General features: G+C 70.0%; 64 protein-coding genes and 2 tRNA genes. 38 read left to right on the plus strand and 28 right to left on the minus strand.

The genetic code is table 11. The features are described 5' to 3' along the window. Positions 1-422: 422 nt before the first annotated feature. Positions 423-1,331 carry a LysR family transcriptional regulator gene (locus KV106_RS35155; protein ID WP_261216365.1) on the minus strand — a complete coding sequence of 303 codons (909 nt, stop codon included), beginning with the start codon at positions 1,329-1,331 and terminating at the stop codon, positions 423-425. Between the two features lie 91 nt (positions 1,332-1,422). On the opposite strand from KV106_RS35155, the gene KV106_RS35160 reads away from it, so the two are divergent. Beyond that, entirely contained in the window at positions 1,423-2,433 is a 1,011-nt protein-coding gene (locus tag KV106_RS35160; RefSeq protein WP_261216366.1) for a zinc-binding alcohol dehydrogenase family protein, read from the plus strand. Between the two features lie 7 nt (positions 2,434-2,440). Here the strand turns inward: KV106_RS35160 and KV106_RS35165 are convergent, their stop codons facing one another. After that, on the minus strand, positions 2,441-4,183 hold the full coding sequence (locus tag KV106_RS35165; RefSeq protein ID WP_261216367.1) for a chloride channel protein: 1,743 nt from the start codon (positions 4,181-4,183) through the stop codon (positions 2,441-2,443). Between the two features lie 100 nt (positions 4,184-4,283). Between KV106_RS35165 and KV106_RS35170 the strand changes: the two genes are divergently transcribed. After that, a complete protein-coding gene (locus KV106_RS35170; RefSeq protein ID WP_261216368.1) occupies positions 4,284-4,856 on the plus strand; it encodes a GNAT family N-acetyltransferase in 573 nt (190 codons plus the stop codon). A gap of 2 nt (positions 4,857-4,858) precedes the next feature. Here the strand turns inward: KV106_RS35170 and KV106_RS35175 are convergent, their stop codons facing one another. Genes KV106_RS35175 through KV106_RS35185 form a run of 3 tightly spaced genes read right to left on the minus strand, consistent with a single transcriptional unit; the run spans position 4,859 to position 8,358 of the window. Then, positions 4,859-5,572, minus strand: a complete 714-nt coding sequence (locus tag KV106_RS35175; protein WP_261216369.1) for a sulfite exporter TauE/SafE family protein — start codon at positions 5,570-5,572, stop codon at positions 4,859-4,861. After that, positions 5,569-6,969 carry an amidohydrolase family protein gene (locus tag KV106_RS35180; RefSeq protein ID WP_261216370.1) on the minus strand — a complete coding sequence of 467 codons (1,401 nt, stop codon included), beginning with the start codon at positions 6,967-6,969 and terminating at the stop codon, positions 5,569-5,571. Before KV106_RS35180 ends, KV106_RS35175 begins: the two co-directional genes overlap by 4 nt. Positions 6,970-7,005: 36 nt before the next feature. Beyond that, positions 7,006-8,358 (minus strand): uracil-xanthine permease family protein, encoded by a 1,353-nt coding sequence (locus KV106_RS35185; RefSeq protein ID WP_261216371.1) that lies wholly within the window; start codon positions 8,356-8,358, stop codon positions 7,006-7,008. Between the two features lie 147 nt (positions 8,359-8,505). On the opposite strand from KV106_RS35185, the gene KV106_RS35190 reads away from it, so the two are divergent. Then, positions 8,506-9,534, plus strand: coding sequence for a substrate-binding domain-containing protein (locus KV106_RS35190; RefSeq protein WP_261216372.1), 1,029 nt, complete (start codon positions 8,506-8,508; stop codon positions 9,532-9,534). Positions 9,535-9,540: 6 nt separating this feature from the next. Here the strand turns inward: KV106_RS35190 and KV106_RS35195 are convergent, their stop codons facing one another. Beyond that, positions 9,541-10,911 carry a PQQ-dependent sugar dehydrogenase gene (locus tag KV106_RS35195; RefSeq protein WP_261216373.1) on the minus strand — a complete coding sequence of 457 codons (1,371 nt, stop codon included), beginning with the start codon at positions 10,909-10,911 and terminating at the stop codon, positions 9,541-9,543. 143 nt (positions 10,912-11,054) lie between these two features. Between KV106_RS35195 and KV106_RS35200 the strand changes: the two genes are divergently transcribed. From KV106_RS35200 to KV106_RS35225, 6 genes are all read left to right on the plus strand, one after another. Next, entirely contained in the window at positions 11,055-11,807 is a 753-nt protein-coding gene (locus KV106_RS35200; RefSeq protein ID WP_261216374.1) for an alanyl-tRNA editing protein, read from the plus strand. 45 nt (positions 11,808-11,852) lie between these two features. Next, on the plus strand, positions 11,853-14,093 hold the full coding sequence (locus tag KV106_RS35205) for a protein-disulfide reductase DsbD family protein (protein ID WP_409976592.1): 2,241 nt from the start codon (positions 11,853-11,855) through the stop codon (positions 14,091-14,093). A gap of 95 nt (positions 14,094-14,188) precedes the next feature. Next, positions 14,189-14,893, plus strand: coding sequence for a redoxin domain-containing protein (locus KV106_RS35210; protein ID WP_261216376.1), 705 nt, complete (start codon positions 14,189-14,191; stop codon positions 14,891-14,893). Positions 14,894-15,057: 164 nt separating this feature from the next. Next, complete coding sequence (gene tcuC, locus KV106_RS35215) at positions 15,058-16,368, plus strand: MFS transporter (RefSeq protein ID WP_057593199.1); 1,311 nt, start codon at positions 15,058-15,060, stop codon at positions 16,366-16,368. Between the two features lie 35 nt (positions 16,369-16,403). Continuing rightward, positions 16,404-17,519 (plus strand): uroporphyrinogen decarboxylase, encoded by a 1,116-nt coding sequence (gene hemE / locus KV106_RS35220; protein ID WP_261216377.1) that lies wholly within the window; start codon positions 16,404-16,406, stop codon positions 17,517-17,519. Between the two features lie 485 nt (positions 17,520-18,004). Next, positions 18,005-20,110, plus strand: coding sequence for a primosomal protein N' (locus KV106_RS35225; RefSeq protein WP_261216441.1), 2,106 nt, complete (start codon positions 18,005-18,007; stop codon positions 20,108-20,110). Between the two features lie 23 nt (positions 20,111-20,133). On the opposite strand, the gene KV106_RS35230 is transcribed toward KV106_RS35225, so the two are convergent. Then, positions 20,134-20,352 carry a hypothetical protein gene (locus KV106_RS35230; protein WP_261216378.1) on the minus strand — a complete coding sequence of 73 codons (219 nt, stop codon included), beginning with the start codon at positions 20,350-20,352 and terminating at the stop codon, positions 20,134-20,136. A gap of 319 nt (positions 20,353-20,671) precedes the next feature. On the opposite strand from KV106_RS35230, the gene KV106_RS35235 reads away from it, so the two are divergent. Then, positions 20,672-21,289: a hypothetical protein gene (locus KV106_RS35235; protein ID WP_261216379.1), complete on the plus strand. Its 618-nt coding sequence runs from the start codon at positions 20,672-20,674 to the stop codon at positions 21,287-21,289. Between the two features lie 6 nt (positions 21,290-21,295). Here KV106_RS35235 and KV106_RS35240 read toward each other — a convergent pair whose 3' ends face one another. Continuing rightward, positions 21,296-22,318 carry an AEC family transporter gene (locus tag KV106_RS35240; RefSeq protein ID WP_261216380.1) on the minus strand — a complete coding sequence of 341 codons (1,023 nt, stop codon included), beginning with the start codon at positions 22,316-22,318 and terminating at the stop codon, positions 21,296-21,298. A gap of 184 nt (positions 22,319-22,502) precedes the next feature. On the opposite strand from KV106_RS35240, the gene KV106_RS35245 reads away from it, so the two are divergent. Genes KV106_RS35245 through nadE form a run of 4 tightly spaced genes read left to right on the plus strand, consistent with a single transcriptional unit; the run spans position 22,503 to position 27,073 of the window. Then, a complete protein-coding gene (locus tag KV106_RS35245; RefSeq protein ID WP_057593203.1) occupies positions 22,503-24,584 on the plus strand; it encodes an ATP-dependent helicase in 2,082 nt (693 codons plus the stop codon). Beyond that, the gene (locus KV106_RS35250; RefSeq protein WP_261216381.1) at positions 24,581-25,033 is read left to right on the plus strand and encodes a hypothetical protein; all 453 of its coding nucleotides are present in this window, start codon (positions 24,581-24,583) and stop codon (positions 25,031-25,033) included. The genes KV106_RS35245 and KV106_RS35250 overlap by 4 nt, the downstream gene beginning before the upstream one ends. Positions 25,034-25,041: 8 nt before the next feature. Continuing rightward, on the plus strand, positions 25,042-26,199 hold the full coding sequence (locus KV106_RS35255; RefSeq protein WP_261216442.1) for a phospholipase A: 1,158 nt from the start codon (positions 25,042-25,044) through the stop codon (positions 26,197-26,199). Between the two features lie 28 nt (positions 26,200-26,227). Next, positions 26,228-27,073 carry an ammonia-dependent NAD(+) synthetase gene (nadE, locus tag KV106_RS35260; protein WP_261216382.1) on the plus strand — a complete coding sequence of 282 codons (846 nt, stop codon included), beginning with the start codon at positions 26,228-26,230 and terminating at the stop codon, positions 27,071-27,073. A gap of 1 nt (position 27,074) precedes the next feature. Here the strand turns inward: nadE and KV106_RS35265 are convergent, their stop codons facing one another. Further along, positions 27,075-27,995, minus strand: coding sequence for an AraC family transcriptional regulator (locus tag KV106_RS35265; RefSeq protein WP_261216383.1), 921 nt, complete (start codon positions 27,993-27,995; stop codon positions 27,075-27,077). Positions 27,996-28,114: 119 nt separating this feature from the next. On the opposite strand from KV106_RS35265, the gene KV106_RS35270 reads away from it, so the two are divergent. Together KV106_RS35270 and KV106_RS35275 are read left to right on the plus strand one after the other, a co-directional pair. Beyond that, on the plus strand, positions 28,115-28,906 hold the full coding sequence (locus KV106_RS35270; protein WP_057593206.1) for a fumarylacetoacetate hydrolase family protein: 792 nt from the start codon (positions 28,115-28,117) through the stop codon (positions 28,904-28,906). A gap of 4 nt (positions 28,907-28,910) precedes the next feature. Then, positions 28,911-29,456 carry a YbhB/YbcL family Raf kinase inhibitor-like protein gene (locus KV106_RS35275; RefSeq protein ID WP_261216384.1) on the plus strand — a complete coding sequence of 182 codons (546 nt, stop codon included), beginning with the start codon at positions 28,911-28,913 and terminating at the stop codon, positions 29,454-29,456. Positions 29,457-29,471: 15 nt separating this feature from the next. On the opposite strand, the gene gntR is transcribed toward KV106_RS35275, so the two are convergent. Further along, positions 29,472-30,509 (minus strand): HTH-type transcriptional regulator GntR, encoded by a 1,038-nt coding sequence (gntR, locus tag KV106_RS35280; protein ID WP_057593208.1) that lies wholly within the window; start codon positions 30,507-30,509, stop codon positions 29,472-29,474. A gap of 186 nt (positions 30,510-30,695) precedes the next feature. Here gntR and KV106_RS35285 point away from each other — a divergent pair, with 186 nt between their 5' ends. From KV106_RS35285 to KV106_RS35320, 8 genes are all read left to right on the plus strand, one after another. After that, positions 30,696-32,048: a GntP family permease gene (locus KV106_RS35285; protein WP_057593209.1), complete on the plus strand. Its 1,353-nt coding sequence runs from the start codon at positions 30,696-30,698 to the stop codon at positions 32,046-32,048. Positions 32,049-32,061: 13 nt separating this feature from the next. Next, complete coding sequence (gntK, locus tag KV106_RS35290; RefSeq protein ID WP_261216388.1) at positions 32,062-33,621, plus strand: gluconokinase; 1,560 nt, start codon at positions 32,062-32,064, stop codon at positions 33,619-33,621. Between the two features lie 35 nt (positions 33,622-33,656). Continuing rightward, positions 33,657-34,670 carry an AraC family transcriptional regulator gene (locus KV106_RS35295; RefSeq protein WP_261216390.1) on the plus strand — a complete coding sequence of 338 codons (1,014 nt, stop codon included), beginning with the start codon at positions 33,657-33,659 and terminating at the stop codon, positions 34,668-34,670. A 59-nt stretch (positions 34,671-34,729) separates the two neighbouring features. Beyond that, positions 34,730-34,933: a hypothetical protein gene (locus KV106_RS35300; RefSeq protein ID WP_057593211.1), complete on the plus strand. Its 204-nt coding sequence runs from the start codon at positions 34,730-34,732 to the stop codon at positions 34,931-34,933. Between the two features lie 185 nt (positions 34,934-35,118). Next, positions 35,119-35,619, plus strand: a complete 501-nt coding sequence (locus KV106_RS35305; RefSeq protein ID WP_261216392.1) for a pyridoxamine 5'-phosphate oxidase family protein — start codon at positions 35,119-35,121, stop codon at positions 35,617-35,619. A gap of 14 nt (positions 35,620-35,633) precedes the next feature. Beyond that, positions 35,634-37,877 (plus strand): hypothetical protein, encoded by a 2,244-nt coding sequence (locus tag KV106_RS35310; RefSeq protein WP_261216393.1) that lies wholly within the window; start codon positions 35,634-35,636, stop codon positions 37,875-37,877. A gap of 32 nt (positions 37,878-37,909) precedes the next feature. Further along, entirely contained in the window at positions 37,910-38,518 is a 609-nt protein-coding gene (locus tag KV106_RS35315; protein ID WP_261216395.1) for an AraC family transcriptional regulator, read from the plus strand. Positions 38,519-38,571: 53 nt separating this feature from the next. Next, entirely contained in the window at positions 38,572-39,333 is a 762-nt protein-coding gene (locus KV106_RS35320) for a sulfite exporter TauE/SafE family protein (protein ID WP_261216397.1), read from the plus strand. Between the two features lie 8 nt (positions 39,334-39,341). Here KV106_RS35320 and KV106_RS35325 read toward each other — a convergent pair whose 3' ends face one another. After that, entirely contained in the window at positions 39,342-39,974 is a 633-nt protein-coding gene (locus KV106_RS35325) for a response regulator (protein ID WP_057593235.1), read from the minus strand. A 431-nt stretch (positions 39,975-40,405) separates the two neighbouring features. Here KV106_RS35325 and KV106_RS35330 point away from each other — a divergent pair, with 431 nt between their 5' ends. The 10 genes from KV106_RS35330 (at position 40,406) to KV106_RS35375 (ending at position 60,372) form a co-directional block, all read left to right on the plus strand. Further along, positions 40,406-40,882: a response regulator gene (locus KV106_RS35330; protein ID WP_172705410.1), complete on the plus strand. Its 477-nt coding sequence runs from the start codon at positions 40,406-40,408 to the stop codon at positions 40,880-40,882. A gap of 216 nt (positions 40,883-41,098) precedes the next feature. Continuing rightward, positions 41,099-43,057: a 1,4-alpha-glucan branching protein GlgB gene (gene glgB, locus KV106_RS35335; protein ID WP_409976593.1), complete on the plus strand. Its 1,959-nt coding sequence runs from the start codon at positions 41,099-41,101 to the stop codon at positions 43,055-43,057. Continuing rightward, on the plus strand, positions 43,054-45,240 hold the full coding sequence (locus tag KV106_RS35340; RefSeq protein ID WP_261216404.1) for an alpha-1,4-glucan--maltose-1-phosphate maltosyltransferase: 2,187 nt from the start codon (positions 43,054-43,056) through the stop codon (positions 45,238-45,240). Before glgB ends, KV106_RS35340 begins: the two co-directional genes overlap by 4 nt. Positions 45,241-45,251: 11 nt before the next feature. Next, positions 45,252-48,599, plus strand: a complete 3,348-nt coding sequence (gene treS / locus KV106_RS35345; RefSeq protein ID WP_057593218.1) for a maltose alpha-D-glucosyltransferase — start codon at positions 45,252-45,254, stop codon at positions 48,597-48,599. Positions 48,600-48,629: 30 nt separating this feature from the next. Continuing rightward, on the plus strand, positions 48,630-49,487 hold the full coding sequence (locus KV106_RS35350; protein WP_314733663.1) for a mechanosensitive ion channel family protein: 858 nt from the start codon (positions 48,630-48,632) through the stop codon (positions 49,485-49,487). A gap of 70 nt (positions 49,488-49,557) precedes the next feature. After that, positions 49,558-51,702 (plus strand): glycogen debranching protein GlgX, encoded by a 2,145-nt coding sequence (glgX, locus tag KV106_RS35355; RefSeq protein WP_057593219.1) that lies wholly within the window; start codon positions 49,558-49,560, stop codon positions 51,700-51,702. Next, positions 51,699-53,573: a malto-oligosyltrehalose trehalohydrolase gene (gene treZ, locus KV106_RS35360; protein WP_261216407.1), complete on the plus strand. Its 1,875-nt coding sequence runs from the start codon at positions 51,699-51,701 to the stop codon at positions 53,571-53,573. Before glgX ends, treZ begins: the two co-directional genes overlap by 4 nt. Beyond that, positions 53,563-58,710: a malto-oligosyltrehalose synthase gene (locus tag KV106_RS35365; RefSeq protein ID WP_261216408.1), complete on the plus strand. Its 5,148-nt coding sequence runs from the start codon at positions 53,563-53,565 to the stop codon at positions 58,708-58,710. The genes treZ and KV106_RS35365 overlap by 11 nt, the downstream gene beginning before the upstream one ends. A 104-nt stretch (positions 58,711-58,814) precedes the next feature. Further along, positions 58,815-59,267: a response regulator gene (locus tag KV106_RS35370; protein ID WP_261216414.1), complete on the plus strand. Its 453-nt coding sequence runs from the start codon at positions 58,815-58,817 to the stop codon at positions 59,265-59,267. A gap of 124 nt (positions 59,268-59,391) precedes the next feature. Further along, complete coding sequence (locus tag KV106_RS35375) at positions 59,392-60,372, plus strand: PA2169 family four-helix-bundle protein (protein ID WP_057593222.1); 981 nt, start codon at positions 59,392-59,394, stop codon at positions 60,370-60,372. Positions 60,373-60,436: 64 nt separating this feature from the next. Here KV106_RS35375 and KV106_RS35380 read toward each other — a convergent pair whose 3' ends face one another. Then, on the minus strand, positions 60,437-60,877 hold the full coding sequence (locus KV106_RS35380; protein WP_057593223.1) for a hypothetical protein: 441 nt from the start codon (positions 60,875-60,877) through the stop codon (positions 60,437-60,439). Positions 60,878-61,114: 237 nt separating this feature from the next. Here KV106_RS35380 and KV106_RS35385 point away from each other — a divergent pair, with 237 nt between their 5' ends. The 3 genes from KV106_RS35385 to KV106_RS35395 all read left to right on the plus strand — a co-directional run bounded on the left by KV106_RS35385 (position 61,115) and on the right by KV106_RS35395 (position 63,222). Next, on the plus strand, positions 61,115-61,591 hold the full coding sequence (locus tag KV106_RS35385) for a MarR family winged helix-turn-helix transcriptional regulator (protein WP_261216417.1): 477 nt from the start codon (positions 61,115-61,117) through the stop codon (positions 61,589-61,591). Positions 61,592-61,723: 132 nt separating this feature from the next. Continuing rightward, on the plus strand, positions 61,724-62,704 hold the full coding sequence (locus KV106_RS35390) for an alpha/beta fold hydrolase (RefSeq protein ID WP_261216419.1): 981 nt from the start codon (positions 61,724-61,726) through the stop codon (positions 62,702-62,704). An 89-nt stretch (positions 62,705-62,793) separates the two neighbouring features. After that, positions 62,794-63,222 (plus strand): DUF1810 domain-containing protein, encoded by a 429-nt coding sequence (locus KV106_RS35395; RefSeq protein WP_261216420.1) that lies wholly within the window; start codon positions 62,794-62,796, stop codon positions 63,220-63,222. A gap of 1 nt (position 63,223) precedes the next feature. On the opposite strand, the gene chrA is transcribed toward KV106_RS35395, so the two are convergent. After that, positions 63,224-64,468, minus strand: coding sequence for a chromate efflux transporter (chrA, locus tag KV106_RS35400; RefSeq protein ID WP_261216422.1), 1,245 nt, complete (start codon positions 64,466-64,468; stop codon positions 63,224-63,226). Between the two features lie 266 nt (positions 64,469-64,734). On the opposite strand from chrA, the gene KV106_RS35405 reads away from it, so the two are divergent. Then, positions 64,735-65,025 (plus strand): hypothetical protein, encoded by a 291-nt coding sequence (locus KV106_RS35405; RefSeq protein WP_261216424.1) that lies wholly within the window; start codon positions 64,735-64,737, stop codon positions 65,023-65,025. A gap of 66 nt (positions 65,026-65,091) precedes the next feature. On the opposite strand, the gene KV106_RS35410 is transcribed toward KV106_RS35405, so the two are convergent. From KV106_RS35410 to KV106_RS35480, 15 genes are all read right to left on the minus strand, one after another. Further along, positions 65,092-65,167 (minus strand) — tRNA-Phe (locus tag KV106_RS35410). 84 nt (positions 65,168-65,251) lie between these two features. Continuing rightward, complete coding sequence (locus tag KV106_RS35415) at positions 65,252-65,953, minus strand: response regulator (RefSeq protein ID WP_057596622.1); 702 nt, start codon at positions 65,951-65,953, stop codon at positions 65,252-65,254. 72 nt (positions 65,954-66,025) lie between these two features. Next, positions 66,026-68,341 carry a sensor histidine kinase gene (locus KV106_RS35420; RefSeq protein ID WP_261216426.1) on the minus strand — a complete coding sequence of 772 codons (2,316 nt, stop codon included), beginning with the start codon at positions 68,339-68,341 and terminating at the stop codon, positions 66,026-66,028. Beyond that, positions 68,338-68,976 carry a DUF4390 domain-containing protein gene (locus KV106_RS35425; RefSeq protein WP_057596624.1) on the minus strand — a complete coding sequence of 213 codons (639 nt, stop codon included), beginning with the start codon at positions 68,974-68,976 and terminating at the stop codon, positions 68,338-68,340. The genes KV106_RS35420 and KV106_RS35425 overlap by 4 nt, the downstream gene beginning before the upstream one ends. Then, on the minus strand, positions 68,957-70,327 hold the full coding sequence (rsmB, locus tag KV106_RS35430; RefSeq protein WP_409976594.1) for a 16S rRNA (cytosine(967)-C(5))-methyltransferase RsmB: 1,371 nt from the start codon (positions 70,325-70,327) through the stop codon (positions 68,957-68,959). The genes KV106_RS35425 and rsmB overlap by 20 nt, the downstream gene beginning before the upstream one ends. Positions 70,328-70,398: 71 nt before the next feature. Further along, positions 70,399-71,019, minus strand: coding sequence for a LemA family protein (locus tag KV106_RS35435; RefSeq protein WP_261216429.1), 621 nt, complete (start codon positions 71,017-71,019; stop codon positions 70,399-70,401). 136 nt (positions 71,020-71,155) lie between these two features. Continuing rightward, positions 71,156-75,385: a DNA-directed RNA polymerase subunit beta' gene (gene rpoC / locus KV106_RS35440; RefSeq protein WP_057596626.1), complete on the minus strand. Its 4,230-nt coding sequence runs from the start codon at positions 75,383-75,385 to the stop codon at positions 71,156-71,158. Positions 75,386-75,404: 19 nt separating this feature from the next. Continuing rightward, positions 75,405-79,529, minus strand: coding sequence for a DNA-directed RNA polymerase subunit beta (rpoB, locus tag KV106_RS35445; RefSeq protein WP_261216432.1), 4,125 nt, complete (start codon positions 79,527-79,529; stop codon positions 75,405-75,407). A gap of 301 nt (positions 79,530-79,830) precedes the next feature. Beyond that, positions 79,831-80,208 (minus strand): 50S ribosomal protein L7/L12, encoded by a 378-nt coding sequence (gene rplL / locus KV106_RS35450; RefSeq protein ID WP_057596628.1) that lies wholly within the window; start codon positions 80,206-80,208, stop codon positions 79,831-79,833. A gap of 50 nt (positions 80,209-80,258) precedes the next feature. Next, positions 80,259-80,792 carry a 50S ribosomal protein L10 gene (gene rplJ / locus KV106_RS35455; protein WP_057596629.1) on the minus strand — a complete coding sequence of 178 codons (534 nt, stop codon included), beginning with the start codon at positions 80,790-80,792 and terminating at the stop codon, positions 80,259-80,261. Positions 80,793-81,090: 298 nt separating this feature from the next. Next, positions 81,091-81,789 carry a 50S ribosomal protein L1 gene (gene rplA, locus KV106_RS35460; RefSeq protein WP_057596630.1) on the minus strand — a complete coding sequence of 233 codons (699 nt, stop codon included), beginning with the start codon at positions 81,787-81,789 and terminating at the stop codon, positions 81,091-81,093. After that, positions 81,790-82,221, minus strand: a complete 432-nt coding sequence (gene rplK, locus KV106_RS35465; protein WP_019658337.1) for a 50S ribosomal protein L11 — start codon at positions 82,219-82,221, stop codon at positions 81,790-81,792. A gap of 137 nt (positions 82,222-82,358) precedes the next feature. Further along, positions 82,359-82,961, minus strand: coding sequence for a transcription termination/antitermination protein NusG (gene nusG / locus KV106_RS35470; protein ID WP_064262260.1), 603 nt, complete (start codon positions 82,959-82,961; stop codon positions 82,359-82,361). A 6-nt stretch (positions 82,962-82,967) separates the two neighbouring features. Then, the gene (gene secE / locus KV106_RS35475) at positions 82,968-83,351 is read right to left on the minus strand and encodes a preprotein translocase subunit SecE (protein WP_057596631.1); all 384 of its coding nucleotides are present in this window, start codon (positions 83,349-83,351) and stop codon (positions 82,968-82,970) included. 135 nt (positions 83,352-83,486) lie between these two features. Continuing rightward, a tRNA-Trp gene (locus KV106_RS35480) sits at positions 83,487-83,562 on the minus strand. Positions 83,563-83,630: the final 68 nt, after the last annotated feature.

Below are 83,630 nucleotides of genomic sequence, written 5' to 3' on the forward strand. Positions count from 1 at the left end.
TGCGGCCCTTATCCCGCTTTCTCCTGCGCTCCTCGGCACAGCCAGAGGGGACTAGGGTCAACGCGCCGTGGCGCGTCCTTGTGTGGGGTGCAGGAGTGCTTCCGCTCCGGGTCTTCTTTCAAGGCCGAGCGAAGCAAAGGCCTGTCGGGTATCTGCGGCCGAGCGCAGCGATGGCCCGAACCACCCCTCTGGCTGCGCCGAGGAGCGCAGCGTTTCGCGGATCAGGGCTCGCAGCTGTTTGAGCGAAGCGAGTTCTGCGAGACCCCGCGAAACGCGAGCACCGCAGGTTGCCCCGGAGCGAAGCGCAGGGGTCGCAGACAGTGGGTCGCCTTTTCTTTGGTTACTTTCTTTTGGCGAAGCAAAAGAAAGTGACTCGCCCGCCGGGGCGAGACCCGGCCAACAGCCTAAGCAAGGCAAACACATCAACCCCCAACCCCCAACCCCTCGAACTTCAAAGCCAGGAAATCAACCAAAGCTCGAACCCGAGCCGCAACAAACCTCCCACTGGGCAACAACGCATGCAACGGATAAGGCTCCGTCTCCCAATCCGTCATCAGATGCACCAGCCGCCCCGCCTCGATATCCCCACGCACATCGAGCGCCGACTTCAACGTCACCCCATACCCCGCCACCGCCCATTCGCGCGCCAGCGAAGCATCGTCCACGCTGCGGTTCCCATCCACCCTCACCTCCGTCCACTGCCCGTTCTGCGCAAATCGCCAGACCCGATGCAGCCGTCCCCCGCGGTTGAAGATCAGGCAGTTGTGATGCACCAGGTCCTGCGGCACCTTCGGCGCCGGGTGCCGCCGCAGGTAATCGGGCGAGGCCGTCAACAGCGGATTGGTCATCGCGAACGGCCGCGCCACCAGCCGCGAATCGGCCAGCGCGCCGTAGCGCAGCGCCACATCGACCTCGTCGCGCATCACGTCCAGCGGCCGGTCGCCCACCGACAGCGACAGCTGCACGCCCGTGTGCAGCGCGAGGAACTCGTCGAACCAGGGCAAGAGGGTGCTGCGCGTGAGGTCCGAGGGCGCGGCCACGCGCAAGGTGCCGACCAGCTCGCCGCGGTCGGCCGTGACCAGCGATTCGCCCTCGGCCAGCAGCTCGAAGGCGCGCACCGCGTAGTCGAGCAGGGTCTGGCCCTGCGGCGTGAGGCGCATCGCGCGCGTGGAGCGCTCGAACAAACGCGCGCCGAGCTGCGTCTCGAGCCGCTTGAGCGTGGCGCTGGCGGCCGCGGGCGTGATGCCCAGCGCATGGGCCGCGGCCGTCAGCGTGCCGGCGCGCGCGGTCTGCACCAGCACCCGCAGGTCCGAGGTATTTTCAATCTTCATTTGAAAGTGTTGCTCGCCTAGCCAGTCTTATCAAATCAGGATTGTCGCCCTACATTCGATCCATCTCCAGATTCGCCACAAAGGAACCGCCATGAAAGCCGTCGGCTACTACCAGCCCCTTCCCATCGACAACCCCGAGGCGCTGCAGGACATCGAGCTGCCCGCGCCCCAGCCCGGCGCGCGCGACCTGCTGGTGCGCGTGAAGGCGGTGTCGGTCAATCCGGTCGACACCAAGGTGCGCAGGAACGCCGCGCCCGAGGCCGGCCAGGCCAAGGTGCTGGGCTGGGACGCGGTCGGCACGGTCGAGGCCATCGGCGCGGGCGTGAAAGGCTTCAAGGTCGGCGACCGCGTCTACTACGCGGGATCGATCGTGCGCCCCGGCGCCAATTCGGAACTGCACGCGGTCGACGAGCGCATCGCCGCGATCGCGCCGGGCACGCTCGACGATGCCCAGGCCGCCGCGCTGCCGCTGACCACCATCACCGCCTACGAGCTGCTGTTCGACCGCCTGCGCGTGCCCAAGGGCGGCGGCGCGGGACAGACCCTGCTGATCACCGGCGGCGCCGGCGGCGTGGGCTCGATCCTGATCCAGCTCGCGCGCCAGCTCACGCAGCTGCGCGTGGTCGCCACCGCCTCGCGCGCCGAGACCCGCGCCTGGTGCCTGGAACTGGGCGCGCACCTCGTCATCGACCATTCGAAACCGCTCGCGGCCGAGCTCAAGGCCGCCGGCATCGCCGAGGTCGACATGGTCGCGAGCCTCACGCAGACCGAGCAGCACTACGCGCAGATCATCGAGAGCCTCAAGCCCCAGGGCCAGCTCGCGGTGATCGACGACATGAAGGTGCTCGACGCGATGCCGCTGAAGACCAAGAGCCTGTCGCTGCACTGGGAAATGATGTTCGCGCGCTCGCGCTTCGAGACGACCGACATCGCCGAACAGGGCGCGCTGCTGGCCGAGGTGGCCGCGCTGGTCGACGCCGGCCGCGTGCGCACCACCGCGAACGCGAGCTTCGGCACCATCAACGCCGCCAACCTGCGCCGCGCCCATGCGCTGATCGAAAGCGGCAAGGCGCAGGGCAAGGTGGTGCTCGCCGGGTTCTGAACGAAGCTCAGCGCCTCCAGCGCAGGCTGCGCACCCGCTCGCGCTGTTCTTCCTCGTGGAAGTGCGCGAGCGAGGGCTTGATGAGGTCGCTGCGCGCCACGATGCCGACCAGCAGGCGCGAATCGGCATCGCGCACCACCGGCAGCCGCTCGAGCCCGTGGCGCGCGAGCCGCGTGGCGACCGCGCGGCAGTTCTCACCGGGCAGCGCGACCACCGGCGGCGTGCCGGCCACGGCATCGCCGACGGTGCCGTTGCTCCAGGCGGCGAGCACGGCGCGGTCGGCCACGCCGATCAGCTCGCGCCCGCGCAGCACCGGGAACGCGCGGTGCGCCTGGTCTTCGCCGAAGTACATGGCCAGCGCCTCGGCCACCGGCAGGGCGGCGTCGATGGTGCGCACCTCGCGCGTCATCACCTCTTCCACGAACTGGCGCTCGAGCGGATCGATGCCGTACTCGCGGTAGATGTGATGGCCGCGGCGTGCGATCTTCTCGGTGAGGATCGAACGCCGCATGGTGAGCACGGTGAAGCCGTAGGCGGTGGCCGAGGTGGCGAGCAGCGGCAGCAGCGCATTGCTGTCGTGCGTGAGCCCGAAGGCGAACACGGTGGCCATCAGCGGCGCGCGCATGGTGCCGCCGAGCGTGGCGGCCATGCAGACCAGCGGCCACAGCATCGGGTCTCCACCCGGCAGCACGTGCGAGAGCACCGCGCCGAGCGCCGCGCCCATCATCAGGAGCGGCGCCAGCACGCCGCCCGAGGTGCCCGAGCCGAGCGCGATCACCCAGATGATCGCCTTGACCGCGATCAGCGCCAGCACCGCCTGCCAGGCCAGTTGGTTGTGCAGCAGGTCGCCGATCACGTCGTAGCCCACGCCGAACGCGCGCGGCTCGAAATAACCGCCGATGCCCACCGCGAGGCCGCCGAGCGCCGGCCACCACATCCAGTGCAGCGGCAGCTTGCCGAACAGGTCCTCGACCTTGTAGAGCGACAGCGAGAGGCTGGCCGAGAGCGCGCCGCACAGCAGTCCGGCCACCACGCACGACAGCAGCGCGAGCGGGCCAGGCACCGCGGTCTGCAGCGGGAACAGCGGCCCGGCCTCCATCAGCAGCGGCCGCGTGAAGCCCGCGACCGCGCAGGCGATCGCCACCGGCAGCAGGCTGCGCGGGCGCAGCTCGAACAGCAGCAACTCGACCGCCAGCAGCACCGCGGCCACCGGCGTGCCGAACACCGCCGTCATGCCCGCGGTGGCGCCGGCCACCAGCAGCGCCTTGCGCTCGGCCGCCGACAGGTGGAAGTGCTGCGCGATCAGGGAGCCGATGGCGCCGCCGGTCATGATGATCGGCCCCTCGGCGCCGAAGGGCCCGCCGCTGCCGATCGCGATGCCCGAGGACAGCGGCTTGAGCACCGCCACCTTCGGCGACATCTTGCTGCGGCCGAACAGGATCGCCTCGATGGCCTCGGGAATGCCGTGGCCGCGGATCTTCTCGGAGCCGTAGCGCGCGATCAGCCCGATCACCAACCCGCCAAGCACCGGCACCGCGATCACCCAGGCGCCCATCGTGTGGCCGGCCGGCGAGCGGTCGGCCAGCGAGAAGCTCTGGAAGAAGAACAGGTTGGTGAAGAAGCGGATCAGGTCGAGCAGCACGCGCGCGGCCACGGTGCTCGCGGCGCCGATGACGGCCGCCAGGGTGGCGATGCGCAGCAGGCGCGCATCGAGCGCGAAGTCGCCGCGGCGATGGGTGGAAGTGGACATGGAGGGGCCGGAAGCCGGTGGCGCGAAAGCGCGCAAATATATCACCTCATGACATAAATGGGCGATCGGCGCCGCCGTCTGTCTGCGCCAGAATCGCCCGATGGACCGCACGCTCATCGAACCCGAAACGCCCCGCCTTCGCCTGCGCCAGTGGCGCGAGAGCGACCTCGCGCCCTTCGCCGCGCTGGTCGCCGATCCGCAGGTGATGGAGTTCTTTCCCGCCACGCTGTCGCGCGAGGAGAGCGACGCGCTGGTCGCGCGCTTCATCGAGCGCATCGCGCAGAACGGCTGGGGCTTCTGGGCCGCCGAGCACAAGGAGTCCGGCGAGCTGATCGGCTTCACCGGCCTCAATGCGCCGGCCTATGCCCTGCCCTTCTCGCCCTGCGTGGAGATCGGCTGGCGGCTCGCGCGCCAATGGTGGGGCCAGGGCCTCGCGAGCGAGGCGGCGCGCGCCTCGTTGGCCACGGGCTTCGAGCGGCTCGGGCTGGACGAGATCGTGTCCTTCACCGCGCTGCCCAACCGGCGCTCGAGCGCGGTGATGCAGCGCCTGGGCATGCGCGAGGACCCGGCCGGCGCGTTCGACCATCCGCTGCTGGCCGAGGGCCATCCGCTGCGCCGCCATTGCCTCTACCGGCTCGACCGTGCGGCCTGGCAGGCGCAACAAGGCGCCTGAAATCAGAAGGCCTTCACCAGCAGCACCAGCCCCGAGACGATCGCGAACACCTGCACGAAGATGCGCAGCAGCCGCCCGTTCACGCGGCGATGCACGAGGCGGCTGAGCACCGCGCCCACGACCAGCGCCGGCAGCAGCAGCGCCGCGGCCTGCAGCTGCGGCAGGCCGACGCGGCTGGTGGCCAGCAGCACGGCCAGCGAGACCAGCTCGCCGAGCAGGAAGCACAGCGCGATGGTCGAGCGCATGGTGGGCGCCGGCTGGTGCTGGTAGACCAGCGCCAGCGGCGGGCCGCCGATGCCGGTGGCGGTTTCGGTGATGCCGGTGACCAGCCCGGCGCCGACGAAAGCGCCGCGCCCCGGCGAGAAGGCCGGCATCAGCAGGGTGACCAGCGCGGCCGCGACGGTCGAGGCGCCGACGAACAGCGAGAGCTGGCCCGCGCTGAGCGCCGCCAGCACCCACAGGCCGCCCGCGGTGCCCGCGACGCGCCCGCCGGTGATCCAGCGCGCGCCGGTGCCGTCGATCGCGCCGCGCTCGCGCCAGGCCACGTAGAGGTTCAGCGGCAGCATCAGCACCAGCACGCACACCGGCAGCAGCTCGGGGCGCACGAGGCCGATCACCGGCGCGGCGATGAGCGCGAAGCCGACGCCGGTCGCGCCCTGCACGAAGGCGGCGACCAACACGGCCAGCGACATCAGCACGAGGTGCTGCGCGCTCATCGGGCGACCTGCCGCCGGTGCTCGGCGGCCGTGGGATGCAGCCGCACGATCGGCGCGCGCGCAATCGCGGCCTGGGCGGTGCGCGCGAGCTGCCGTTGCAGCGCGCGCGCGTCCCAGTCGGTGGGCCAGCCCTTCCACAGCCGCAGCCGGCCATCGACGAACACCGCCTCGATCTGGTCGCGATTGCCCAGGCGCACCAGGTCCCAGGTCAGGTCGACCGAGGTGCACATCTCGGGCGTGTCGACGTCCACGAGCAGGAAGTCGGCGGCCTTGCCCACGGCGATCTCGCCGGTGCGCGCGCCCAGGCCCGCGGCGCGCGCGCCCTCGTGCGTCGCATGGTCGAACCAGGTCCAGCCGCCGCCGCTGGAGGCATCGCCCACGGCCAGGCCGAAGGCGATCTTCTGCGCCGCCTCGGCCGCATCCATCAAGCGGAAGCCGTCGCTGCGCGTGGCATCGGTGCCCAGGCCGAAGCGGATGCCGAGCGCGGCCATGAGATGGGCCGGCGCCACCGCGTTGCCCTTCCACTGGCTCGCGACCGGGTTGTAGCTGACGGCGGTGTCGGTGTCGCGCAGCAGCACGAGCTCCGGCGGCGTCACCAGCGTGCCGTGCGCGATCAGCACCTGCGGGCCGAGCGCGCCCAGCTGCGCGAGCAGTTCCAGCGGGCGCCGGCCGCGCGCGACCACCGAGCGCTCGACCGAGGCCAGGTGCTCGTTGACGTGGGTCTGGAACACGGTGCCGGCCTCGGCGCACAGCGCGGAGACGCTCGTCAGCATCTCGTCGGAGGCCGCCTCGGGCACCGAGATCGCGAGCGAGGGATGCACCAGCGCATCGCCCTGCCAGCGCGCGAGGAAACGCTCGGCCTGCGCCTTCAGCACGCGGCGCTCGGCATCGCCGCTCTCGTTGCCGCCGTCGTTGCAGATCAGCCCGAGCACGCAGCGCAGGCCGGTCTCGTGCAGCGCGCGCGCCATGGCGCCGATGTCGCCCGGCGCGCGGGTGCCGGCGTCGCACACTGTGGTGAAGCCGCCGCGCAGCGACTCGAGCGCCGCGAGCTTGGTCGCGAGGTAGACGAACTCGTCGTCGAGGCTGGATTCGAGCGGCACCCACACGCGCCGGAAGATCTCGGACGGCTCGCCGTAGGCCAGCGACTTGCCGAAGGACTGCGTGAGGTGGTGGTGCGCGTCGATCATGCCGGGCATCAGCAGCCGGCCGGGCAGGCGTTGCGGCACCAGTCGAGGATGGCGCGCGGCCAGCAGCTCGGCGGGGCCGATGTCGGCGAAGCGGCCGTCGGCGATGTGCACGGCGTGGCCGGAGGCAGGGCCGTCGCGCAGCATCAGGTGGTCGGGCACGAGCAGCAGCTCGGGGGCCGCGAAGGGCGCGGCCTCGTGGTCAGGGGACATGTCTGGATCCGGGAGAGAAGAGGAAAGAGAAGAAGCTCACTGCGGCGAGACCGGCGGCGGCACCGCCGACGGCAGGGGCGCCGCGCGTCCGGCCGGTGGCCGGTTGAACAGCAGGTTGAGCACCACCGCGGTGATCGAGCCCATCGCGAGGCCGTTGCCCAGCACCAGCTGCAGGGTGTCGGGAAAGCGGCTGTAGAGCCCCGGCACCAGGATCGGCAGCAGGCCCATGGTCAGCGCGCCCGCCAGCACGAACATGTTGCCGCGCTCGTGCAGGTCGGTGCGGCGCAGCATGTCGATGCCCATGGTGCCGATGATCGCGAACACCACCATCGCGGTGCCGCCCACCACGGCGGCCGGGATCGCGCTGGCCAGCCGGCCCAGCGGCGCCGACAGCGCGATCAGCACCAGGATCGCGCCGGCCATCGCTGTCACGTAGCGCGAGCGCACGTTGGTGGCGCGCACGATGCCGATGTTCTCGCCGCTGGTGATGATCATCGAGGTGCCGAACAGGCCGCCGAGCAGCGACACCAGCGCGTCGCCGCGCACGGTGCGCGGCACCGCGTCGCGCGGGTCGATGGGCCGGCCCACCACCTCGGCCACGGCCACCGTCTGGCCGGTGGCCTCGACCATCGAGATCACGCTGAAGATCAGCAGCGGCACCGCGGCCACGAGGTCGAAATGCGGCAGGCCGAAGGGCAGCAGGGTCGGGCTGCTCCACACCGGGCCGGCGGCCACGGGCGAGAAGTCCATCAGCCCGAAGGCGGCCGCCAGCAACGTGCCGGCCAAGAGGCCCAGCAGCACCGCGAGCTGGCCCAGCATGCCCTTGAACAGGCGCGCGAACAGCACCGTGAAGCCGATGGTGGCGAGCGCCAGGCCGATGTTCACCGGGTCGCCGAAGGTGGGCGTGCCGGCCTTGCCGGCGATGATGCCGCCGTAGACCTTGACCAGGTTGATCGACACCAGCAGCAGCAGCGTGCCGATGACGATCTTCGGGAAGAAGCGCAGGCAGCGCGCGAACACCGGCAGGATCAGGAAATAGAACAGCGCCGTGAGGATCACCGCGCCCGAGGCGGTCTGCAGGTCGCGCTGCTGGGCGATGGTCACGAACATCACGATCGGCGCGCCGCCCGGCACCATCACGAAGGGCAGCCGCGCGCCGAACTTCCACGGCCCGAAGGACTGCAGCAGGGTGCCCAGCCCGCACAGCAGGAAGGTGGCGCTGATCAGGTTGACGGTGAGCGCGGCCGACAGGCCCAGCGCCTTGGCCACCAGGAACACCGAGGTGATCGGCACCGCGGCCATCACCAGCACATGCTGCAGGCCGAACAGCAGCAATTGGGAAAAGGGCAGCACGGCATCGACGGGCGCTGGCTCGTTCGCACGGGACATGATCGTTTTTCCTTGGATCGGTCCGCACCCAAATCGATTTGGGCGCACTGGCAAAAAAATCCGCCGCAGCGGGTGAAGTACATTCCGGGCAGGCGCCCAAAACGATTTGGGAATTGAAGCACCGCTTTCGTGGAAGGTCAATACGGGATGAACACCGAGCGAGCGCCACGGGCGAACATCAAGGACGTGGCGCGCGAGGCCGGCGTGTCGCCGACCACCGTGTCGCACGCCCTCAACGCGCGCGGGCAGGTCGATGCCGAGACCCGCGCGCGCGTCGAGCGCGCGGCCGCCAGGCTGGGCTACCGGCCGAACCGCAATGCGCAGCGGCTGCGCACCGGGCAGGCGCACATGATCGCCCTGCTGTCCTCGATGCCGCTCGCGGTGGCGGGCGGGCCCTCGCGGCTGGGCTTCCTGATGGAGGTGGCGGCGGTGGCCGCGGCGGCGGCGCTCGACCGCGGGCTCGCGCTGGTGCTGGCGCCCGCGATGGAGAACGGCCTGGTGCCGATGGAGCTGCTCGACGTCGATGGCGCGCTGGTCATCGAGCCCTCGGCCGGCGACCCCAACCTCGCGAACCTGCTGCGCCGCGGCCTGCCGGTGGTGGCCATCGGCAAGCCGGCCGAGGGGCCGGTGATGCCGCCCTACGTCGACATCCATTCGGGCCGCACCACGCGGCTGCTGCTCGAGCACCTGCACGGCCAGGGCGCGCGCCAGGTCGCGATGATCCTGGGCGCGGCGCAGCGCAACTCCTACCTCGAGGCGCGCACGGCCTATGAAGAAGCGATGGCCGCGCGCGGCCAGCCGCCGCTGCTGTCGCTGGTCGAGGAGGTGCGCGGCGAGGCCGGCGGCCACGAGGCGGCGCAAGCGCTGCTCGCGGCACATCCCGGCATCGACGCCTTCTGCGTGCCGGTCGATGCCTTCGCCACCGGCGCGCTGGCCGCGATCGTGCAGAGCGGGCGCCGCGTGCCCGACGACGTGATGGTCGCGACCCGCTACGACGGCCTGCGCGCACGCACCAGCGTGCCGCCGCTCACCGCGGTCGACCTGCACCTGGAGGAGGTGGCGCAGCAGGCGATCGCGCTGCTGTTCGACCACCTGCGCGGCGACGTCTCGCGGCATCGGGTCGAGGGCCCGGCCGCGCAGCTGGTGGCGCGGCCCTCGTCGGTGCGCGGCGGCTGAGCGTCCTTAGTTCTGCTTCGCGCGCGATACCCTCCACACGACGTTGCCCACGTCGTCGGCCACCAGCAGCGCGCCGCTCTTGTCGAGCGCCACGCCCACCGGCCGGCCCTGGGCCTTCTCCTGGGCATCGAGGAAGCCCGTGAGCACGTCGACCGGCGGGCCGCTGGGCTTGCCGCCGATGAAGGGCACGAACACCACCTTGTAGCCCGACTTGGGCTTGCGGTTCCACGAGCCGTGCTCGCCGATGAAGACACCGCTGGCGAACTGCTCGGGCATGCCGCCCGGGCGCGAGAACGCCAGGCCCAGCGGCGCGACGTGCGAGCCCAGCGCATAGTCGGGCGCGATCGACTTGGCCACCATCTCGGGGTTCTGCGGCTGCACGCGCACGTCGACCACGCCGCCGTAGTAGCTCCAGGGCCAGCCGTAGAAGGCGCCGTCCTTCACCGAGGTCAGGTAGTCGGGCACGAGGTCGCTGCCGATCTCGTCGCGCTCGTTGACCACGGTCCACAGCGCCTGCGTGTCGGGATCCCAGCCCAGGCCGTTGGGATTGCGCAGGCCGCTCGCGAACAGGCGCTTCTCGCCGCTCTTGGTGTCGACCTCCCAGATGGCCGCGCGGCCCTCCTCGGCGGCCAGGCCGTTCTCGCCGATGTTGCTGTTCGAGCCCACGGTCACGTAGAGCTTGCTGCCGTCGGCGTTGGCGATCACGTTCTTGGTCCAGTGGTGGTTGATGCCCGCGGGCAGCGGCGTCACCACGGTGGGCTTGGCATCGATGGAGGTCTGGCCCTCGGTGTAGGGCACCTTCACGAGCGCATCGGCGTTGGCGATGAAGAGCTCGTTGCCCACCAGCGCCATGCCGTAGGGCGAGGTGAGGTTGGAGAGGAACACCTGCTTGACCTCGGCCGCGCCGTCGCCGTCGGCGTCGCGCAGCAGGGTGATGCGGTTGGCGCTGGGCACGCCGGCGCCGGCACGCGCCATCAGCTTGTTCATCACGAAGTTGCGCGCCTTGGCCATCAGGCCGCTGCCGCCGTCGGTCGCGCCCTCGGGCTTGGGCGGCTTGTTGCTCTCGGCCACCAGCACGTCGCCGTTGGGCAGGGTGTAGACCCAGCGCGGATGGTCGAGCCCGCGCGCCAGCGCCGCCACCTTGAGGCCGTCGGCCGGCGTGGGCGCGGCGGTGTCGTTCCAGCCGACCACGGGCGCGACGTTGACGGTGGGGATCAGGGTCTTGTTGGGCTCCACCAGCTGCGGCCGCGGGCCGGTGGTCAGTTCGGGCGTGAGCTTGGCCGCCTCGCCGCAGCCCGCCAGCACCAGCGGGACCAGGACCGCCACCAGCAGGGCCGCGGCCGTCTTGGGGGTGGGTGCTTGCTGCCGTGTCTTCATGCGCCGTCCTTCATGCGTTGCGGCGCGGCCGGACGCCGCGCGTCGGGCGATCTTCGAGCGGGCGGCGGCCCCGGGGCTGTCGGTCGTGGGCGCTTTCCGGCGTGGGCGCACCCCGTTCGCGCATCGCCGCTACCATCGCCGGGATGACCCACGACCTGTTCCGCGCCGACGCCTATCTGCGCTCCTGCGAAGCGCGCGTCGAGCGCATCGACGAGGCCGGCATCGTGCTGGACCGTACCGTGTTCTACCCGCTGGGCGGCGGACAGGCCGGAGACAGCGGCGTGCTGGCGCCGGCCGGCGGCGGCGGGATCGCGATCGCCGACACGCGCAAGGGCAAGGACGCCGAGGGCCGCGCCACCGACGAGATCGTGCACGTGCCCGCGCCGGGCCAGGAGGCCCTGCTGGCCGCGCTGAAGCCCGGCGACAGCGTCACCGCGACCATCGACTGGGAGCGCCGCCACCGGCTGATGCGCTTCCACACCGCCACCCACCTGCTCTGCTACCTGGTGCCGCAGCCGGTCAACGGCTGCTCGATCACGCCCGACTACGCGCGGCTCGACTTCCACATGACCGACCCGCTCGACAAGGAAGCGCTGACCCAGGGCCTCGCGGCGCTGGTGGGCGCGGCCCATCCGCTGACCGTCGGCGCCATCACCGATGCCGAGCTCGACGCCAACCCGGCGCTGGTCAAGAGCATGAGCGTGCAGCCGCCGCGCGGCACGGGCACGGTGCGCACCATCCGCATCGGCGGCGAGGGCGAGGCCCAGATCGACTTCCAGCCCTGCGGCGGCACGCACGTGGCCAACACCGCCGAGATCGGCGCCGTGGTGGTCACCAAGATCGAGAAGAAGAGCGCCAACAGCCGGCGCGTGGTGCTGGGCTGGGCCGCGGCCTGAGGCCGGCCCGGAACTTCGCCTCCCCTGAACGCTCCGACTGACGGCATGACCTTCCCGCGCCTTCGATTCGCTACGCTCCTGATAGCAGCATCCGCAGCCTGGATGCCGGCTCTGGCCCAATTGACTCCAGCGAAGACGAGCGCGGTCGTGACCACGCCGCATGTGCGCGCCGAACTGGTGGCGCACGCGCCCGATGGCGTGACGCCCGGCGCGCCGGTCTGGGTCGGCCTGCAGATCGCGCACCAGCCCGAGTGGCACACCTACTGGAAGAACGCCGGCGACTCCGGCCTGCCCACCGAGCTGAGCTGGACGCTGCCGCCCGGCGTGGCCGCCGGCGACATCGCCTGGCCGGTGCCGAAGAAGATCCCGGTCGGCAACCTCGCCAACTACGGCTACGAGAACACGGTGCTGCTGCCGGTGCCGCTCGAGGTGGCGAGCACCTTCAAGCCGCCGCTGGCCCTCACGGGCGCGGGCGGGCCGGCCGAACTCCAGGTGCGGCTCAAGGCCTCGTGGCTGGTCTGCCGCAAGGAATGCATTCCCGAGGAAGGCGAGTTCTCGCTGGCGCTGCCTGTGCAAGGCTCGACCGCGCTGCACAAGGCCGAGTTCGACGCCGCCCAGGCCGCCCAGCCGGCACAGCTCGCCGCGCCGGGCGCGATCGAGGTGCAGGGCAACAACCTGCAGGTGCGCCTCGAGGGCCTGCCGGCGGCCGCCCAGGGAAAGACGCTGGCCTTCTTCCCCGAGACCCCCGAGGTGATCCGCACCGCGGCCGTCTCCGGCAAGGACTGGACCCAATCCTGGCAGGGCGGCACCTGGACCGCCACGCTGCCGCTGGCCGACCAGCGCAGCGCGAGCCCCACGGCGATGCCGGTGGTGGTGGCGCTGGCCGAGGCCGACCGCCAGCCCGGCCAGCCGATCGCCTGGCGCGCCGAACCGCCCGTGAGCGGCAGCTGGCCCGCGGCGGCCGCCGCGCCCGCGGCCCAGGTCTCGCCCGCGCTGCAGGCGGCGCTGGCGGCCAACGCGGCCGATGCCGTCAAGACCGCCGCGGCCTCGAACGAGATCGCGCCCCAGCCCATGGGCACGCTGCTGGCCGCGCTGCTCGGCGCCTTCCTCGGCGGCCTGCTGCTCAACCTCATGCCCTGCGTGTTCCCGATCCTCGCGATCAAGGTGCTGGGCTTCGCGCGCCAGGCCGGCAACCGCAGCGCGCACCGGCAGGCCGGGCTGGCTTACACGGCCGGCGTGATGCTGTCCTTCCTCGCGCTCGGCGGCGCCATGCTCGCGCTGCGCGCGGCCGGCGCCGGCCTGGGCTGGGGCTTCCAGCTCCAGTCGCCCGCGGTGGTGGCAGTGCTGGCCGCGCTGTTCACGCTGATCGGCCTGAACCTGGTGGGCGTGTTCGAGTTCATGCGCACCGTGCCTTCGTCGGTGTGCAGCGCGCAGGCCAAGCACCCGATCGCCAACGACTTCCTCTCGGGCGTGCTCGCGGTCGTCATCGCCTCGCCCTGCACCGCGCCGTTCATGGGCGCCTCGCTGGGCTTCGCGATCGGCCTGCCGGCCGGCCAGGCGCTGCTGCTGTTCGCCGCGCTGGGCTTCGGCCTCGCGCTGCCCTACCTGGTGGCGGGCTTCGTGCCGGCCATCGCCTGGCTGCTGCCCAAGCCCGGCCCTTGGATGAGCACGCTGCGCAAGCTGCTGGCCTTCCCGATGTTCGCCACCGTCGCCTGGCTGGTCTGGGTGCTGGGCCAGCAGACCGGCATCGACGGCGCCGGCACCCTGCTGGCGCTGCTGGTGTGCCTGTCGGCGATCGTCTGGGCGCTCACGCTGCGCGGCCGCTCGCGGCTGGTGATCGCCACCGTGCTGATCGGCTTCACCGCGGTGCTCACCAGCGCCATCGGCCGCAACGTGCTGACCACCGTCGAACCCGCGAAGCTCGCGAGCGCCACGGGCTCGAAGGAAGCGCGCTGGCAGCCCTGGTCGGCCGAGCGCGTGGCCGAGCTGGCCGGCGACGGCCGCCCGGTGTTCATCGATTTCACCGCCGCCTGGTGCGTGACCTGCCAGTACAACAAGAAGACCACGCTGTCCGACACCGAGCTGCTGGCCGCCTTCGACGCCAAGAAGGTCGCGATGCTGCGCGCCGACTGGACCCGCCGCGACCCCGCGATCACCGCCGCGCTGACCGCGCTCGGCCGCAGCGGCGTGCCGGTCTACGTGCTGCAGGCCCCGGGCAAGCCGCCCGTGGTGCTGACCGAGATCCTGGGCAAGGACGAGGTCCGCGCGGCCCTCGCCGCGCTTTGACCACGGCTGTGACATGGGTTGTCACAGGCACATGAAAAAACCGCTCTAAGCTGTCGCCGTCATTCGGAAATATCTCCATGGAGTTCGATCAGCCCATGTCCCTCCCCCCGTCTACCGAGCTGCGCCCCGACTCGCGCTCGGTGCGCGCCGCGCGCCGAGCCCGCGCCGCCCTCAGCCGTGCCTCGCGCCGCGCCGTCATGGCCGCCGCCGTCGCGCTGGGCGCCACCTTCCTCGTGAGCAACAACGCCTTCGCCGCGCCCGCCGTGGGCCAGCAGGCGCCCGACTTCGTCGCCGTCGACACCAGCGGCGCCAAGCACAAGCTGTCCGACTTCGCGGGCAAGTTCGTGGTGCTCGAATGGACCAACCCCGGCTGCCCCTTCGTGCGCAAGCACTACGGCAGCGGCAACATGCCCGCCACCCAGAAGGCCGCCACCGACAAGGGCGTGGTCTGGCTGGCCATCAACTCCACCGAGCGCGCCGCCAGCGACTACCTGAAGCCGGCCGCGCTGGCCGACTGGATGAAGTCGCAGTCGGCCGCGCCCACGGCGGTGCTGATGGACGAGGACGGCATGATCGGCCAGGCCTACGGCGCGCGCACCACGCCGCACATCTTCATCATCGATCCCAAGGGCACGCTGGTGTATGCGGGCGGCATCGACTCCATCGCCTCGGCGCGCGTGGACGACATCAAGACCGCCGTCAACTACGTGAACCAGGCGCTCGGCGAGGCCTTCGGCAGCAAGCCGATCACGGCGGCGAGCACGCGGCCCTACGGCTGCTCGATCAAGTACAAGACCTGAGCCCGACCCCGGGCCCGTCACTCAGCAAGAGGCGCCGCGGCGCCTCATTTTCTTTGGCGCCGGCTTTGACAGGTACCTGACCGCGCGCGTCAGCTTGCGGTCGGGGAGCCCTTCCTACCCTTGGGGTGCATGCATCTCGCACGCGCATCCAGGGGACCCCACACATGACCACAGCGTCCAAAGGCGCGACTGCCTCCAGCTCCAAGTTCGCCACCGTCCTGCGCGTGACCGGCGGCAACTTCATGGAGATGTTCGACTTCTTCCTGTTCGGCTTCTACGCCACGCAGATCTCGAAGGCCTTCTTCCCGGCCGGCGACGAGTTCGCCTCGCTGATGCTGACCTTCATGACCTTCGGCGCCGGCTTCCTGATGCGGCCGCTGGGCGCGATCTTCCTCGGCGCCTACGTCGACCGCGTGGGCCGCCGCAAGGGCCTGATCGTCACGCTCGCGCTGATGGCGCTGGGCACGCTGCTGATCGCCTGCGTGCCGTCCTACGCCACCATCGGCTTCGCCGCGCCGCTCCTGGTGCTGATCGGGCGGCTGCTGCAGGGCTTCTCGGCCGGCGTGGAGCTCGGCGGCGTGTCGGTCTACCTGTCGGAGATGGCCACGCCGGGCCGCAAGGGCTTCTACGTGAGCTGGCAGTCGGCCAGCCAGCAGGTCGCCATCGTGGTGGCGGCCGCGCTCGGCTACTGGCTCAACGTGACTTTCAGCGCGCAGGAGATCGGCGACTTCTACTGGCGCGTGCCCTTCTTCGTCGGCTGCCTGATCGTGCCGGTGCTGTTCGTGATCCGCCGCTCGCTGCAGGAGACCGAGGAGTTCATGGCGCGCAAGCACCGCCCCGACGCGCGCGAGATCTTCCGCTCGATGGTCGCCAACTGGGGCCTAGTGATCGCCGGGATGATGCTGGTGTCGATGACCACCGTGTCCTTCTACCTGATCACGGTCTACACGCCCACCTTCGGCAAGGCCGTGCTGCACCTGAGCACCACCGACGCGCTGGTCGTCACGCTGTGCGTGGCCATCTCCAACTTCATCTGGCTGCCGATCATGGGCGCGCTGTCGGACCGCGTGGGCCGCAAACCCCTGTTGATCGCGTTCACCGTGCTGACCATCCTCACGGCCTATCCGTCGCTCAAGTGGCTGGTCGGCGCGCCGAGCTTCGCGCGCATGCTCGAGGTCGAGCTGTGGCTCTCGTTCCTCTACGCGAGCTACAACGGCGCGATGGTGGTGGCGCTGACCGAGGTGATGCCGGTCAGCGTGCGCACCGCCGGCTTCTCGCTGGCCTACAGCCTCGCGACCGCGCTGTTCGGCGGCTTCACGCCGGCCGTGGCCACCGGCCTGATCGAGATGACCGGCGACAAGGCCGCGCCGGGCCTGTGGATGACGGCGGCCGCGATCTGCGGGCTGGTCGCGACACTGGTGCTCTACCGGCGCAACGTGAGCCCGGCCGACGCGCGGCGCGTGCCGGCGGTCTGACGGGCGCGCGGCGGGGGCCCTGCGACAATCGCCCGATGCCCTTCGCCCCCCTGCAAAACGACACCTTCCTGCGAGCCTGCTGGCGCCAGGCCACCGACCACACGCCCGTCTGGCTGATGCGCCAGGCCGGCCGCTACCTGCCCGAGTACGTCGCCACCCGCGCGCGGGCCGGCAGCTTCATGGGACTGGCCACCAACGTCGACCACGCGACCGAGGTCACGCTGCAGCCGCTGGCGCGCTATCCGCTCGACGCGGCGATCCTGTTCTCCGACATCCTCACCGTGCCCGACGCGATGGGCCTGGGCCTCTCGTTCGAGGCCGGCGAGGGCCCGCGCTTCGCGCGCCCGCTGCGCGACGAGGCGGCCGTGGCCGCGCTCGAGGTGCCCGACATGGACAAGCTGCGCTACGTCTTCGACGCCGTGGCCTCGATCCGCAAGGCGCTCGACGGCCGCGTGCCGCTGATCGGCTTCTCGGGCAGCCCCTGGACGCTGGCCTGCTACATGGTCGAGGGCGCGGGCTCGAGCGACTACCGGCTCGTGAAGAGCATGCTCTACGGCCGCCCCGACCTGATGCACCGCGTGCTCGCGATCAACGCCGATGCCGTGGCCGCCTACCTCAACGCCCAGATCGACGCCGGCGCGCAGGCCGTGATGGTGTTCGACAGCTGGGGCGGCGTGCTGGCCGACGGCGCGTTCCAGCAATTCAGCCTGGCCTACACCGCGCGCGTGCTCGCCGGCCTCAAGCGCCACGGCCCCGACGGCCAACCGGTGCCGCGCATCGTCTTCACCAAGGGCGGCGGGCTCTGGCTCGAGGACATGCGCGCGCTCGACTGCCAGGTGCTCGGCGTGGACTGGACCGTGAACCTCGGCGCCGCGCGCCGCCGTGTGGCCGAGGGCAGCGACGGCCAGGCCAAGGCGCTGCAGGGCAACATCGACCCCAACGTGCTGTTCGCGCCGCCCGCGCGCATCGAAGCCGAGGTGGCGAAGGTGCTGCAGGCCTTCGGTGCGCCGCACACCGACCGCGCGACCGCCGGGCCGACCCACATCTTCAACCTGGGCCACGGCATCAGCCAGTTCACGCCGCCCGAACACGTGTCGGCGCTGGTGCAGGCGGTGCACGCGCAATCGCGCCGGCTGCGGCAGCCCGCCTGACACGGCCCGCCAGCCGCCGGCCGCAGCCACCCGCCAGCGTGGCGGATGTGGAAAAGAAGATGGCCAGAATGCGGCGCAGCGGCTTTGTCAAGGCCCAAAACGGGCTTCGGCGACCGACTTATGCACAAAACGCGTGTTGCAGTGCGCAAGATTGCGTTAGGCGGTCCTGGCGCCGCTACCAAAGCAATAGCGAAGCTAAGTTGTTGATTTATATGGAGTTTGAACTTTGCCCTTTTTGCGGGCAATCCAGCCAGAGCCTTGATTTTCAAGGCTTGGCGACGAGTCCAGCCCGGTTTTCAACAAAGTTATCCACAGAAACTCTGGACGGGCCGCAAAGCACTGAAAAATCAACGACTTAAGTGACTTTGCTCAACACTGCTTTAACAAACCCCGCCAACGAGGACACCATCCCAAGCCGCCCCATTCCCAGCGAAGACCTGCTCGGCGAGCCGACGAACGGCGGCCCCGACACGTCCGGCGCCGCCTTGCCCTGGCGCATCGACGTGGCGGTGCAGACGCCCGCGCACAGCGCGCTGGGCGACGTGCTGAGCTATGGCGGCGACGCGCCGCTGCCGGCCGGCACGCTGGTGCGGGTGCCGCTGGGCCGGCGCGAGGTGCTCGGGGTGGTCTGGCATGCCGAGGCGCGGACGGCCGAGCAGCTGGCCGCGCCCGACCTGGCGCTCAAGCCGGTGGGCGCCGCGCTCGACGCGCTCGCGCCGCTGGGCCCGGCCTGGCGCGACCTGGTGGCCTTCGCCGGGCGCTACTACCAGCGCTCGATCGGCGAGATCGCGCTGGCCGCGCTGCCGCCGCAGCTGCGCGACCTGAGCACGGTGCAGCTCGCGCGCCGGCTCAAGCGCAAGGGGGCCGACGACGAGGCCGCGGCCGACACCGGCACGCCCTCCCCGGTCGAGCCCAGCCCCGAGCAGGCGGCCGCGCTCGCGCGCATCGAGGCCGAGGAAGGCCCGTTCCTGCTGGCCGGCAGCACCGGCAGCGGCAAGACCGAGGTCTACCTGCGCTGCGTGGCCGCGCTGCTGGCGCGCTCGCCCGAGGCGCAGGCGCTGGTGATGGTGCCCGAGATCAACCTCACGCCGCAGCTCGAGGCCCGCTTCAAGGCGCGCTTCGGCGCGCAGGCGGTGGTGTCGCTGCACAGCGGCATGACGAACCCGCAGCGCCTCGCGAGCTGGCTGGCCGCGCACGCGGGCGCCGCGCGCATCGTGCTGGGCACGCGCATGGCGGTGTTCGCCTCGATGCCGAAGCTGGCGCTGATCGTGGTCGACGAGGAACACGACCCGAGCTACAAGCAGCAGGAAGGCGCGCGCTATTCGGCGCGCGACCTCGCCGTGTGGCGCGGCCACCGCGAGAAGGTCAAGGTGATCCTGGGCTCGGCCACGCCCTCGCTCGAAAGCTGGCACCAGAGCCGCCCGGCGGCCGACGGCGACCCCGGCGGGCGCTACGTGCGGCTGGCCATGCCCTCGCGCATCGGCGCGGGCGAGCTGCCCACGGTGCGGCTGGTCGACATGACGCTGCAGCCCGCGAAGACCGTGCTCTCGGCCACGCTGCTCGATGCCATCGGCCAGCGCATCGCGCGCGGCGAGCAGAGCATGATCTTCCTCAACCGGCGCGGCTATGCGCCGGTGCTGGCCTGCGGCGACTGCGGCTGGAAGAGCGAGTGCCCGCACTGCAGCGCCTACCGCGTGTTCCACAAGATCGACCGCACGCTGCGCTGCCACCACTGCGGCTACACCGAGCGCGTGCCGCGCGCCTGCCCGGTCTGCGGCAACCTCGACATCGCGCCCGTGGGCCGCGGCACCGAGCGGCTCGAGGAGCACCTGGCCGAGCTGTTCTCGGCCGTGAAGCGGCCCGACGGCAGCGCGGTGAGCATCGCGCGCATCGACGCCGACAGCACCAAGAAGCAGGGCGCGCTCGAATCGCAGCTCGCGGCGGTGCACGCGGGCGAGGTCGACGTGCTGGTCGGCACGCAGATGATCGCCAAGGGCCACGACTTCCGCCGCATCACGCTGGTGGCCGCGGTCAACCCCGACGGCGCGCTGTTCTCGAGCGACTTCCGCGCGCCCGAGCGGCTGTTCAGCCTGCTGATGCAGTCGGCCGGCCGCGCGGGCCGCGATGCCGCCTACCTGGCCACGCAGGGCAGCACGGCCGAGATGTGGATCCAGACGCACCATGCGCAGCATCCGCTGTTCCAGGCGCTGCGCCGGCACGACTACCCGGCCTTCGCGGCGCAGCAGCTCGAGGAGCGGCAGGCCGCAGCGATGCCGCCCTTCGCCTACCAGGCGCTGGTGCGCGCCGATGCGCGCACGCAGGAGGCGGCGCAGGCCTTTCTCAACGCGGCGAGCGCCGCGGCCGATGGACTGGAGGGAGCGGCGCAAGTGATGCGCTATCCGGCCGTGCCGCTGGCGATCCAGCGCGTGGCCAACGTGGAGCGCGCGCAGATGCTGTTGGAGAGCGCGTCGCGCGCCGCGCTGCAGCGCATGCTCGCGCTGTGGCAACCGCAGCTGCATGCGTTGCGGCGCACGCCCGAGGGCAAGGGCGTGATCCGCTGGCTGATCGACGTCGATCCGCAGGGGATCTGAACCTCGTCGCCATGGGCCCGCGCTCAGTGCAGGCTCATCGGCTCCTTGCCCATCTCGACATAGCGCAGTTCGCGGTCCGCATGGCGCCGCCGCGCGACGCTGCCGGGCCAGGCGAACACCACCAGGCTCAGCGCGCCGAGCGCGAGCGCCGACGCCGTGCCGAGCTTGCCGGCCTGCCAGAGCCAGCCCGCGCCGGCGAGCCACGCCAGCCATAAAAGAATTCGGAACAGTGTTGCCATCATCGTGCGAGCTCCCATGCCATCTTCCGGTCTGCGGCCCACTTTAGCAGCGCGGATGCGAACTCAAGCATTCATCCGAAGTGGTATCGGGTAGCTATGTCTTACGGCCGGCATGGGGCGCGGGAAAAATTCTGAAAAAAGAGTTGACGCCGTGCGAGCGGCGCTGCAAAAGACTCCGTGGAGGAGTCCGCGACGCGGCGCTCCTCCGGGCCCCGGGCGCCCATCGAGCCCGCTCTCCAGAAGGCAAAGGTCGCTCGTGAAACCGCTCCATTTCGCAAGTGGGATTCTGTCTGTCGCGGCCTCCGCTTGGGCCTGCTTCCTCATGCTCGCACCCGTGGCCGCGCACGCCGCCGAGATCGAACGCCAGGGCCGGCTGCTGCTGGTCTCGGGCATGCTCGACGGCAGCGAGCTCGCGAGCTTCATCGACCACCTCAACAGCGGCACGGTGCGCACCGTGGTGCTGGAAGACTCCCTTGGCGGCACCGCCGAGGCGGCCGGCGCCTATGCCGACGCGATCCGCGCGAGCGGCGTCGAGACCGAGGTGCGCGGCCAGTGCATGGCGGCCTGCGCCTACGCCTTCCTCGCGGGCAAGACGCACCGCTTCAGCGACGGCTTCCAGGTCAACGGCCTGATGCTGCCCGTGGCGGCGCGGCCCACGGCCGCCGAACTCGCGGTGCGCTGGCGCGACGACGCGCACAGGACACCGGCCGACTTCACGACGGGCGCCAATGCGCCCAAGGTGATCGAGGCCTCGGCCGACGGCCGTGGCGCGCACGACAACTGGCAGCCCGAGCACGGCGTGCTGTTCACCGCCAGCCCCTCGCTGTTCGGCCGCATCTACAACGCCTTCTATTGCGACGGCACGCAGGGCCGCGATTTCTCGAAGTGCGAGCGCCTGCCCGATGCCGATCCTTTCAAGCTCGGTGTGCTGAGCCCGTAAGACGCTTCACTTCAGCAAGCCGACCGCCAGCGGAAAGCTGAAGAAGGCCGCCACCGTCGTCCACAGGATGATGCGCGCGATGCGCCCGTTGTCGGCGCCGAAGCGCTCGGCCAGCATCGACACGTTGCTCGCGCTCGGCAGCGCCGCCACCAGCACGATCGCCACCAGCGCCGGCTCCGACAGCGGCAGGCCCAGCGCGATCGCCGCGAGCCCCAGTCCCCACACCAGCAGCGGGTGCGCGAGCAACTTCACCAGCACCACCGGCAGCACGTCGGCCAGCGGCGCCTTCGGCAGGGGCCGCGCGCCGCTGCCCATGGCCTGGGCCACGGCCGCGCTCGCGCCATGCTCGCGCGCCACCAGCGCCGAGCGCGCGAGCACCGCGCCGATGGTGAACAGGGCCACCGGCGAGGCCGCATCGGCCAGCATCGCCACCGTGCGCTCCACCGGGCCCGGCAACTTCCAGCGCGCGGCCGACAGCAGCACGCCGAGCAGGATCGACCACGGCATCGGATTGACCAGGATGCCGCGCAGCGCCTGGCGCGCGGCCTGCCGCGGCCCGTGGTGCGTCCCGCTCCCGCTGGCGCCGTCGAGCCGCGACAGCGCGATGCACAGCGAGGAGGTGACCACGAGGTCGAAGGCGATGGTGATGATCATCGGCCCGGCCGCCTGCGCGCCGAGGATGGCCACCAGCAGCGGCACGCCCATGAAGCCGGTGTTCGGGAAGGCCGCCACCAGCGCGCCGAAGGCGGCGTCGTTCCAGCCGATGCGCGCGTTGCGCGTGAACGCCACCACGCAGCCCACCACCAGGAGCGCGCTCAGGCCCCAGACCAGCGCGACGCTGCCGTCGAGCAGCTGGCCGATCGGCGTGCCGGCGCCGAAGCGCAGCAGCATGCAGGGCAGCGCGAAGTAGAGAACGAAGGTGTTGAGGCCGGGGATCGCATCGAGCGGAAGGATGCGGGCACGGGCGGCGCCGTAGCCGGCGGCGATCAACGCGAAGAAGGGAAAGGTAACGAGAAATACGGGCAGCACGGCGCGATTGTCGCCGCCGGCCCCGGCCCTCGCCGAAGGCCGCCGATGCCCCTTTACGGTGCGTTTACCGCGCTTCCCACATCGCGGTATCGGCCGACGCCGCGGCCCCTGCGGCGCCCGTATCATTGCGCGCTTTCGCGCCCGCCGCGCCCCGCGGCCCCTGCCGGCTCCCCCTCCCCTTTCCATGTCCCACGGTCTCAATCTCGCGCAACAAGAAGCGGTCAACTACATGCACGGCCCCTGCCTCGTGCTCGCGGGCGCGGGCTCGGGCAAGACGCGGGTGATCACGCACAAGATCGCGCGCCTGATCCAGGCCGGGCTCGAGCCCCAGCGGATCGCGGCCATCACCTTCACCAACAAGGCCGCCGCCGAGATGCGCGAGCGCGCCAAGGGGCTGATCGGGCGCGATGCCAAGAAGGTGGTGATCTGCACCTTCCACGCGCTGGGCGTGCGCATGATGCGCGAGGACGGCGCGGTGCTGGGCCTGAAGTCGCAGTTCAGCATCCTCGATGCCGACGACGTGACCAAGATCCTCAAGGACGCGGGCGGCACCAGCGACCTCGCCACCGCGCGCATCTGGCAGTGGACCATCAGCAAGTGGAAGAACATGGGCCTGAACGCGGCCCAGGCCGAGGCCATCGCGGCCGACGACAACGAGCGCATCACGGCCACCATCATGGCGCGCTACGAGGAGCGCCTGGCCGCCTACCAGAGCGTGGATTTCGACGACCTGATCGGCATGCCGCTCAAGCTGCTGCGCGACTTCGAGGAAGTGCGCAACAAGTGGCAGGCCACGCTGGGCCACATCCTGGTGGACGAATACCAGGACACCAACGCGACCCAGTACGAGGTGCTCAAGGCGCTGTCGGGCACGCGTGGCCACTTCACGGCGGTGGGCGACGACGACCAGTCGATCTACGGCTGGCGCGGCGCCACGCTCGACAACCTGCGCAAGCTGCCGGTCGACTACCCGACGCTCAAGGTCATCAAGCTCGAGCAGAACTACCGCTCGACCAGCGCCATCCTGCGCGCGGCCAACAACGTGATCGGCCCCAACCCCAAGCTGTTCCCGAAGACGCTGTTCTCCGAGCTCGGCGAGGGCGAGCCGGTGCGCGTGGTCGACTGCGACAGCGAGATGCACGAGGCCGAGCGCACGGTGGCGCGCCTCGTGAGCCTGCGCGAGACCTCGACCCACAAGGAGTTCCGCGACTTCGCGATCCTCTACCGCGCCAACCACCAGGCACGCGTGTTCGAGCAGGCGCTGCGGCGCGCGCAGGTGCCCTACAAGGTCTCGGGTGGCCAGAGCTTCTTCGACCGCGCCGAGATCAAGGACCTCTGCGGCTGGTTCCGCCTGTGGGTCAACAACGACGACGATCCCGCGTTCCTGCGCGCCATCACCACGCCCAAGCGCGGCATCGGCCACACCACGCTGGCGGCGCTGGGCACCTTCGGCAGCCAGTACAAGCTGAGCCTGTTCGAGGCGCTGTTCTCGTCCTCGCTGCCCAGCGTGATGCCCAAGCGCGCGCTCGAAAGCCTGCACGAGTTCGGCCGCTACATCAACGACCTCGAATACCGCGCGCGCCAGACCCTGGGCGCCGAGAACGCGCGTGCCTTCCTCGACACCTGGCTCAAGGAGATCGAGTACGAGAAGCACCTCTACGACGGCGAGGACAGCGAGCAGGCCGCGGCCACGCGCTGGACCAACGTGATGGAGTTCTGCGACTGGATGGCGCAGCGCTGCGGCGGCGAGCTCGACGACGCGGCCGGCGTCAACAACACCAGCGAGCCCAAGAGCCTGCTCGAGGTGGCGCAGACGATCTCGCTGCTGTCGACCATCAGCGAGCGCGAGCAGGACCAGAACGTGGTCACGCTCTCGACGCTGCACGCATCCAAGGGCCTCGAGTGGCCGCACGTGATGCTGATCGGCTGCAACGAGGGCCTGCTGCCCTTCAAGCTCGACGACGACGACGGCCGCCAGCAGCAGGTCAGCGAGAGCACGCTCGAGCGGCTGCAGGAAGAGCGCCGGCTGATGTACGTGGGCATCACGCGCGCGCAACGCAGCCTCGCGGTGAGCTGGACCAAGCGCCGCAAGAAGGGCCGCGAGATGGTGCTCGCGCAGCCCAGCCGCTTCATCGCCGAGATGGCGCTCGACAAGAGCACCACGCGCGAGGACCCGCGCGAGAAGCTCAAGGCGCTGCGCGCCGAGTTCGCGCGCAAGGCTCAGGAAGGCGCGGCCGCCGCCGCGGCCTCGTCGACCGCGCCATGAAGCGGCCCGTTCGAGGACTGGCCCTCGCGGCCCTCGCCCTTGCGGCTTCGACCGGCGCGCTCGCCCAAGCCAGCGCCTGCCCCGAGAGCGTGCAGGACCTGCCGCCCGAGGCGCTCTACGGCCGCTGGGAGGCGCGCTTCGACGGCCTGCCGGCCGTGGCCGTCGTGCAGCTGGGCCGCCATCCCGAATACGCCGGCGTGCGCGGCACCGTCGCGCGCCCCGCCGCCACCGGCCGGCCGGCCGCGGTAGCGCAACTGGCGGGCGACATCGGCGACGACGGCACGCTGGCCATCGACGAATCGCTCGACGGGCGCAGCATCAGCGGCGTCTGGGTCGGCGCGATGGCGCCCGGCGGCTGCGGCCGCGAATTCCGCGGCACCTGGCGCGATGCCACCGATGAGAGCACGCATCCCTTCGTGCTGACGAAAAAGGAAGGGTCGGGGAAATGAACACCACCATGCAAGGCCGCCTGCGCGCGATCCTGGCCACCGCGGCGCTGCTGCTGGCCGGCGCCGCGCAGGCGCAGGCCGTCGATCAGCCCAAGAGCCCGCTGGCCGACAACCAGCTCACCTGGCAGAGCTGCGCCGCGCTCGGCGCCGACAACGCCGCGCGGCTGGCCTGCTACGACCGCTGGGCCCAGCAGCAGACGCTGCCCTCGGTGTCGGTGCCGGTCGCGCCGCCGGTGCTCGCCAACACCCAGCCCGCGCCGCCGGTCGACGGCTCGATCCCGGCCACGCGCGTGGTCTCGGTCGCCACCACCGAGGGCTGCCGCGACCGGCAGTACTCGGCGCTGTCGCGCTTCTGGGAACTCGAGACCGCCACCGACTGCGGCACCTTCGGCTTCCGCGGCTACCGGCCGCTCAACGTCTCGGTCTCGGCCGCGACCCACAAGCCCGACACGCCCACTTCGCCCTCGGCCGGCCACACCGCCGACCCGGTGGCCTACCAGGCCAACGAGATGCGCATCGGCCTGTCGGTGCGCACCAAGCTCGCGCAGGGCCTGCTGACGCAGAACGACCCGATCAGGAAGGACTCGCTGTGGTTCGCCTACACACAGCAGTCGACCTGGCAGCTGTTCAACGGCGCGATCTCGCGGCCCTTCCGCACCACCGACCACGAACCCGAGCTGATGTATGTCTACCCGACCGACTTCAAGCTGCCAGGCGGCTGGCGCTGGCGCTACACCGGGCTGGGCATCGTGCACCAGTCCAACGGCCAGAGCCTGCCGCTGTCGCGCAGCTGGAACCGCGTCTACCTGATGGGCGGCGCCGAGCTCGACGACCGCTTCAGCATCACGGGCCGGATCTGGAAACGCCTGTCGGAGAACCCGGAGAAGGACGACAACCCCGACATCGCCGACTACGTCGGCCGCGCCGAGATCACCGGCCGCTGGAACCTCGACCGCAACAACACGCTGGGCATCACGGTGCGCAACAACCTGCGCGACAGCGGGCGCGGCTCGGTGCGGCTCGAGTGGATGAAGGCGATCGGCGATCCGACGAAGAGCAACCTGCGCTTCCACACGCAGCTGTTCCACGGCTACGGCGACACGCTGGTGGACTACAACCGCAAGCGCACGGTGTTGAGCATCGGCCTGAGCCTGGTCGACTTCTGATGTCCGCGAACCCACGGAGACCTTTTCCATGAGCACCGAACTGTCCCCCGTCGACGCCACGCAGCGCGAGATCATCGCGGCGCTGTCCGTCGCGCCCGTGTTCGACGCCGCCGCCGAGCTCGAGCGGCGCGTCGAGTTCCTCGCCGCCTACCTGCGCCGCACGGGCCTGTCGACCTATGTGCTGGGCATCAGCGGCGGCGTGGATTCGCTGACCGCCGGCTGCCTCGCGCAGCGCGCGGTCGAGCGGCTGCGCGCCGAGGGCCGCGAGGCCACCTTCATCGCGATGCGGCTGCCCTACGGCGTGCAGAAGGACGAGGCCGAGGCGCAGGCCTCGCTGGCCGTGATCCGCCCCGACCGCCTGCTGACGGTGGACGTGCGGCCCGCGGCCGACGCGATGCTCGCGGCGCTCAAGGCCGGCGACCTCGCCTTCCGCGACGCGGCGCACGAGGACTTCGTGCTCGGCAACATCAAGGCGCGCCAGCGCATGATCGCGCAGTTCGCGGTGGCCGGTGCCCACAACGGCATCGTGATCGGCACCGACCACGCGGCCGAGGCGCTGATGGGCTTCTTCACCAAGTTCGGCGACGGCGCGGCCGACATCACGCCGCTGACCGGCCTCAACAAGCGCCGCGTGCGCGCGGTGGCGCAGCTGCTCGGCGCGCCCGATGCGCTGGTCTACAAGGTGCCCACGGCCGACCTCGAGTCGCTGGTGCCGGGCAAGCCCGACGAGGACGCCTTCGGCGTGACCTACGAGCAGATCGACGACTTCCTCGAGGGCAAGCCGGTATCGGCCGCGGCGCGCGAGATCATCCTCGCGACGCACCGCAAGAGCGCGCACAAGCGCGCGCTGCCGGTCGAGCCGCCGGCGGCCTGAGCTACGGCGGCCCGCCGGGCCGCGCCACCGACTGCGCGCGGAACTCGCGCGGCGTCAGCCCCATGTGCTGCTGGAAGCGCCGGCTGAAATAGACCGCGTCGGCGAAGCCGCATTGCCGCGCGATGTCGGCGATGCGGCCGTCCGAGGCCAGCAGCAGTTCGCGCGCGCGCTCCAGCCGCCTTTCGGTCACGAGCTCGGTGAAGGTGCGCTGGGTCTGCTTCTTCAGCAGGTGCGCGAGGTAGTTCGGCGACAGCATCGCGGCCGCGGCCGCGTCGTTGAGCGACATCTCCTCGCCCAGGTGCTCGCGCACGTAGTGCAGCACGCGCTGCAGCGCATCGCGCCGCGAGCTGTGGCCGCGGTGGCGCGCCGCCTGCTCGCGCAGCGCCGCCTCGTGGCGGCGGCAGGCCAGCGAGAGCAGCTGCAGCAGGATGCCGCGGATCGCGCCGCCGGCCGCGAAGCGCCCTTCGCGGTTGAGCGCCGACAGCTCCTCGAGCCAGCCGAGGATGCGCGCGAAGTCCTCGGCCTCGAAGCGGAAGTCCACGTACTCCTGGAACAGGAAAGGCGCGAGCTCGGGATGGCGCGCGATCGGCACCTCCTCGAGATCGAGCGGCTCGACCGCGAGCTCGGGCCAGAGGAAGGACTGGTCGAAGTTGACGATGGCGTAGCGCGCGCCCGGCGGATGCGGCACCACGTGCAGCCGGTACGGCAGCACGAAGCTCAGGTGGCCCGCGCCGAAGGGCCGCGCAGCGCCGCCGATCAATTGCCGCGACTCGCCCTCGATGCCGACCTGGATCTGGAAGTACTCGTGGCGGTGCGGGCGCGCGAGCACGTCGCGCGCGCCCTCGAAGCGGATGTCGAAATCGAGGTGGTCGGCGCGCTCCTGCATGCCGTAGAGGCGATGGCTCGAGCTCGAAGCGGGCATCGCGCGATGGTACGTCCGGGCTCCGGGTGTTGCCTGCGTCCTGCTTTTGCGTAGATGCGTGCGCAAGCGCGCGCACCCGGGCTCCCAGAATCGTCCGGCTACTACCGAAGGAGACCGACATGAGCAATTCCTCCCGCCGCGGCCTGCTGGCCGGCGCCGCCATGGCCACCGGCGCCATCGCCGGCTGCGCGCTGCCCGCGGGCGCCGCGCGCAATGCGAAGACGCCGTTCGACGTGCCAGCCGCGACCATCCCGATCGCCGGCAGCGACCAGGTGTTCCCGGTGCGCCGCATCTACTGCATCGGCCGCAACTACGCCGCGCATGCGCGCGAGATGGGCTCCGACCCGACGCGCGAACCGCCCTTCTTCTTCCAGAAGCCGGCCGACGCGGTGCAGGTGGTGCTGCCCGGCACCGTGGCCGACCACCCCTATCCCACGCTGACGAAGAACTACCACTACGAGGCCGAGCTCGTGGTGGCGCTCGGCAAGGGCGGGCGCGACGTGTCGATCGACGATGCGCTGGGCCTGGTCTACGGCTACTCGCTGGGCCTGGACATGACGCGGCGCGACCTGCAGCGCGGCATGGGCGATCAGAAGAAGCCCTGGGAGATCGGCAAGAGCTTCGACCATTCGGCACCCGTGGGCCCGATCCATCCGGTGGCGCAGGTCGGCCACTTCAGCGACGGCGCGATCTGGCTCAAGGTCAACGGCGAGACGAAGCAGAGCGCCACGCTCAAGCACATGATCTGGTCGGTGGCCGAGCAGATCAGCCGGCTGTCGCAGGCCTTCGAGCTGCAGCCCGGCGACATCATCTACGCGGGCACGCCCGAGAACGTGGGCCCGGTGGTGCGCGGCGACCTGATCGAGATCCACATCGACGGGCTGCCGAACCTGTCGGTCAAGGTGGTCTGAGGCCATGAGGAACACGACACGCATCCTCTGCACGGCCCTGCTGGCCGGCCTCGCGCTCGGCGCCCAGGCCGCGGGCATGAAGGTCAGGTCGAGCGCCTTCGCCGACGGCGCGACCATGCCGAAGATCCATGCGGGCGACGCGCCGGGCTGCGGCGGCCAGGGCGTGTCGCCGCCCGTGGCCTGGAGCGACCTGCCCGCGGGCACGCGCTCGGTCGCGGTGCTGATGAGCGATCCCGATGGCGGCAAGGGCCTCGGCGTCTCGCACTGGGTGGCCTACAACATCCCGGCCGCCAAGGGGCAACTGCGACAGGGCGAGGGCCAGGCGGCGAACGCCGAGTTCAGCGTCGGCAAGAACGTGGCCGGCGCCACCGCCTACCGCGGCATGTGCCCGCCGGCCGGCGACCTGCCGCACCACTATGTGCTGACGGTGATCGCCACCGAGGTCGAGCCGGGCTCGCTGCCCGAGGGCCTCACGCGCGAGGAACTGCTGGCGGCGCTCAAGGGCCGCACGCTGATGGGACAGAGCGTGGTGGGCCTCTACGGGCAGTGAGCAACGGGGCGCGGCTCAGCTGCTCTGCCGCACCACCAGTTCGAAGCCCAGGTCCACGGTGCGCCGCGCGTCCGCCACGGGCTCGTCGCGCATCAGCGCGAGCAGCATGCCGGCCGCGCGTTCGCCGATCTCGCGGCGCGGCGTGCGCACGGTGGTCAGCGGCGGCAGCATCTGGTCGCTGCCGCCGAGGTCGTTGAAGCCCGCGATCGCCACGCGCTCGGGCACCGGCACGCCGGTGCGCAGCGCGGCCAGCAGCCCGCCCTGGGCGAGGTCGTCGTTGCAATAGAAGATCGCGTCGAGGTCGGGATGGCGCGCGAGCAGTTCCTCGAACTGGCGCCCGCCGAGCGCGAGCGAGGTGGGCCCGGGCGTCAGCAACTCGAGCGCCGGATCGTGGCAGCCGGCCGCGCGCAGCGCCTCGCGGTAGCCGGCCAGGCGCTGCAGCACGCGCGGATCGAGCTGGCCCGCGGCATAGGCGATGCGGCGGCGGCCGCGCGCGAGCAGGTGCTCGACGATGGCGCGGCCCGCGTCCTGCTGCGAGAAGCCCACGCTGTGGATGCCGGGCGCTTCCGAGGTCTCCATCAGGTGCACGCAGGGCGCGTCGCTGGCCTCGAGCAATCGCGTGGCGCCCGCGCTGCGGTCGAAGCCGGTCAGCAAGAGGCCCGCTGGCCGCTGCGAGAGGTAGCTGCGCAGCAGCGCCTCCTCCTGCGCGGGGTCGTAGTGGGTCACGCCGATCAGCGACTGGAAGCCGTGCGGCGCCAGCGTGTCCTGCACCGCCTCGAGCAGCTCCACGAACAGCTGGTTGGTCAGCGAAGGAATCAGCACCGCCACGTGCGAGCTGCGCGCCGAGGCCAGCGCGCGCGCCGCCACGTTGGGCACGTAGCCGAGCTCGTCGACCGCGGCCTGCACCCGCGCCTTCAGCTCGGGCGCCACGTTGCGCGCGCCGCGCAGCGCGCGCGAGACGGTGATCGGGCTCACGCCCGAGACGCGCGCCACGTCGTCGAGGGTCACGCGGCTGGAAGAACGGGAGCGCGGGCGCTCGGGGACATCGGCCATGGCGAAATCTAGGGTTACTACCGATCCGGGATTGGACAGCGCTGTCCTAGGATAGCGCTGTCCCGGCCCTTGCCGCCTCGGAAAAACCCGAGGATGCTTCAGAGGCTGGTTTTTTTGGGTTGTGCAGGATAGCGCTATCCCGACCCCGCCGGCCGCTTTTGCAGCGCCCGGCTTCAGGAGACAGACATGTTCGGAATGAGCAAAGAGGTGTTCCTGCTCGTCGACGCCCTGGTGGCGATCCTCGGGCTCATCCTTCTGATCACGCGCTGGCGCGTGCACCCCTTCATCGCGCTGACCCTGGCCGCGGGCTTCCTCGGCCTGACCTCGGGCATGCCGGTGGACCTGGTGATGAAGTCCTTCCAGGACGGCTTCGGCGGCGTGCTGGGCTTCGTGGGCATCGTGCTCGGCCTGGGCACCATGCTCGGCAAGATGATGGCCGAGTCGGGCGGCGCCGACCGCATCGCGCGCACGCTGATCGACGCCTTCGGCAAGGAGCGCGTGCACTGGGCGATGATGTTCGCGGCCTTCCTGGTCGGCATCCCGCTGTTCTTCGAGATCGGCTTCGTGCTGCTGATCCCGCTGGTGTTCATCGTGGCGCGGCGCACCGGCGTGTCGCTGATCCGCATCGGCATTCCGCTCCTGGCGGGCCTGTCGGTGGTGCACGGCCTGGTGCCGCCGCATCCGGGGCCGCTGCTGGCCATCGGCGTGTTCGGCGCCGACATCGGCAAGACCATCTTCTACGGCCTGATCGTCGGCCTGCCCACCGCGATGATCGCGGGCCCGATCTTCGGCAAGTTCATCTCGAAGTACGTGCCCGGCGAGGCCTCGCCCGAGCTGCTCGAGCAACTGGCGCGCGAGCCCGAGGCGCGCGAGCTGCCGGGCTTCGGCGTCACGCTGCTGACGGTGCTGCTGCCCGTGGGGCTGATGCTTTTGAAGACCTTCGCCGACGTGGCGCTCGACGAGAAGAACATCGTGCGCCAGTGGATGGACTTCATCGGCCATCCGATCACCGCGCTGCTCGCGGCGCTCCTGCTGTCGCTCTACACCTTCGGCTATGCGCGCGGCTTCACGAGCAAGCAGATCATGAAGTTCGTCGACGACAGCCTGGCGCCCACGGCGGCCATCGTGCTGATCATCGGCGCGGGCGGCGGCTTCAAGCAGATGCTGGTGGCCAGCGGCGTGGGCAACGCGATCGGCCACATGGCGCTGAACGCGCAGGTCTCGCCGATCCTGCTGGCCTGGCTGGTCGCGGGCCTGATCCGCATCGCCACCGGCTCGGCCACGGTCGCCACCATCACGGGCGCGGGCATCGTCGCGCCGCTGGCCACCATGGTGCCGGGCGTGAACCGCGAGCTGCTGGTGCTGGCCACGGGCGCGGGTTCGCTGATCCTGTCGCACGTCAACGACGCGGGCTTCTGGCTGGTCAAGCAGTACTTCAACATGACGGTGGCCGAGACCTTCAAGACCTGGACCGTGATGGAAACGCTGATCTCGGTCGTCGGCATCGTCTTCATCATGCTGCTGAGCATGGTGGTCTGAGGAGGAAGCACCCATGGGCCGCACCGTCATCGGCGTCGACATCGGAACCACCAGCACCAAGGCCGTGGCCTTCACCCCCGCCGGGCGCGTGCTGGCCCATCACACGGTCGGCTACCCGCTGCTCGCGCCCGAGGCCGGCGCCGCCGAGCAGGATCCCGAGCAGATCTTCCAGGCCGTGCTCGCGGCCATCGCGGGCTGCGTGCAGGAGAGCAAGGCCGCGCCCGCCGACGTACTCGCCGTGTCCTTCAGCGCGGCCATGCACAGCCTGATCCTGGTCGACGGCGCGGGCGCGCCGCTCACGCCCAGCATCACCTGGGCCGACCAGCGCGCCGCGCCCTGGGCCGAGCGCATCCGCGACGAATGGGACGGCCTGGCGATCTACCGCCGCACCGGCACGCCGATCCACCCGATGTCGCCACTGGCCAAGCTGGTCTGGCTGCGCCACGAGCGCGCCGAGCTGTTCGCGCGCGCCGAGCGCTTCGTCGGCATCAAGGAGTACGTGTTCTTCCGGCTGTTCGGCCAGTGGCAGGTCGACCACTCGATCGCCTCGGCCACGGGCCTCTTCAACATCGAGCGGCTGGCCTGGGACGAGGGCGCGCTCGCGCTGGCCGGCGTGCGCGCCGAGCAGCTCTCGCGGCCGGTGCCCACCACCTGGCATGTGGAGGGCCTGGCGGCCGACGTCGCGGGCAAGCTCGGCCTGGCCGAGCACACGCCCTTCGTGATCGGCGCCAACGACGGCGTGCTGTCGAACCTCGGCGTCAACGCGGTGTCGCCCGGCGAGGTGGCCGTGACCATCGGCACCAGCGGCGCGATGCGCACCGTGGTCGACCATCCGATGACCGACCCCGAGGGCCGCACCTTCTGCTATGCGCTGGCCGAGCGGCGCTGGGTGGTGGGCGGTCCGGTGAACAACGGCGGCATCATCCTGCGCTGGGTGCGCGACGAGTTCGCCGCGGCCGAGGCCGAGACCGCCAAGCGCCTGGGCATCGACACCTACGAGGTGCTCACGCGCATCGCCGAACGCGTGTCGGCCGGCAGCGAGGGGCTGGTGTTCCATCCCTTCCTCACCGGCGAGCGCGCGCCCTACTGGAACGCCAACCTGCGCGGCTCCTTCTTCGGCCTGGGCATCCACCACCGCAAGGAGCACATGATCCGCGCGGTGCTCGAGGGCGTGATCTTCAACCTGCACAGCATCCTGCCGGCGGTCGAGGCGATCGCGGGCCGCAGCGCCCACATCAAGGCCACGGGCGGCTTCGCGCGCTCTGGCATGTGGCGCCAGATGATGGCCGACGTGTTCGACCGCGAGGTGGTCGTGCCCGAGAGCTTCGAGAGCTCCTGCCTCGGCGCCGCGGTGCTCGGGCTCTATGCACTGGGCCATGTCGATTCGCTCGACGTGGTGGCGGGCATGGTCGGCGCCACGCACCGCCATACGCCCAACGCGCGCAACGCCGCGCTCTACCGGCAGCTGCTGCCGGTGTACCTCTCGCTGCCGCGCAAGCTCGGCGAGGAATACCGGCTGCTGGCCGCGTTCCAGCAGCAGACGGCCGCGCCGCCGCCGCCGCGCCGCAGCTGAGGCGCCATTCCCATTCGTCCGTTGGAGATTCGGTCTTGCTGAACACGATCCCCCCGGCCTCCGCCTCCCGGCCCCACACGCCCAGCGCGCCGCGCCCCAAGCTGCCGCTGCCCGCGGTGGCACCGCGCCCGCGCGGCGGCGCGCGCGCCCGCGCGCTCGATGCGCGGCGCAACGCGGCCGCCGCCACGCCCGAGCCGGCCGACACGCGCGTCACCATCCACTGCGAAGGCTCGCCCACCTCGTCGGCGCGCGGCCAGGAAACGAACTGCCTGCACGAGCACGAGCTGCACCTGATCGGCGCCGCGCCCGCGCGCCTGCGCGTGGGCCAGGGCATCGACGAGGAAACCCATCGCTTCGCGCCCGGCAGCCTGGTGCTGCTGGGGCCGCGGCTGCCGCACAGCCTCGCCTTCGAGCACCATCCGCTGCACGGCGGCGGCAATGCCGGCGGCCTGGTGCTGCGCTTCGGCGACGAGCCGCTGCGCCGCGGCATGGAACTCTTTCCCGAACTGCGCGACGCCGCGCCGCTGCTGGCGCGCGCGCGGCAGGGCGTGCATTTCGTGGGCCTGGGCGAAGGCATCGTCTCGCGGCTGCGGCGCATCGAGATGCTGCAGGGCCTGGCGCGCTTCGCCGAGTTCACGGTGCTGCTCAACGAGCTCTCGCAATGGTCCGAGTACCGGCTGCTGGCCGACGCCGCCTTCACCGACGATTCGCTCGGCGAGCATGGCGCCGCGCTGCGCATCCACAAGGCGCTCGACCACATCCGCGACAACTATGCCGAAGGGCTGTCGCTGGCCGAGGTGGGCGCCATCGTCGGCATGCGCGAGAACGCCTTCTCGCGCAGCTTCCGCCGCGCCACCGGCCAGACCTTCACCGACTTCGTGATCGGCCTGCGCGTGGCGCGCGCCTGCCGCCTGCTGGCCTCCACGCGCCAGCACGTGAGCAGCATCTGCTACGAGGTGGGCTTCAACAACATCTCGAACTTCAACCGGCACTTCCGGCGCATCAAGGGCATGACGCCGGGCGAGTTCCGCGCCGCGGCGCGCAGCTGAGGAAGATTCGTCGCTCACGGCCTACAGACACGGTCCGCCGATCGGATCAAGGTCGGGCCATGACACATCCGATCGAACTCATCGTGGACGAGCCGGCACCCGGATCCTTTGTCTGGCGCCTGCTGGAGACCGACGACGGCGGGGGCCATCCCCGCGTGCTGCGCAGCGCCTTCGACCCTGCCGACAGCTACGAAGTGGCGCTCGCCAGCGGCGAACGCGCGCTGCACAGCGAGATACGCCAGCGCACGGCCACCGCGGCCTGAGCGCCGCTGTCCCGCGCCGGTTCTCCATCGCACCCTGCCCGCTGTCGGCATCGGATGACACGGCCGTGCGCCGTGTGACCGCGCGACCGTGCCGGCCCGCACCTTACGGTGCTCCACAGGCCTCGGCATTCCGCCGATCGAGCCCCGCTTTTTTCTTCCATCCCTTTCGTCTTGAAGGAGACCCCATGACCGCCACCACCAGCGACCAAAGCAAGCTCTGGGACCTGATCAAGGACACGCGCTTCGGCATGCTCACGCACCGCCACGGCGACGGCCAGCTGCACAGCCATCCGCTGACCACGCAGAACAAGGACGGCGACGAGGCCGGCACGCTGTATTTCTTCGTGCCGAAGAACGGCGACATCGCGCGCCACGTCGCGAGCGATCCGGTCGTGAACATCGCCTATGCCAACACCGACAGCGACAGCTACGTGTCGGTGTCGGGCCGCGCCGAACTGCGCGAGGACGCGGCCAAGAAGCGCGCCCTCTTCAGCAAGATGGTCGAGGCCTGGTTCCCGAAGGGCGTGGACGATCCCAACCTCGGCCTGCTGGCCGTGAACGTGGTCGAGGCCGAGTACTGGGACGTGGACGACAGCAAGATGGTCCAGCTCTACAAGATGGCCAAGGCCGCCCTCACCGGCGAACCGCCGAAGAACCTCGGCGAGCACAAGAAGGTCGCGGTCTGAGGGCAGCCGGAACGATGACGGAGGCAACGACCGCACAAGCCGCCGGCACGCCCGGCGCCACGGCCCCCGCGCCAGCGCCGCATCGCTGGCAGTTCATGCGCGCCGGCGGCGTCGACCAGGTGGTGTTCCGCAACGGCGAGGACATCGCGCGCATCGCCGAGCTCGACCAGAAGCTCTGGGTCGCGCTGGCCTGCCCCACGCGCGGCATCGATTTCGATCCGCGCACGCTGGACCTGATCGACACCGACCATGACGGCCGCGTGCGCCCGCCCGAGGTGATCGCGGCCTGCCAGTGGGCCTGCGAGCGGTTGCGCAGCGCCGACGTGCTGCTCTCGGGCGGCGGCACGCTGTCGCTCGACGACCTCGATGGCGCGAAGGCGCCCGGCGCCGAGCTCGCGAAGGAGGGCCGGCGCATCCTCGACCTGCTCGGCAAGGAGGGCACCAACACCCTCACGCTGGCCGACATCTCCGACCGCGGCGAATGGCTGGCCTCGATGCGCTTCAACGGCGACGGCGTGGTGACGCCCGAGACCGCCGAGGACGAGGCGCTGCGCGCGACCATCGCCGAGGCGATGCGCAGCCACGGCAGCACGCCCGATCGCCACAAGCAGACCGCCGGCATCGACCGCGCGCGCGCCGAGGCCTTCATGGCCGACGCGGCCGCGATGCGCGACTGGTACGCCAAGGGCAGCGATGCCGCGCTGCTGGCGCTGGGCGACCGCACCCTGGCAGCGGCCGAGGCCATGCGCAAGGTGGCGGCCAAGGTCGACGACTTCTTCGCGCGCTGCCGCGTGGCGGCCTACGACGTGCAGGCCGTGACGGCGCTCAACCCCTCGCCCGAGGCCTACGACGCGCTCGCGGGCCACACGCTCGATGCCAACGCGCACCCGATCGCCGAGCTGCCGCTGGCGCCGATCACGCCGCACCGCTCGCTGCCGCTGCGCGGCACCAGCCTCAATCCGGCCTGGGCCGAGGCCATCGCGGCCTTCGCGCGCGATGCGGTCGCGCCGCTGCTGGGCGAGCGCGACAGCCTCGAGGACGAGCAATGGCAGGCGCTGCGCCAGCAGCTCGGCGCCTGCGAGGGCTGGATCGCGTCGCGGCCGGCCAATGCGCTCGCGGCCCTGCCGCGCGAGCGCATCGAGGCGCTGCTCGCCACGCGCGAGGCGCTGCTCGCGCTGATCGCCGAGGACGAGGCGGCCGAGACCCACAACAAGCTGCTGGTCGACCTCGAGAAGCTGCTGCGGCTGCAGCGCGACCTCAAGCTGCTGCTCGACAACTTCGTCTCTTTCAAGGCCTTCTACCGGCGCGAGGGCGCGATCTTCCAGGCCGGCACGCTCTACCTCGACGGGCGCAGCTGCGAGCTCACGGTGCAGGTGCAGGACACGGCCAAGCACGCGGTGCTCGCGGGCCTCGCGAAGACCTGCCTGGCCTACTGCGACTGCACGCGGCAGGGGCAGAAGATGAGCATCGTCGCGGCCTTCACCGCGGGCGACGTGGACTTCCTGTTCGTCGGGCGCAACGGCGTGTTCTACGACCGCCAGGGCCGCGACTGGGACGCCACCATCACCAAGCTGATCGAGAACCCGACCAGCGTGGCGCAGGCCTTCTTCGCGCCCTACAAGAAGTTCGTCCGCATGATCGAGGAACAGGTGGCCAAGCGCGCGGCCGCGAGCGAGGCCGGCTCGCAGACCGCGCTGCAGTCGCTGGCCGGCAAGGTCGCGACCGCCGACCAGGCCGCGGGCGCCGATCCCGCGAAGGCGCCGGCCAAGCCGCCGCTGCCCGCCACCAGCCGCGTCGACGTCGGCACGGTGGCCGCGATCGGCGTGGCGCTCGGCAGCATCAGCGCGGTGCTGGTCGGCATCTTCGGCAAGTTCATCGACCTGGGGCAGTGGATCCCGGTGGCGCTGGTCGGCATCGTGATCGCGATCTCGGGCCCGAGCATGCTGATCGCCTGGCTCAAGCTGCGCCAGCGCAGCCTGGGCCCGATCCTCGACGCCAGCGGCTGGGCCATCAACGGCCGCATGAAGGTCAACGTGCGGCTCGGCGGCATGCTGTCGCAGACCGCGCACGTGCCGCCGGGCGCACGGCGGATCGCGCCCGATCCCTACCGCGAGCGGCACGGGCTCACGGGCGCGGTGGCCGCCGCCTGCATCGTCGGCGCGGTGGCGGTGCTGGCCTGGCGCATGGACTGGCTCGACGAGCGTCTGCCGCCCCGGCTGCAGCACGATCCGGCCGCGGCGAGCGCGCCGGGCGCCTGAGCCGCGCCAAGAGTCGAGCCAATAATCGGGCCATGACCAGGCCCGATGCCGCCCCGCCCTGCTGGCACTACGCGCCGGCGCCGCACGGCGGCGTCGAGCTTGCCCGCTGGCGGGGCACGCAGGTGCCGCTGCTGCAGGCGCACTTCCATCGCGAGACGCAGCTGAGCTTCGTGCTGCGCGGCAGCCGCGTCGTCGAGGCCGGCGGCCAGCGCTTCGAGCTGCGCGCGGGCGACTGCCTCGCGATCCCGGCGGGCGTGGCGCACCGCGGCCTCGCGCATGCGCACGAGGGCACGGTCTGCCTCAACGTCTACATGCCGGCCGAAAACGCGAGCGCGGGCACGGCCGGCGTGCTCGAGTGGCACGGGCCGGTGTCGGGGATCGCGCGCCGGCTCGGGCTGAGCCGCGAGGCCTTCACGCGCCGCTTCGCCGCGCAGACCGGGCTGCCGCCGCATGCCTGGCGGCTGGTCGACCGGCTCAACGTCGCGCGCGAGCGGCTGCGCGGCGATGCCGATCTGGCGGATCTCGCGCTCGAGCTGGGCTTCACCGACCAGAGTCACCTGGGCCGCCACTTCCGCCGCGTGTTCGGCGTGTCGCCGGGCCGCTACCGGCGCGGCATGCGGCCCCGCGCACAAACGTCCTAGATCGGCGCCGCGCGCGTTCCTAGCATCCCGTCTTTTCGCACGGGAGGTGGGCAATGGAACCGAGGGTCATGGCGCTGCTGTTCGCGGCCGGCGCGGTGGGCGGCGCGGTCAACGCGATCGCGGGCGGCGCCACGCTGATCACCTTCCCGGCCATGCTCGCGGCCGGCCTGCCGCCGGTGGTGGCCAATGCATCGAACGCGGTCGCGATCTCGCCGGGCCATCTGCTCGCCGCGGTGGCCGACCGCGAGAGGCTGCCAGCGGCCGACCGCCGGCTCGCGCTCTCGCTGGCGGCCGCCACGCTGGGCGGCATCGCGGGCGCGCTGCTGCTGCTCGCGCTGCCCGCGGCCGCGTTCCTGCAGCCGGTGCCGCTGCTGATCGGCCTCGCGACCGCGCTGTTCGCGTTCGCGCCGCGGATCCAGGCCTGGGCCGCGCGGCGGCGCGAAGGTGCGGCGCCGAACGCGCTCGCGGGCACGGCCGCGCTGGCCGCCGTCTCGGTCTATGGCGGCTTCTTCGGCGCGGGACTCGGCGTGATGCTCAGCGCGCTGCTGGCGATCGAGGATCCCGACGACATCCGGCGCGTGAAGGTGATGAAGAACCTGCTGGCCACCGCCGTGAGCCTGGCGGCCATCGTCATCTTCGTGGTGCAGGGCGTGGTGCACTGGGGCGCCACGCTCGCGATGCTGGCCGGCGCGCTGCCGGGCGGCTGGGCCGGCGGTCACCTGGTGCGGGTGCTGCCAGCGCGGGCGGTGCGGCGCGCGGTGATCGCGGCCGGCCTCTTCATGAGCGCCTACTACGCGGCGCGCATCTGGTTCTGAAGCCCGCTTCAGTCGATCAGCTGCGCCTTCATCGCGTAATAGGTGAGATCGCTGTTGGTGTTGAGATGCAGCTTCTCGAGCAGCCGCGTGCGGTAGGTGCTCACGGTCTTGACCGACAGCGACAGCGCGTCGCCGATGCTGCCCACCGACTCGCCCTTGGCCAGCTTGAGGAACACCTGGAACTCGCGCTCCGACAGGTGCTTGTGCGGCGGTGCGTCGTCCTTGCGGTCGAGCTGGTTGGCGAGGATCTCGGCCACCGAGGGCGTGATGTAGCGCCGGCCCAGCGCCACGGTGCGGATCGCGTTGGCGATCTCCTCGGGCTCGCAGTCCTTGTTGAGGTAGCCCGAGGCGCCCTGGCGGATCAGGTTCACCGCGTAATGTTCCTCGGGGTAGGCGCTGAGCACGAGGATGCCGAGGTCGGGGGCCTTCGCGCGGATCATGCCCAGCGCGTCGATGCCGCTCTGGCCGGGCATCGACAGGTCCATCAGCAGCACGTCGAGTTCGGTGGTGCGCACGAGGTCGATCGCCTCGCGGCCCGACGATGCCTCGCCGGCGACGCGGAATTCGACGAAGCCCGAGAACAGCGCCTTGAGGCCCTCGCGAACCACGGCATGGTCATCCACTATTCCGATCTTGATCATGATGCGTTTCTCCTGGTCCATTCACATAAGGCGCCCGGAATTCGGGCAGGGCGCAACGATGCCATAGTGAAGGCCGGTCCGGCAGGCCCCGGGACCAACACGGGCCCTTGTCCTGCACGGGAATGGAACGGCGTCTTGCGCGATCGACGGACTGCGCCGACACGGCACCGCCCGCGGCTGCGAAAAGGGTGGGAAAGGCGGGATTCCTTGGCTTTCGACACGGCCTCTCGCCTGTGCCCGGCCTTCGGACGCGCGGCGCATTCCCCGCGCGGGCACGCGGTGCCGTCCGACAGACGCATCTACTTACGCTGGTTAGCTTGGGATGCAATCCCTTCATCCACCACACACATTCATTCGGCACAGCCCTGCCGCCTGTCGCATCGACGTCCCGCGCCGAAGCCCCGGGCTCACGGTACTTCCGTCATCCCGACATGAACCCCAACGCCAGCACGCCCTCCGCACCTTCGGCACCCTCCGCGAACGCACCGAGCTTCGTCGACCGCCCTTCCTCCTTGTCCTCCGATACACCCCCGTCCGCCGACCCGAACCGATTGCGCATCCTCGTGGTCGAGGACGACGCGGACGCGATGGCCACCTCGCTCGAGGCCCTGCGCGCACTCGGCCACTGGGCCACCGGCGTGCGCAGCGCGGAGTCGGCGATCACGCGCTACATGCGCGGCGCCTTCGACCTGCTGATGCTCGACGTGGGCCTGCCGGGCCTCTCGGGCAAGGACCTCGCGGCCAAGCTGATGGCGATCGAGCGCATCCCGGTGATCTTCGCCTCGGGCGAACCCGAGCCCGCGCAGCCGCCGGCCGGCAGCGTGTGGCTGCGCAAGCCCTATGCGCTCGAGGATCTCGACCGCGCGCTGGCACGCGCCTGCTCGGGCCCGGTGCGCGACGCGGCCTGATCGGTCGAGCGGGCCCGCGCGGCGCGCTTCCTCTTTCCTCCTTCCCGCTCGCCGTCGCGCGAGCGCGGCCTCTGCTTCGCGGCGCCCGCGCGCCGCACCGGTGTTCCATTTTTTCGGACGGCTTCTTCTCCGACAAATCGAAGCGGTGAACGCTTCGACGCAAGCCCGCGCGCATCGGGGGAAATGCATTTCTCCCCGCCTTAACGGTCTTCGGCCATGGCCTCGCAAAGAAGGTCCGCGCCCTGGACACCGCTCCAAGGAAATACCGTGCTTGCTGTCCACCCCCTCGCCGTCTTCGACGACACCGACGCCTATCTTTTTCGCGAAGGAACCCACGCCCGCCTGTTCGACAAGCTCGGCTGCCATCCGCATGAGGACGGCGGCGCCGATTTCGCGGTCTGGGCGCCCAACGCCGAGTCGGTCTCGGTGGTGGGCGACTGGAACGGCTGGAACGGCGACGCCGATGCCCTGAGCCCCGTGCCCGGCGACAGCGGCGTATGGCACGGCCACGTCGACGACGTGCGGCCGGGCCAGACCTACAAGTACCGCATCCGCTCGCGCCTGCGCGGCCATGTCGAGGACAAGGCCGATCCCTTCGCCTTCTCGTCGGAGCTCGCGCCAGCCACCGCCTCGCGCGTGCACCGCCTCGGCGAGGGCCACGACTGGGCGGACGGCGAGTGGATGACCACGCGCCATGCGCGCAACGCGCTCGACGCGCCGATGGCGATGTACGAGGTGCACCTGGGCTCGTGGCGGCGCGAGGACGGCCAGTTCATGGGCTACCGCGCGCTGGCCCATGCGCTGGCCGACTACGTGAGCGACATGGGCTTCACGCACGTGGAGCTGATGCCCGTGACCGAGCATCCGTTCTACGGCTCCTGGGGCTACCAGACCACGGGCTACTTCGCGCCCACGGCGCGCTACGGCACGCCCGAGGACTTCATGTACTTCGTCGACCACCTGCACCAGCGCGGCATCGGCGTGGTGCTCGACTGGGTGCCCTCGCACTTCCCGACCGACGCGCACGGCCTCGCCTTCTTCGACGGCACGCACCTGTTCGAGCATGCCGATCCGCGCCAGGGCTTCCATCCCGAATGGAACTCGGCGATCTTCAACTACGGCCGGCCCGAGGTGCGCAGCTTCCTGGTCTCGTCGGCGCTGTTCTGGCTCGACAAGTACCACATCGACGGCCTGCGCGTGGACGCGGTGGCCTCGATGCTCTACCTCGACTACGCGCGCGGCCCCGGCGGCTGGGTGCCGAACCGCCACGGCGGGCGCGAGAACCTCGAGGCCATCGAATTCCTGCAGACGCTCAACCGCGCGGTCTACCGCGACCATCCCGACACCTTCACCGTGGCCGAGGAATCGACCGCCTGGCCGCGCGTATCGCGCCCGACCGAGATGGACGGCCTGGGCTTCGGCCTCAAGTGGAACATGGGCTGGATGCACGACACGCTGGACTACATGCGCCACGACCCGGTGCATCGCAGCCACCACCACCATGCGCTGACTTTCTCGCTGGTCTATGCCTTCCACGAGAACTTCGTGCTGCCGCTCTCGCACGACGAGGTGGTGCACGGCAAGGGCTCGCTGATCAACAAGATGCCGGGCGACGACTGGCAGCAGTTCGCCAACCTGCGCGCGCTGCTGGCCTTCATGTGGGCGCATCCGGGCAAGAAGCTGCTGTTCATGGGCGCCGAGTTCGGCCAGCGCCGCGAATGGACCCACGACGGCGAGCTCGAATGGTGGGTCTGCGGCCTGCCGGCCCATGCCGGGCTGCAACGCATGGTGCGCCAGCTCAACCGCGTCTACCGCGAGCAGCCGGCGCTGCACAGCCAGGACTTCACGCCCGCGGGCTTCGAATGGATCGATGCCGACGATGCCGAGCGCAGCGTGTTCCTGTTCCTGCGCAAGCCCGCGCACGACGGCCCGCCCGTGCTGGTGGCCGTGAACATGACACCGGTGCCGCGCACCAACCTGCTGGTGGGCGTGCCGTGCGGCGGCACCTGGCGCGAGGTGCTCAACACCGACGCCACCGAATTCGGCGGCGCGGGCTGGGGCAACTTCGGCGGGGTCGAGGCATCGCCCGTGCGCGCGCACGGCCGGCGCCACTCGCTGAGCCTCACGCTGCCGCCGCTGTCCACCGTGATCCTGCAATCCGAGGGCCAACGATGAAGCGTGAAACCACCCCGATCGGCGCCAAGGCGCCCAAGGGCAAGACCCAGACCGCGAGCGAAAGCACCCCCATCCCCCGCAGCGAGACCAAGGCCCCCGCGCGCAAGCGCTCGCTGCCGCCGCCGGAGCCGCCATTGAGCTTCGCGCCGGCACCCGATGCACCCGCGCCCGCCGACGGCTCCGACGGCCGCATCCGCGCGGTGATCGGCGCGGTGCTGCCCTCGGTCGACGAGGGCCGCTTCCCGGTCAAGGCCATCGTGGGCCAGCGCACGACGATCACGGCGCACTGCTTCACCGACGGCCACGACGTGCTGCGCGTGATGCTGCGCTGGCGCCCCGAGGCGGGCGATGAAGTGCGCGAGCTGCCGATGCGCGCGCTCGGCAACGACGTCTGGGAGGCCGCGTTCGCGCCGCCCGCGATCGGGCGCTACCTCTACAGCGTCAGCACCTGGGTCGATTCCTTCGAGTCGTGGCGCCACGAGATGGCGCGCCGCGTGGGCGAAGACATCCGCATCGCCGCGCTGGCCGCGGCCAAGGACATCGTGGCGGCCGCGGGTCGCGCCGACGGCACCGACCGCGAGGCGCTCGCGCGCTGGGGCGAGGAGCTGGCACGCGCCGCGGCCGATGGCGCAACCGAGCTGCGCGCGGTGCAGGCGTTGGCGCTCGACGCGACGCTGGCCGAGGTGGCGCGCCGCCATCCCGACCGCAGTCTCGCCGTGACCTCGGCCGAGCTGCCGCTGTGGGCGCAGCGCACGCGCGCGGGCTTCAGCACCTGGTACGAACTGTTCCCGCGTTCGGCTTCGCCCGAGCCGGGCCGCCACGGCACCTTCCGCGACGTCGAGACGCGGCTGCCCGCGATCGCCGCGATGGGCTTCGACGTGCTCTACATGCCGCCGATCCATCCGATCGGCCGCGAGCAGCGCAAGGGCCCGAACAACACGCTGGTGGCCGGGCCCGACGACGTCGGCAGTCCCTGGGCCATCGGCGCGAAGGAAGGCGGCCACAAGGCCATCCTTCCCGCGCTCGGCACGCCCGAGGACTTCCGCCACCTGGTGCAGGCCGCGAACGCGCAGGGCATCGAGATCGCGCTCGACATCGCCTTCCAGTGCGCGCCCGACCATCCCTACGTGAAGGAACACCCCGAGTGGTTCCGCCGCCGGCCCGACGGCAGCGTGCAGTACGCGGAGAACCCGCCGAAGAAGTACCAGGACATCTATCCCTTCCACTTCGAGAGCGACGACTGGCGCGCGCTGTGGGCCGAGCTCAAGAGCGTGCTCGACCACTGGATCGGCGAGGGCGTGCGCATCTTCCGCGTCGACAACCCGCACACCAAGTCCTTCGCGTTCTGGCAGTGGGCGATCGGCGAGGTCAACCGCGAGCATCCCGAGGTGATCTTCCTGGCCGAGGCCTTCACGCGGCCGAAGGTGATGCACCGGCTCGCGAAGCTGGGCTTCACCCAGTCCTACACCTACTTCACATGGCGCACCGGCAAGGCCGAGCTGATCGAGTACTTCACCGAGCTGTCGAGCGGCCCGGGCGCCGACTACTTCCGCCCCAACGCCTGGCCCAACACGCCCGACATCCTGCACGAGCAGCTGCAGGCCGGCGACGCGCCGACCTACATGGCGCGGCTGGTGCTCGCGGCCACGCTCGCGGGCAGCTACGGCATCTACGGTCCGGCCTACGAGCTGCGCGAGCACCGGCCGCGCGAGCACGGCAGCGAGGAGTACCTCGACTCCGAGAAGTACCAGCTGCGGCACTGGAACCACGACGATCCCGAGAGCCTCGCGCCCTTCATCGCGCGCGTGAACCGCATCCGCCACGACAACCCCGCGCTGCAGACGCACCGCGGCGTGCGCTTCCTGCCGGTGGAGAACGACATGCTGCTGGCCTATGCGCGCGAGTCGGCGCCCGAGAACGACGCGCTCGAGGCCAACGTGGTGATCGTCGCGGTCAACCTCGATCCGCACCAGGCGCAGGCCGGCTGGATCCACCTCGACCCGGCCAGCATCGGCGTCGGCCCCGACGAGGAGTTCCAGGTGCACGATCTGCTGACCAACCAGCGCTTCACCTGGCGCGGCCACCACCACTACGTGAAGCTCGATCCGCACAGCGTGCCCGCCCACATCCTCGTGGTGCGCCGGCGCGTGCGCAGCGAGCGCGATTTCGATTACTTCCTCTGAGGGAGAGAGCGATGAATGCACCCGTCTCGCGCATCGCGCTGGAAACCGTCGAGATCGACAACAGCGACGATCCGCTGTGGTACCGCGATGCGGTGATCTACCAGCTCAACGTCAAGGCCTTCTTCGACACCAACAACGACGGCGTCGGCGACTTCAAGGGCGTGACCGCGAAGCTCGACTACGTGAAGGAGCTGGGGGTCAACACGATCTGGCTGATGCCCTTCTATCCCTCGCCGCTGCGCGACGACGGCTACGACATCTCGGCCTACGAGGACGTGAACCCGCAGTACGGCACGCTCGAGGACTTCCGCGAGATGCTCGACGAGGCCCACAAGCGCGGGCTGCGCGTGATCACCGAGCTGGTCATCAACCACACCTCGAGCGAGCACCCGTGGTTCCAGGCCGCGCGCAAGGCGCCGCCGGGCTCGCCCGAGCGCGACTTCTACGTCTGGAGCGACACCGACCAGCTCTACCAGGGCACGCGCATCATCTTCACCGACACCGAGACCTCGAACTGGTCGTGGGACCCGGTGGCCAAGGCCTACTACTGGCACCGCTTCTTCAGCCACCAGCCCGACCTGAACTTCGACAATCCGGCGGTGCTCGAGGCGGTGCTCAAGGTCATGCGCTTCTGGCTCGACATGGGCGTGGACGGCTTCCGGCTCGACGCGATTCCCTACCTGGTGGAGCGCGACGGCACCAGCAACGAGAACCTGCCCGAGACGCACGCGGTGATCAAGAAGCTGCGCGCGGCGATCGACGCCGAGTACAGGAACCGCTTCCTGCTGGCCGAGGCCAACATGTGGCCCGAGGACGTGCGCGAGTACTTCGGCGACGGCGACGAGTGCCACATGGCCTACCACTTCCCGCTGATGCCGCGCATGTACATGGCGATCGCGCAGGAGGACCGGCATCCGGTGGTCGAGATCCTGCAGCAGACGCCCGACATCCCCGAGGGCTGCCAGTGGGCGATCTTCCTGCGCAACCACGACGAGCTCACGCTCGAGATGGTGACCAGCAAGGAGCGCGACTACATGTACAACATGTACGCGGCCGACCAGCGCGCGCGCATCAACCTCGGCATCCGCCGGCGCCTGGCGCCGCTGATGGAGAACGACCTCGACCGCGTGAAGCTCATGAACGGCATGCTGCTGTCGATGCCGGGCTCGCCGATCATCTACTACGGCGACGAGATCGGCATGGGCGACAACGTGTTCGTGGGCGACCGCAACGGCGTGCGCACGCCGATGCAGTGGAGCCCCGACCGCAACGCCGGCTTCTCGCGCGCCGACCCGCAGCGCCTGTACCTGCAGCCGATCATGGACGCCATGTTCGGCTACGAGGCGCTCAACGTGGAGGCGCAGGCGCGCGACGCCAGCTCGCTGCTGAACTGGACCCGCCGCATGCTCGCGGTGCGCAAGACCAGCCATGCCTTCGGGCGCGGCCGGCGCCGCTTCCTCAAGCCCGGCAACCGCAAGATCCTGGCCTACGTCAGCGAGTACGACGACGACATCATCCTGACGGTGTTCAACCTCTCGCGCGCGGCGCAGCCGGTCGAGCTCGACCTCTCGGCCTTCAAGGGCCGGGTGCCGGTGGAGATGCTCGGGCGCGCGCCCTTCCCGCCGATCGGCGAGCTGCCCTACCTGCTCACCCTGGCCTCGTACGGCTTCTACTGGTTCAAGCTCACGCTCGACGCCGAGATGCCGGTGTGGCACCAGGAGGGCGTGTCGCTGCAGGAGCAGCCCACGCTGGTGCTGTTCGACGGCTGGGACAGCTTCTTCCGCGAACGCGTGATGCCGTGGCGCATCGGCATGGCCGAGCGCATGCGCACGCAGTTCGAGACCGACACGCTGCCGCGCCACATCGAGATCCAGCGCTGGTACGCCTCCAAGGGCGAGACCATCGCGCGCGCGCGGCTGGCCGACCATGCGGTGTGGGAGGACGGCGCCGACCGCTACCTGCTGCCGCTGTTCGATCTCGAGGGCCCGCGCGAGAGCGCCACCTACTTCATGCCGCTGACGCTGGCCTGGGAGGAGCGCGAGGAGGAACGCATGAATCGGCTCGCGCAGGCCGGCCTCGCGAAGGTGCGCCAGCAGGCCCAGGTGGGACTGATGGGCGATGCCTTCTACGACGAACCCTTCTGCCGCGCGCTGGTGCGCGCCATCCAGCAGGGCATGGAGCTGCCGACGGCCGCGGGCCGGCTGCAGTTCCGGCCCACGGCCGCGTTCGCGAAGCTGGGCCTGGACATCGAAGCCATGCCCGTGGGCCGTCCGAGCGCGCAGAGCAGCAACACGGTGGTGACGCTCAACGACACGCTGTTCCTCAAGGGCTACCGCCGCGCGCGCAAGGGCATCAATCCCGAGCTCGAGATGGGCCGCTTCCTGACCGACGTGGTGCAGTACGCGAACTGCGTGCCGGTGCTCGGCGCGCTCGAGTACGTGGGCAACGACGGCCAGGTGATGGCGCTCGCGATGGTGCAGTCGTACGTGACGAACCAGGGCGACGGCTGGACCTTCACGCGCGACTACGTCGAGCGCTACCTCGAGGAGCTGCGCACCGCGCCGGCCGACCTGCCCGACGCCCCGGCGCCCGCCGATGCGCACGGCGGCTTCATGGCGCTGGCCGCGACCCTGGGCCAGCGCACCGCCGAGCTGCACCTCGCGCTGGCGCGCCCCACCGGCGACCCGGCCTTCGATCCCGAGCCCACCAGCGCGGCCGACGCCACGGCGCTGCAGACGCATGCGCAGGCCGAGGTCGACACCACGCTGGCGCTGCTGCAGCAGCGGCTGGGCCAGCTGAGCGACCCGGTGCGCGAGCAGGCGCAGCAGTTGCTGGGCCTGCGCGAGGCGCTGCACGCGGCGGTGGCCGCCAGCGTGCCCGCGCAGGGCGGCGGCCGCAAGACCCGCTACCACGGCGACTACCACCTGGGCCAGGTGCTGGTGAGCGGCAACGACTTCGTGATCATCGACTTCGAGGGCGAGCCCGCGCGCGACTTCGAGGAGCGCCGCGCCAAGGCCTCGCCGCTGCGCGACGTGGCGGGCATGCTGCGCTCGTTCAACTACGCGCGCTGGACCGCGCTGCGGCGCGTGGCGCAGAACGCCGAGGAGGCGGTGCGCCTCGACGCCGCGGTGCGCGACTGGGAGCGCGTGACGCGCGATGCCTTCCTCTCGGCCTACACCGGCACGCTGGCCGGCGCGGCCGAGGCGGTGCCGGCCGATGCCGGGCTGCTGCGCCTGTTCGAGATCGAGAAGGCGCTCTACGAACTGCGCTACGAGCTCAACAACCGCAACGACTGGGTCGAGGTGCCGCTGCACGGCCTGCTCGCCCTCGTTGCGCCGAACCATCCCACCGCGCGCTGACGCGACGGTCCACAGAAGGAGGAACTCATCATGGACAACTTCGGCTTCCACCTGGAACCCCTGCGCGCGATCCTCTACCAGATCGGCGCCTTCCTGCCGCGGCTGCTGGTGGCGCTGGTGGTCGTGTTCGCGGGCTGGCTGATCGCCAAGGTGGTGCGCTTCGCGGTCATCAAGGCGCTGCGCGCGTTCAACTTCAACGTGCTGACCGAGCGCTCGGGGCTGGACAACTTCTGGCGCCAGGGCGGGCTCATGAGCGACACCTCGGCGATCGTGGGCGCGCTGTTCTACTGGCTCGTGATCCTGGCCGCGCTGCTGATCGCCTTCAACGGGCTGGGACTGAGCTACATCGCCGACCTGCTGGGGCGCGCGGTCTGGTTCGTGCCCAACATCTTCATCGCGCTGCTGGTGCTGGCCTTCGGCGCCTACTTCGCGCGCTTCGTCGGCGGCGCGGTGCAGACCTACTGCCGCAACGCCGGCATGCAGGACGGCCAGCTGCTGGGCAAGGCCGCGCAGTACGCGGTGATGGTGTTCGTGGTGCTGATCGCGCTCGACCAGGTGAAGGTGGGCGGCGACATCGTGCGCGAGACCTTCCTCGTGATGCTGGCCGGCATCGTCCTCGCCCTTGCACTGGCCTTCGGCCTCGCGGGCAAGGACTGGGCCGCCGAGCGCATCGAGCACTGGTGGCCGCGCGAGCGCCCGCGCGGGCCCGCGGTGGCGCCGGCGCGCACGCCGGTGACGCCGGCGCCGGTCACGCCGGCCACGCCCACGACGCCCGCCGCCGGCACCGAGAGCGCCCCCGCGCCCGCCGTGCGCCAGCCCGTGGCGCCGCGCAGCGACCACGCGCCGGGCCCGTACGACAGCGGCGAGCGCTGGCCGCCGCCGCGCTGAACGCCGCCATCGGCACTTCGACCTTTTTCGTGTTTCCCGACCCCGACCGATTCCTCGCATTGACCCATTCATGAAGAAGGCCACCTACAGCCCCATCTCGGCCGTCTGGCCCGGCCAGCCCTATCCGCGCGGCGCGACCTGGGACGGCCAGGGCGTGAACTTCGCGCTGTTCACGCAGCATGCGCACAAGGTCGAGCTGTGCCTGTTCGACGAGAGCGGCCGGCGCGAGCTGCAGCGCATCGAGCTGCGCGACCGCACCGACGACGTGTGGCACTGCTACCTGCCCGAGGCGCGCCCCGGCCTGGCCTACGGCTACCGCGTGCACGGCCCCTACAAGCCCGAGGAGGGCCACCGCTTCAATCCGCACAAGCTGCTGGTCGACCCCTATGCCAAGGACCTCGTGGGCTCGCTGCGCTGGGGCGACGCGCTCTACGGCTACACCGTGGGCGGCCGGCGCGAGGACCTGTCCTTCGACCGCCGCGACAGCGCGCCGCTGATGCCCAAGAGCCGCGTGCTCGAGACCGCCTTCACCTGGGGCGAGGACCGCCGGCCGTCGATCCCCTGGCAGGACATGGTGATCTACGAGCTGAACGTGCGCGGCTTCACGATGCAGCATCCCGAGGTGCCGCCGCAGCTGCGCGGCACCTACGCGGGCCTGGGCTGCGCGCCGGTGATCGACCACCTGCGCCGCCTGGGCGTGACCACGGTCGAGCTGCTGCCGGTGCACGGCTTCCTCAACGACCGCCACCTGGCCGAGCGCGGCCTGCAGAACTACTGGGGCTACAACACGCTGACCTACTTCGCGCCCGAGATGCGCTACAGCGCCTCGGGCAAGGTGAAGGAGTTCAAGACGCTGGTGAAGACGCTGCACTCGGCCGGCATCGAGGTGATCCTCGACGTGGTCTACAACCACAGCTGCGAGGGCAACCAGCTCGGGCCCACGCTGTCGATGCGCGGCGTGGACAACGCCTCCTACTACATCCTCAACGCCGAGCAGCGCCGCTACTACGACGACTTCACGGGCTGCGGCAACACCGTCAACCTCGAGCATCCGCGCGCGCTGCAGCTGGTGATGGACTCGCTGCGCTACTGGGTCGAGGAGATGCACGTCGACGGCTTCCGCTTCGACCTGGCCTCGGCGCTGGCGCGCGAGTCGGGCCGGGTCGAGAACCTCGGCGGCTTCTTCGACGCGATCCGCCAGGACCCGACCCTCGCCCGCGTGAAGCTGATCGCCGAGCCCTGGGACCTGGGCCACGGCGGCTACCAGGTCGGCAACTTCCCGCTCGGCTGGGCCGAGTGGAACGACCGCTACCGCGACGGCATGCGCGGCTTCTGGAAGGGCGACGCGGGCGTCACCGGCGAGATGGCGCAGCGGCTCACGGGCTCGCAGGACCTCTACGGCTGGTCGGGCAAGCGGCCGTTCGCGAGCATCAACTTCGTGACCGCGCACGACGGCTTCTGCCTCGAGGACCTGGTCTCCTACAACGACAAGCACAACGAGGCCAACGGCGAGGAGAACCGCGACGGCAGCAACCACAACGTGTCGTGGAACTGCGGCGCCGAGGGCCCGACCGACGATGCCGAGGTGAACGCGCTGCGCGCGCGGCAGAAGCGCAACCTGCTGGCCACCCTGCTGCTGTCGCAGGGCGTGCCGATGCTGCTGGCGGGCGACGAGCGCGGCCACAGCCAGAACGGCAACAACAACGCCTACTGCCAGGACAACGCGCTGAGCTGGATCGACTGGAGCGACACGCCCGAGCGCACCGCGCTCACGCGCTTCGTGCAGCGCGCCATCGCGCTGCGGCGCCGGCACCCGGCGTTCCGCCGCCGCAGCTTCTTCGAGGGCCGCGTGCCCGAGGGGCAGTCGGCCAAGGACATCTGCTGGCTGCGCCCCGACGGCGACGAGATGAGCTCCGAGGACTGGAACACCGACCACGTGCGCTGCCTCGCGGCGCTGGTCTCGGGCAGCGCCCTGCCCGACCGCGGGCCGCGCGGCGAGACGCTGCGCGACGACGACTTCCTGCTGCTGCTCAACGCGCACCACGACGCGATCCCGTTCCGGTTGCCGCCGAGCGCCGCGCCCTGGCGCGTGCTGCTCGACACCACCCAGGACGATGGCGCCGGCGAGGCGGGCAAGCTGGAGGGCCCGGCCTATGCGCTGCCGAGCCGCTCGCTGGTGCTGCTGGGCCGCGACAACACGGGAGCCACTGCATGAACGACGCGATCCTCACGCTGCCACGCACGCACGCGATGCCCTTCGGCGCCTTGCCGAATCCCGCCGGCGGCGTGGACTTCCGCTTCTGGGCGCCCGATGCGCCGCAGGTGCTGCTCGAGCTCGGCACGCAGGCGCATCCGATGGTGCGCGATGCCGAGGGCTGGCACCGGCTGCGGCTCGCGCAGGCGCGCGCCGGCGACCGTTACCGCTTCCGCATGCCCGACGGGCTGCAGGTGCCCGACCCGGCCTCGCGCTTCAACCCCGCGGACGTGCACGGCCCGAGCGAGGTGATCGACCCGGCCGCCTACGCCTGGCGCGACGGCGGCTGGCGCGGCCGACCGTGGTCCGAGGCGGTGATCTACGAGCTGCACGTGGGCAGCTTCACGCCCGAGGGCACGTTCGACGCCACGCGCGCGCGGCTGCCCGAGCTCGCGGCGCTGGGCATCACGGCCATCGAGCTGATGCCGCTGGCGGACTTCCCGGGCCGGCGCGGCTGGGGCTACGACGGCGTGCTGCCCTTCGCGCCCGATACCGCCTACGGCCGGCCCGAGGCGCTCAAGGCGCTGATCGACGAGGCCCACGGCCTGGGCATGATGGTGCTGGTCGACGTGGTCTACAACCACTTCGGGCCCGAAGGCAACTACCTGCATGCCTGCTGCCCGCAGTTCTTCAACGACGCGCACCGCACGCCCTGGGGCGCCGCGATCAACTACGACGGCCCCGGCAGCGCGACGGTACGCGACTTCTTCATCCACAACGCGCTCTACTGGGTCGAGGAGTTCCATGCCGACGGCCTGCGCATGGACGCGGTGCACGCGATCCGCGACGACTCGCCGGTGGGCATCGTGCAGGCCATCTGCGATGCGCTGCGCGAAGGCCCGGGCCGCACGCGCGAGGTGCACGTGGTGCTGGAAGAGGACCGCAACCTCGCGCACCTGCTCGAGCGCGACAAGGAAGGCCGGCCACGCATCGCCACCGCGCAGTGGAACGACGACCTGCACCATGCGGCGCACGTGCTCTTGACCGGCGAGCGCGACGGCTACTACGCCGACTATGCGCAGCGGCCGCTCGAGCTGTTCGCGCGCGCGCTGGCCGAGGGCTTCGTCTACCAGGGCCAGGCCTCGGTGTTCCGCGAGGGCGAGACGCGCGGCGAGCCGAGCGCGGCGCTGCCCTCGGGCGCCTTCGTGTCCTACCTGCAGACGCACGACCAGGTCGGCAACCGCGCCTTCGGCGAACGCATCGACGCGCTGGCCGACCCGGTGCTGGTGCGCGCCGCGCGCGCCTGCCTGCTGCTGTCGCCGCACACGCCGATGCTGTTCATGGGCGAGGAGTACGCGGCCGCCACGCCCTTCCCCTACTTCTGCGACTTCGGGCCCGAGCTCGCGGCCGCGGTGTCGCAAGGCCGCCGCGACGAGTTCGGCCGCTTCGCCGCCTTCGCCGACGAGGCCGCGCGCGCGGCGATCCCCGACTGCAACGCGCCCGAGAGCTTCGCGCTCGCCAAGCTCGACTGGAGCGAGCGCGAGCGCTCGCCGCACCGCGAGACCCTCGAGGGCGTGCGGCAGCTGCTGCAGTTGCGCCGCGAGCGGCTGGTGCCGCATTTCGGCGGCCGCCAGCACGGCGGCAAATACGAGGTCGAGGACGACCTGCTGCGCGTGCGCTGGACGCTGTCGGACGGCGCGGTGCTGCATCTGCTGGCCTGCTTCGGCGAGCATCGACATGCGGTCGATGCACCACCGGGCGAGACGCTGCATTCGGTCGGCGCGCTCGGCGAGGCGGTCGATGCCGCGAGCGCACCCGACGAACATCCGCAACGGCTGCGCCTCGCGCGCGGCGCGGTGCATCTGAGCCTGCAGGTGTCCGATGTCGAGTGAATCCCGCGAGCACCCCACGATCGATGCGCTGTGTGCGCGCTTCGGCATCGACACCCGCTACCACGACGTCTTCGGCCACGAGCACCAGGTGCCGCGCGCCACCTTGCGCGCGCTGCTGGCCGCCTTCGGCGTGGCCTGGCACGGCGAGGACGACGACACCCCGGCCACGGTGCCGCCCGAGACCGGCGCCGTGCTGCCCGCGGTGCACGTGGTGCGCGCCGAGCAGGCCCCGTGGTCGCTGGCGCTCGATCCGACGATCCTGCCGCCCGCGGCCGACGGCCACCACCGCTGGCACCTGCGCGACGAATACGGCGAGCCGAGCACGGGCGATGCGCGGGTCGATACCGATGGCTCGCTGGCCTTCGACGTCGAGCTGCAACCGGGCTACCACCGGCTCTCGATCGAGGGCGCCGAAGGCGAGACGCTGCTGATCGCGACACCGGGGCGCTGCTACCGGCCGCCCTCGCTCGCGCCCGAAGGCGGCGGCCGCGCCTGGGGCCTCGCGGTGCAGCTGCCCGCGCTGCGCTCGCGGCGCAACTGGGGCATCGGCGACTTCGGCGATCTCTCGGAGCTGGCCGCGCGCATGGCGCCGCTGGGCGTGGATGCGATCGGCCTCAATCCGCTGCATGCGCTGTTCGCCCACAACCCGCTGCATGCGAGCCCCTACAGCCCGTCGACGCGGCAGCAGATCGACGCGCTCTACATCGCGGTGGAAGCGGTGCCCGACTTCGCCGAATGCGAGGAGGCGCGGCGCATGGTCGCCGAACCCGCGTTCCAGACCCGGCTGAAGGCGCTGCGCGCCGCGCCGCTGGTCGACCGCGCGGGCGTGGCCCGGGCCAAGCACGAGGTGCTGCGCTGCCTGTTCGCGCACTTCGAGCGCGCGCACCTGGGCCCCGACACCGAGCCCGGCAGCGACCGCGCGCGCATCTTCCGTTCCTTCGTGGCCGACCGCGGCGAGGCGCTGCACCGCCATGCGCTGTTCGAGGCGCTGCAGGCGCATTTCCATGCCGCCGATGCCTCGGTGCATGGCTGGACCGGCTGGCCCGAGGCCTGGCGCGATCCGGCCTCGGAGGCGGTGGCGCAGTTCGCACGCACGCATGCGAGCGAGCTGCACTTCCATCAGTACCTGCAGTGGCTGGCCTCGATGCAGCTGGCGGAGGCCGGCGCGCGCTGCCGTGCGCTCGGCATGCGCGTGGGCCTGTACCTCGACCTCGCGATCTCGGTCGACCGCGCGGGCTCGGACGCCTGGGGCGGCCAGTCGGTGTTCGCGCTCGGCGCGAGCGTGGGCGCGCCGCCCGACGAGTTCAATCCCCAGGGCCAGGGCTGGGGCCTGCCGCCGCTGCGCGCCGACCGGCTGCGCACGAGCGGCTACCGGCTGTTCGCCGACACGCTGCGCGCCAACATGCGCCACGGCGGCGCGCTGCGCATCGACCACGTGATGGGGCTGATGCGGCTGTTCTGGATTCCCGAGGGCAGCTCGCCGCGCGACGGCGCCTACGTGCAGTACCCGCTCGAGGAGATGCTCGCGATCCTCACGCTCGAGAGCCACCGCCACCGCTGCATGGTGATCGGCGAGGACCTGGGCACGGTGGCGCCGCGCGTGCGCGAGGCGCTGGCGCAGGCCGACGTGCTGTCGTACCGCGTGCTGGTCTTCGAGACGCGCGGCAGCGAGTTCCTGCCGCCCGGCGACTACCCGGGCGCTGCGCTCGCGACCTTCGGCACGCATGATCTCGCGACCCTGGCCGGCTGGTGGTCGGGCCACGACCTGCGGCTGCGCGCGCAGCTCGGGCTGTTCCCCTCGCAGGAGCTGTTCGAGAAGCAGCAGGCCGACCGCGCGGCGCAGCGCGTGGGCCTGTTGCGCGCGCTGCACCGGCAGGGCCTGCTGTCGACCGAGCAGATGGCCGCGGCCGCCACGGCCACGCAGCCCGATGCCGTGCTGACGGCCGCCGTGCATGCCTACATCGGCGCCACGCCCTGCGCGCTGGCGATGGTGCAGCCCGAGGACCTCCTGGGCACGCTCGACCAGGCGAACCTGCCGGGCACCACCGACGAGCTGCAGCCCAACTGGCGGCGCAAGCTCGAGGCCGAGCTCGAGACCCTGGCCACGCGCGAGACGGTGCGCGCGGTGGCGGCGCGGCTGGCCGCCGAACGGCCGCGCGCGAACCCCGCGCAGGACGTCGGGCAGCGCGTGCCCGAGGCGCGCATTCCGCGCGCCACCTACCGGCTGCAGCTGCACCGCGACTTCGGCTTCGATGCCGCGGCGGCGATCGTGCCCTACCTCGCGCGGCTGGGCATCAGCCACGTCTACTGCTCGCCGATCCAGCGCGCGCGCGCCGGCAGCATGCACGGCTACGACGTGGTCGCGCACGACCAGATCAATCCCGAGCTCGGCGGGGCCGAGGGCTTCGAGCGCTTCACGCGCACCTTGCGCGCGCAAGGCCTGGGGCTGCTGCTCGACATGGTGCCCAACCACATGGGCGTGTTCGGCGCCGACAACGGCTGGTGGATGGACGTGCTCGAGCATGGGCCGGCCTCGGTGTACGCGCAGCACTTCGACATCGACTGGGAGCCGCTGAACCCGGAGCTGCGCGGCAAGGTGCTGCTGCCGGTGCTCGGCGTGCCCTACGGCGAGGCGCTCTCGAAGGGCGAACTGGTGCTGCACTTCGAGCGCGGCGAAGGCACGGCGCGCGGCGAGGCCGGCTTCGCGCTGCGCTACTACGAGCACCGTTTCCCGATCGCGCCGCGCAGCCATGCCACCTTGCTGGCGCGCGCCGTCGAGGCGGTGTCGGACGCCGGGCCGCGCGCGCGGCTGCAGGCGCTGGCCGAGGCCTGGGCGCCGTGGCCGGCCGACGATGCCGGCACCGACGAGGCGACCGATTCCGCAGAGCGCGAGGCGCGCGCGCGCGAACATTCGCTGCTGAAGGCACGCCTGGGCGAACTCGCCGACACGCATGCCGAGGTGGCGCGGGCGCTGGCGCAGGCCACGGCCGCCTTCAACGACGGCGCCGCGCGCGATGCGCTGCATGCGCTGATCGAGGCCCAGCACTGGCGCCTGACCTACTGGCGCGTGGCGGCCGACGAGATCAACTACCGGCGCTTCTTCGACATCAACGACCTCGCGGCGCTGCGCATGGAGCGCGACGAGGTGTTCGAGGCCACGCAATCGATGGCGCTGGACCTCGCGGCGCGGGGCATCGTCGACGGGCTGCGCATCGACCATCCCGACGGCCTGCACGACCCGGCGCGCTACTTCCTGCAGTTGCAGGAGGGCTATGCGCGCCGCGCCGGCCTGCCGCTGGCCGGCGACGATGCGCGAGGCCGCCCGGCGCGTCCGCTGTACGTGGTGGCCGAGAAGATCGTGGCGCGTGGCGAGGAGGTGCCCGAGGACTGGCATGTGCACGGCACCACCGGCTACCGCTTCGCGAACGTGGCCAACGGCGTGCTGATCGACACCGCCGCGGCCGGGCGCTTCGCGGTGCTGTGGCATCGCTTCACCGGATCGCCCGCGCACTTCGAGGCCCATGTGCGCGACGGCAAGGCGGCCGTGATGCGCCATGCGCTGGCCTCGGAGCTCTCGGTGCTCTCGAACGCGCTGCTGCGCATCGCGCGCGCCGACCGCGACACGCGCGACCACACGCTCAACACGCTGCGCCGCGCGCTCGCGGCGGTGGTGGCCTGCCTGCCGGTCTACCGCAGCTACATCGTCGACGTGCCCTCGGCGCAGGACCGCCGCTTCATCGACCAGGCGGTGGCCGAGGCCGAGCGGCACTACGGCGACGGCGACACCTCGGTCTACGAGTTCCTGCGCCAGACCCTGAGCGGCGAGGCCGTGCCCACGGCCGGCCCCGCGCTGCGCGACCGAGTGCGGCGCTTCGCGGTGCGCTTCCAGCAGTTCAGCGCGCCGGTGGCGGCCAAGGGCGTGGAGGACACGGCCTTCTACCGCTACTTCCCGCTCGCCGCGCTCAACGAGGTGGGCGGCGATCCCGACGTGTTCGGCGTCGACGTGGAGGACTTCCACGCGGCGAGCGCCGACCGCGCCGCGCGCTGGCCGCACACCATGCTCGCGACCTCGACGCACGACAACAAGCGCTCGGAGGACGTGCGCACGCGCATCGACGTGCTGTCGGAGATTCCTCGCGAATGGCGCGCCGCGCTGATGCGCTGGCGCCGGCTGCAGCAGCCGCTGCGCGAGCGCATGGCCGCCGAGGGCGCGCCGGCCGACGCGCCCTCGGGCGCCGATCTCTACCTGCTGTGCCAGACGCTGGTCGGCACGCTGCCCGCCGAAGGGCTCGAAGGCGAAGCGCTGGCCGACTACGGCGAGCGCATCGTGCAGTACATGCACAAGGCCGCGCGCGAGGCCAAGCTGCGCACCGCGTGGACCCGGCCCGACGCGGGCTACGAGGACGCGCTGCGGCGCTTCGTGGCGCTGACGCTCGATGCGGCGCAGCCGGCCGCCTGGTGGGCGGACCTGCGGGCCTTCGCGTCGCGCATCGCGCTGTTCGGGGCCTGGAACAGCCTCTCGCTGACCTTGCTGAAGTTCGCCTCGCCGGGCGTGCCCGATGTCTACCAGGGCACCGAGCTGATGCCGCTGACGCTGGTGGACCCCGACAACCGGCGGCCCGTGGACTATGGGTGCCGCGAAGACCTGCTCGAGGACTTCGAGCAGCGCGCGGCGGGCGCGCGGTCCGCCGAGAGCGTGGACGCGTTCGCGCGCGCACCGCACGACGGCCGCGCCAAGCTCTGGTTTGCCTGGCGGCTGCTGGCGCTGCGCCGCGCGCAGGACGCGTTCTTCCGCGATGCCGGCTATCGCGGGCTGCGCGTGGAAGGACCGCTCGCGCGCCACGTGGTCGCGTTCGAGCGGCGCCACGAGGGACGCACGCTGGTGGTGGTGGCCGCGCGCTTCTTCGCGGGGCTGTGCGGCGGCATGGCCGACGGGGCCGCGCCGGAGCTGCCGGTGGGCGAGGCCTGGCGCGGCACGCGGGTGTGGCTGTCCGATGAAGGCGCGGTCGATGCGGGCGCGGGCTTCACCGAGCTGCTGACCGATGCGCCGTTCGACTCGGACAGCGAGGTCGACCTCGCGCTGCTGTTCGCGCGCCTGCCATGGGCCGCGCTGTGGCGCGGCGCACCGGGCGACTGAGGCGCGCGCGGCGGCGCGGTCCTACGTGCTGTCGCGACGAAGGGCTTGTCGTTGCGCGGGGGCGCGGCCGCACAGTGCCATCACACCGCTCCACGCCCTTCGCCATGCCCACCGCACCCGATACGACTCGCCGCGCCCGCCCACCGCGCGGCCCGATCTCCATCTTCATGGTGGAGGACGAGCCGCTGGTGCAGGACAGCCTGCGCGTGGTGCTCGGCGGCTTCCTCGGCGCCGAGGTGGTGGGTTCGGCGAACACCGAGGCCGAGGCCATCTCTTGGCTGCAGGCGCACGACGATGCCTGGCGGCTCGCGGTGGTGGACCTGTTCCTGCAGCAAGGCACCGGCCTGGGCGTGCTGTCGTGGCTCGCGCCGCTGAAGAACGGCCGCACGGTGATCGCGCTGACCAACGCGGCCACGCGCGCGAACCGCGCGCAATGCCTGCAGCTCGGCGCCGACGCGGTGTTCGACAAGTCAGAAGAGATCAACGAGTTCCTGAGCTTCTGCGAGAACGCGTCGATGGGCTCGCCCGCGGCGCTGCCCGCGGCCAAACGCGCCTGAGCGGCGCGCGCCATCGCCTACAGCGATGCAGGTGGCGCACCGACGATGCGCGCCCGGTGCGGTCCCAGGATGAAGTTTCTTTCCCACTTCATCCACACACCTCACTCACCGAAAGGAGTCAGACATGGCCAAGGAAAAGCATCTGCTCGACACGAACAACAACCTGCACCGCGACCCGATCACCGGCGAGCCCGGCTCGCACCCGGTGGGCACCGGCGTCGGCGCCACCGGTGGCGCGCTGGCCGGCGCGGCGGTCGGCGCGGTCGGTGGCCCCGCGGGCGCGGCGGCCGGCCTGATCGCCGGCGCCGTGCTCGGCGGCATGGGCGGCAAGGCCGTCGCGGAACGCGTGAACCCGAGCGTCGAGCGCGCGCACTGGGCATCGGCCTATGAGCGCGAGCCCTACTACGAGGCGGGCCGCAGCTACGACGACTATGCGCCGGCCTACGAGCTGGGCTGGAGCGGACGTGCCGCGGGCCACGATGAGTTCGCGTCCGTCGAGCCCACGCTCGCACGCGAATGGGAAGCGCGCCGCGGTGCTTCGACGCTCGACTGGACGCGTGCCCGGCCCGCGTCGCAGGCTGCCTGGGAACGCGCCGACCGCCTCTACTACAGCGACGAGGACAGCGCGATTCCCGCGGTGGACGGCCCGCCGCTGGCCAACGACGACGTGGTCGACGTGATCAACGACCTGCTCGAGACCAGCCGCGACGGCGAATACGGCTTCCGTGTCTGCGCCGAGGAGATCGAGGATGCGCAGCTCCAGCGGATGTTCGCGGCGCGCTCCGCCGAGTGCGCCAGCGCGGCGGCGCAACTGGTGCGCATCGTCGAGTCCTATGGCGGGCAACCGGCCGCGGGCGGCACGGCCAGCGGTGCGATGCATCGCGGCTGGGTGCATGTGAAGGGCGCGGTCGGCGCCAACAGCAGGCTCTCGATCCTCGAGGAAAGCGAGCGCGGCGAGGACACGGCCGTGGCGCGCTACCGCAAGGCGCTCAAGCAGATGCTGCCGGCCGGCGTGCGCGAGATCGTCGAGGCGCAGGCGCGCGGGGCGCAGCGCAACCATGACCAGATCCGCGACCTGCGCAACGCGGAGCGCGCGGCGCGTTGATCGCGGTGCCCTGAACGACGAAGAGCCCGGCATGCCGGGCTCTTTTTTTGCGACCGCGTGGCGGCTACTTGCAGTTGAGCTTCATCGCCTCGATGCGGCCGCCGAAGCCGAGCCGGCTGATCAGCCCGCCTTCGCGGCTGTTGGCCGGGAAGCTCACGGTGCGGTCGCGGAACATCGCGTGCTGGTAGACCTCGAGCGTGGCGCGCGGGCCCACGGTCACGCTGTCGATGTCGCGCTGCAGCTGGCGCGCCGTGCCCTTGTCGAGGCTCTGCAGGGTGGCGGGGCCGACCAGCGTCACGACATCGCCCTGGAAGTCGCGCTTCGAATAGAACTGGGCCCAGCAGCCGGAGCCGTGCGCCGGGTCCTCGACGCGCAGCGGCACGAGCAGCACGGTGGGCTCGGCCTGGTTGTCGACGGCCGAGACCTTGGGCGTGCCGGTGGAACAGGCGCCGAGCGCGAGCGCGGCGGCGAGGCCCAGGGGCCAGAGGGTGCGGGAAGTCTTCATGATGGATGCAAAGGCTGGGATCGGGGAATGGCGCCGGCGGGCGGATCGAGGATCCGCCTGGCTCGAAGGGCCGAAGGCCTGCGCCGCGAAGCTTCAAGATAGCGGCCGAGCGGCGCGATGCCGTAGGAGAAAGGCGCGCGGCGCCGTCGCAGGCGGGCGTGCCTGTTCGTGGACTGCGTCGCACTCCGGCAAATAAAGCGCTTGCAATTGAATCGCATGCGATCTAATATTCTGCCCATGCCAGCCAAGAGAAGCACCTCCGCCCGAACCGTCGCCCCCAGTGCCGACCGGCTCACGCTGGACGAACAGCTGTGCTTCTCCGTCTACTCGACCATGCTGAGCCTCAACAAGGTCTACCGCGGCCTGCTGCGCGACCTCGATCTCACCTACCTGCAGTACCTCGTGATGCTGGTGCTGTGGGAGCGCGACGGCCTCAACGTGTCCGAGATCTGCACCCGCCTCTCGCTCGAGACCACCACGCTCACGCCGCTGCTCAAGCGGCTCGAGGCCCGCGGGCTCATCGCGCGTGCACGCTCGGCCCTCGACGAGCGCCAGGTCATCGTGTCGCTCACGGCCGAAGGGCGCGCGCTGCGCGCCAAGGCCAAGGCCATACCGGCCTGCGTCGCGCAGGCGATGGAGCTGTCGGGCGACGAGATCGACGGCCTGCGCGAACAACTGCAGACGCTGCGTGCCAGCCTCGACAGGAACGCATGACCACCACCGTCTCTCGCGAGGCAGTCGTTGCCGGCTGCCTTTTTTCAAGGCATTTATATCGCATGCGATATTCATTCATACGCTAGTTCTCCCGTCCACCCGTTCCCTCCCCTCCAGCCAAAGGAAATCACCATGTCCTCGAACCAGACCCCCTCTTCTTCCACCACGCGCCGCAGCCTGCTGACCGGCAGCGCCGCCACGCTCGCGACCGGTGCCCTCGCCGGCGCGGGCCTCGCGCGCAACGCCGAGGCCGCGCCCGCGCGCGCGGCCAAGGGCCAGCGCGGCTCGGGCAACACCATCGTCACCAAGGACGGCACGCAGCTCTACTTCAAGGACTGGGGCAGCGGGCAGCCCGTGGTCTTCAGCCATGGCTGGCCGCTGAATTCCGACAGCTGGGAATCGCAGATGCTGTTCCTCGCCTCGCAGGGCTTCCGCGCCGTGGCGCACGACCGCCGCGGCCATGGCCGCTCGAGCCAGCCGTGGAACGGCAACGACATGGACACCTATGCCGACGACCTCGCCACCGTCATCGAGACGCTGGACCTGAAGAACGTGGTGCTGGTCGGCTTCTCGACCGGCGGCGGCGAAGTCGCGCGCTACATCGGCCGCCATGGCACGAAGCGCGTGGCCAAGGCCGCGCTGATCTCGGCCGTACCGCCGCTGATGCTCAAGACGGCCGCCAACCCCGGTGGCCTGCCGATCGAGGTGTTCGACGGCCTGCGCGCGGCGCAGCTCGCGAACCGCTCGCAGTTCTACAAGGACGTGCCATCGGGTCCCTTCTTCGGCTTCAACCGGCCCGGTGCCAAGCCCTCGCAGGGCCTGATCGACTCGTGGTGGGCGCAGGGCATGCAAGGGGGCCACAAGAACACCTACGACTCGATCAAGGCCTTCTCGGAAACCGACTTCACCGAGGACCTGAAGAAGTTCGACGTGCCCACGCTGATCGTGCACGGCGACGACGACCAGATCGTGCCGATCGGCGCCGCCGGCCTGGCCTCGGCCAGGCTGGTGAAGAACAACAAGCTGATCGTCTATCCCGGCGCGCCGCACGGCCTGACCGACACGCACAAGGATCGCTTCAACGCGGACCTGCTCGCGTTCATCAAGTCCTGAGCGGGACAGCCGGCGCGCGGGGTTGACGCGCGCGCCGGGCTTGCGTCTGATGCGGGCATGCACACGCCGCATCCACCAAGGACCTCGAGATGACATCGACCCCCTGGGACCTCGAACGCTTCGTGAACGCGCAGGACCCGGTGTACGCCGAGGTCTGCGCCGAACTCGCCGCGGGGCGCAAGCGCAGCCACTGGATCTGGTTCGTGTTCCCGCAGCTCGCGGCGCTGGGCCGCAGTTCGACGGCGCGCTTCTTCGGGCTCGAGGGCATCGATGAGGCAGCGGCCTATTGGGCGCATCCGGTGCTCTCGCAACGGTTGCGACAGTGCACGCAGCTCGTGCTCGACGTGCAAGGCAAGAGCGCGCACCAGATCTTCGGCTCGCCCGACGATCTGAAGCTGTGTTCGTGCATGACGCTGTTCGAGATCGCCGCGCAGGACGAGCCGGTCTTCGGCGAGGTGCTGGCGCGCTACTACGGCGGGGTGCGCGACGAAGCGACGCTCGCGCTGCTCGGCGCCTGACTCAGAGCGCCATCAACCCGCCGGCGACAGCCGCCAGCACGACCACCAGCACCGGCGACATGCGCGCCCAGACCAGCAACCCGAAGGCCGCGAGCGCCAATCCGAAATCGGCGCGCGCGTGGATGGCGCTGGTCCCCACCGGATCGTAGAGCGCGGCCAGCAGCACGCCGACCACGGCCGCATTGACACCGGCCATCGCGCGCTGCACGCCCGCGCGCTGGCGCAGCGTCTCCCAGAACGGCAGCGCGCCCGCCACCAGCAGGAACGCGGGCAGGAAGATCGCGAGCAGCAAGGCCAGTCCGCCGAGCCAGCCGCCGAAGGGGGCGGGCATGACCGCGCCGAGGAACGCGGCGAAGGTGAACAGCGGCCCCGGCACCGCCTGCGCGGCGCCGTAGCCCGCGAGGAAGACATCGTTCGAGACCAGCCCGCTTGGCACCACCCCGGCCTGCAGCAGAGGGAGCACGACGTGCCCGCCGCCGAACACCAGAGCACCGGCCCGGTAGAAGTCGGCAACGACGGCAAGCCCTGGCGATGGCCATGCGGCGGCCACCAAGGGCAGCGCCACGAGCAGCACGACGAACAGCCCGAGCAGCACGGCGCCGGTCGTCTTGCCCACGCCGTAGTCGCGATGCCGGGCCGCGGGCGGAGGGACCAGCTGCAGCGCCCATCGTCCCACCACGCCACCCGCGACGATGGCCGCGATCTGCCCCCATGCCGAGGGCACCGCGAGCACCAGCAGCGCCGCGACGATCGCCACGCCCGCGCGCAAGCGATCGGGACACAAGGTCCTGGCCATGCCCCAGACCGCCTGCGCGACCACGGCCACCGCGACCACCTTGAGCCCATGCACGACGCCCGACTGCGAGAGCGCGGACCACTGCGCGACACCGGCCGCGAACAGCACGAGCGCGACGGCCGAAGGCAGCGTGAACCCGATCCACGCCGCGATCGCCCCGCCCCAGCCCGCGCGCCCCAGCCCGAGCGCGATGCCCACCTGGCTGCTCGCGGGCCCGGGCAGGAACTGGCACAGCGCCACCAGGTCCGAGTAGCTCCTGTCGTCGAGCCAGCCGCGACGCTCGACGAAGGCCGCGCGGAAGTAGCCCAGATGGGCCACCGGGCCGCCGAAGGAGGTGAGGCCTAGCTGGAGGAAGGCGAGGAAGACCTCGAGCACCGAGCCGCGTGCACGGGCGGTGTCGTGGCCTTCGTCGGCGCGAAGGTCGGGGTCGGGTGGCTGCTGGGCGTTCATGGCGGCGCGGCAGTATCGGTCACGGCCGTGCAAGTTCGACGCGTCTCGCAACGACAAGATGTCTCCCAGATCGCCCGCCAGAATCCGCCTGCCCACCTCTCTCTCCTCCTCCCTCGGGGGTGGGCTTTCCTCCCGGTCCGATGCGAGTACGGACCCTTCGGCCCGCCTCGTGCGGGCTTTTTTTTCGGCCCGCGCGCCCCTGCCGCCCCGGGGTCTGAAAGCGCGCGCGACAACGCCGACGGAATTCCGTAGGCAAAATCCGGGGCATGCGAAACGTAGAGGGACTGTCCGACCGCGAGCTCGAGGAGCTGGCCCGTGTCTGGCGCAAGCGCGCGCTGGAGGGCGAGCTGCACGCCCGGGGCACGGCCCATCTGCTCGAGACCGAGGCCCGGCGCCGCGTCGGCCTGGCGCGTTTCGATCCCGAAGCCCTGGACCTGCGTTCGCTGGCGGACCGGCAGTTTCTGCCGCACCAGGGACTGGGCGCCCGACTGCTGAAGGCCGGCATGCTCGCCGCGGGGCTGACGCTGGTTCTGCTGCTGCTCATGGCCTATCGCTGAACCACCTCGGGCGACGGCCCAAAGCAAAAGGCGCTGCAACCTGGAAAGTTGCAGCGCCTTGCAGTTTGGTGGCCTGGGGCGGAATCGAACCACCGACACGCGGATTTTCAATCCGCTGCTCTACCAACTGAGCTACCGGGCCTGGTATGGCACCTCACCGATTCACCGGGGAAAAACTGGCTTTGGAGGCCTGTTCAACCACTGTGTTGCAGTGTGGAGCCTGCGATTATACAGCGCTTCTGCGGCCTCGCGAAAGATCCACACCAAGTTGTTTGAGCTTTCGGTACAGATGGGTGCGTTCGAGGCCGGTCTTCTCGGCCACGCGTGTCATCGAACCGTTCTCCATCGCGAGGTGGAACTCGAAGTAGGCCTTCTCGAAACCGTCGCGCGCATCGCGCAGCGGACGATCGAGATCGAAGCTCTGCGTGGACTGCGGGCCCTGGTCGGGCACGGGCACCGACGCGAGCGAGGCCATCAGCAGGCTGTCGCCCGTGGTGGTGATGGCGCTGGGCTGGCCATGGCCGGTGGGCGTGGGCACGACACCGGCCGCGGCGCGGCGTGCGCTCTCGCGCGCGAGGCCCTGCTCGACGGCCTTCAGCAGCTTCTGCAGGGTGATCGGCTTCTCGAGGAAGGCGAAGGCACCGATGCGCGTGGCATCGACGGCGGTGTCGATGGTGGCGTGGCCGCTCATCATGATGACGGGCATCGTGAGCAGGCCCGCGGTGGACCACTCCTTGAGCAGGGTCACGCCATCGGTGTCGGGCATCCAGATGTCGAGCAGCACGAGGTCGGGACGCGCACGCTGGCGCGCGGCACGTGCCTCGGCCGCGTTCTCCGCGAGTTCGACGTTGTGGCCTTCGTCATTGAGAATTTCGAAGAGCAGGTCCCTGATGCCCAGCTCGTCATCGACCACGAGAATGTTTGCCATGAGTGCTGCTTGTTGTGTGCGCTGGTGTGTTGGTGCGACGGCCTCTTTCGGTCGCGCCGCGCGGCGGAAGACTTACTTGGAATCTTCGGTGTGAGCGGCCGCTGCCTGCGGCTCGCCTGCCAGCGCGAATGATAGCGAGACTTGCGCCCCCGCTATAGCCCCGTCGACGACGCGGTTGGACAGCTCGATGCGCGCGCCATGCTCGTCGGCGATCTTCTTGACGACCGCGAGGCCCAAACCTGTACCTTTTGTTTTCGTCGTGACGTAGGGCTCGAACGCGCGCTTGAGAATGTTCTCGGCGAAGCCCGGTCCGCTGTCCTGCACGGTGAGCCGCACGCGCTGTCCCGAATCGCCGAGCCGCGTGCGGATCACGACCTCGCCGCGCCGTCCGGTGGCGCCGGCCGCGGCCTCGGCGGCATCCTGCGCGTTCTGCAGCAGGTTGTGGATGACCTGCCGCAGCTGCTGCGCGTCGCCACGGATCGGACGGCAGCGCTCGTCGGGCTCGAAGCGCAGCGCGATCGGCATGGTCTCGGCGTTGTAGAGATGGAGCACGTCGACCAGCAGCGCATTGAGATCGACGGGCTTGAGGTCGGCGGCCGGCAGCCGCGCGTAGTCGCGGAATTCGTTGACCAGCCGCTTCATCGCATCGACCTGGTCGACGATGGTCTTCACCGACTTGACCAGCACCGCCTGCTCGGGCGCGGCGACCTTGCCCGAAAGCTTCATCTCGAGCCGCTCGGCCGAGAGCTGGATCGGCGTGAGCGGGTTCTTGATCTCGTGCGCGAGGCGCCGCGCGACCTCGCCCCAGGCCTGCGCGCGCTGCGCCGAGACGATCTCGGAGATGTCGTCGAACACCAGCAGCCGCGCGGCCCCGGGCAGCTCGGCGCCGCGCGCCACGATGTTGATGGCGCCCTCCTGCTGCGGCAGGTCGGTGCCGGTGGCATGCAGCTCGAAGGCATGCTGCCAGTGGTCGAGGCCATGCTGCATGCGCTCGACGAGGAAGTCCTCGAACTGCTGCTGCACGGCCGCGCCGAAGTCGGCCAGGCCCGGGACCTCGGCGAGCGGCTGGCCTTCGTAGGCGGCCAGCGGCGCGCGCAGCACGCGCGTGGCGCCGGGGTTGGTCGACAGCACGGTGCCGGCCGCATCGAGCACGATCACACCCGAGGTCAGGTTGTCGAGGATGGTCTGCAGGTTGGCGCGCGCGGCATCGAGCTGGCCCATGGTCTTCTCGACCGCGGTGCGCGCCTCGGCCAGTTGCTGCGTCATGACGGCGAACGATCGCGTGAGGCCGCCGAGCTCGTCCTTGCCCTGCGACACGGCCGTGGGCCGCAGGTCGCCCGCGGCCACCTGGCGCACGCCGTCGGCCAGCACCAGCAGCGGCCGCGCGAGCTGGTTGCCGAACAGCACCGCGAGCAGCACGGCACCGAACACGGCGAGGAACAGACTCAGCGTGAGCGTGCCGATGTACATGCGGCGCAGGCCCACGCGGCCGAGCGCGCGCTCCTGGTATTCGCGGTTGGCCTTGTCGACCGCGAGCGCGTTGGCCACCACGTTGGGCGGCAGCGGCCGCGTGACCTGCAGGAAGCGCGGCGCGGCATCGAGGTCGAAGCCCGGGCGCTGCACCATCGCGAGCGCGCGCACGGTGGCCGGCGGCAGCAGGATGCCCGGTGGCGGCTCGTCGAGTCCCTCGACATGGGCGATGGCGCGGTCGGCGCGCACCTGGCGCAACTGCTGCGGCGTGGGCCGCTCGGGATTGAGCTGGAAGCGCGACGCGCCCGCGGTGGCGATGAGCTGGCCCGCGTTGGTCCACAGCACCACGTCGGTCGCCTCGAGCTGGTCGCGGATGCGTTCGAGCGCGAGGCCCGCGCTCGCATCGGACACCTGCGCGAGCTGGCCGCCGGCCGCGCGCGTCTTGGCCGCGAGATCGTCGGACAGCGCGTCGAGCGTGGCGCGCCCGAGGTTCAGGCCCGAGTTCAGCGCGCCCTCGACCTTGACGTCGAACCAGCTCTCGATCGAGCGCTCGACGAACTGGTAGGACACGACGTAGACCAGCGCACCCGGCACCACGCCCACCAGCGCGAAGATGGCGGCGAGCTTGATCAGCAGCCGGCTGCCGAACTTGCCCTGCCGCAGCCGGCGCAGCAGCCGGAACGCGACCCAGCCGATCACCAGCACCAGCACCACCGCCACCACGACGTTGATGCCGAAGAGGCGCACGTAGTAGCGCTCGTAGAGCTCGCGGTTGTTGGTGGCCTGGGCCAGCAGGAACATCAGCACCAGGCCGATGGCGGTGACCAGCGCGGCGCCGACGCCCACGGCCCAGCGCATCGCGCGCGAGCGGCGCGCGGCGGGCGTGGCCGCGGCACCGCTGCGCGGCTTGGAACTCACCGCTGCTTCTCCACCGCCAGGCGCGCGCTGCGCTCGGCGGAGATGTTCCAGTCGGCCTGGCCGGCCACGCCGATCTGGAACGGCCGCGGCAGCTGCGAGGTGTCGAGCCGGAAGCGGAAGGTGACCTGGTGCAGCGGATCGTCGCCGATCTCGGCCGAGTCGCCCATGCGCAGCCGGCCCACGCGCCGCACGGCCTCGAGCGCATCGGCGAGGCTGTCGAAGTTCTGGTTCAGCGACAGGCTGAAGCTGGCCGAGCCCGACAGCGGCAGGGGCGAGACGTTGAGCCGCCAGCGGCGGGTCAGAGGCTGGTAGGCCAGCCGCATGTGGCGCGTGGCCTGCGCGACCTTGCGGTCGGTCCAGTACCAGCGCTCCTGGAACATCTCGGCCTCGGCCACGAAGTAGATCGCGATGCCCTTGTCGAGCACGTCCTCGACCAGCGCGGGCAGCTCGAACTGCACGGCGGCATTGAGGTAGACGGCATCGTCGGACTGCTCGAGCCGCATCTGGGTGACGGCGGCGGCATTGCGCGTCTGGGCCAGCACGGGCGGCGCCAGCACCGTGACGAGCAGCACGACCACCAGCGCCAGCAGCACCAGCCACCGGGGCTTGCGCGGTTCAACCCGGGTGCTTTTCAAGCAGGGCGTAGAAAAAGCCGTCGTGGTCACCCAGGGGATTGTCCTGGACGCCACGGGCATTCGCCCCGCTTTGAGGCAGCAAATGCCCCGGCGATGGCCGCAATCGGGCGTCGGTGTTGTGTGCAAGAAACGCATCGATCTGTTGCGAACCCTCTTCCCGAAACACCGAACAGGTGCAGTAAAGCAGCCGTCCGCCGGGCTGCACCAGGGGCCAGAGCGCCGCCAGCAGCGCGGCCTGCTGCAGCGCCAACTGGGCGGTGTCGCTCTCGCGGCGCAGCCAGCGCACGTCCGGATGGCGGCGCACGATGCCCGAGGCGGTGCAGGGGGCATCGAGCAGGATGGCGTCGAACGGCGTCCGGTCCCACCAGTCGGCGGGCCGCGCCGCGTCGGCCACCACCACCTTGGCTTGCAGGTCGAGGCGCGCCAGGGTCTCGTCGATGCGGCGGCTGCGCACGGCGTCGACCTCGAGCGCGGTCAGCTCGAGGGCATCGGGGCCCGCGAACTCGAGCAGGTGGGCGGTCTTGCCGCCGGGCGCGGCGCAGGCGTCGAGCACGCGCAGCCGCCGGCCGGACGGCGCCGCGAGCCCGTCGAGCAGCAGCGGCGCGGCGAGCTGGGCGGCGGCGTCCTGCACCGAGCAGGCGCCATCGGCGAAACCGGGCAGTTGCTGCACCGGCCGCGCGCGCGCGAGCTGCAGCCCGTTGAGGGCGACCGGCGTGGCCGGCATGTCGAGCGCCGCGAGCTCGTTGCGATAGGGGCCGGCGGCGGTCTTGCGCACGTTCACGCGCAGGGTCATCGGCGCCTGGGCGTTGTCGGCCTGCAGCACGCGCTGCCAGTCGCGCGGATGGTCGCGCTTGAGCTTCTCGATCCACCAGCGCGGATGGTTCCAGTGCGCCACCGGTTCGGCATCGGTGGCGGCCACGAGTTCGTCGCGCTCGCGCAGGAAGCGCCGCAGGCAGGCATTGATGAAGCTGGCCTGCGCGCGCGTGGCCGGGTTGCGCTTGGCGGCCTCCACGGTCTGGTCGACCAGCGTGAAAGGCTCGTAGGGCGACTGCGCCGCGTCCCAGGCCAGGCCGAGCGCGGTGCACAGCAGCGCATCGGGCAGCGGCGGCGGCGTGCGCTTGGCGAGATGGCGGCGCAGGGCTTCGGCGCGGCCGAGCCAGCGCAGCACCTGGAAGCCCAGCGCCTGGACGCCGGGACGCAACGCCGGTTCGACGGCCTCGAAGGCGACCGAGCCCGAGGTGCCGGCGCGGATCGACGCCAGCGCCCCCGCGGTCAATTGCAGTTGGCGCCAGAGCGGCGGTTGCAGCGGCGAAGCGCCGCCGTGCGAGGGGTCAGAAGGAAGAGCAGGCAATGCGGGCGATGTTAAAGGGCCCGGATGTCCGCCACCCGGGCAATATGAAGAACGAAACGGGCGGCCGAAGTTCAGTGCAGCGGCGCCGCGGGCCTCAGACGCACGGCCCATGCCACCAGCAGCGCCGGGAACTGGGCGATCGCCGCGTTGTAGCTGGCGACCGCGAGGTTGAACTGGGTGCGCGCGATCTCGGCGGCGGCCGACGGCTCGGGCCAGGCCATCGGCTCGACCGCGATCGCGCCCGCGGCCGCCACCGGCACCAGCGCGTTCGCCGTCGAAGCCTGCCCCGCGGGACGCGACAGCGTGCCGTCGGGATGGAAGGAGGTCACCGCATCCGGATGCCGGCGCTGCCAGGCGGTCAGCAGCACCTGCAGCGCGGTCGCGAGCGCCGACATGCTGCCGGCCTCGAGCGGGCGCTGCCGGGTCGCGCCGAGCAGGGTGGCCATCTGCGTGGTCGCGGCCTGCAGCGATGCGGCGCCCGCCGCGGTATCGGTCGATTCCTCGGCGGCCGACGGCGCGCTCAGGCTGGTCTGCACGAAGTCGAGCTGGCGCGCCAGCGCGGCGTCCAGCGTGGCATAGGCCTGCAGGACCGCGGCCCGCAGCCGCACCAGCCGGTTGTAAGCGCCGACAAACCAGAACAGCAGCACGGCCACGACGACCCAGCCGGCCAGCGAATCGGGCAACACGCTCATCGACGGCACTCCAGGAAAAGCGGAAACGAAGGACGGGAGGGCCGGCGGAAAACCGGCGCCCCCATGAAAAAACGCCTCCCGACCGCGAGGGCCAGGAGGCGTTCACGACCGGTCATGGCCGGGCGATGCTAACCAGTTATTCGGTCGCGGCGCCTTCGCTGGCGTCGGCCGTGGTGGTGGCATCGCTGGACGAACCAGCCAGTTCGGCGGCTTCGGACTCGGCGATGGCGCGGCGCTCGGCCTCGTCCATCTCGTCCTTGGCCTTGCGTGCCTGGTGGTACGCCATGCCGGTGCCCGCGGGAATCAGGCGGCCGACGATGACGTTTTCCTTCAGGCCGCGCAGCTCGTCGCGCTTGCCCATGATCGCGGCCTCGGTCAGCACGCGCGTCGTTTCCTGGAACGAAGCGGCGGAGATGAACGAGTCGGTCGACAGCGAGGCCTTCGTGATACCGAGCAGCAGGTTGGTGTACGTCGCGGGGATCTTGCCGTCGGCGCGCAGGGCGTCGTTGGTGTTGAGCATTTCGCTGCGTTCGACCTGTTCGCCCGAGATGTAGTTGGTGTCGCCGACGTTGTCGACCACGACGCGGCGCAGCATCTGGCGAACGATCACCTCGATGTGCTTGTCGTTGATCTTCACGCCCTGCAGGCGGTACACGTCCTGCACCTCGTCCACGATGTAGCGCGCGAGTTCTTCCGAACCCAGCAGGCGCAGGATGTCCTGCGGGTCCGCCGGACCGTCGACCACGCTCTCGCCCTTGTTCACCACCTGGCCTTCGTGCACCAGGATGTTCTTTTCCTTCGGCACGAGCTCTTCCCAGACCTTGCCTTCCGGGTCGGTGATCTGCAGGCGGATCTTGCCCTTCGTCTCCTTGCCGAACGACACGGTGCCGGTCATCTCGGCCAGCATGCCCTTGTCCTTCGGCGAACGGGCTTCGAACAGCTCGGCCACGCGCGGCAGACCGCCGGTGATGTCGCGGGTCTTCTGGCCTTCGACCGGAATACGCGCCAGCACTTCGCCGGGGCCCACGTCCTGGCCGTCGCGCACCTGGATCAGCGCGCCGATCGGGAAGCCGATCGTCACCGAGTGGTCGGTGCCGGGGATCTTCACCTCGGCGCCCGAGGCGTCGATCAGCTTGACCTGCGGACGCACGACCTTGGCGGCGCCGCGGCGCTTCGGGTCGATCACGACCAGGGTCGACAGACCGGTCACGTCGTCCACCTGCTTGGCGACCGTGAGGCCTTCCTCGACGTTCTCGAACTGGGTCTTGCCGGCGAATTCCGTGATGATCGGACGCGTCAGCGGGTCCCAGTTGGCGAGCACGTGGCCGGCCTTGATCTGCTGGTCGGCCTTGACCGTCAGCGTCGCACCGTACGGCACCTTGTGGCGCTCGCGCTCGCGGCCGTGCTCGTCATGGATGACGATCTCGCCCGAACGTGCGATCACCACCAGCTCGTTCTTGCTGTTGGTCACGTAGCGCATCGTGGCGTTGAAGCCGATCACGCCGTTGGACTTGGCCTCGACGCTCGAAGCGACAGCCGCGCGCGAAGCCGCACCACCGATGTGGAAGGTACGCATCGTGAGCTGCGTGCCCGGTTCGCCGATCGACTGCGCCGCGATCACGCCGACCGCTTCGCCGTTGTTCACCAGGCCGCCGCGGCCGAGGTCGCGGCCGTAGCACTTGGCACAGATGCCGAAGCGCGTGGCGCAGGTCAGCGCGGTGCGGACCTTGACTTCGTCCACGCCGTCGGCCTCGATGGCCTCGATCGTGTCCTCGTCGAGCATGTCGCCGGCCTTGACCAGCACGGCGCGCGTCTCGGGGTGCACCACGTCTTCGGCCGCGGTACGGCCGAGGATACGGTCGCGCAGCGATTCGATGACTTCACCGCCCTCGACGATCGCGCGCATCAGCGCGCCGTCGTGCGTGCCGCAGTCCTGCTCGATCACGACCAGATCCTGCGTCACGTCGACCAGACGGCGGGTCAGGTAGCCCGAGTTCGCCGTCTTCAGCGCCGTGTCGGCCAGACCCTTTCGGGCACCGTGGGTGGAGATGAAGTACTCCAGCACGTTCAGGCCTTCGCGGAAGTTCGCGGTGATGGGCGTCTCGATGATCGAGCCGTCCGGCTTGGCCATCAGGCCGCGCATGCCGGCCACCTGGCGGATCTGGGCCGCGGAACCGCGGGCACCCGAGTCGGCCATCATGTAGATCGAGTTGAAGGACTCCTGCTCGACTTCCTTGCCGTGGCGGTCGATGACCTTCTGCTTCGACAGCTTGGCCATCATCACCTTCGACACTTCGTCGCCGGCCTTGCCCCAGATGTCCACCACCTTGTTGTAGCGCTCGCCGGAGGTCACGAGACCGGAGACGTACTGCTGCTCGATCTCCTTCACTTCCTTGGCCGAGCGGTCGATGATGCCGTGCTTCTCGGCCGGCACCAGCATGTCGTCGATGGCGATCGAGATGCCGGCCTTGGTCGCGAGGCGGAAGCCGTTCTGCAGCAGCTTGTCGGCGAAGACCACGGTCTCCTTCAGGCCGCACTTGCGGAAGCTCACGTTGATGAGCTTGGAGATTTCCTTCTTCTTCAGCGCCTTGTTGATGTTCGAGAACGGCAGGCCCTTGGGCAGGATCTCGGACAGCAGGGCACGGCCCACGGTGGTGTCCACGAGCGAGGTCGACGGCACGAATTCGCCGGTTTCCTTGTTCTTGGTGTACTCCGTGATGCGCACGGCGACCTTGGCGGTCAGCTCGACCACGTTGGCGTCGAGCGCGCGCTGCACTTCACCGATGTCCGAGAACATCAGGCCTTCGCCCTTGCCGTTGATGCGGTCGCGGGTCGTGTAGTACAGACCCAGCACCACGTCCTGCGAGGGAACGATCGAGGGTTCGCCCGAAGCGGGGAACAGCACGTTGTTGGAGGCCAGCATCAGCGTGCGGGCTTCCATCTGCGCTTCCACCGACAGCGGCACGTGGACGGCCATCTGGTCGCCGTCGAAGTCGGCGTTGAAGGCCGCGCAGACCAGCGGGTGCAGCTGGATCGCCTTGCCTTCGATCAGGATCGGCTCGAAGGCCTGGATGCCCAGGCGGTGCAGCGTCGGTGCGCGGTTCAGCATCACCGGGTGCTCCTTGATCACCTCTTCCAGGATGTCCCAGACCACCGGCGTGCCCGATTCGACTTCCTTCTTGGCAGCCTTGATCGTGGTCGCGATGCCCATGGCTTCGAGGCGCGAGAAGATGAAGGGCTTGAACAGCTCGAGCGCCATCAGCTTCGGCAGGCCGCACTGGTGCAGCTTGAGCGTCGGGCCCACCACGATGACCGAACGGCCCGAGTAGTCGACGCGCTTGCCCAGCAGGTTCTGGCGGAAGCGACCGCTCTTGCCCTTGATCATGTCGGCCAGCGACTTGAGCGCGCGCTTGTTGGCGCCCGTCATGGCCTTGCCGCGGCGGCCGTTGTCCAGCAGCGAGTCGACGGCTTCCTGCAGCATCCGCTTTTCGTTGCGCGCGATGATTTCCGGAGCCTTGAGCTCCAGCAGGCGGCGCAGACGCGAGTTGCGGTTGATGACGCGGCGGTACAGGTCGTTCAGGTCGGAGGTCGCGAAGCGGCCGCCGTCCAGCGGCACCAGCGGACGCAGGTCCGGCGGCAGCACGGGCAGCACGTCGAGCACCATCCAGTTGGGCTTGATGCCCGACTTGCGGAAGGCCTCGAGCACCTTCAGGCGCTTGGAGTTCTTCTTGACCTTGACTTCGGAACCGGTCAGGTCGCCGCGCAGCTTCTCGATCTCGCTGTCGAGCTCGATGCCCTCCAGCAGGTCCTTGATGCCTTCGGCGCCCATCTTGGCGATGAACTCGTCACCGTATTCCTTGCGCTTCGTGTCGTAGTCGTCCTCGGACATGATGCTGAACTTCTTCAGCGGGGTCATGCCGGGGTCGGTCACCACGTAGGCTTCGAAGTACAGCACGCGCTCGATGTCGCGCAGCGTCATGTCGAGCACCAGGCCCAGGCGCGACGGCAGCGACTTCAGGAACCAGATGTGCGCGCAGGGAGCGGCCAGGTCGATGTGACCCATGCGCTCGCGGCGAACCTTGGTCTGCGTGACTTCGACGCCGCACTTCTCGCAGATCACGCCGCGGTGCTTGAGGCGCTTGTACTTGCCGCACAGGCACTCGTAGTCCTTGATCGGGCCGAAGATCTTGGCGCAGAACAGGCCGTCGCGTTCGGGCTTGAACGTGCGGTAGTTGATCGTCTCGGGCTTCTTCACCTCGCCGAAAGACCACGAGCGGATCTTTTCGGGCGAAGCCATGCCGATCTTGATGGCATCGAAATGCTCATCCGGGGTGAACTGCTTGAACAGGTCGAGTAGCGATTTCATAAGACTCTATCCCCTTCGTTTACGAACGCTCGAGCTCGATGTCGAGACCCAGCGAACGGATTTCCTTGACCAGCACGTTGAACGATTCCGGCATGCCGGCTTCGATCGAGTGCTCGCCCTTGACGATGCTTTCGTAGACCTTGGTCCGGCCCTGCACGTCGTCGGACTTCACGGTCAGCATTTCCTGCAGGACGTAGGCAGCGCCGTAGGCTTCCAGCGCCCACACTTCCATTTCCCCGAAACGCTGGCCGCCGAATTGCGCCTTGCCGCCCAGCGGCTGCTGCGTGACCAGCGAGTACGGGCCGGTCGAGCGCGCGTGCATCTTGTCGTCCACCAGGTGATGCAGCTTCAGGAAGTGCATGTAGCCGACGGTGACGGGACGCTCGAACTGGTCGCCGGTGCGGCCGTCGAACAGGTAGGCCTGCGTACGGCTCTCGGTCAGGCCCTTGGCCTTGGCGATGTCGTCCGGGTAGGCGAGCTTCAGCATGCCGCGGATTTCCTCTTCCGAGGCACCGTCGAACACGGGCGTCGCGAAGGTCGCGCCGTTCTGCAGGTTCGCCGCCATCTCGAGCACGTCGGCGTCGCTCAGCGAGGCGATGTTCTCCTCGCGGCCCGAGCCGTTGTACAGCTGCTCCATGAACTGGCGCAGCTCGGCCGCCTTGGCCTCCTGCTGCAGCAGGTCGCCGATGCGCTGGCCGATGCCCTTGCCGGCCCAGCCCAGATGCACCTCGAGCACCTGACCCACGTTCATCCGCGAGGGCACGCCCAGCGGGTTCAGGCAGATGTCGCACGGCGTGCCGTCGGCCATGTGCGGCATGTCCTCGATCGGAACGATCTTCGACACCACGCCCTTGTTGCCGTGGCGGCCGGCCATCTTGTCGCCGGGTTGCAGGCGGCGCTTGACGGCCAGGTAGACCTTGACCATCTTGAGCACGCCCGCGGGCAGCTCGTCGCCCTGCGTGAGCTTCTTGCGCTTTTCTTCGAACGCGAGGTCGAAGCTGTGGCGCGTCTGCTCGAGCGAGTTCTTGATCGACTCCAGCTGCGAGGCCACTTCCTCGTCGGCCGGACGGATGTCGAACCAGTGGAACTTCTCGACCGACGACAGGTAGGCCTTGTCGAGCTTGGTGCCCTTGGCGAGCTTGTTCGGGCCGCCGTTGGCGACCTTGCCGGTCAGCAGCTTCTCGATCCGGTCGAAGGCGTCGGCCTCGACGATGCGAAGCTGGTCGTTCAGGTCGAGGCGGAAGCGCTTGAGCTCGTCGTCGATGATCTGCTGGGCGCGCTTGTCGCGCTGGATGCCTTCGCGGGTGAACACCTGCACGTCGATCACGGTGCCTTGCGAGCCCTGGTCCACGCGCAGCGAGGTGTCCTTCACGTCCGAAGCCTTCTCGCCGAAGATGGCGCGCAGCAGCTTCTCTTCCGGCGTCAGCGTGGTCTCGCCCTTCGGCGTGACCTTGCCCACCAGCGTGTCGCCGGGCATGACTTCGGCACCCACGTAGATGATGCCGGACTCGTCGAGGCGGTTGAGCTGCTGTTCGGCCAGGTTCGGGATGTCGCGCGTGATTTCCTCGGCGCCGAGCTTGGTGTCGCGGGCCATCACCACCAGTTCCTCGATGTGGATCGAGGTGTAGCGGTCGTCGGCCACGATGCGTTCGGAGATCAGGATCGAGTCTTCGAAGTTGTAGCCGTTCCAGGGCATGAACGCGATCAGCATGTTCTGGCCCAGGGCCAGTTCGCCGAGGTCGGTCGATGCACCGTCGGCCACCACGTCGCCCTTGGCGATCTTGTCGCCGCGCTTGACGATCGGACGCTGGTGGATGTTGGTGTTCTGGTTCGAACGCTGATACTTGATCAGGTTGTAGATGTCCACGCCGACTTCGCCGGCCGCGGCCTCGTCGTCGTTCACGCGCACCACGACACGGGTCGCGTCGACGTAGTCGACGATACCGCCGCGGGTGGCCGTGACCACGGTGCCGGAGTCGACCGCGGAAACGCGCTCGATGCCGGTGCCGACCATCGGCTTCTCGGGACGCAGCACGGGCACGGCCTGGCGCTGCATGTTGGCGCCCATCAGCGCGCGGTTCGCGTCGTCGTGCTCGAGGAACGGAACCAGCGAAGCGGCCACCGACACGATCTGCGCGGGCGACACGTCCATGTACTGGATGCGCTCGGCGCCGACCAGGATCGATTCGCCGGCTTCACGCGCCGACACCAGGTCGCCGGTCAGCTTGCCATCCTTGTCCAGGGCCGCGTTGGCCTGGGCGATGACGTACTTGCCTTCCTCGATGGCCGACAGGTAGTCGATCTCGTTCGTGACCTTGCTGTCGACCACGCGGCGGTACGGCGTCTCGATGAAGCCGTATTCGTTCAGGCGGGCATACAGGGCCAGCGAGTTGATCAGGCCGATGTTCGGGCCTTCGGGCGTTTCGATCGGGCACACGCGGCCGTAATGGGTCACGTGCACGTCGCGCACTTCGAAGCCGGCACGCTCGCGCGTCAGACCGCCCGGGCCAAGGGCCGACACGCGGCGCTTGTGGGTGATCTCGGACAGCGGGTTCGTCTGGTCCATGAACTGCGACAGCTGCGAGGCGCCGAAGAACTCCTTCAGCGCGGCCGAGATCGGCTTGCTGTTGATCAGGTCGTGCGGCATCAGCGGCTCTTGCTCCGCCTGGCCCAGACGCTCCTTCACGGCCTTCTCGATACGTGCCAGGCCGGTGCGGTACTGGTTCTCGGCCAGTTCGCCGACGCAACGCACGCGGCGGTTGCCGAGGTGGTCGATGTCGTCGACTTCGCCGTTGCCGTTGCGCAGGTCCACCAGGATCTTGACGACCGCCAGGATGTCCTCGTTGGTCAGCACCATCGGGCCGGTCGACTCGTCGCGGCCGACCTTGGCGTTGAACTTCATGCGGCCGACGCGCGACAGGTCGTACGTGTCCGGGTTGTAGAACAGGCGCTGGAACAGGGCCTGCACCGCGTCTTCCGTCGGCGGCTCGCCGGGGCGCATCATGCGGTAGATCGCCACGCGCGCGGCGAACTCGTCCACCGTCTCGTCGATGCGCAGGGTCTGCGAGATGTACGCGCCCTGGTCGAGTTCGTTGGTGTAGATGACCTGGATGTCCTGCACGCCGGCGCCGCGCAGCTTCTTCAGCAGCGATTCGGTCAGCTCGTCGTTGGCCTTCGACAGGATCTCGCCCGAGTCGGGGTCGACGATGTTGCGCGCGATCACGCGGCCGATCAGGAAGTCTTCCGGCACGCTGATGTGCGTGGTGCCGCCCTGCTCGAGTTCGCGCGTGTGGCGCGCGGTGACCCGCTTGTCCTTGGCGACCACGACCTTGCCCGACTTGTCGGTGATGTCGAAGCGCGCGACTTCGCCGCGCAGGCGCTCGGAGACGAACTCCATCTGCGCGCCGCTGTCCATGAGGCGGAAGTTGTCGTTGACGAAGAAGTTCGCGAGGATCGATTCCGGGTTCAGGCCGATGGCCTTCAACAGGATCGTGACCGGCATCTTGCGGCGACGGTCGACGCGGAAGTACAGCATGTCCTTCGGGTCGAACTCGAAGTCGAGCCACGAACCGCGGTAGGGAATCACGCGGGCCGAGAACAGCAGCTTGCCCGAGCTGTGCGTCTTGCCCTTGTCGTGTTCGAAGAACACGCCCGGCGAACGGTGCAGCTGCGAAACGATCACGCGTTCCGTGCCGTTGATGATGAACGAGCCCTTCTCGGTCATGAGCGGCACTTCGCCCATGTAGACCTCCTGCTCCTTCACTTCCTTGACCACCTTCGACTGCGAGGTCGACGACTCGCGGTCATAGATGATGAGCTGGACCTTGGCGCGCACCGCCGAGGCGAAGGTCAGACCACGGGTCTGGCACTCGCGCACGTCGAACGCCGGCTTCGCCAGGTTGTACTCGAGGAACTTCATCTCGACGAAACCGTTGTGCGAGACGATCGGGAAGGCGGCGTCGAACGCGGCCTGCAGGCCTTCGACAGTGCGTTTTTGCGGAGCGATGCCCGCTTGCAGGAACGCGGTGTACGCGTCCTTCTGCATCTGCAGCAGGTAGGGAATTTCGACGACGCTGTCGCGGCTGCCGAAACTTTTTCGGATGCGCTTGCGTTCGGTGTAACTGTACTCGGACGATTGGGCCATGAGAGCTCCGGTGCTTGAGATCTTCAGCGACTTGTCAGCAATGCCGGGACGAACGGCACCACTGCTTGGCGGCTGGCCACTACCAGCCGTTGGCGGACAGCGATGCGTTGCACATCGCCCGAACCAAGGGGTCTTCTGCAGTCGGGGTCAGAAGACACTCAAAAAACGTCTTGATCTGGCATTTCCCTCGACCTCCTGGTCTCCGGGAAAGCCGACATCGAGCCGACTTTTGAGTGCGCTCTGAAAGCGGCAAAGGCTGGAGGGCCTTTTCAGGCACCTCCAGCCCTCGAGGGGGTCCGAATTACTTCAGTTCCACCTTGGCGCCGGCTTCTTCCAGCTTCTTCTTGGCAGCGTCGGCGTCAGCCTTCGACAGGCCTTCCTTGACGGCCTTGGGAGCGGCTTCCACCAGGTCCTTGGCTTCCTTGAGGCCCAGGCCGGTGATTTCGCGCACGGCCTTGATGACCGACACCTTGTTCGCGCCGACGTCAGCCAGCACGACGTTGAATTCGGTCTTCTCTTCGACCGCGGCAGCGGCGGCACCGCCACCACCGGCAGCCGGAGCAGCCATTGCAGCGGCGCTCACGCCGAACTTCTCTTCGATGGCCTTGACCAGGTCGTTGAGCTCGAGGACCGTCATGCTGTCCAGCGCGGTCAGAAATGCGTCTTTATCGAATGCCATTTTGGTTTCCTAACAATTGGGTTGAATTTTTCAAACGCAAGGCTTGGCGATCAAGCCGCTTGCGCTTCTGCCGGTGCATCGGCGGGTGCAGCTTCGCCACCACCGCGCTTCTCGGCCAGCGCCGCGAGCACGCGGGCGGTACGAGAGATCGGCGATTGCATCAAGCCCAGCAGTTGCGCCAGCAGCACTTCCTTGGAAGGGATGTTGGCCAGTTGCTTCACGCCGTCGACGTCCAGGGCCTTGCCACCGAATGCGCCACCGCGAATCACCAGCTTGTCGTTGGTTTTCGCGAAATCGGCCACCACCTTCGCGGCGGCCACGGCGTCTTCGGAGAAGCCATAGATCAGCGGACCGGTCATCTGGTCGCCGACGATCTCAAACGCGCTGCCAGCCACAGCACGGCGGGCCAGGGTGTTCTTCAGAACACTCAGGCTCACACCCTTGCTGCGAGCTTCGCTGCGCAGTTTGGTCATGTCGGCCACCGTGATGCCACGGTATTCCGCCATCACGAGCGTTTGAGCTTTTGCGGCGAGGCTGGTCACTTCATTGATGACCGCTTCTTTCTCACTGCGATTCAGACTCAAGGTCTACTCCTTTTCAATGCGGTCTTCGGCTGTTTCATGAACCTCGGACCGCGCCTCATGCAGCGACCAACTGTTCGGAACCCATTCGTCGGAAAACTCGAATTCCTTGCAGCGGGATCGCCATCTGCGCTGGCTGCCCGGCGAGGGCCGGGCGATTAAGTGCAGGCGACCTGCACACCAGCGGTCTTGGATGGCCCGCGGCAACCGAAGCCGCCGCGACCCACCACATTCGCCCTGCCCCGTCCCTTGCGGAACCGGAGCCGGGCCAATCTACTTTTGCCTTCGCTCCTGCCTGGGATCAGGCAGCGGCGATGGTCTGCGTGTCCACGCGGACACCCACGCCCATCGTCGACGACACGGCGACCTTGCGCAGGTAGACACCCTTGCTCGAGGCCGGCTTGGCCTTGACCAGGGCATCGATCAGCGCGGCGAGGTTGCCTTGCAGCTTGTCGCTGTCGAACGAACGGCGACCGATCGTGCCGTGCACGATACCGGCCTTGTCGACGCGGAACTGCACCTGGCCGGCCTTGGCGTTCTTCACGGCGGTCGCGACGTCGGGCGTCACGGTGCCGACCTTCGGGTTCGGCATCAGGCCGCGCGGGCCGAGGATCTGGCCGAGCGTACCGACCACGCGCATCGCGTCGGGAGCGGCGATCACGACGTCGAAGGGCATGTCGCCCGCCTTGACCATGGCAGCCAGGTCGTCCATGCCGACGATGTCGGCGCCGGCGGCCTTGGCTTCTTCAGCCTTGGCGCCTTGGGCGAACACGGCCACGCGCTTGGTCTTGCCGGTGCCGTTGGGCAGCACGACGGCGCCACGCACGACCTGGTCCGACTTCTTCGCGTCGATGCCGAGCTGCACGGCCACGTCGATCGATTCGTCGAACTTGGCGGTGGCGGCTTCCTTGACGATGGTGATCGCGTCAGTCAGCGGGTACAGCTTGGTGCTGTCGACCTTGCCTTCGAGCGACTTCTGCTTCTTGGTGATCTTGGCCATTTACACGCCCTCCACATTCACGCCCATGGAACGGGCCGTACCAGCGATGGTGCGAACCGCGGCGTCCATGTCGGCAGCGGTCAGGTCCTTCATCTTGGTCTTTGCGATCTCTTCGAGCTGGGCGCGCGTGATCTTGCCGACCTTGTCGGTGTGCGGGCGCGCGGAGCCCTTGTCGAGCTTGATGGCCTTTTTGATCAGGACGCCAGCGGGCGGCGACTTGATGATGAAGGTGAAGCTCTTGTCGGCGAAGGCGGTGATGACCACCGGCAGCGCCAGACCCGGCTCGTAGCTCTGCGTCTGGGCGTTGAACGCCTTGCAGAATTCCATGATGTTCAGACCGCGCTGACCGAGTGCGGGACCGATCGGCGGGGACGGGTTGGCCTTACCAGCTGGCACTTGCAGCTTGATGAAGCCGACGATTTTTTTCGCCATGCTTTGCTCCTTGCGGGTGATATCGCCGAGGCCTGTGGCCTGGGCTCCCCGGGGTGAACGACTCTTCGATCAAGGCCGCGCGCCGAGTCGGATAGCGCGCTGCCGGAATATGGCCCGATCCGAAGACCGGGCGGGCATCAGGTCTTTTCGACCTGGCTGAATTCGAGTTCCACCGGGGTGGCGCGGCCGAAGATCATGACCGAGACGCGCACCTTGCTCTTCTCGTAGTTGACTTCCTCGACCGAGCCGTTGAAGTCGGTGAACGGACCTTCCTTGACGCGCACGAGTTCGCCCACGGTGAACTCGACCTTGTGGCGCGGCTTCTCGGTGCCCTGCTGCATCTGGCTGACGATGTCCTCGACCTCTTTCTGCGAGATCGGGGCCGGACGGTTCTTGGCGCCGCCCACGAAGCCCGTCACCTTGTTGGTGTGCTTCACCAGGTGCCAGCTCTCGTCGTCCATGATCATTTCGACCAGCACGTAGCCCGGGAAGAAGCGGCGCTCGGTGGTGCGCTTCTGGCCGTTCTTGATCTCGACCACTTCCTCGGTCGGGACCAGGATGCGGCCGAACTTGTCCTGCATGCCGGCGCGGTTGATGCGCTCGGTGATGTTCCGCTCGACGGCCTTCTCCATGCCCGAATAGGCATGCACCACATACCAACGCAGATCGGGATTGGCAGCAGGCGCAAGGACGGAGGCGTTTTCCTCCGGCGGCGTGGTTTCAACAGCGTCGTCGGTCATTGGTTCTTACTTTTTCCAGCCCAGGATGAGGTCAAAAAACACCCATTCGAGCGTTTTGTCGGTGAGCCAGAGGAAGACGGACATGATCGCCACGAAGGCGAACACATAAGCCGTCATCTGCATCGCTTCCTTGCGGGTCGGCCAGACGACCTTCTTGACCTCGCGCCACGAATCGCGGCCGAAGGCCCAGAGCTGGCGGCCGTTCTCGGAACTTCCGAAGGTCGCCACGGCGGCGGCCAGGCCCACGAGCAGCGCGGCCCACTGCACCAGCGAGCCCTGGCGCGCCAGCAGGTAGAACGCCACGATGGCGCCCACGGCCAGCAGCGCCGCCACGGCCAGCTTGGCCTTGTCGGCACCGGTGCTCACGGTTTCGATTTGAGAAGTGGCCATGTTCGGCTGATTTCCTGCGGCCCTTCGGCCTCAATTCATGTCGCCGCGTTGAGACGGCGAAGCCCGTCGGGTCTCGACGGGCTTTTTTGCCTTCCCGCCGGAGGCCGGCGGGTCGTTTTCGGAGGCCACCCTAGGTGGCAGGGGCAGTAGGAATCGAACCTACAACCTTCGGTTTTGGAGACCGACGCTCTGCCAATTGAGCTATACCCCTCCGCTACTCTTGCCCGACTTAGATGTCGAGGATCTTGGCCACGACGCCCGAACCCACGGTACGGCCGC

This window comes from Variovorax endophyticus (assembly GCF_025376855.1).
In the GTDB taxonomy this organism is placed as follows: domain Bacteria; phylum Pseudomonadota; class Gammaproteobacteria; order Burkholderiales; family Burkholderiaceae_C; genus Variovorax.

What these genes read in the sequence shown, in the direction of transcription:
- KV106_RS35155 (WP_261216365.1), bottom strand. Translation starts at nt 1,331, where the DNA reads ATGAAGATTGAAAATACCTCGGACCTGCGGGTGCTGGTGCAGACCGCG.
- KV106_RS35160 (WP_261216366.1), top strand. Translation starts at nt 1,423, where the DNA reads ATGAAAGCCGTCGGCTACTACCAGCCCCTTCCCATCGACAACCCCGAG.
- KV106_RS35165 (WP_261216367.1), bottom strand. Translation starts at nt 4,183, where the DNA reads ATGTCCACTTCCACCCATCGCCGCGGCGACTTCGCGCTCGATGCGCGC.
- KV106_RS35170 (WP_261216368.1), top strand. Translation starts at nt 4,284, where the DNA reads ATGGACCGCACGCTCATCGAACCCGAAACGCCCCGCCTTCGCCTGCGC.
- KV106_RS35175 (WP_261216369.1), bottom strand. Translation starts at nt 5,572, where the DNA reads ATGAGCGCGCAGCACCTCGTGCTGATGTCGCTGGCCGTGTTGGTCGCC.
- KV106_RS35180 (WP_261216370.1), bottom strand. Translation starts at nt 6,969, where the DNA reads ATGTCCCCTGACCACGAGGCCGCGCCCTTCGCGGCCCCCGAGCTGCTG.
- KV106_RS35185 (WP_261216371.1), bottom strand. Translation starts at nt 8,358, where the DNA reads ATGTCCCGTGCGAACGAGCCAGCGCCCGTCGATGCCGTGCTGCCCTTT.
- KV106_RS35190 (WP_261216372.1), top strand. Translation starts at nt 8,506, where the DNA reads ATGAACACCGAGCGAGCGCCACGGGCGAACATCAAGGACGTGGCGCGC.
- KV106_RS35195 (WP_261216373.1), bottom strand. Translation starts at nt 10,911, where the DNA reads ATGAAGACACGGCAGCAAGCACCCACCCCCAAGACGGCCGCGGCCCTG.
- KV106_RS35200 (WP_261216374.1), top strand. Translation starts at nt 11,055, where the DNA reads ATGACCCACGACCTGTTCCGCGCCGACGCCTATCTGCGCTCCTGCGAA.
- KV106_RS35205 (WP_409976592.1), top strand. Translation starts at nt 11,853, where the DNA reads ATGACCTTCCCGCGCCTTCGATTCGCTACGCTCCTGATAGCAGCATCC.
- KV106_RS35210 (WP_261216376.1), top strand. Translation starts at nt 14,189, where the DNA reads ATGTCCCTCCCCCCGTCTACCGAGCTGCGCCCCGACTCGCGCTCGGTG.
- tcuC (WP_057593199.1), top strand. Translation starts at nt 15,058, where the DNA reads ATGACCACAGCGTCCAAAGGCGCGACTGCCTCCAGCTCCAAGTTCGCC.
- hemE (WP_261216377.1), top strand. Translation starts at nt 16,404, where the DNA reads ATGCCCTTCGCCCCCCTGCAAAACGACACCTTCCTGCGAGCCTGCTGG.
- KV106_RS35230 (WP_261216378.1), bottom strand. Translation starts at nt 20,352, where the DNA reads ATGATGGCAACACTGTTCCGAATTCTTTTATGGCTGGCGTGGCTCGCC.
- KV106_RS35235 (WP_261216379.1), top strand. Translation starts at nt 20,672, where the DNA reads ATGCTCGCACCCGTGGCCGCGCACGCCGCCGAGATCGAACGCCAGGGC.
- KV106_RS35245 (WP_057593203.1), top strand. Translation starts at nt 22,503, where the DNA reads ATGTCCCACGGTCTCAATCTCGCGCAACAAGAAGCGGTCAACTACATG.
- KV106_RS35250 (WP_261216381.1), top strand. Translation starts at nt 24,581, where the DNA reads ATGAAGCGGCCCGTTCGAGGACTGGCCCTCGCGGCCCTCGCCCTTGCG.
- KV106_RS35255 (WP_261216442.1), top strand. Translation starts at nt 25,042, where the DNA reads ATGCAAGGCCGCCTGCGCGCGATCCTGGCCACCGCGGCGCTGCTGCTG.
- nadE (WP_261216382.1), top strand. Translation starts at nt 26,228, where the DNA reads ATGAGCACCGAACTGTCCCCCGTCGACGCCACGCAGCGCGAGATCATC.
- KV106_RS35265 (WP_261216383.1), bottom strand. Translation starts at nt 27,995, where the DNA reads ATGCCCGCTTCGAGCTCGAGCCATCGCCTCTACGGCATGCAGGAGCGC.
- KV106_RS35270 (WP_057593206.1), top strand. Translation starts at nt 28,115, where the DNA reads ATGAGCAATTCCTCCCGCCGCGGCCTGCTGGCCGGCGCCGCCATGGCC.
- KV106_RS35275 (WP_261216384.1), top strand. Translation starts at nt 28,911, where the DNA reads ATGAGGAACACGACACGCATCCTCTGCACGGCCCTGCTGGCCGGCCTC.
- gntR (WP_057593208.1), bottom strand. Translation starts at nt 30,509, where the DNA reads ATGGCCGATGTCCCCGAGCGCCCGCGCTCCCGTTCTTCCAGCCGCGTG.
- KV106_RS35285 (WP_057593209.1), top strand. Translation starts at nt 30,696, where the DNA reads ATGTTCGGAATGAGCAAAGAGGTGTTCCTGCTCGTCGACGCCCTGGTG.
- gntK (WP_261216388.1), top strand. Translation starts at nt 32,062, where the DNA reads ATGGGCCGCACCGTCATCGGCGTCGACATCGGAACCACCAGCACCAAG.
- KV106_RS35300 (WP_057593211.1), top strand. Translation starts at nt 34,730, where the DNA reads ATGACACATCCGATCGAACTCATCGTGGACGAGCCGGCACCCGGATCC.
- KV106_RS35305 (WP_261216392.1), top strand. Translation starts at nt 35,119, where the DNA reads ATGACCGCCACCACCAGCGACCAAAGCAAGCTCTGGGACCTGATCAAG.
- KV106_RS35310 (WP_261216393.1), top strand. Translation starts at nt 35,634, where the DNA reads ATGACGGAGGCAACGACCGCACAAGCCGCCGGCACGCCCGGCGCCACG.
- KV106_RS35315 (WP_261216395.1), top strand. Translation starts at nt 37,910, where the DNA reads ATGACCAGGCCCGATGCCGCCCCGCCCTGCTGGCACTACGCGCCGGCG.
- KV106_RS35320 (WP_261216397.1), top strand. Translation starts at nt 38,572, where the DNA reads ATGGAACCGAGGGTCATGGCGCTGCTGTTCGCGGCCGGCGCGGTGGGC.
- KV106_RS35325 (WP_057593235.1), bottom strand. Translation starts at nt 39,974, where the DNA reads ATGATCAAGATCGGAATAGTGGATGACCATGCCGTGGTTCGCGAGGGC.
- KV106_RS35330 (WP_172705410.1), top strand. Translation starts at nt 40,406, where the DNA reads ATGAACCCCAACGCCAGCACGCCCTCCGCACCTTCGGCACCCTCCGCG.
- glgB (WP_409976593.1), top strand. Translation starts at nt 41,099, where the DNA reads ATGGCCTCGCAAAGAAGGTCCGCGCCCTGGACACCGCTCCAAGGAAAT.
- KV106_RS35340 (WP_261216404.1), top strand. Translation starts at nt 43,054, where the DNA reads ATGAAGCGTGAAACCACCCCGATCGGCGCCAAGGCGCCCAAGGGCAAG.
- treS (WP_057593218.1), top strand. Translation starts at nt 45,252, where the DNA reads ATGAATGCACCCGTCTCGCGCATCGCGCTGGAAACCGTCGAGATCGAC.
- KV106_RS35350 (WP_314733663.1), top strand. Translation starts at nt 48,630, where the DNA reads ATGGACAACTTCGGCTTCCACCTGGAACCCCTGCGCGCGATCCTCTAC.
- glgX (WP_057593219.1), top strand. Translation starts at nt 49,558, where the DNA reads ATGAAGAAGGCCACCTACAGCCCCATCTCGGCCGTCTGGCCCGGCCAG.
- treZ (WP_261216407.1), top strand. Translation starts at nt 51,699, where the DNA reads ATGAACGACGCGATCCTCACGCTGCCACGCACGCACGCGATGCCCTTC.
- KV106_RS35365 (WP_261216408.1), top strand. Translation starts at nt 53,563, where the DNA reads ATGTCGAGTGAATCCCGCGAGCACCCCACGATCGATGCGCTGTGTGCG.
- KV106_RS35370 (WP_261216414.1), top strand. Translation starts at nt 58,815, where the DNA reads ATGCCCACCGCACCCGATACGACTCGCCGCGCCCGCCCACCGCGCGGC.
- KV106_RS35375 (WP_057593222.1), top strand. Translation starts at nt 59,392, where the DNA reads ATGGCCAAGGAAAAGCATCTGCTCGACACGAACAACAACCTGCACCGC.
- KV106_RS35380 (WP_057593223.1), bottom strand. Translation starts at nt 60,877, where the DNA reads ATGAAGACTTCCCGCACCCTCTGGCCCCTGGGCCTCGCCGCCGCGCTC.
- KV106_RS35385 (WP_261216417.1), top strand. Translation starts at nt 61,115, where the DNA reads ATGCCAGCCAAGAGAAGCACCTCCGCCCGAACCGTCGCCCCCAGTGCC.
- KV106_RS35390 (WP_261216419.1), top strand. Translation starts at nt 61,724, where the DNA reads ATGTCCTCGAACCAGACCCCCTCTTCTTCCACCACGCGCCGCAGCCTG.
- KV106_RS35395 (WP_261216420.1), top strand. Translation starts at nt 62,794, where the DNA reads ATGACATCGACCCCCTGGGACCTCGAACGCTTCGTGAACGCGCAGGAC.
- chrA (WP_261216422.1), bottom strand. Translation starts at nt 64,468, where the DNA reads ATGAACGCCCAGCAGCCACCCGACCCCGACCTTCGCGCCGACGAAGGC.
- KV106_RS35405 (WP_261216424.1), top strand. Translation starts at nt 64,735, where the DNA reads ATGCGAAACGTAGAGGGACTGTCCGACCGCGAGCTCGAGGAGCTGGCC.
- KV106_RS35415 (WP_057596622.1), bottom strand. Translation starts at nt 65,953, where the DNA reads ATGGCAAACATTCTCGTGGTCGATGACGAGCTGGGCATCAGGGACCTG.
- KV106_RS35435 (WP_261216429.1), bottom strand. Translation starts at nt 71,019, where the DNA reads ATGAGCGTGTTGCCCGATTCGCTGGCCGGCTGGGTCGTCGTGGCCGTG.
- rpoC (WP_057596626.1), bottom strand. Translation starts at nt 75,385, where the DNA reads ATGAAATCGCTACTCGACCTGTTCAAGCAGTTCACCCCGGATGAGCAT.
- rpoB (WP_261216432.1), bottom strand. Translation starts at nt 79,529, where the DNA reads ATGGCCCAATCGTCCGAGTACAGTTACACCGAACGCAAGCGCATCCGA.
- rplL (WP_057596628.1), bottom strand. Translation starts at nt 80,208, where the DNA reads ATGGCATTCGATAAAGACGCATTTCTGACCGCGCTGGACAGCATGACG.
- rplA (WP_057596630.1), bottom strand. Translation starts at nt 81,789, where the DNA reads ATGGCCAAGATCACCAAGAAGCAGAAGTCGCTCGAAGGCAAGGTCGAC.
- rplK (WP_019658337.1), bottom strand. Translation starts at nt 82,221, where the DNA reads ATGGCGAAAAAAATCGTCGGCTTCATCAAGCTGCAAGTGCCAGCTGGT.
- nusG (WP_064262260.1), bottom strand. Translation starts at nt 82,961, where the DNA reads ATGACCGACGACGCTGTTGAAACCACGCCGCCGGAGGAAAACGCCTCC.
- secE (WP_057596631.1), bottom strand. Translation starts at nt 83,351, where the DNA reads ATGGCCACTTCTCAAATCGAAACCGTGAGCACCGGTGCCGACAAGGCC.